The organism is Streptomyces sp. NPDC033174, assembly GCF_055577795.1.
This window is the reverse complement of record NZ_JBVIPQ010000001.1, coordinates 509871-606862: the sequence shown is the minus strand read 5'-3', so window position 1 is coordinate 606862 and position 96992 is coordinate 509871. Positions and strand designations below refer to the sequence as shown.

General features: G+C 72.0%; 86 protein-coding genes, 1 other RNA gene and 1 pseudogene (1 of these 88 only partly in view). 41 read left to right on the top strand and 47 right to left on the bottom strand.

Features of this window, described 5'->3' with window-relative positions; all coding sequences use genetic code 11:
- Positions 1–160: 160 nt before the first annotated feature.
- The gene (locus ACZ5VC_RS02835; protein ID WP_468705425.1) at positions 161–772 is read right to left on the bottom strand and encodes a TetR family transcriptional regulator; all 612 of its coding nucleotides are present in this window, start codon (positions 770–772) and stop codon (positions 161–163) included.
- A gap of 195 nt (positions 773–967) precedes the next feature.
- Here ACZ5VC_RS02835 and ACZ5VC_RS02830 point away from each other — a divergent pair, with 195 nt between their 5' ends.
- From ACZ5VC_RS02830 to ACZ5VC_RS02820, 3 genes are read left to right on the top strand one after another with little or no spacing between them, the layout of a single operon-like run.
- Entirely contained in the window at positions 968–2362 is a 1395-nt protein-coding gene (locus ACZ5VC_RS02830) for a glycosyltransferase family 4 protein (protein WP_469118321.1), read from the top strand.
- Positions 2362–3108, top strand: a complete 747-nt coding sequence (locus ACZ5VC_RS02825) for a class I SAM-dependent methyltransferase (protein ID WP_468705420.1) — start codon at positions 2362–2364, stop codon at positions 3106–3108. Before ACZ5VC_RS02830 ends, ACZ5VC_RS02825 begins: the two co-directional genes overlap by 1 nt.
- Complete coding sequence (locus ACZ5VC_RS02820) at positions 3105–4187, top strand: prenyltransferase/squalene oxidase repeat-containing protein (RefSeq protein WP_469118320.1); 1083 nt, start codon at positions 3105–3107, stop codon at positions 4185–4187. The genes ACZ5VC_RS02825 and ACZ5VC_RS02820 overlap by 4 nt, the downstream gene beginning before the upstream one ends.
- Positions 4188–4205: 18 nt before the next feature.
- Here ACZ5VC_RS02820 and ACZ5VC_RS02815 read toward each other — a convergent pair whose 3' ends face one another.
- Positions 4206–4502, bottom strand: a complete 297-nt coding sequence (locus ACZ5VC_RS02815) for a hypothetical protein (protein WP_468705416.1) — start codon at positions 4500–4502, stop codon at positions 4206–4208.
- 112 nt (positions 4503–4614) lie between these two features.
- On the opposite strand from ACZ5VC_RS02815, the gene ACZ5VC_RS02810 reads away from it, so the two are divergent.
- The gene (locus ACZ5VC_RS02810) at positions 4615–5154 is read left to right on the top strand and encodes a hypothetical protein (RefSeq protein WP_469118319.1); all 540 of its coding nucleotides are present in this window, start codon (positions 4615–4617) and stop codon (positions 5152–5154) included.
- 2 nt (positions 5155–5156) lie between these two features.
- On the opposite strand, the gene ACZ5VC_RS02805 is transcribed toward ACZ5VC_RS02810, so the two are convergent.
- The 5 genes from ACZ5VC_RS02805 to ACZ5VC_RS02785 all read right to left on the bottom strand — a co-directional run bounded on the left by ACZ5VC_RS02805 (position 5157) and on the right by ACZ5VC_RS02785 (position 9301).
- A complete protein-coding gene (locus ACZ5VC_RS02805; RefSeq protein ID WP_469118318.1) occupies positions 5157–6167 on the bottom strand; it encodes an LLM class F420-dependent oxidoreductase in 1011 nt (336 codons plus the stop codon).
- Positions 6168–6276: 109 nt separating this feature from the next.
- Positions 6277–7113, bottom strand: coding sequence for a hypothetical protein (locus tag ACZ5VC_RS02800; protein ID WP_469118317.1), 837 nt, complete (start codon positions 7111–7113; stop codon positions 6277–6279).
- A gap of 92 nt (positions 7114–7205) precedes the next feature.
- Positions 7206–8174, bottom strand: a complete 969-nt coding sequence (locus tag ACZ5VC_RS02795) for an N-acetylmuramoyl-L-alanine amidase (RefSeq protein WP_469118316.1) — start codon at positions 8172–8174, stop codon at positions 7206–7208.
- Between the two features lie 23 nt (positions 8175–8197).
- Positions 8198–8857, bottom strand: a complete 660-nt coding sequence (locus tag ACZ5VC_RS02790) for a class I SAM-dependent methyltransferase (protein WP_469118315.1) — start codon at positions 8855–8857, stop codon at positions 8198–8200.
- Between the two features lie 96 nt (positions 8858–8953).
- Positions 8954–9301, bottom strand: coding sequence for a hypothetical protein (locus ACZ5VC_RS02785; protein ID WP_469118314.1), 348 nt, complete (start codon positions 9299–9301; stop codon positions 8954–8956).
- Between the two features lie 250 nt (positions 9302–9551).
- On the opposite strand from ACZ5VC_RS02785, the gene ACZ5VC_RS02780 reads away from it, so the two are divergent.
- The 3 genes from ACZ5VC_RS02780 to ACZ5VC_RS02770 all read left to right on the top strand — a co-directional run bounded on the left by ACZ5VC_RS02780 (position 9552) and on the right by ACZ5VC_RS02770 (position 14490).
- Positions 9552–11729: an acyl-CoA dehydrogenase gene (locus ACZ5VC_RS02780; protein WP_469118313.1), complete on the top strand. Its 2178-nt coding sequence runs from the start codon at positions 9552–9554 to the stop codon at positions 11727–11729.
- Positions 11730–11783: 54 nt separating this feature from the next.
- Positions 11784–12977, top strand: a complete 1194-nt coding sequence (locus ACZ5VC_RS02775) for a lipid-transfer protein (protein WP_469118312.1) — start codon at positions 11784–11786, stop codon at positions 12975–12977.
- A gap of 64 nt (positions 12978–13041) precedes the next feature.
- The gene (locus ACZ5VC_RS02770; RefSeq protein ID WP_469118914.1) at positions 13042–14490 is read left to right on the top strand and encodes an MFS transporter; all 1449 of its coding nucleotides are present in this window, start codon (positions 13042–13044) and stop codon (positions 14488–14490) included.
- A 54-nt stretch (positions 14491–14544) separates the two neighbouring features.
- Here the strand turns inward: ACZ5VC_RS02770 and ACZ5VC_RS02765 are convergent, their stop codons facing one another.
- Genes ACZ5VC_RS02765 through ACZ5VC_RS02750 form a run of 4 tightly spaced genes read right to left on the bottom strand, consistent with a single transcriptional unit; the run spans position 14545 to position 17994 of the window.
- Positions 14545–15150, bottom strand: a complete 606-nt coding sequence (locus ACZ5VC_RS02765; protein ID WP_468705394.1) for a response regulator — start codon at positions 15148–15150, stop codon at positions 14545–14547.
- On the bottom strand, positions 15147–16286 hold the full coding sequence (locus tag ACZ5VC_RS02760) for a sensor histidine kinase (RefSeq protein WP_469118311.1): 1140 nt from the start codon (positions 16284–16286) through the stop codon (positions 15147–15149). The genes ACZ5VC_RS02765 and ACZ5VC_RS02760 overlap by 4 nt, the downstream gene beginning before the upstream one ends.
- 29 nt (positions 16287–16315) lie before the next feature.
- A complete protein-coding gene (locus ACZ5VC_RS02755; protein WP_469118310.1) occupies positions 16316–17035 on the bottom strand; it encodes an ABC transporter permease in 720 nt (239 codons plus the stop codon).
- Positions 17032–17994, bottom strand: coding sequence for an ABC transporter ATP-binding protein (locus ACZ5VC_RS02750; RefSeq protein WP_469118309.1), 963 nt, complete (start codon positions 17992–17994; stop codon positions 17032–17034). Before ACZ5VC_RS02750 ends, ACZ5VC_RS02755 begins: the two co-directional genes overlap by 4 nt.
- Positions 17995–18278: 284 nt before the next feature.
- Here ACZ5VC_RS02750 and ACZ5VC_RS02745 point away from each other — a divergent pair, with 284 nt between their 5' ends.
- The 3 genes from ACZ5VC_RS02745 to ACZ5VC_RS02735 all read left to right on the top strand — a co-directional run bounded on the left by ACZ5VC_RS02745 (position 18279) and on the right by ACZ5VC_RS02735 (position 21265).
- On the top strand, positions 18279–19151 hold the full coding sequence (locus tag ACZ5VC_RS02745; RefSeq protein WP_469118308.1) for a MaoC/PaaZ C-terminal domain-containing protein: 873 nt from the start codon (positions 18279–18281) through the stop codon (positions 19149–19151).
- 13 nt (positions 19152–19164) lie between these two features.
- On the top strand, positions 19165–20241 hold the full coding sequence (locus tag ACZ5VC_RS02740) for a Zn-dependent alcohol dehydrogenase (RefSeq protein WP_469118307.1): 1077 nt from the start codon (positions 19165–19167) through the stop codon (positions 20239–20241).
- A gap of 82 nt (positions 20242–20323) precedes the next feature.
- Positions 20324–21265, top strand: a complete 942-nt coding sequence (locus tag ACZ5VC_RS02735) for a 3-oxoacyl-ACP reductase (protein WP_469118306.1) — start codon at positions 20324–20326, stop codon at positions 21263–21265.
- Between the two features lie 240 nt (positions 21266–21505).
- On the opposite strand, the gene ACZ5VC_RS02730 is transcribed toward ACZ5VC_RS02735, so the two are convergent.
- The gene (locus ACZ5VC_RS02730; RefSeq protein ID WP_469118305.1) at positions 21506–22621 is read right to left on the bottom strand and encodes a hypothetical protein; all 1116 of its coding nucleotides are present in this window, start codon (positions 22619–22621) and stop codon (positions 21506–21508) included.
- A 667-nt stretch (positions 22622–23288) separates the two neighbouring features.
- Between ACZ5VC_RS02730 and ACZ5VC_RS02725 the strand changes: the two genes are divergently transcribed.
- From ACZ5VC_RS02725 to ACZ5VC_RS02710, 4 genes are all read left to right on the top strand, one after another.
- The gene (locus ACZ5VC_RS02725) at positions 23289–24119 is read left to right on the top strand and encodes a Nif3-like dinuclear metal center hexameric protein (protein WP_469118304.1); all 831 of its coding nucleotides are present in this window, start codon (positions 23289–23291) and stop codon (positions 24117–24119) included.
- Complete coding sequence (locus tag ACZ5VC_RS02720) at positions 24116–24859, top strand: zinc ribbon domain-containing protein (protein ID WP_469118913.1); 744 nt, start codon at positions 24116–24118, stop codon at positions 24857–24859. The genes ACZ5VC_RS02725 and ACZ5VC_RS02720 overlap by 4 nt, the downstream gene beginning before the upstream one ends.
- Complete coding sequence (locus ACZ5VC_RS02715; RefSeq protein ID WP_469118303.1) at positions 24859–26199, top strand: bifunctional RNase H/acid phosphatase; 1341 nt, start codon at positions 24859–24861, stop codon at positions 26197–26199. Before ACZ5VC_RS02720 ends, ACZ5VC_RS02715 begins: the two co-directional genes overlap by 1 nt.
- A gap of 77 nt (positions 26200–26276) precedes the next feature.
- Entirely contained in the window at positions 26277–27134 is an 858-nt protein-coding gene (locus tag ACZ5VC_RS02710; protein WP_469118302.1) for a GNAT family N-acetyltransferase, read from the top strand.
- Here ACZ5VC_RS02710 and ACZ5VC_RS02705 read toward each other — a convergent pair.
- Positions 27127–27750, bottom strand: a complete 624-nt coding sequence (locus ACZ5VC_RS02705) for a bifunctional 4-hydroxy-2-oxoglutarate aldolase/2-dehydro-3-deoxy-phosphogluconate aldolase (RefSeq protein WP_469118301.1) — start codon at positions 27748–27750, stop codon at positions 27127–27129. The two genes, ACZ5VC_RS02710 and ACZ5VC_RS02705, sit on opposite strands and share 8 nt — an antisense overlap.
- 109 nt (positions 27751–27859) lie before the next feature.
- Positions 27860–28642 (bottom strand): peroxide stress protein YaaA, encoded by a 783-nt coding sequence (gene yaaA / locus ACZ5VC_RS02700; RefSeq protein ID WP_469118300.1) that lies wholly within the window; start codon positions 28640–28642, stop codon positions 27860–27862.
- Positions 28643–28733: 91 nt separating this feature from the next.
- On the opposite strand from yaaA, the gene ACZ5VC_RS02695 reads away from it, so the two are divergent.
- The gene (locus ACZ5VC_RS02695) at positions 28734–30176 is read left to right on the top strand and encodes an RNB domain-containing ribonuclease (protein WP_469118299.1); all 1443 of its coding nucleotides are present in this window, start codon (positions 28734–28736) and stop codon (positions 30174–30176) included.
- Here the strand turns inward: ACZ5VC_RS02695 and ACZ5VC_RS02690 are convergent.
- Together ACZ5VC_RS02690 and ACZ5VC_RS02685 are read right to left on the bottom strand one after the other, a co-directional pair.
- Positions 30127–30960 carry a hypothetical protein gene (locus tag ACZ5VC_RS02690; protein ID WP_469118298.1) on the bottom strand — a complete coding sequence of 278 codons (834 nt, stop codon included), beginning with the start codon at positions 30958–30960 and terminating at the stop codon, positions 30127–30129. The genes ACZ5VC_RS02695 and ACZ5VC_RS02690 overlap by 50 nt on opposite strands.
- Entirely contained in the window at positions 30957–31727 is a 771-nt protein-coding gene (locus ACZ5VC_RS02685; RefSeq protein WP_469118297.1) for a MerR family transcriptional regulator, read from the bottom strand. Before ACZ5VC_RS02685 ends, ACZ5VC_RS02690 begins: the two co-directional genes overlap by 4 nt.
- Positions 31728–31813: 86 nt before the next feature.
- On the opposite strand from ACZ5VC_RS02685, the gene rnpB reads away from it, so the two are divergent.
- An RNA gene (rnpB, locus tag ACZ5VC_RS02680) (RNase P RNA component class A) lies at positions 31814–32222 on the top strand.
- 44 nt (positions 32223–32266) lie between these two features.
- Here the strand turns inward: rnpB and ACZ5VC_RS02675 are convergent.
- From ACZ5VC_RS02675 to ACZ5VC_RS02665, 3 genes are all read right to left on the bottom strand, one after another.
- A complete protein-coding gene (locus ACZ5VC_RS02675) occupies positions 32267–32617 on the bottom strand; it encodes a MazG-like family protein (RefSeq protein ID WP_469118296.1) in 351 nt (116 codons plus the stop codon).
- 66 nt (positions 32618–32683) lie between these two features.
- The gene (locus tag ACZ5VC_RS02670) at positions 32684–33568 is read right to left on the bottom strand and encodes a PhzF family phenazine biosynthesis protein (RefSeq protein WP_469118295.1); all 885 of its coding nucleotides are present in this window, start codon (positions 33566–33568) and stop codon (positions 32684–32686) included.
- A 110-nt stretch (positions 33569–33678) separates the two neighbouring features.
- Positions 33679–34431, bottom strand: a complete 753-nt coding sequence (locus tag ACZ5VC_RS02665; protein WP_469118912.1) for an SDR family oxidoreductase — start codon at positions 34429–34431, stop codon at positions 33679–33681.
- Positions 34432–34574: 143 nt separating this feature from the next.
- On the opposite strand from ACZ5VC_RS02665, the gene ACZ5VC_RS02660 reads away from it, so the two are divergent.
- Both ACZ5VC_RS02660 and ACZ5VC_RS02655 read left to right on the top strand, forming a co-directional pair.
- Positions 34575–36206, top strand: coding sequence for an alkaline phosphatase D family protein (locus ACZ5VC_RS02660; RefSeq protein WP_469118294.1), 1632 nt, complete (start codon positions 34575–34577; stop codon positions 36204–36206).
- Between the two features lie 98 nt (positions 36207–36304).
- Positions 36305–37669, top strand: a complete 1365-nt coding sequence (locus tag ACZ5VC_RS02655; protein WP_469118293.1) for a Bcr/CflA family multidrug efflux MFS transporter — start codon at positions 36305–36307, stop codon at positions 37667–37669.
- A gap of 45 nt (positions 37670–37714) precedes the next feature.
- Here the strand turns inward: ACZ5VC_RS02655 and ACZ5VC_RS02650 are convergent, their stop codons facing one another.
- Positions 37715–38995 (bottom strand): hypothetical protein, encoded by a 1281-nt coding sequence (locus ACZ5VC_RS02650; RefSeq protein WP_469118911.1) that lies wholly within the window; start codon positions 38993–38995, stop codon positions 37715–37717.
- Positions 38996–39172: 177 nt separating this feature from the next.
- Between ACZ5VC_RS02650 and ACZ5VC_RS02645 the strand changes: the two genes are divergently transcribed.
- Complete coding sequence (locus ACZ5VC_RS02645; RefSeq protein WP_469118292.1) at positions 39173–40204, top strand: small ribosomal subunit Rsm22 family protein; 1032 nt, start codon at positions 39173–39175, stop codon at positions 40202–40204.
- Between the two features lie 11 nt (positions 40205–40215).
- On the opposite strand, the gene ddaH is transcribed toward ACZ5VC_RS02645, so the two are convergent.
- Positions 40216–41046, bottom strand: a complete 831-nt coding sequence (gene ddaH, locus ACZ5VC_RS02640) for a dimethylargininase (RefSeq protein ID WP_469118291.1) — start codon at positions 41044–41046, stop codon at positions 40216–40218.
- 158 nt (positions 41047–41204) lie between these two features.
- Here ddaH and ACZ5VC_RS02635 point away from each other — a divergent pair, with 158 nt between their 5' ends.
- Complete coding sequence (locus ACZ5VC_RS02635) at positions 41205–41825, top strand: TetR/AcrR family transcriptional regulator (RefSeq protein WP_469118290.1); 621 nt, start codon at positions 41205–41207, stop codon at positions 41823–41825.
- A 10-nt stretch (positions 41826–41835) separates the two neighbouring features.
- Here ACZ5VC_RS02635 and ACZ5VC_RS02630 read toward each other — a convergent pair whose 3' ends face one another.
- Entirely contained in the window at positions 41836–42723 is an 888-nt protein-coding gene (locus ACZ5VC_RS02630) for a glycerophosphodiester phosphodiesterase (protein WP_469118289.1), read from the bottom strand.
- Between the two features lie 170 nt (positions 42724–42893).
- Here ACZ5VC_RS02630 and ACZ5VC_RS02625 point away from each other — a divergent pair, with 170 nt between their 5' ends.
- Positions 42894–43646 carry a bifunctional DNA primase/polymerase gene (locus ACZ5VC_RS02625; RefSeq protein ID WP_469118288.1) on the top strand — a complete coding sequence of 251 codons (753 nt, stop codon included), beginning with the start codon at positions 42894–42896 and terminating at the stop codon, positions 43644–43646.
- 90 nt (positions 43647–43736) lie between these two features.
- On the opposite strand, the gene ACZ5VC_RS02620 is transcribed toward ACZ5VC_RS02625, so the two are convergent.
- Genes ACZ5VC_RS02620 through efeO form a run of 4 tightly spaced genes read right to left on the bottom strand, consistent with a single transcriptional unit; the run spans position 43737 to position 48032 of the window.
- Positions 43737–44672: an SCO2278 family lipoprotein gene (locus tag ACZ5VC_RS02620; RefSeq protein ID WP_469118910.1), complete on the bottom strand. Its 936-nt coding sequence runs from the start codon at positions 44670–44672 to the stop codon at positions 43737–43739.
- Positions 44605–45585, bottom strand: a complete 981-nt coding sequence (gene efeU / locus ACZ5VC_RS02615) for an iron uptake transporter permease EfeU (protein ID WP_469118287.1) — start codon at positions 45583–45585, stop codon at positions 44605–44607. The genes ACZ5VC_RS02620 and efeU overlap by 68 nt, the downstream gene beginning before the upstream one ends.
- A 24-nt stretch (positions 45586–45609) precedes the next feature.
- Positions 45610–46878: an iron uptake transporter deferrochelatase/peroxidase subunit gene (efeB, locus tag ACZ5VC_RS02610; protein ID WP_469118286.1), complete on the bottom strand. Its 1269-nt coding sequence runs from the start codon at positions 46876–46878 to the stop codon at positions 45610–45612.
- Between the two features lie 11 nt (positions 46879–46889).
- Positions 46890–48032 carry an iron uptake system protein EfeO gene (gene efeO, locus ACZ5VC_RS02605; RefSeq protein WP_469118285.1) on the bottom strand — a complete coding sequence of 381 codons (1143 nt, stop codon included), beginning with the start codon at positions 48030–48032 and terminating at the stop codon, positions 46890–46892.
- Positions 48033–48309: 277 nt separating this feature from the next.
- On the opposite strand from efeO, the gene ACZ5VC_RS02600 reads away from it, so the two are divergent.
- Entirely contained in the window at positions 48310–48978 is a 669-nt protein-coding gene (locus tag ACZ5VC_RS02600) for a PhzF family phenazine biosynthesis protein (protein ID WP_469118284.1), read from the top strand.
- Between the two features lie 39 nt (positions 48979–49017).
- Here the strand turns inward: ACZ5VC_RS02600 and ACZ5VC_RS02595 are convergent, their stop codons facing one another.
- Positions 49018–49668, bottom strand: a complete 651-nt coding sequence (locus ACZ5VC_RS02595) for a biliverdin-producing heme oxygenase (protein WP_469118283.1) — start codon at positions 49666–49668, stop codon at positions 49018–49020.
- A gap of 115 nt (positions 49669–49783) precedes the next feature.
- Complete coding sequence (gene map, locus ACZ5VC_RS02590; RefSeq protein ID WP_469118282.1) at positions 49784–50641, bottom strand: type I methionyl aminopeptidase; 858 nt, start codon at positions 50639–50641, stop codon at positions 49784–49786.
- 58 nt (positions 50642–50699) lie between these two features.
- On the opposite strand from map, the gene ACZ5VC_RS02585 reads away from it, so the two are divergent.
- Positions 50700–50930 carry a hypothetical protein gene (locus ACZ5VC_RS02585; RefSeq protein WP_469118281.1) on the top strand — a complete coding sequence of 77 codons (231 nt, stop codon included), beginning with the start codon at positions 50700–50702 and terminating at the stop codon, positions 50928–50930.
- A gap of 80 nt (positions 50931–51010) precedes the next feature.
- Here the strand turns inward: ACZ5VC_RS02585 and ACZ5VC_RS02580 are convergent, their stop codons facing one another.
- A complete protein-coding gene (locus ACZ5VC_RS02580) occupies positions 51011–51619 on the bottom strand; it encodes a hypothetical protein (protein WP_469118280.1) in 609 nt (202 codons plus the stop codon).
- Between the two features lie 97 nt (positions 51620–51716).
- Here ACZ5VC_RS02580 and npdG point away from each other — a divergent pair, with 97 nt between their 5' ends.
- Positions 51717–52421: an NADPH-dependent F420 reductase gene (npdG, locus tag ACZ5VC_RS02575; protein ID WP_469118279.1), complete on the top strand. Its 705-nt coding sequence runs from the start codon at positions 51717–51719 to the stop codon at positions 52419–52421.
- A 24-nt stretch (positions 52422–52445) separates the two neighbouring features.
- Positions 52446–52682: a hypothetical protein gene (locus ACZ5VC_RS02570; RefSeq protein ID WP_469118278.1), complete on the top strand. Its 237-nt coding sequence runs from the start codon at positions 52446–52448 to the stop codon at positions 52680–52682.
- 24 nt (positions 52683–52706) lie between these two features.
- Here ACZ5VC_RS02570 and ACZ5VC_RS02565 read toward each other — a convergent pair whose 3' ends face one another.
- Positions 52707–53510 carry a site-2 protease family protein gene (locus ACZ5VC_RS02565; RefSeq protein ID WP_469118277.1) on the bottom strand — a complete coding sequence of 268 codons (804 nt, stop codon included), beginning with the start codon at positions 53508–53510 and terminating at the stop codon, positions 52707–52709.
- Positions 53511–53704: 194 nt separating this feature from the next.
- Here ACZ5VC_RS02565 and ACZ5VC_RS02560 point away from each other — a divergent pair, with 194 nt between their 5' ends.
- Complete coding sequence (locus ACZ5VC_RS02560) at positions 53705–56983, top strand: BTAD domain-containing putative transcriptional regulator (protein ID WP_469118276.1); 3279 nt, start codon at positions 53705–53707, stop codon at positions 56981–56983.
- A gap of 56 nt (positions 56984–57039) precedes the next feature.
- Here ACZ5VC_RS02560 and ACZ5VC_RS02555 read toward each other — a convergent pair whose 3' ends face one another.
- The 3 genes from ACZ5VC_RS02555 to panB form a co-directional block, all read right to left on the bottom strand.
- Positions 57040–57885, bottom strand: coding sequence for an ABC transporter permease (locus ACZ5VC_RS02555; protein WP_469118275.1), 846 nt, complete (start codon positions 57883–57885; stop codon positions 57040–57042).
- The gene (locus ACZ5VC_RS02550) at positions 57882–58883 is read right to left on the bottom strand and encodes an ATP-binding cassette domain-containing protein (RefSeq protein WP_469118274.1); all 1002 of its coding nucleotides are present in this window, start codon (positions 58881–58883) and stop codon (positions 57882–57884) included. The genes ACZ5VC_RS02555 and ACZ5VC_RS02550 overlap by 4 nt, the downstream gene beginning before the upstream one ends.
- A 155-nt stretch (positions 58884–59038) precedes the next feature.
- Positions 59039–59902 (bottom strand): 3-methyl-2-oxobutanoate hydroxymethyltransferase, encoded by an 864-nt coding sequence (gene panB / locus ACZ5VC_RS02545; RefSeq protein WP_468705298.1) that lies wholly within the window; start codon positions 59900–59902, stop codon positions 59039–59041.
- 210 nt (positions 59903–60112) lie between these two features.
- Between panB and ACZ5VC_RS02540 the strand changes: the two genes are divergently transcribed.
- Both ACZ5VC_RS02540 and ACZ5VC_RS02535 read left to right on the top strand, forming a co-directional pair.
- Positions 60113–61705 (top strand): MFS transporter, encoded by a 1593-nt coding sequence (locus ACZ5VC_RS02540; protein ID WP_469118273.1) that lies wholly within the window; start codon positions 60113–60115, stop codon positions 61703–61705.
- A gap of 210 nt (positions 61706–61915) precedes the next feature.
- Positions 61916–62938 (top strand): endonuclease/exonuclease/phosphatase family protein, encoded by a 1023-nt coding sequence (locus tag ACZ5VC_RS02535; RefSeq protein ID WP_469118272.1) that lies wholly within the window; start codon positions 61916–61918, stop codon positions 62936–62938.
- A gap of 79 nt (positions 62939–63017) precedes the next feature.
- Here ACZ5VC_RS02535 and ACZ5VC_RS02530 read toward each other — a convergent pair whose 3' ends face one another.
- Entirely contained in the window at positions 63018–64775 is a 1758-nt protein-coding gene (locus ACZ5VC_RS02530; RefSeq protein WP_469118271.1) for an NAD+ synthase, read from the bottom strand.
- A 239-nt stretch (positions 64776–65014) separates the two neighbouring features.
- On the opposite strand from ACZ5VC_RS02530, the gene ACZ5VC_RS02525 reads away from it, so the two are divergent.
- The gene (locus ACZ5VC_RS02525; protein ID WP_469118270.1) at positions 65015–65911 is read left to right on the top strand and encodes an alpha/beta fold hydrolase; all 897 of its coding nucleotides are present in this window, start codon (positions 65015–65017) and stop codon (positions 65909–65911) included.
- Here ACZ5VC_RS02525 and ACZ5VC_RS02520 read toward each other — a convergent pair.
- The 4 genes from ACZ5VC_RS02520 to ACZ5VC_RS02505 all read right to left on the bottom strand — a co-directional run bounded on the left by ACZ5VC_RS02520 (position 65874) and on the right by ACZ5VC_RS02505 (position 68281).
- Positions 65874–66293, bottom strand: coding sequence for a CBS domain-containing protein (locus ACZ5VC_RS02520; protein WP_469118269.1), 420 nt, complete (start codon positions 66291–66293; stop codon positions 65874–65876). The genes ACZ5VC_RS02525 and ACZ5VC_RS02520 overlap by 38 nt on opposite strands.
- A gap of 207 nt (positions 66294–66500) precedes the next feature.
- Positions 66501–67163, bottom strand: a complete 663-nt coding sequence (locus ACZ5VC_RS02515) for a DUF305 domain-containing protein (RefSeq protein ID WP_469118268.1) — start codon at positions 67161–67163, stop codon at positions 66501–66503.
- Positions 67160–67810 carry a DUF3105 domain-containing protein gene (locus ACZ5VC_RS02510; protein ID WP_469118909.1) on the bottom strand — a complete coding sequence of 217 codons (651 nt, stop codon included), beginning with the start codon at positions 67808–67810 and terminating at the stop codon, positions 67160–67162. Before ACZ5VC_RS02510 ends, ACZ5VC_RS02515 begins: the two co-directional genes overlap by 4 nt.
- Before the next feature lie 66 nt (positions 67811–67876).
- Entirely contained in the window at positions 67877–68281 is a 405-nt protein-coding gene (locus ACZ5VC_RS02505) for a hypothetical protein (protein ID WP_469118267.1), read from the bottom strand.
- Between the two features lie 223 nt (positions 68282–68504).
- Between ACZ5VC_RS02505 and ACZ5VC_RS02500 the strand changes: the two genes are divergently transcribed.
- Both ACZ5VC_RS02500 and ACZ5VC_RS02495 read left to right on the top strand, forming a co-directional pair.
- Positions 68505–69866, top strand: a complete 1362-nt coding sequence (locus tag ACZ5VC_RS02500; RefSeq protein WP_468705279.1) for a glutamine synthetase family protein — start codon at positions 68505–68507, stop codon at positions 69864–69866.
- Between the two features lie 243 nt (positions 69867–70109).
- The gene (locus ACZ5VC_RS02495) at positions 70110–70616 is read left to right on the top strand and encodes a GNAT family N-acetyltransferase (RefSeq protein WP_469118266.1); all 507 of its coding nucleotides are present in this window, start codon (positions 70110–70112) and stop codon (positions 70614–70616) included.
- Positions 70617–70623: 7 nt separating this feature from the next.
- On the opposite strand, the gene ACZ5VC_RS02490 is transcribed toward ACZ5VC_RS02495, so the two are convergent.
- The 3 genes from ACZ5VC_RS02490 to ACZ5VC_RS02480 all read right to left on the bottom strand — a co-directional run bounded on the left by ACZ5VC_RS02490 (position 70624) and on the right by ACZ5VC_RS02480 (position 73829).
- Positions 70624–71055: a VOC family protein gene (locus tag ACZ5VC_RS02490; RefSeq protein WP_469118265.1), complete on the bottom strand. Its 432-nt coding sequence runs from the start codon at positions 71053–71055 to the stop codon at positions 70624–70626.
- A 34-nt stretch (positions 71056–71089) separates the two neighbouring features.
- Positions 71090–71590, bottom strand: coding sequence for a pyridoxamine 5'-phosphate oxidase family protein (locus tag ACZ5VC_RS02485; RefSeq protein WP_469118264.1), 501 nt, complete (start codon positions 71588–71590; stop codon positions 71090–71092).
- 76 nt (positions 71591–71666) lie between these two features.
- Positions 71667–73829: a PIG-L family deacetylase gene (locus ACZ5VC_RS02480; protein WP_469118263.1), complete on the bottom strand. Its 2163-nt coding sequence runs from the start codon at positions 73827–73829 to the stop codon at positions 71667–71669.
- A gap of 326 nt (positions 73830–74155) precedes the next feature.
- On the opposite strand from ACZ5VC_RS02480, the gene ACZ5VC_RS02475 reads away from it, so the two are divergent.
- Positions 74156–77143 carry a bifunctional [glutamine synthetase] adenylyltransferase/[glutamine synthetase]-adenylyl-L-tyrosine phosphorylase gene (locus ACZ5VC_RS02475; protein ID WP_469118262.1) on the top strand — a complete coding sequence of 996 codons (2988 nt, stop codon included), beginning with the start codon at positions 74156–74158 and terminating at the stop codon, positions 77141–77143.
- A 126-nt stretch (positions 77144–77269) separates the two neighbouring features.
- Positions 77270–77479 (top strand): annotated as a pseudogene (locus tag ACZ5VC_RS02470) (amino acid transporter); the annotation flags it as partial.
- A 52-nt stretch (positions 77480–77531) separates the two neighbouring features.
- On the opposite strand, the gene ACZ5VC_RS02465 reads toward ACZ5VC_RS02470, so the two are convergent.
- Genes ACZ5VC_RS02465 through ACZ5VC_RS02455 form a run of 3 tightly spaced genes read right to left on the bottom strand, consistent with a single transcriptional unit; the run spans position 77532 to position 81257 of the window.
- Positions 77532–78467 carry a phosphatase PAP2 family protein gene (locus ACZ5VC_RS02465; protein ID WP_469118261.1) on the bottom strand — a complete coding sequence of 312 codons (936 nt, stop codon included), beginning with the start codon at positions 78465–78467 and terminating at the stop codon, positions 77532–77534.
- A 35-nt stretch (positions 78468–78502) separates the two neighbouring features.
- Positions 78503–79573, bottom strand: coding sequence for a LacI family DNA-binding transcriptional regulator (locus tag ACZ5VC_RS02460; protein WP_469118260.1), 1071 nt, complete (start codon positions 79571–79573; stop codon positions 78503–78505).
- A 25-nt stretch (positions 79574–79598) separates the two neighbouring features.
- The gene (locus ACZ5VC_RS02455; protein WP_469118259.1) at positions 79599–81257 is read right to left on the bottom strand and encodes a glycoside hydrolase family 13 protein; all 1659 of its coding nucleotides are present in this window, start codon (positions 81255–81257) and stop codon (positions 79599–79601) included.
- Positions 81258–81602: 345 nt separating this feature from the next.
- Here ACZ5VC_RS02455 and ACZ5VC_RS02450 point away from each other — a divergent pair, with 345 nt between their 5' ends.
- The 7 genes from ACZ5VC_RS02450 (at position 81603) to pulA (ending at position 94872) form a co-directional block, all read left to right on the top strand.
- Positions 81603–82880, top strand: a complete 1278-nt coding sequence (locus ACZ5VC_RS02450; RefSeq protein ID WP_469118258.1) for an extracellular solute-binding protein — start codon at positions 81603–81605, stop codon at positions 82878–82880.
- Between the two features lie 24 nt (positions 82881–82904).
- Entirely contained in the window at positions 82905–83915 is a 1011-nt protein-coding gene (locus tag ACZ5VC_RS02445; protein ID WP_469118257.1) for a carbohydrate ABC transporter permease, read from the top strand.
- Between the two features lie 5 nt (positions 83916–83920).
- The gene (locus ACZ5VC_RS02440; RefSeq protein ID WP_469118256.1) at positions 83921–84784 is read left to right on the top strand and encodes a sugar ABC transporter permease; all 864 of its coding nucleotides are present in this window, start codon (positions 83921–83923) and stop codon (positions 84782–84784) included.
- Between the two features lie 100 nt (positions 84785–84884).
- Complete coding sequence (locus ACZ5VC_RS02435) at positions 84885–86501, top strand: glycoside hydrolase family 13 protein (protein WP_469118255.1); 1617 nt, start codon at positions 84885–84887, stop codon at positions 86499–86501.
- On the top strand, positions 86489–87565 hold the full coding sequence (locus tag ACZ5VC_RS02430; protein WP_469118254.1) for a LacI family DNA-binding transcriptional regulator: 1077 nt from the start codon (positions 86489–86491) through the stop codon (positions 87563–87565). The genes ACZ5VC_RS02435 and ACZ5VC_RS02430 overlap by 13 nt, the downstream gene beginning before the upstream one ends.
- 153 nt (positions 87566–87718) lie before the next feature.
- Positions 87719–89428: a carbohydrate-binding module family 20 domain-containing protein gene (locus tag ACZ5VC_RS02425; RefSeq protein ID WP_469118253.1), complete on the top strand. Its 1710-nt coding sequence runs from the start codon at positions 87719–87721 to the stop codon at positions 89426–89428.
- A 95-nt stretch (positions 89429–89523) separates the two neighbouring features.
- The gene (gene pulA / locus ACZ5VC_RS02420; RefSeq protein ID WP_469118252.1) at positions 89524–94872 is read left to right on the top strand and encodes a pullulanase-type alpha-1,6-glucosidase; all 5349 of its coding nucleotides are present in this window, start codon (positions 89524–89526) and stop codon (positions 94870–94872) included.
- Between the two features lie 84 nt (positions 94873–94956).
- On the opposite strand, the gene ACZ5VC_RS02415 is transcribed toward pulA, so the two are convergent.
- Together ACZ5VC_RS02415 and ACZ5VC_RS02410 are read right to left on the bottom strand one after the other, a co-directional pair.
- Positions 94957–95466, bottom strand: a complete 510-nt coding sequence (locus ACZ5VC_RS02415) for a GNAT family N-acetyltransferase (RefSeq protein WP_469118251.1) — start codon at positions 95464–95466, stop codon at positions 94957–94959.
- Between the two features lie 29 nt (positions 95467–95495).
- Positions 95496–96212 (bottom strand): TetR/AcrR family transcriptional regulator, encoded by a 717-nt coding sequence (locus ACZ5VC_RS02410; RefSeq protein WP_469118250.1) that lies wholly within the window; start codon positions 96210–96212, stop codon positions 95496–95498.
- Between the two features lie 38 nt (positions 96213–96250).
- Between ACZ5VC_RS02410 and ACZ5VC_RS02405 the strand changes: the two genes are divergently transcribed.
- On the top strand, positions 96251–96544 hold the full coding sequence (locus ACZ5VC_RS02405; protein WP_468705236.1) for a hypothetical protein: 294 nt from the start codon (positions 96251–96253) through the stop codon (positions 96542–96544).
- A gap of 1 nt (position 96545) precedes the next feature.
- Here ACZ5VC_RS02405 and ACZ5VC_RS02400 read toward each other — a convergent pair whose 3' ends face one another.
- Positions 96546–96992: the 3' end of a PDR/VanB family oxidoreductase gene (locus ACZ5VC_RS02400; protein WP_469118249.1), read on the bottom strand. The gene runs 612 nt beyond the window's last position; 447 of the gene's 1059 nt are visible here — the last part of the coding sequence; the start codon falls outside the window, past its right edge; its stop codon occupies positions 96546–96548.

The following is a 96992-nucleotide window of genomic DNA, read 5'->3' as shown; positions in this document are numbered from 1 at the left end:
GTGGGGAGGGGGGGGGGGGGGGGGGGTGTGGGGGGGGGGGGGGGGTGGAGGGGGGGGGGGGGGGGGTGGGGGGGGGGGGGGGGGGGGGTTTTCCCCCCCCCCCCCCCCCCCCCCCCCCCCCCCCCCCTCCCCCGCGGCACCGTCCCGCGTCACTCCCGGCTCACTTTTCCGACGCCGGATCCGTCAGGTCGATCAGCCGGCACACCGTCTCGATGTCGATCTTCACCTGGGCGATCGACGCCCGGCCCGAGAGCCAGGTGATCAGGGCCGAGTGCCAGGTGTGCTCGATGACCCGGACCGCCGAGAGCTGCTGCGGCGTGGGGTGGTCGAGACCCATCGCGTCCAGGATGATCGCCGTGGTCTGACGGGAGACGGTGTCCACCTCGGGGCTGACGCTGCGATCGGCGAACGTCAGGGCCCGTACCATCGCGTCGGCCAGATGCGGCTCCCGCTGGAGGGCGCGGAACGCCCGCATCAGGGTCTCCGCGACCCGCTCGGCCGGGTCCTCGGCGGCCGGGGGGCGCTTGCGGAGGGTGGTGTGGAGGTGCTGGAGCTGGTCCTGCATGGTGGCGACCAGAAGGTGGATCTTGGACGGGAAGTAGCGGTAGAGCGTCCCCAGGGCGACCCCCGCCGCCTCGGCGACCTCGCGCATCTGCACCGCGTCGAAACCGCCCCGGCTCGCGAGCTGCGCGCTGGCGTGCAGAATGCGGCGGCGACGCGCCTCCTGGCGCTCTGTCAGGGGAGGCGACGCAGGTCTGTCTTCCGCTGTCATGGGTCCCGTTCCGTGGCGTTGGCTCGCGACAGTATGGCCGGGCGTCCGCCGTGGCGCGAATCACCTGATCCGGCTCTTACAGCGGCGCTACCTGCCGGTAGATTCGAAGCTCGTCGAACGACCAAGTCTGAAACTTGTTCTAGATTAGCGCGAGCGGTTACGCTCCCGCGAAACGCAGTGAGAAGGGGGCCGCGAGTGACCGCTGAGGCCATAGAGACGGGCCCCCGTGCCGGTGCCACAGGAGACGGTGACCGTCCCCTGCGCATCGCCCTCCTCACGTACAAGGGAAACCCCTTCTGCGGCGGCCAGGGCGTCTACGTTCGGCACCTCTCGCGTGAGCTCGCCCGCCTCGGTCACCACGTCGAGGTCATCGGGTCCCAGCCCTATCCCGTACTGGACGAGGGCGTCCCGCTCACCGAGCTGGCCAGCCTCGACCTCTACCGGCAGCCCGACCCCTTCCGTACGCCCAAGCGGGACGAGTACCGGAACTGGATCGACGCGCTGGAGGTGGCCACCATGTGGACCGGCGGTTTTCCCGAGCCGCTGACCTTCTCCCTGCGCGCCCGCCGCCATCTCGCCGCCCGCAGGGGCCAGTTCGACGTGGTGCACGACAACCAGACGCTCGGCTACGGCCTGCTGGGCGGCCCGGGCGCGATCGGCGCCCCGCTCGTCACGACCATCCATCACCCCATCACCGTCGACCGGCAGCTGGACCTGGACGCCGCCACCGACTGGAAGCGCCGCGCCTCCGTCAGACGCTGGTACGCCTTCACCCGGATGCAGCGGCGGGTCGCCCGCCGACTGCCGTCGGTCCTCACCGTCTCCGGCTCCTCCCGCCAGGAGATCGTGGACCACCTCGGCGTGCGCGACGAGCGCATCCGTGTCGTGCACATCGGCGCCGACACCGACCTGTGGTCGCCCGACCCGTCGGTCGCCGAGGTCCCCGGCAGGATCGTCACCACCTCCAGCGCCGACGTTCCGCTCAAGGGCCTCATCCATCTCGTCGAGGCGCTCGCCAAGCTGCGCACCGAGAACCCGGCCGCCCACCTCGTCGTCGTCGGCAGGCGCGCCGAGGACGGACCGGTGGCCCAGGCCATCGAGCGCTACGGCCTCGAGGACGCCATCGAGTTCGTCAAGGGCATCTCCGACGCGGAGCTCGTGGACCTCGTGCGGTCCGCGCAGGTCGCCTGCGTGCCGTCGCTCTACGAGGGGTTCTCGCTGCCCGCCGCCGAGGCGATGGCCACCGGCACCCCGCTGGTCGCCACCACCGGTGGCGCCATCCCCGAGGTCTCCGGGAGCGACGGCGAGACCTGCCTCGCGGTACCGCCCGGCGACGCCGGCGCCCTGGCCGCCGCACTGGGACGGGCCCTGGGTGACGACGCGCTGCGGGCGCGCCTCGGCGCCGCCGGCCGCGCGCGGGTTCTCGCCAACTTCACCTGGGCCCGCGCCGCCCAGGGAACCGCCGAGCTCTACCGCGAGGCGATCGCCGCGCAGTCGCCCGGCGGCGCGGCCGGGGGCCGCTCCGCGGCAAGGATTCCGGGCCGCTCCGCGGCCCCGGGTACGGGTACCCCTATTGGGAGCAATCGCTGATGCTGACCGTCGACTTCACCCGCTTCCCGCTCGCCCCCGGCGACCGTGTGCTCGATCTGGGCTGTGGCGCCGGCCGCCATGCCTTCGAGTGCTACCGGCGGGGCGCCCAGGTCGTGGCCCTCGACCAGAACGGCGAGGAGATCCGCGAGGTCGCCAAGTGGTTCGCGGCGATGAAGGAGGCCGGGGAGGCACCGGCGGGTGCGACCGCCACCGCCATGGAGGGCGACGCGCTCAACCTCCCCTTCCCCGACGAGTCCTTCGACGTCGTGATCATCTCCGAGGTCATGGAGCACATCCCCGACGACAAGGGCGTGCTCGCGGAGATGGTCCGCGTCCTGAAGCCCGGCGGCCGGATCGCCATCACCGTTCCCCGCTACGGCCCCGAGAAGGTCTGCTGGGCCCTCTCCGACGCGTACCACGAGGTCGAGGGCGGGCACATCCGCATCTACAAGGCGGACGAGCTGCTCGGCAAGATCCGCCAGGCCGGACTCAAGCCGTACGGCACCCACCACGCCCACGCGCTGCACTCCCCGTACTGGTGGCTCAAGTGCGCCTTCGGGGTGGACAACGACAAGGCGCTCCCGGTTCGGGCGTACCACAAGCTGCTGGTCTGGGACATCATGAAGAAGCCCCTGGTCACCCGGCTCGCCGAGCAGGCGCTCAACCCGATCGTCGGCAAGAGCTTCGTGGCGTACGCGACCAAGCCGCACCTGCCCGCCGCCGACGCCGCGACGGCCGCCAAGTGACCTCACCGGAGCGCACGGAACACCTCGTCCTGCCCGGGGTCCTCACCGCCGAAGAGGCCGCGCAGACCGTCGCCGGAATCCTCGCCGCCCAGCGCGAGGACGGCGCGATCCCGTGGTTCCGCGGACACCACCTCGACCCGTGGGACCACATCGAGGCGGCCATGGCGCTGGACGTGGCGGGCGAACACGTCGCCGCCGAGCGCGCCTACGACTGGCTGGTGCGGCACCAGAACGGCGACGGCTCCTGGTTCGCCGCGTACCACGACGGGGACCACACCCAGGTCACCGACCGGGGCCGCGAGACCAACTTCTGCGCCTACATCGCGGTCGGCGTCTGGCACCACTACCTGTCCACCGGCGACGACACCTTCCTCGACCGGATGTGGCCGACCGTCTACGCGGCGATCGAGTTCGTCCTCGAACTCCAGCAGCCCGGCGGGCAGATCGGCTGGAAGCGCGAGGACGACGGTTCGGCCGTCGAGGACGCGCTGCTGACCGGAAGTTCCTCCATCCACCAGGCGCTGCGCTGCGCCCTCGCGATCGCCGAGGCGCGCGAAGAGGCCCAGCCCGACTGGGAGTTGGCGACGGGCGCGCTGGCTCACGCGATATGCCACCACCCGGAGCGGTTCCTCGACAAGAGCCACTACTCGATGGACTGGTACTACCCGGTCCTCGGCGGCGCCGTCACCGGCGCCGAGGCCACGGCCCGGATCGAGGACCGCTGGAGCGAGTTCGTGGTTCCGGGCCTCGGGGTCCGCTGCGTCCTGCCGAACCCCTGGGTCACCGGCGGCGAGAGCTGCGAACTGGCCCTCGCCCTCTGGGTGATGGGCGAGTCGGACCGGGCGCTCGACATCCTGCAGTCCATCCAGCACCTGCGCGCCGACGACGGCATGTACTGGACGGGGTACGTCTTCGAGGGCAGCCCGGCCGTGTGGCCGGAGGAGCTGACCACCTGGACGGCCGGTTCGCTGCTGCTCGCGGTGGGGGCGCTCGGCGGTGACGAGGCCACGTCGGCGGTGTTCGGCGGGGAGCGGCTGCCGAGGGGACTCGAGCCGGACTGCTGCCCGGCGCGTCAGTAGCGGCGCCGGGCAGCCCTCTCAGTAGCGGCGCAGACGACCGGCCGCGGCGTGACCGACGACGAGGTACACGGCCGCGGCGAGACCGTAACCGGCCACGACGCGCGCCCAGGCCTCGTCGAAGGTGAACAGGTCGTACGACCAGCCCGCGAGCCAGCGCGCCGTGTTCTGCACGACGTTCACCAGGTCGTTGGCGCGGTTCGCGTCCAGGAGGTACATCAGGATCCACAGGCCGATGATGGCGGCCATGACGTCGGCGAGGACCGAGACGATCGACGCCGCTTGCTTCGTTCCACTGCTGCGATGGCGAGAGAACATATCGAACGGCTTGCCGCTGTCGCCCGGACGAAACCCGTACGGCGCCGCCCGGGTGGCACGCGCGGCGGCCCGGGGTGAGGCTGGCGCCATCCGCTCTCCGGGAGGTCCCGCCGTGCTCCGTGCCGCTCCGCCGCGCCGCGTCCTCGTCGCGCTGCTGCTGGCCTGTGCTCTGCTCGCGTCCACGGCCGGCTGCGGCGGTGACGACGGCGCGAGCGGGTCGGCGACCCCCTCCGGCTCGACGGAGGCGCAGAGGTTCGCCAAGACCCGCTTCGTCGCCAACGCGGGTCTGGCCGCCGGGGCGACCTATCAGTGGATCGTGAAGCCCTACCGCGCGGGCGCCTTCAAGAAGGGCGCGGACGGCCGGAAGGTGGCCCTGGTCAAGGCCGGTCTCGCGGGCGCCTTCGCATACAACAGGCTCAAGGCGGCCGTGAACAACGCCAAGGGCGACCCCCTGCTCGCGAAGGCCGTCGCCCCGCTGACGGCGGGCATCGAATCGCTGAAGGGGCTGGGCAACAAGCTCCGCAGGGGCGAGGCGAGCGACGCGGACGTCGGCTTGTTCGAGAGCGTGATCGGGAACGTCAAGGACGCGGGCAGGAGCGCCGGCGCCGAGGTGACGGACAAGGTGCCCACTACCGTTCAACTCCGCGGCTGATCCTAGGTGTTGAGGTCGGCCAGCACCCTCAGGGTGGCCGGGTCCGGCGCCGTCACCAGCAGATCGGTGACCGGGCCCTCGCGCCAGGCCTCCAGCCGCCGCGCGATCCGCTCGCGCGGACCGACGAGCGAGATCTCGTCGGCGAACGCGTCGGGGACGGCGAGGACGGCCTCCTCGCGGCGCCCCTCGGCGAAGAGCCGCTGGATGCGCCGGGCCTCCGCCTCGTACCCCATCCTGCCCATCAGGTCGGCGTGGAAGTTGCGGGTCGCGTGACCCATGCCGCCGATGTAGAACCCCAGCATCGCCTTGACCGGGAGCAGCCCGGCGGTGATGTCGTCGCACACCTGGGCGCGGACCATCGGCGCGACCAGGAAACCGTCCGGCAGGCCCGTGAGGGACGCCTCGTACGCGTCGGTCCGGGTCGGCGACCAGTACAGCGGCAGCCAGCCGTCGGCGATGCGGGTGGTCTGCGCGATGTTCTTCGGTCCCTCCGCTCCCAGCAGGATCGGCAGACCGGCGCGCAGGGGGTGGGTGATCGGCTTGAGCGCCTTGCCGAGGCCGGTGCCGTCCTCCCCGGCGTACGGATGCGAGTGGAAGCGCCCGTCGAGCTCGACCGGGCCCTCGCGCCGAAGCACTTGGCGGATCACCTCCACGTACTCCCGGGTCGCCGTGAGCGGACTGCGCGGGAACGGGCGGCCGTACCAGCCCTCCACCACCTGCGGACCGGACAGCCCGAGGCCCAGCATCATCCTCCCGCCGGAGAGATGGTCCAGGGTCAGCGCGTGCATGGCGGTGGCGGTCGGGGACCGGGCGGCCATCTGGGCGATGGCCGTGCCCAGTTTGATACGGGAGGTGTGCGCCGCGATCCATGTCAACGTGGTGAACGCGTCGGAGCCCCAGGCCTCGGCGGTCCACACGGAGTCGTAGCCGAGCCGCTCGGCCTCGCGGGCGAGGTCGAGATGGGCGGGGTTCGGGCCGCGGCCCCAGTAGCCGAGTGCGAGTCCGAGGCGCATGGCCGGATCCCTTTCTGACGGGGCGTCAGCTAGCGGCGTCCGACTGTACGACAACGGCCCCCCGTCCGGAAGGGGTTCCGGGCGGGGGGCCGTTCGTGCGACCGGGAGGTCAGCCGCGCTGAATGCCCGTGGTGTCCTGGAGGACGCCACGCCGGCCGTCCTGCGTCTGGGCCACCAGGCCCGGTCCGCGCTGCTCGACCGCGAGGTACCAGGTGCCGGGTGCCAGCTCGGCGATCGGGGCGGGCGAACCGTCCTCCCCGTACAGCGGGCGGGCCACCGGAACCGCGAACCAGAAGGGCGCGAAGTCACCGGCCGGAGCGCCGGCGGGCGTACCGCCCTGCGCGGGCTGCGGCTGGGACTGCTGCTTGGCCGGCTCGGGCTGCGGCTGCGGCTGCGGGTGGCCCGGCTGGGCACCGTACGGCTGCGGCTGACCCGGCTGGGCGCCGAAGGGCTGCTGCTGGGCGCCCGGGTAGCCGTAGCCACCGGGGACGCCGGGCTGCGCGCCGTACGGCTGCGGGGCCTGCGGGCTGGGGGCGCCCACCAGCGGGGCCTTGAGCGCGGGGACCAGCGGCCCGGCGACAGCGGCGCCGGCGAGCACCAGCGCGGCGATCAGGCCGAGGATGAGTCCGGCGCCGGCGCCGTTCGACTCGAAGACCCACATGAGGATCGTCCACGCCGAGGCGATGGTGAACACCACGCCGGTCTGGCCGAGGTCGAGCCCGGCCACCTTGCGGCTCTGCGGGAGGCCGTGGGAGAGCACGATCAGGGCCGCGCCCGCGATGCCGAGGAAGAAGCCGCCCCAGCCGAGGGGGGACACCTCCCACGAGTTGACGTTGGCGCAGAAGCTGCCTGAGCAGTCGCTGATGCTGAGGAAGGAGGCGATGAAGAGCAACACCGCTGCTCCGATCACCACGCCATCGCCTCGAGTGAGGGAGCGGATGTTCACGTGAAAAGTCCTTCGTCGGGTCGTCTCGTCGGGGCGGCGCGAAGCACGGGGGCGGCCCCCATCGTAAAGAAAGAATCTATCGCCTGCGCGGTCTACCCCAGCAGGTAGGTACTGATGCCGTCCGCGATTCCCTGCGCCGCTTTCTGACGCCACGCCGCATTCGTCATCAATGCGGCGTCCTCGGGGTCACGCATGTTGCCGCATTCGATGAACACCTTGGGCACCGTCGACAGGTTGAGCCCGCCGAGATCCTCGCGGGTGTCCAAGCCCGTACGCCCGCCCACGTAGTTGGCGGGCGCGCTCCGGGTCGCGAGGGTGAAGCGGCCGGCGATGCGCTCGCCGAGCGCCCGGGACGGTCCGACGATCTCCGAGGTGTCGGCCGCGCCGCCCTTGACCAGGGCGGGAAGGATGACATGGAAACCGTGGTTTCCCGCCGCCGAGCCGTCGGCGTGGATGGACACGGCGGCGTCGGCATGGGCGGCGTTCCCGATCCGGGCACGCTCGTCGATGCAGGGGCCGAAGGGGCGGTCGCGGTCCTGGGTGAGGACCACCGTCGCTCCTTTCCCGCGGAGCAGGGCAACCAGGCGGTGCGACACGTCGAGTGTGAATTCCGCCTCGGTGTAACCGGCGTTGGTCGACGTGCCGGTGGTGTCACATTCCTTGCGGTTCGTTCCGATGTTTACTGACCTGTTGATTTCGCGGGAATGAGCGAAATTTCCGGGGTTGTGACCGGGATCGACCGCTACGACCTTCCCCGCGAGAGGCTTCGCCGAGGCTGTGGTGCCCGGCGTGGCCGAGGGGGCTTCGGTGGAGGGTGTGGCCGGTGAGGATCCGGTGGGCGGTGAGGCCGGTGTGGCCGGTGTGGCCGGTGTGGCCGGTGTGGCCGGTGTCGCTCGGGTCGCGGACCCGCTCGGCTCCGGCAATGGCCCGGCCACCGCCTGCCAGACCAGCCGGCCGGCCAGCGTGACCGTGATCACCGCGACGATCGCGATCGCCGCGATCGCCGGCTTCGAACGGGCCAGGCGGCGGGGGGTGGGGGGCTGCTCCTCGTCGTACGGCACGTCGTGACCCTAGCCGTACGGCGTCAGATTCCCGAGCCGGTACGGCGCAGCACCCGCAGGGAGTCCGTCACCGACACCTCGGTGAACGCGCCGGACTCCAGCGCGCGGAGATAGACGCGGTACGGGGCCTGGCCGCCGTCCGCCGGGTCGGGGAACACGTCGTGGATGACCAGCAGGCCCCCCTCGGCGACCTTCGGGGCCCAACCCTCGTAGTCACCGGTCGCGTGCTCGTCGGTGTGGCCGCCGTCGATGAAGACCAGGCCGACCTCGCCGCCCCATACCTTCGCGACCTGCGGGGACCGGCCGACGACCGCGACGACGTGGTCCTCGAGGCCCGCGTGGTGGAGCGTCCGGCGGAAGGTCGGCAGCGTGTCCATCCGCCCCACCTCCGGGTCGACCACGGTCGGGTCGTGGTACTCCCACCCCGGCTGCTGCTCCTCGCTGCCCCGGTGGTGGTCGACGGTGACCGCGACCGTCCCCGCCTCGCGGGCGGCGTCGGCGAGCAGGATCGTGGACCGCCCGCAGTACGTGCCCACCTCCAGCAGTGGCAGCCCGAGCGCGGACGCGGCCTCGGCGGCCGCCGAGTAGAGGGCGAGTCCCTCGCCCACGGGCATGAACCCCTTGGCGGCCTCGAAGGCGGCGAGCGTCTCCGGCTTGGGCGCGGCGGCAGCGGCGGCGGCCATGAGGTCCTCCTACTGGTCAGTACGTACGAGCCGCCATTATGGCGGCACATCGCACCGTGCACAGTCCCGGTTCACGGTGACAGGTCACGGGTCAGGTCACAGGTCGCTGTGCCGGGCCGCCCAGTGGCGCCCGTCGCGGGCCAGTTCGCAGATGTGGGCGGCGAGGACGGCGCCGGGGGCGATCCGTGAGGGGTTCCAGAAGGCGGACTCCTCGTGGAGGTCGCGCGGGCCGAGGGGCGGGTCCCATCGGTCCAGCTCGGTCTCCGCCCGCTGGGCGATGTGCAGGACCGTACGGGCCGGTGCGCCCCTGCCCAGCGGTGAACCGGCGCAGGGGCGGCCCTCGCCGCCCAGGGCCGTGGCCCCGTTGCCGGCCGTCGTGACCTGGGTGCTCGCGGCGAGGATGCCCGCGACGCAGAGCAGTGTCGTCGCGCGTGTGCTTCTCATGCCCGCACTATGGGCGCGCCGGGCCGCGGGGGCGGCTCGCGACGCTCCCCGGGACCCGGGGATCACCCGTCGGGCCCCGGGCCGGGGCGGCCTTCGCGGACAACCCGTACGGCGCGTACGGGAGATCACGTCCTCGGCGGGAGGCGGTATGCCCCTTCCGGGCGGCCCGAAGGTCCGCGTCGGCCTCGACGGAGCCGGATCCACGCACCTGACCTTCCGTCAGGTTAGAACGTGTTCTAGTCTGCCGCTCATGGGCATCGGAATCACGCAGGAGCAACGGGAGTTGGCCCGGTCCGCGCGCGGCTGGCTCGGACGGGCCATGCCTCCCGAAGAAGTACGCAAACACCTCGACGTCCCCGGCGCCGGAGCCGCACGCCCCGGCTACTGGTCCGCCGCCGCCGAGCAGGGCCTGCTCGGCATTCATCTGCCCGAGGCGTACGGCGGCGGGGGCGGCGGGCTCACCGAACTCGCCGTCGTCGTGGAGGAGGCCGCCCGCGCCCTGCTGCCGGGGCCGTACCTGCCCAGCACGCTCGCCGCCGAGTTGCTGCACCGCGCCGGACGCTGGGAACAGGCCGCGGCCCTCGCCCACGGTGACCGGATCGGGGCGGTGGCCCTCGGGCCCGGAACCCTCACCGCCGTCGCCGCCGAGAGCGGCGGGCTGCTGATCGAGGGGACGGCGCCGCCCGTACTCGGTGGCGCGCAGGCCGATCTGGTGATCCTGGCGGCCGCGGCGCCCGGGGCCGCCCACGGAACCGTCTGGCTCGTCGTCGACACCCCAAGCCTCTCCGTACGGGCCCAGGAGAGCGCCGACCCCACCCGGCCGACCGCCGAGGTCACGGCCTCTGGTGTGGTCGTGACGGAGGACCGGATCCTGGAAGGTCTGGACTGCGACCACGTCAGGGACCTCGCCTCCCTGCTGTACGCGGCGGACGCCTGCGGCACCGCGGCGCGGGCGCTGGAGACCGCGGCCGAACACGCCAAGGTGCGCGAACAGTTCGGGCGGCCCATCGGCACCTTCCAGGGTGTGAAGCACCTCTGCGCCGACATGCTCGTACGGCTCGAACAGGCGCGGGCGCTGACCTGGGACGCCGCCCGCGCCGCCGACGCCGAACCCGCCGTGCGCTCCCTCACCGCCGCGCTCGCCGCCGCCACCGCGCTCGACGCCGCGTACAGCTGCGCCAAGGACTGCGTCCAGATCCTCGGCGGCATCGGCTTCACCTGGGAACACGACGCACACCTGTACCTCCGCCGGGCCCTCGTCGCCCGCCAGCTCCTCGGCGGCACCGACGGCCACCGGCTGCGGGCCGCCCGGCTGGCGGCCGCCGGAACCCGGCGAGAACTGCGGCTCGAACTGCCGGCGGACGCCGAGCGGTACCGGATCCGGGCACGCGAGGAGATCGCCGTCGCCCGGGGCCTCGACCCCGCCGCGGCCCGGCGCGCCCTCGCCCCCACCGGGTACGCCGCACCACACCTGCCGCCCCCCTACGGCCTCGGTGCCGGCCCGGTCCACCAGCTCGCCGTCCAACAGGAGCTGGCCGCGGCCGAAATCTCGGTCGCCGACCTCGGGATCGCCACCTGGGTCGTGCCGTCCCTGCTCGCCCACGGCACTCCGGAACAACAGGAGCGGTACCTGATGCCCACGCTCCGCGGCGAGGTGCAGTGGTGCCAGTTGTTCAGCGAACCGGAAGCCGGCTCCGACCTGGCCTCGCTGCGGACCAGGGCCGACCGCACGGAGGACGGCTGGCGGATCAACGGCCAGAAGGTGTGGACCAGCGCCGCCCAGTGGGCCCACTTCGGCATCCTGCTGGCCCGCACCGACCCGGACGCGCCCAAGCACAAGGGTCTGACCTATTTCCTCGTCGACATGAGGAACACTCCCGGCATCGAGATCCGCCCGCTCAAGGAGATCACCGGCGACTCCCTCTTCAACGAGGTGTACTTCACCGACGCGCCGCTGCCCCTGGACGCCGTCGTCGGCGAGGTCGACGACGGCTGGAAGGTGGCCCGGAACACCCTGGGCAACGAACGTGTGCACATGGCCGACCAAGTGGCCTTCGACACCGGCCTCGAAGCGCTCCTCGCCCGGGCCGGCGGCCTCGACGAGACCTACGGCGCACGGATCGGGGCCCTGGTGGCGGAGGCCCACGCGCTCGGCTGCGTCGGACTGCGGACGACCCTCCAGCAGGTCTCCGGCCTCGAACCGGGCGCGGGCGCCAGTGTCCGCAAGCTCATCCAGACCACCCACCAGCAGAAGGTCGCCGAGCTCACCCTCGAACTGCTCGGGCCGGCGGGCGCCGTGCGCGAGGGACCGGGGGAGCGGGCCGTCCACGGCCTGCTGATGTCCCGCTGCCTCACCATCGCCGGTGGCACCACCCAGGTGCAGCTCAACGTCGTCGCCGAGCGCATCCTCGGCCTGCCCCGCGACTGAGGGCCAACCCCGTGAAGGCCCGTCCCGCGACTGAAGGACTGAAGGAGACGTGCAGTGAAGAGCTACATCGTCGGCGTCGGCATGACGAAGTTCGAGAAGCCGGAGACCCGGGACTGGCAGTACTGGGACATGGCGAAGGAGGCCGGCACCCACGCCCTCGCGGACGCGGGCCTCTCCTACGAGCAGGTCGAACAGGTCCCCGTCGGCTACTGCTTCCAGGCCTCCACGGCCGGTCAGCGCGCCGCGTACGAACTGGGTCTGACCGGTGTGCCCGTCTACAACGTCAACAACAACTGCGCCACCGGCTCCTCCGCTCTCATGCTGGCCCGCCAGTTCGTGGAGGGCGGGATCTCCGACTGCGTACTGGCCCTCGGCTTCGAGAAGATGGCCCGTGGCGCGCTCGGCGGGGGCTCCGACGGCGGGGACTTCAAAACGTCACCGGTCGCCCGGCACTACGGGATCATGGCGGCCGGACACGGCTTCGAGATGTCGCCCCCCACCGCGCAGATCTTCGGCAACGCGGCCCGCGAACACATGGAGCGCTACGGCACGACACAGGCGCAGCTCGCCGCCGTCGGGGCCAAGAACCACCGGCACTCGGCACACAACCCGAACGCCCAGTTCCAGGACGTCTACACGGTCGAGGAGATTCTCGCCGCCAAGACCATCCACCGGCCGCTGACCAAACTCCAGTGCTCACCCACCTCCGACGGGTCGGCCGCCGCCGTCGTCGTCTCCGAGCGGTTCGTCGAGCGCCACGGCCTCGGGGACAAGGCGGTGGAGATCGTGGCCCAGGCCATGACCACCGACACCGGAGAGTCCTTCGCGTCGGGGACCTGCATCGACGCCGTCGGGCAGCCGATGTCGCGGGAGGCGGCCCGCCAGGTCTACGAGAAGGCGGGCCTGGGGATCGAGGACGTCGACGTCATCGAACTCCACGACTGCTTCTCCATCAACGAACTGCTCACCTACGAAGCCCTCGGGATGTGCGAGACCGGTGACTCGGGCAAGCTCGTCGAATCCGGGGCCACCACCTACGGCGGCCGCTGGGTCGTCAACCCCTCGGGCGGCCTGATCTCCAAGGGCCACCCCCTGGGCGCGACCGGACTGGCCCAGGCCGCCGAACTCGTCCTGCAGCTCCGCGGCGAGGCCGCCGCCCGCCAGGTCGAGGGGGCCGCGGTGGGCCTCGCCCACAACATCGGCCTGGGAGGTGCGGCGGTCGTCACGCTCCTGCGCCGCCCGACCTAGGTCGAGCGGCCGGGAGGTCCGTACATCGATGTCCGGATGTACGGGCCGCCGGGTGACTGAGACCATGACGCCCATGGCCCAAGCCCCCGCAGAGACCTCAGCCGCCTCCATAGCCACCGGGTCCAGGGGGAGTTCGCTCCCCACCCGGGCGTGGCCGGTCGTCGCCGCCGCGTGCGCCGGACAGTTCCTGGTCGTCCTCGACGTGTCCGTCGTCAATGTCGCCCTCCCCTCGATGCGGGCCGATCTGGGGCTCTCCGCCCTCGGACTGCAGTGGGTCCTCAACGCCTACTCGATCGCCTTCGCCGGATTCATGCTGCTCGGCGGGCGCGCCGCGGATCTCTTCGGGCGGAAGAGGATGTTCCTGCTCGGGCTCGCGCTCTTCACCGCGGCGTCGGTGGCGGGCGGGCTCGCGCAGGAAGGGTGGCAACTGGTCGTCGCCCGTGCCGTGCAGGGGCTCGGAGCGGCCGTACTCGCACCGGCGACGCTGACCATCGTGACGGCCGCCGTGCCGCCCGGGCCGGCGCGGACACGGGCGATCGGGACCTGGTCGGCGGTCGGCGCGGGCGGCGGCGCGGCCGGGGGGCTCGTCGGCGGCGTCCTCACCGATCTGCTGTCGTGGCGCTGGGTCCTGCTGATCAACGTCCCGGTGGGTGTCCTCGTCCTGGCCTGCGCCGCCCTGTGGCTGAACGAGAGCCGTACGGACGTCGGACGGCGGCTCGACCTGCCCGGCGCGGTCCTGGTCACCGGCGGCCTCGCCGCGCTCGCGTACGGCATCGTGCAGACAGAGGAAGCCGGCTGGGGCGCCCGCCGGACCCTGCTTCCGCTGCTCGGCGGGCTCGCCCTGCTCGCCGTCTTCGTCGTGGTCGAGGCACGGACGGCGGCCCCGCTGATGCCGCTGAAGGTGTTCCGCGCCCGAGCCGTCTCGGCCGCCAACGTCGCCATGCTGGTGAGCGGTTCCGCTTCGTTCGGCATGTGGTTCTTCATGACGGTGTACGCGCAGAACGTCCTCGGCTACACCCCGCTCGAGGCCGGACTGGCGCTCGTGCCGAGCTCGCTGAGCGTCATCTTCGGTGCCAAGGTCGCCCCTCGTCTGATGCCGACGACCGGTGCCCGCAACCTCGCCGTCCTCGGCGCCCTGATCGCCGCCACCGGCTTCGGCTGGCAGTCCACGATGACCGCCCACGGCGCCTTCGCCACCTCGATCCTCGGCCCCGGCATCCTGATGATGACCGGTATCGGCCTGGCCGTGACTCCCCTCGCCTCGCTCGCCACGTCGGGGGCGGCGCCGGGCGACGCGGGCCTGGTCTCCGGGCTGGTCAACACCTCCCGGACCATGGGCGGCGCGCTCGGTCTGGCCGTCCTCTCGACGGTCGCCGCGTCGAGGACGGCCGGCGGCGCGAGCCCCGAGGCTCTGACCGAGGGCTACGCGCTCGCCTTCCGCACGGGCACGGGCGTCCTGTTGGCGGGCGCGGTCCTGATGCTCCTCTGGCTGCCGCGCCGCTCGGAGCCGTAGAGCCGACGGGGGCGGGGCTTTTGCTGAGCGTGCCGGGGCGTGCGGTACAGAGACCTAGAGCCAGCCCTGCCGGCGGGCCGCCCGGACCGCCTCCATGCGGTTGCGGGTGCCCGTCTTGCCGATCGCGGACGACAGATAGTTCCGCACGGTCGACTCCGACAGATGCAGCGTCGTGGCGATGTCCGCGATCGTCGCCCCGTCCACCGAGGCGCTCAGCGCGTCCCGCTCCCGTGCGGTCAGCGGGTTGGGGCCCGCGCTCAACGCGGCCGCCGCCAGGGCCGGATCGATCACCGTCTCCCCGGTGAGCACCCGCCGGATCGCCTCCGCCAGCTCCTCCACCGGCCCGTCCTTGACCAGGAACCCGGCCGCCCCCGCCTCCATCGCCCGCCGCAGATATCCCGGCCGCCCGAAGGTCGTCAAGATCAGTACCCGGCACTCCGGCACCTCGTCCCGCAGCTCCGCCGCCGCGTCGAGACCGCTGCGGCCCGGCAACTCGATGTCCAGCAACGCCACCTGCGGGCGCGCGACCAGCGCCGTGTCCACGATCTCGTCGCCCCGGCCGATCTGCGCGACCACCTCGATGTCGGGCTCCATCCCCAGCAGCAGCGCGAGGGCACCGCGCATCATGCCCTGGTCCTCGGCGAGCATGACTCTGATCATGGGCTGTGCTCCTCATCGGTGACCATCGTGTCGACCGGCAGCTCCGCCACGACCCGGAAGCCACGGCGAGGGGACGGTCCCGACTCCAGGGTGCCGCCTGCCGCCGCGACCCGCTCGCGCAGTCCCTTGAGCCCGCTGCCGGGCTGCCCCGCCCCCTTGCCCCGTCCGTCGTCGGAGATCACGAGACGTACGCGCTCCGGCGTGCCGTGCACGGTCATCTCGCAGCGGGAGGCACCACTGTGCCGCACGGTGTTGGTGACCGACTCGCGCACCACCCAGCTCAGCAACGCCTCGGCCTGCGGTTCCAGCGGCGGCCCGGACTGGCGGACGACCGGATCGATGCCCGCCGCGGTCAGCAGGTCGCGCGCCCGGTCGAGTTCGGTGGCGAGGCTGCCCTGGCGATAGCCGGTGACCGCCTCGCGGATCTCGGTGAGCGCCTGACGGCCGACGGCCTCTATGTCGGAGACCTGGGCGAGCGCCGCGTCGAGGTCGCGCGGGGCGAGCCTGCGGGCGGCCTCCGACTTCACCACGATCACCGAAAGGGTGTGACCGAGCAGATCGTGCAGATCCCGGGAGAAGCGCAGCCGCTCCTTCTCGACGGCCGTACGGGCCAACTCCTGCCGCGTCTCCCGCAGTTCCCTCACCGTCTCCGACAGGGCCAGGATCGCCGCCGTGACCATGCCCGAGATGAACGTGCCGTACGAGACGTTGACGGCCCCCCATCCGTCGCGCACCCCTGCGATGACACCGGCGGTCAGCGACAGCGGAAGCACCACCTTGGGGAGGGTGGGCCCCCGCAGCACCGAGCCGACGGCCAGTCCGAGCAGCGGGAAGTAGAGCAGCCACTCGCCGCCGTAGGCGATGGCCAGAGTGCAGGTGACGGCGGTCATGGCGATCAGGAGCCAGCCGGTGACCGGTGCTTCCCGCTTCCTCTTGTCGAAGGCGCGGAACACCACGGCGATGTACAGCGAGTTGAAGGCCAGCAGGCCCAGGCCGCCGATCCAGGGATTCGGGGTCTGGCCGTGGATGAGGTTGGAGAAGGCCCCCATGCCCATCAGCAGCCATGGGAGCATGGCGAAGCCGCCGGGCGGTCCCATGTCCTCCGGTGCGCCCCTCCAGCGCCACCTCCCCCTCATCAGGCCCCTCCCGCCCATGTCCGCCGAGGTCACACCGTCCTCGCGGACCGACGGTACGAGACCACCGCGTATGCACCGAACAGCAGGGCCCACGCGAGCAGCACACTCACCGCGGCCGGCGCGGGGGCCGCGCCCTCGGTGATGGCCCGGGCCAGCTCGGCGAAGCGGTTGGTCGGGGTGCACTCGGAGAGCGCCCTCAGCCAGCCGGGGAACAGCTGGACGGGGAACCACAGCCCGCCGACGATCGCGAGGCCGAGGTTGCAGGCGACGTTCACGACACCGGTGGTCTGGGCGGTGAGGCGGTAGCCGTTGCCTATGCCGAGGAAGGTGAAGGGGAGCGCGCCGAGCCACAGAGCGGCCGCGACGGCGGCCCACTGCCAGGCGTTCATCCGGACGCCGTTGACGAGGGCGCCCGCCGTGAGGACCGCGGCTATGGAGGGCAGGACGATCACCGAGCCGGTGAGGGCGCGCCCCATGACCACCTGGCGCGGACTCATCGGGATGATCCGCAACTGCCGCAGCCAGCCGATCCCCTTGTCCTCGGCGACCCCCGTGCCGGTCGACAGGGCCGCGCCCAGGGCGCCGTACGCCGCCATGCCGACCATGGAGGCCGTCTTCCACTGGTCCTCATTGGTGCCGAGGTTGGTGAAGAGGAGGTACATCAGGACCGGCATGCCGATGCCGAAGATCACGAATCCGGTGTCGCGCAGGGTGCGGCGGATTTCCAGGGTGACGTAGGCGAAAGTCATCGCACGGTCTCCAGTTCCGAGGAGGCGGAGGAAGCAGAGGAAGTGGGGGAATCGGAGGCCGCGGAGGCGGAGGTCAGGGCGAGGAAGGCGTCGTCGAGCGACCCGCGCGCGACTTCCAGGCCGCGTATGGCGCCCATGTCCGCGAGGGCGAGGACGGTGGCGTCCGAGTCGTCCGTACGAAGACGGGCGCGGTCCCCGTGGACCTCGACCGAGGTCACGCCAGGCAGCGAGCCGAGCCTCTCGGTGCCCCGGCCCGCCAGGTCGAACGAGACGAGGTTGCCGCCGGCCGCGCGCTTCAGCTCGTCCCCGGTGCCGTCGGCGACGATCCGGCCGCGGTCGAGGACGACGATCCGGTCGGCATGGGCGTCCGCCTCCTCCAGATAGTGCGTGGAGAACAGGACCGTGTTGCCACGCTCGGCGTAGGACCGCATGGAAGCCCAGAAGGCGTGGCGGGCCTCGACGTCGAGAGCGGACGTCGGCTCGTCCAGCACGATCAGCTCGGGCCGGCCGGCCAGCGCGACCGCGAAGCGGACCCGCTGCGCCTGGCCGCCGGAGAGCTTGTCGATCCGGCGTCCGGCGAACTCGGTGAGCCCGGCCAGCTCCAGCGCCTCGTCGACGGGCAGGGGGTCGGGATAGGTGGTGGCGACGAAGCGCACGAGCTCACGGACGGTGACGCGGGGGACGGGACGGCCCTCCTGGAGCATCGCCCCGACCCGGCCCGCGCCGACCGCCCGCGCGGGGGTCTCGCCGAAGAGACGCACCCGGCCCTCATCGGGCTCGTTCAGCCCCAGCAGCAGGCTGATCGTGGTGGACTTTCCCGCGCCGTTGCGGCCCAGCAGCGCGACCGTCTCGCCCCGCCCGATGGAGAGGTCGATGCCCGCCACCGCCTGAACGGCGCCGAAGGCCTTCGAGGCCCCGGTGAAGTGGACCGCCGCCGCGGTCCGAGCTGTCTTCGTCATGACCCGAACGCTACGGATCACGGGGGTGACCCCGGCAGATGCGTATGTACGGACCCGGCCGTGACAAATGTACTGGGCCACCCGGCGGGTAGCGGATCTGACGTATCGTCAGCACACTTCACAAGTAGTGGGTGCTCGGCTATACATGAGGATCACCGGCCTAGAACGCGTTCTAGAACGCCCGGGGAAGGGCGCCTACGGGGCCGGCCCCGAACGGCCTCGGTGCGGCCGACGGTGCGGACGGCCGCACCGAGGTCTTCCCTCCGCCAAGGAGCTTGTGACAGATGCCCATTGATGCCGCGAAGGCAGTCGCCGCCGAACCCCGATCCGCCGAGATCACCTGGGGCCACAAGGACGTCCAGCTCTACCACCTCGGTCTCGGGGCGGGCTCGTCACCGGACAAGGAGAGCCCCGCCACCGACCCCGACGAGCTGCGCTACACCCTGGAGTCGCGGCTGCACGTCCTGCCCAGCTTCGCCACCGTCGCGGGCGCCGGAATGGGCGTCGTCGGCGGGCTTTCGGCACCCGGGATCGAGGTCGACCTGGCCGCCGTCCTGCACGGCGGCCAGACGGTGGAGGTGCACCGCCCCCTCCCCGTCGAGGGCCGGGCCGTCACCACCTCGCGCGTCGCCGCCGTGTACGACAAGGGCAAGGCCGCGATCCTCGTGCTGCGCTCCGAGGCGTCCGACGACGACGGCCCGCTGTGGACGAGCGACGCCCAGATCTTCGTACGCGGCGAAGGCGGCTGGGGCGGCGACCGCGGGCCCTCGGCCCGCACTGCGCCCCCTGCCCGCGAGCCCGACAGGATCGTCGAGCGGCCCGTCCGTGAGGACCAGGCGCTGCTCTACCGGCTGTCGGGGGACTGGAACCCCCTGCACGCGGACCCCGAGTTCGCCAAGCTCGCCGGATTCGACCGGCCGATCCTGCACGGCCTGTGCACGTACGGCATGACGCTCAAGGCGGTCGTCGACACGCTCCTGGGCGGGGACGTCACCCGGGTCCGCTCGTACAGCACCCGCTTCGCCGGGGTCGTCTTCCCGGGCGAGACGCTCCGCATCCGGATGTGGTCGGAGGAAGGCCGCGTCCAGGCGTCGGTGACGGCCGTCGAGAGGGACGACGCGCCGGTGCTGGCCGACACCATCGTTGAGATCTCCTGAAGGGAGCCGCACCATGCGCGCAGCCGTACAGCACGAGATCGGCCAGGAAAAGCTCGAGGTCCTCGACGACGTCGAGGCGGTGGGCTTCGGCCCCGGCAAGGTGAGGATCCGGGTCCGGGCCACCGGCCTGTGCCACTCGGACATCTCCGCGATGAACGGAGTGCTGCCGCAGCCCGCCCCCTTCATCCCCGGCCACGAGGGCGCCGGGGAGATCCTGGACGTCGGCGACGGCGTGAGCGGCCTGTCGCAGGGTGACCGGGTCCTGCTGTGCTGGCTGCCCGCCTGCGGCAGCTGCCCGGCGTGCAAGCGGGGCCAGACCCAGCTGTGTCTGGCCGGCTTCATGAACGCGGGCGTCCCGAACTTCCGGCGCTCCGGCGGCGACCTCTTCGGCTTCGCCGGCACCGGCACCTTCGCCGAGGAGGTCGTCGTCGACGCCGGCTGCGCCGTTCCGATCCCGGACGACGTGCCCTTCGACATCGCCGCGCTCATCGGCTGCGGTGTGACCACCGGCCTCGGCGCGGCGATCAACACGGCCAAGGTGGAGGCCGGTTCGTCGGTCGCCGTCATCGGCTGCGGCGGCGTCGGCATCTCGGCGATCCAGGGCGCCAGGCTTCAGGGCGCGGCGCAGATCGTCGCCGTGGACCCGGTCGCCTCGCGCCGGGAGGCCGCCCTGCGGTTCGGCGCGACCGAGGCCGTCGACCCCGGTGAGCTGGCCGACGCCAAGCAGCGGGTCACCGCCGGAGAGGGCTTCGACTACGTCTTCGAGGTCGTCGGCAAGTCCGCCACGGCCCGCACGGCGTACGAGATGACGCGGCGCGGCGGCACCCTCTGCGTCGTCGGGGCGGGCGCGCTGGACGACCACTTCCAGGTCAACATGTTCGAGCTGTTCTTCGACGAGAAGAAGATCCTGCCGTCGATGTACGGCGGCGGGGACGTGCTCCGGTCCTACGAGCGCGCCATCGCGCTGTGGCGGGCGGGCCGGATCGACCTCGAATCGCTCATCACCCATCGCGTACCGCTGGCGGAGATCAACGAGGCGCTGGACCAGATGCGTACCGGTGCGGCGCTGCGCACCTGCATCGAGATCTGAGGCCACGTTCCCGCGAGCCGTGAGCCGTGAGCCGTGAGCCGCGCGCCACGAGCCGGACCGAGACTGTGAAGGGATTTCCCGGATGTCACTCCCTCTTGAGGGCCTGAGCGCGATCGTCACGGGTGCGGGGCGCGGCCTCGGCCGGGCCGAGGCGCTGGAGCTGGCCCGGCTCGGCGCGGCCGTCGTCGTCAACGACTACGGCCGGCCGGGGCGCGACGGCACGGGCGAGGCCTCCGCCGGGCCCGCCGAGGAGGTCGCGGCCGAGATCCGCGACGCGGGCGGCCGGGCGGTGGCGCACCTGGGCGACGTCGCGGACTTCGAAGCGGCCCGCGCTCTAGTCGACCTGGCCGTCGGCACCTACGGAAAGCTGGACATCCTGGTCAACAACGCGGGCATCCTGCGGGACCGGATGGTCTTCTCGATGAGCGAGGACGAGTGGGACTCGGTGATCCGGGTCCACCTCAAGGGCCACTTCAACACCACCCATTTCGCTTCGGTGCACTGGCGCGAGCGGTCCAAGGCGGCGGGTGGCCCGGTCTACGGCCGGATCGTCAACACGTCCTCCGAGGCCTTCCTCGCCGGCTCGGCCGGCCAGCCGAACTACGCCGCGGCCAAGGGCGGGATCGTCGGCCTGACCACCTCCACGGCGCTCGCCCTGGCCAAGTACGGCGTCACGGCGAACGCCATCTGCCCGCGCGCCCGCACCCGGATGACGGAGGACGTCTTCGCGGGCTTCCAGGAGCCGGGCGCCGGCGAGCTCGACCCGCTGGCCCCGGAACACGTGTCCCCGCTCGTCGGCTATCTGGCCTCTCCGGCGGCGGCCCGGGTCAACGGCCAGCTCCTCGTGGTCCACGGGGGGATGGTGGCGGTCGTGGACCGCCCCCGGGTGGCGGCGAAGTTCGACACGTCGAAGGAGTGCTTCTCCTACGAGGAGCTGGACGGGGCGCTGTCCCCCTACTACGAGTCCAGGCCGGAGGGGGAGACGTTCGCGGCGGCGGAGGTGCTCGGCCTGAAGAAGGACTAGCCCCGGGCGTGCCAAGGGGGCCGGGCGACTGCCGCCCGGCCCCCTTCACGATCCGCCCCGCAGGGTCTACTCCCCGCCTTCGCGGCGGTGCCGGCCGTGGGGCTGGGCCGACTGGTCGTCCTGCGACGACGCGCCCCCTCGGTGCTTACCGGATCCCCCGGTCCGGCTCGTGTCGTTGCTGCTTTCAGACATCTGGCAAGTCACCCCGTAGCGATTGTGATGTTGGTGCGACCGGAGAGTCTAACGAGACGACTTCCGGCCGGTCAGAGGCGCCTGCTGCAACGGAACGGGCTTGGGTGCCGCCGGCGTTTCGACCACCACCGGCTTCTGCGGTTCCGGTTCCGGCAGGGGCATTTCCAGCCGTACCACTCCGCACGGCACGGCCCCGGTCGTGCAGGGCAGGCGCAGCACCCCGTCCGGGGTCCACAACCCCGCTCCCGCGATCCAGCCCTCCGGCGCGGCCAAGTGGTGCAGCCGTCGGCCCGAGGGCCGCCACATTCCCACCCAGGAACCCGACACGCCGTCGATCCGCAGCGCCACCGCGCAGTTCTCCGGCATCAGCACCTGACCCGGCTGGACGGCGAACGGTGCCACCGCCGCGTCCGGCAGGCGCAGACAGTCGGGGAACCGCACCGGCCGCTGACTGCCGAGCACACCCCAGCCCAGCCGCTCGTGCCCCGGTGACGGAGCGTCGGATCGGATCAGGAGCAGCCCGCTGTCCGGATCGGCCAGCAGCAGCCGGTCGTTGCTCTCGTCGGTGATCTGCAGCAGCGGTGTGACCTCACCGGCCCGCTCCAGATCGACAGCGACCGCCTTCACCGGCCCGTCGTCCAGCCGCCGGTCCAGCGCCAGCATCCGACCCGTACGGTCCAGCCACACACCGCCCGAGCAGTGCCCCCTGACCTCCGCCACCCGCTCGGGTCCGAACGCGCCGCCCGCCACGAGCCAGATCGTGGTGGAGTGCTCGCCGGTGACGAGGGCGTACGCGCTCGTTCCGTCCGGGGACGGCGCCAGCAGCGTCAGGGCTGCCGACTCGACCGCGCCGAGCGGCAGTTCGCCAGTGCCGGGACCGGTGGGGTACAGCAGCGAGAAGCGGTACCGCCCCGCCACCCGCCGGCCGATCAGCACCCGCCCGTCGGCGAGCGGCAGCACCTGCGTGTCGGGCTCCTCCGGCTGCCCGAGCGGGAGGGGCACCGCGTACGGCTCGAGGCCGTCCAGCGTCCACCGCTCCGGAAACAGGGCGTCCCCGGCCCCCGCGAGCCGCGCGGCGTACGCGCCGTCCGCGGTGATCGTGAACCCCGTGGGCCACGCCGCGGCGTCGTCCTCCGCGGCGGCTTCGATGGCACAGGCTGTCATCGACTCGTCACCTCCGGCCACCGAAGCTAGTTTTCGCACTTCCGGCGGGACAACGCGAGACCTGCCACTTCACACATATGGGTGTCCATGTCCCGATTCGGCTGAGCCCAAGGGGGAGGTTGTGCTGGAGTGGCCCGAGGTGCATAAGGTAAGGCATTCCTAAGTCGCCCTCGTCAGGACGGCTCATGTCCCTGCGCCGCCGCGGTACCGCCACCGCCGTCGCCCTCGCCGCCGCACTCGCCTTCGCGGCCTGCGGAAGCCAGGACAGTGGTTCGCCGGGGACCGGCGGACGGGAGAAGGCCGACGGCGGCGGCAAGAAGTCCGTGGCCACCGGCGGCAACGACTTCGGCGACGCGGCGAAGAAGATGGCGGCGGTGGGGACGGACGCCAGCCCGGTCAGCTGCGCGCGGCCGACCAAGACCGTCAAGGGCGGCTGGGCCAAGGACGTTCCGGACGGGACCTGGCACCTCGACGCCGTCACCGCAGCGGGCGAGGTCCTCGGCGACCTGCGGGCCGACCTCGTCAAGAAGCAGCCGGGCGCGGCAGGATCCGAGGGCGAGCCCCGCGCCGCCGTGAGCGCGACGCCGGGGCTCCCACCTGCCGCTCCCGCAACCGGCCGATCGCGCTCCGGTTCAGGCCCGCAGGCGCGCCAGGTAGCCTTTCCTCCGTGCCCCGTCTGTCTGAAGTCATCGCCGAGCTCGACGCCCTCTGGCCCCCCGAGCGGGCCGAGCAGTGGGACGCCGTCGGCACGGTCTGCGGCGACCCCGACGCGGAGGTCACCCGCGTCCTGTTCGCCGTCGACCCGGTCCAGGACATCGCCGACGAGGCGATCCGCCTCGGTGCCCAGCTGATCGTCACCCACCACCCGCTCTATCTGCGGGGGACGACGACGGTCGCGGCCTCCCACTTCAAGGGCCGGGTCGTACACACCCTGATCAAGCACGACATCGCACTCCACGTCGCCCACACCAACGCGGACACCGCCGACCCCGGAGTCTCCGACGCGCTCGCCGGCGCCCTCGACCTGCGGATCGTCGGCCCCCTCGTGCCCGAGAACGGCCTCGGCCGCATCTGCGAGCTCGACCCACCGGAGACCCTGCGGGAGTTCGCGGAACGCGCCGCGAAGCGACTGCCCGCCACCGCGCAGGGCATCCGCCTCGCGGGTGACCCGGACGCGGTCGTGCGCCGCGTCGCCGTCAGCGGCGGCTCCGGCGACAGCCTCTTCGACGCCGTACGGGCAGCGGGCGTGGACGCGTTCCTGACCGCCGACCTGCGCCACCACCCGGTGTCCGAGGCCACCCAGCACACCTCCCCCTCGGGCACGCTCGGCCTGGTCGACGCCGCGCACTGGGCCACCGAATGGCCCTGGTGCGAGCAGGCCGCCGCCCAGCTCGACGAGATCTCCGACCGCCACGGCTGGGGCCTGCGGGTCCACGTCTCGAAGACGGTCACCGACCCCTGGTCCTCCCACCACACTTCCTCTGGAGCCCCCAACTGAACGCCGCGCCCGCCGACCAGATCCGACTTCTCGACGTCCAGGCCCTGGACGTACGACTGTCGCAGCTCGCCCACAAGCGCAACTCGCTCCCCGAGCACGCCGAGATCGAGTCGCTGAACAAGGACCTCACCCAGCTGCGTGACCTGCTCGTCGCCGCGCAGACCGAGGAGAGCGACTGCGCCCGCGAGCAGACCAAGGCGGAGCAGGACGTCGACCAGGTGCGCCAGCGCGCCGTCCGCGACCAGCAGCGCCTCGACTCCGGCGCCGTCTCGTCCCCCAAGGACCTGGAGAACCTCCAGCGCGAGCTCGTCTCGCTGGCCAAGCGGCAGGGCGACCTGGAGGACGTGGTCCTGGAGGTCATGGAGCGCCGCGAGTCCGCGCAGGAGCGGGTCGCCGAGCTGACCGGACGCGTCGAGTCCGTCCAGACCAAGACCGACGACGCGGTCAACCGCCGGGACGCCGCCGAGGCCGAGCTGGACCGCGAGGCCGAGACCGTCCGCAAGGAGCGCGAGATCGTCGCCGGGTCCATTCCGGCCGACCTGCTCAAGCTGTACGAGAAGCTGCGCGAGCAGCAGGGCGGCGTCGGCGCGGCCCGGCTCTACCAGCGCCGCTGCGAGGGCTGCCGGCTGGAGCTCAACATCACCGAGGTCAACGAGGTCAAGGCCGCGTCTCCGGACACCGTCCTGCGCTGTGAGAACTGCCGTCGCATCCTGGTCCGTACGTCGGAGTCCGGCATCTGATGCGTGAGCTGATCGTGGAGGCCGACGGCGGCTCCCGGGGCAACCCGGGGCCCGCCGGCTACGGCGCGGTCGTGCTCGACCCGGTGACCGGCGAGCCCCTCGCCGAGGCCGCCGCGTACATCGGCGTCGCCACCAACAACGTCGCCGAGTACAAGGGCCTCATCGCGGGCCTCAAGGCGGCGAAGGAGCTGGCGGCCGACGCCAGCGTGCGGGTCAGGATGGACTCCAAGCTCGTCGTCGAGCAGATGTCGGGCCGCTGGAAGATCAAGCACCCGGACATGAAGCCGCTCGCGGCGGAGGCAGCGCGGATTCTGCCGCCCTCGCAGGTCACCTACGAGTGGATCCCGCGCGAGAAGAACAAGCACGCGGACCGGCTCGCCAACGAGGCGATGGACGCGGGCAAGCGCGGCAAGCAGTGGGAGCCCTCGAAGTCCATGGCCGCCCTGGACACATCCGCGGCGCGCAACGCGGCGGCGCCCCCGCCGTCGGGACCCCCCGGCGACGCGGCGGCCGGTGCGGCGAGGGCCCGGGCGGCCCTGGCCGGGGTTCCGGCGGGCGCGAGTACGGCCACGGGGACTCCGGTGTCCGGCACGGCCGGTGCCACCGCCCCGGCCCCGAGTGCCGTACCCACCACGGGGATCGGCCAGCAGGCCACCCGCGCGACCACCCCCGCGCACGCCGCCGTTCCCGGGACGACCGGGTGGGGGCCCGACCTCGGGGCACCCGCGACCTTCGTCCTGCTGCGCCACGGCGAGACCGCCCTCACGCCCGAGAAGCGGTTCTCCGGCAGCGGGGGCTCCGACCCCGAGCTGTCCGCCGCAGGTCAGCGCCAGGCGGACGCGGTCGCGGCCGCACTCGCCGCGCGCGGCACCATCCAGGAGATCATCAGCTCGCCCCTGCGGCGCTGCCGCCAGACCGCCGAGACCGTCGCCGCCCGCCTCGGGCTCGACGTCCGCATCGAGGACGGCCTGCGCGAGACGGACTTCGGCGCGTGGGAGGGCCTGACCTTCGCCGAGGTGCGGGAGCGGTACGCGGACGACCTCGACGCCTGGCTCGCCTCCCCGAAGGCGGCGCCCACCGGCGGGGGCGAGAGCTTCGCGACCGTCGCCCGGAGGGTCGCGGCGACCCGCGACAAACTGACGGCGAGCCACGCGGGCCGTACCGTCCTGCTGGTCACCCATGTCACCCCGGTCAAGACCCTGATCCGGCTGGCGCTCGGCGCCCCGCCGGAGTCGCTGTTCCGGATGGAACTCTCGGCCGCCTCGCTTTCCGCGGTCGCGTACTACGCGGACGGCAACGCCTCCGTACGGCTGCTCAACGACACCTCGCACCTGCGCTGAGCACCGGGCCCACGGACGCGCGCGGTCACGGGAAAACCCCGTGACCGCGCGCTGTTCGGCATAGCACCATCGCCTCCATGACCTGGCACCTCACCGAGGACGTCGAAGCCTTCCGAGCCGCCGCCGACCCCCATCTCGCCGCCGAGGCCGCACGCAACACCGTGCTGCTCACCGTCAGTGAGTCCGCCCGCGAGTCCGCCCGCGAGTCCGCCCGCGAGTCCGCGCGCGAGTCCGCGCGTGAGCCCGCTGCCCGGGCCCGCTACGGCTGGTGGACCGAGCCGGAAGGCGAGGTCACCGGCGCCTTCGTGGTCACCCCGCCGCATGTGCCGGCGCTGGGCACGATGACCCCGGCGGCCGCCCGCGCACTCGCCCGCGTACTGCCGGACTCCACCGGCGTACGAGGCGAGACGGAGACGGTCCGCGCCTTCGCCGGTGAGCTCCCTGGCCGCTGGGCCGCCACGCGTCACATGCGGCTGTTCGAACTCGGCGAGCTCACCCCGCCCGCTCCCGGGCCCGAGGGCCGGCCGCGGCTCGCGGGCGCCGAGGACGTGCCGCTGGCCGTCGCCTGGATGCGTTCGTTCGCCCTCGACATCGGCGAGACGGCCGACGTGGACTACCGGCCGACCATCGAGGCCCGGATCTCCGGCGGCCGGCTCCACCTCTGGGAGACCCAAGACGGCCGGCCCGTGTCGATGGCGAGCGTCTCGGCGCCGGTCGCGGGCCAGGCCCGGGTGTCGCCCGTGTACACGCCGTTCGCACTGCGCGGCCGGGGATACGCCGGCGCGGTGACCGCCGCAGTGACCCGGGCGGCCCTCGACGCCGGCGCCGCGCGGGTGCTGCTCTTCACCGACCTGGCCAACCCGACGAGCAACGCCCTCTATCAGCGCCTCGGTTACCGCCCCGTCGTGGACCACCTGGCGCTGCGGCTCACCTGAGGGCGGCCGCCTCGCGCGCCAGGGACTCCACCCGGTCCCAGTCGCGGGCCGCGAGCGCGTCGGCCGGAAGCATCCACGTACCGCCCACGCAGCCGACGTTCGGCAGGCCGAGGTACGACGGCGCCGACGCGAGCGAGACCCCGCCGGTCGGGCAGAAGCGGGCCTGGGGGAGCGGTCCTGCCAGGGACTTCAGATAGGCCGCGCCGCCCGCCGCCTCCGCCGGGAAGAACTTCATCTCGCGCACCCCGCGCTCCAGCAGCGCCACGACCTCCGAGGCCGTCGACACCCCCGGCAGGAAGGACGCGCCGGACGCCCTCATCGCGTCCAGCAGCGTGTCCGTCCAGCCCGGGCTCACCAGGAAGCGCGCCCCGGAGCCGACCGCGTCGGCGACGCCCCGGGGCGAGATGACCGTGCCCGCGCCGACCACGGCGTCCGGCACCCCGTCGGCGATGGCCCGGATGGCGTCCAGCGCCGCGGGGGTGCGCAGGGTCACCTCGATCACGGGCAGGCCGCCGGCGACCAGGGCGCGGGCGAGCGGCACGGCGTCGGAGGCGTCCTCGATCACGACGACGGGGACGACGGGGGCGAGGTCAAGGAGGGACGGCGCGGAGGTCATGCGCCCATCCTGCCCGCGCACAACACTCCGCGCAACGAGCGTTGCGCATACTGCAACGTCTGGAGATGCCGTCTCGTCGCCGCCCTCGACGCGGCGCTGGGGGACGGGGTCAGTGGATCCGGTCCACCAGTACGTCCAGCTGCCAGGCCTTCCCGGCCTTCGCCGGAACCTCCGCCTCCACCGTGTACCCGAGGGCGCGCAGCGCCTCCACCAGCTCCGCCGGACCGGCCGGCGCCGCACCGGCCTCCAGCAGGCTCCGCACGATCCGCCCCTTGGTCGCCTTGTTGAAGTGGCTGACCACCTTCCGGGTCGGAGCGTGCAGCACCCGCACCGTCGCCGTACGCTCCGCGACCTCCCCCTTCGGCTTCCACGCCGCCGCGTACGCCGACGACCGCAGGTCAAGTACGAGACCCTCCCCGGCCGCCTCGGGCAGCACCGAGGCCATCGCCGTCCGCCAGTGGGCACCCAGCGCGCCGAGCCCGGGCAGCTTCACCCCCATCGAGCAGCGGTACGACGGGATCCGGTCGTCCACCCGCACCGCGCCCCACAGCCCGGAGAACACCAGCAGCGACGCGTGCGCGCGCTCCCGCGCCGCCTCGTCCAGGGTCGCCAGGCTCAGCGCGTCGTACAGCACACCCGTGTAGATCTCCCCGGCGGGCCGCGCCCCCGCCGTGCGCAGCTCGGCGTTCTTCGCGACCTCACCGCGCAGCCCCTCGCTCAGCCCGAGCACCTCACGCGCCTTCTCCTCGTCCGCGGCGCACAGCTCGACCAGCTCCTCCAGGACCGCGGCCCGCGCACCGGCGAGCCCCGGCAGCGACAGCGCCCCGGGCGCGAGCGGAGCACCGCGCCCCGAGGCGGCCTTTCCTTCGGAGGGCGGCAACAGCACCAGCACGGTGGTTCTCCTTCATCGGTACGAGAGGGGGTGCGGCCCCCGCGCCAGCCTACAAAGTGCCGAGGCCCTCCCCACCTTCTACGCTCGGTCCATGCCCCGCCGCCAAATCCATGTGACCGGCGCAGCCGAGGCTCCGCTGCGGGCCGCCCTGCGTGCACTGCGAACCGAGCTGGCCATTCCCGACACCTTCCCCCCGGACGTGCTCGCCGAGGCGGAGGAGGCCGTCGGCTCCCCGAGACTGCCGGGGCGCGACGCCACCGACCTCCCCTTGTTCACCATCGACCCGCCGGGCTCCGTCGACCTCGACCAGGCCATGTGCCTGGCGCGACGGGGCGAGGGCGGCTACCGCGTCCACTACGCCATCGCCGATGTCGCCGCCTTCGTCACCCCCGGCGGCGCCGTGGACACCGAAGCCCACCGCCGCGCCCTGACCCTGTACTTCCCCGACGCGAAGGTCCCGCTCCACCCCACCCAGCTGTCCGAGGGCGCCGCCAGCCTGCTGCCCGACCAGGTCGTGCCCGCCCTGCTGTGGCGCATCGACCTCGACGCCGAGGGCCGCCGCGTCGCCACCGACGTGCACCGGGCCCTCGTCCGCAGCCGCGCCCGGCTCGACTACGCGGGCGCGCAGGCACAGATCGACGCCGGCACCGCCGAGGAACCCCTCGCCCTGCTCAAGACCATCGGGCAGCTCAGGGAGGCGCTCGAAGTGGAGCGCGGCGGGATCTCCCTCAGCGTCCCCGAACAGGAGATCGTCGCGCACGACCACACGTACACCCTCGAATTCCGGGCCCCGCGCCCCGCCGACGGCTGGAACGCCCAGATCTCCCTGCTCACCGGCATGGCCGCCGCCGACCTGATGACCGCCGCGGGCACCGGCATCCTGCGCACCCTGCCCACCGCCCCCGACGGCGCAGTGGCCCGGCTGCGCCGCTCGGCGAAGGCCCTCGACATCGACTGGCCGCACCACGTCTCGTACGCCGACGTGGTGCGCTCGCTCGACCCGGCCAACACCCGGCACGCCGCCTTCCTCCAGGAGTGCACCACCCTGCTGCGCGGCGCCGGATACACCGTCTTCACCGACGGGAAGGTTCCCTCGCCCGCGATCCACGCCGCCGTGGCCGACGAGTACGCCCACTGCACCGCCCCCCTGCGCCGCCTCGTCGACCGCTACGCGGGCGAACTGTGCGTCGCGGCCGTCGCCGGCGAGGAGCCGCCCGAATGGGTCCGCTCGGCGCTCGACGCGCTGCCACGCGAGATGGCCGAGGGCTCCCGCCGCGCCAACACCGTCGAGCGCGAGTGCGTCGACATCGTCGAGGCGGCCCTGCTCAAGGACCGGATCGGCGAGGTCTTCGACGCCTACGTCATCGATGTGAAGGAGAGCGACCCGGCCGTCGGGACCGTGCACCTCGAGGACCCCGCCGTCGTCGCCCGGATCGCGGGCGGCGCGGCGCCGCTGCCCCTGGGCGAGCGGCTGCGCGTACGGCTCACGCAGGCGGAGCCGGGCTCGGAGAAGGCGCTGTTCGCGCCTGCCTGAGGGCTTCGGCCAGAGCCCGGACGAGCGCCCGTGCGTCATCGGCGTGGCAGCGGACCGTGTGGACCTCGTGGCGGCGTCCGAGCAGGCCGACAGCGGTGACGGGACCGGACAGCTCCAGGGTGAGCGAGGTCTGCGCGGCGACCTTCAGATCGAGCACTCCCTCCCGCTTCTCGTGCGAGAACAGCAGCTCGTGCCGTACGGAGGCGATCCGGTCGAGCGGTATCCGCAGATCGACATGGGCGGCCTGCCGCAGCCTCAGCGCGTCCGCCGTCAGCACATGGGGCCGGGTCACCGACGCGGCATGCAGACCGACGACGAAGAGCACGGTGTAGACGTCGAGCACGAGCACGATCGCGTGCACCAGCGGCCAGTCGTCGAGCAGATACGACATGCCCACCGTCTCGACCACACAGACGAACGCGAAGCCGAAGAGCAGCGCGGCCTGGTCGCGGGCGTGCCCGAAGGCGCGGTCGCCCGGGCCGGCCCCGATGCGCCGCCGTCCCGCCCACAGGACGACGCTGTACATCAGCCGCAGCTCATGCCCGACGAGCCGCAGCACCGGCTCGGGCACCAGCTCCGCGACCGCCTTGCGGGCCCCCGTCCGCCTGCGCAGCCGGACGAAGACGCACACCTCGGCGGCGAAGAGCAGGGCCAGGGCCACCTCGGCCCCCGCCCACACCGCCAACGGCAGACGCACGCCCGCCACCAGGCAGACCGCGAGGGCCACTTCGGCCGGGAGTACGGCGTAGGCGACGGCCCGCAGGACCCGTATCACCCGGCTCACCGGTCACGCTCCACGACCAGGCGCAGCGCCTCGCGTACGGCCCGGGCCTGGGCCGGGGCGAAGTCCGCGAAGAACGCGTCGGCGAACGGCCCCTCATGGGGTGCCGGATCGCCGCCGCCGAGCTCCGCCACCAGCTCGTCGGGCAGACAGGCCGCCAGCGCCCGGGCGGCCTCGGCCACCCGTGGATCGTCGACGGCCGCATGTTCCAGGGCGTCGAGCCGCGCGTACACGTCATGCGCCCGCTCCACGGCCGCCGGGTCCTCGGTCATACGCCGCATCGCCCCCATCAGCCGCTCCCGCTCCCCGGCCGGGGCCGCCGTGTCCAGCAGGGACAGCAGCTCGCGGTCCCTGGCGGCCATCGGCGACGCCGGCAGCGGGGGCAGGTCCGCGAACACCGCCGCGAGCTGGGGCGACACGGGCCCCTCGGCGGGCAGCCGGCCCTGGCGGGCCTGGTCGAGCAGGACGGCGAGCCGCTCCCGCCGCTCCCGGATCAGGGCCTCCTGCTCCCCGAGATCGGCGTCGAGCTCCTCCAGTACGTCGACCAGTTCGCGCCCGGCGTCGTCGGCGAGGACGTCCCGTACCTCGTCCAGCCCGAGCCCCAGCTCGGTCAATCGTCGGATCCGGGCCAGCAGCACGGCGTCGCGAACCGTGTAGTCGCGGTAGCCGTTGGCCCTGCGGACGGGCTCCGGCAGCAGCCCGAGGTGGTGGTAGTGCCGGACGGCCCGGGTGGTCACCCCGACCAGGGCGGCGATCTCTCCGATGCGCATGAGCCCAGTACAAACCCTGACGTCGCGACAAGGTCAAGCGGGCCGGCCCGCCGTGCTGGGGCGGGTACCATGGTCGACACGGCAGACGAGCCGGGCGGACGGCCGCGTGGGGATCCTCGGATCTCCCCGAGGAACGTCCGGGCTCCACAGGGCAGGGTGGTGGGTAACGCCCACCCGGGGTGACCCGCGGGACAGTGCCACAGAAAACAGACCGCCGGAGACCGTACTCGTACGGGACTCGGTAAGGGTGAAACGGTGGTGTAAGAGACCACCAGCGCCTGAGGTGACTCAGGCGGCTAGGTAAACCCCACCTGGAGCAAGGTCAAGAGGGGCCGCCGCGAGGCGGCCCTGCGCGGACGTTCGAGGGCTGCCCGCCCGAGTCCGCGGGTAGACCGCACGAGGCCGGCGGCAACGCCGGTCCTAGATGGATGGCCGTCGCCCCGACGACCGCGAGGTCCCGGGGGACAGAACCCGGCGTACAGCCCGACTCGTCTGCCCCCAGGTCTTCGACCTGGGGGCACTGCCATGACCCGGAAACCTCAGGTCCCGGCCCCGGCCCCGGTCCCGGTCCCGGGCTCGGTCGGCGTCGAGCGCTCGGCGATCCGGGCCAGGTGGTCCTCGAAGACCCGTGCCGCGTCCGGCGTGAGATGGCGCAGCGCCACCATCGCCGTGATGATCACGTCGCAGAGTTCCGACTCCACGTCCTGCCAGGTGTGGCTGGTGCCCTTGCGCGGGTTCTGGCCGGTCGCGCCGATGATCGCCTCCGCGACCTCGCCCACCTCCTCCGAGAGCTTCAGGACTCTCAGCAGCGTCGTCTGCCCGGGGGAGGACGGGTTGTTCGCCTCGAGCCAGGTGTGGAGCCGGGTGACGGTCTCCCAGGTGGTGTCCATGGCAGGGGAGCCTGCCACCGGCCGGCGGCCGACGCGCCAGGGACGGCTCAGGTTCCCGGCCGGGCGTCATGCCGGGATGCGGACGCCCGTCCCTCCGACCCTGACCCGCCGGTCCCCGGCGCGCAGTTCCACCGTCAGGACGCCGGGGCGGCCCATGTCCTCGCCCTGGTGGAGGGTGAGGACGGATGCTTCGGGCACGAGGCCGAGTTCACGCAGGTACGCGCCGAACGCGGCCGCCGCCGCGCCGGTCGCCGGGTCCTCCACGACGCCGCCCACCGGGAACGGGTCGCGGACGTGGAAGACGTCCCGCGAGGCACGCCAGACCAGCTGAACCGTCGTCAGGTCGAGCCGGTGCATCAGGGCTTCGAGGCGGGCGAAGTCGTAGTCGAGGTCCGCCAGCCGCTCGCGGGTCGACGCGGCGAGCACCAGATGGCGCGCTCCGCCGAAGGCGATCCGGGGCGGCAGGGCCGGATCGAGGTCGCCGGCCGGCCAGTCGAGCGCGGCGAGTGCCTCGGTGAGGTCGTCGGCCGCGACGTCCTCGATGTGCGGCTCCACGCTGGTCAGCGTCGCCCGCAGCGACCCGTCCTCCTCGGTCACGGTCACCGGCACGGTCCCGACCGGCGTCGCGAAGACCAACTCACCCGGGCCGACGCGTTCGCCGAGGGCGACGGCGGTGGCGACGGTGGCGTGTCCGCAGAAGGGGACCTCCGCCTTGGGGCTGAAGTAGCGGACGGTGAACGCCCGCCTCTCCGCGGCGCCCTCGGCGAGCCCCCGGGGAGGGGCGGTCAGGAACGCCGTCTCGCTGTAGCCGACCTCGGCCGCGATCGCGAGCATGTCGTCCTCGCCGAGCCCCGCGGCGTCGAGCACGATGCCGGCGGGGTTGCCGCCGCCGGGATCGGAGGAGAAGGCGGTGTAACGCAGGACTTCGGGAGCGGGGAAGGGTGTCGTCATGCTGCGTGAACAGTGCGGGGGACGCGCCTGTTCCCGTACGGCGGGGCGGCCCGCTCCGCCGTACGGGCCACGCCGTACCCACGCCCGGAGTACCGCCGGGCGCGTCCGGGTCAGCCGCGGCCGATGTACGGCATGTTCGTCGCCATGACCGTCGCGAACTGGACGTTCGCCTCCAGAGGCAGGGCCGCCATGTGGACGACCGTCCGGGCGACGTCCGCCGCGTCCATCACCGGCTCCACGGCCAGCTCACCGTTCGCCTGCGGGACGCCGCGCTGCATGGCCTGCGTCATCTGCGTCGCCGCGTTGCCGATGTCGATCTGGCCGCAGGCGATCCGGTACGGACGCCCGTCCAGCGACAGCGACTTGGTCAGGCCCGTCAGCGCGTGCTTCGTCGAGGTGTACGGAGCCGAGTGCGGGCGCGGGACATGCGCCGAGATGGAGCCGTTGTTGATGATCCGGCCGCCCTGCGGGGCCTGTGCCTTCATCGCGCGGAACGCCGCCTGCGCGCACAGGAACGAGCCGGTCAGATTGACGTCCACCACCGCGCGCCACGCCTCGTACGTGAGGTCCTCGAACGGCACACCGCCCGGCCCGAAGGTGCCGGCGTTGTTGAACAGCAGATCCACGCGGCCCCACCGCTCCACGGTCGTGGCGAAGAGCGCGGCCACCTGGTCGGGGGACGTGACGTCCGTCGGTACGCACACGACCTCCCCGGCCGCCGCGGTCGCCGTCTCCTCCAGTGCCTCGGCCCGGCGGCCCGCCAGCGCCAGTGACCAGCCCGCCTCGGAGAGGGCCAGTGCCACGCTGCGGCCGATACCCGAGCCCGCTCCCGTCACCACCGCGATCTTCTGCTCAGCGTCCATGGCATTCATGGGGCCGCAGCGTACGTGAGACGCGTGCACAGGGAACTCATCCGTCCGACACGCGGATGTTCTGTACGCGACAACGAGTCGTCGTCCCCCACCACTCCAATGCGAGGGGACAACCACCGTCCGGGGAGGGCCCCATGACATCCGCAGATCAGCACGCCCCCGCGTTCCGCGCCGCCGCACGGCAGGTGGACCGCCGCAGGTTCCTCAGCCTCGGCGGCGCCGCAGCGGCACTCGCCTTCGCCGCCGAGCTGCCGGCCACCGGCACCGCGAGCGCCGCCGAGCTCAACGCGCGCAAGATCACCGAGAACCCGTTCACCCTGGGCGTGGCGTCCGGCGACCCGCTGCCCGACTCGGTCCTGATCTGGACCCGGCTCGCCCCGCGCCCGTACGAGGCGGCCAGTGGCCTGCCCGCGCAGCGCGTCACCGTCGACTGGGAGGTCGCCCTCGACGAGGGCTTCACCAGCCTCGTGAAGAGCGGCGCCACCACCGCGCACCCCGAGTTCCACCACAGCGTCCATGTCGACGTCCCCGGCCTGGCCGCGGACCGCGTCCACTACTACCGGTTCCGCGTCGGTGACTGGATCAGCCCGGTCGGCCGCACCCGCACCGCCCCCGCCGCCGGCGCCCAGAACGCGCAGCTGCGCTTCGCCGCCGTCTCCTGCCAGGCCTACCACGACGGGTACTTCACGCCGTACCGCCACCTCGCCGGCGAGGACATCGACGCCGTCTTCCATCTCGGCGACTACCTCTACGAGTACGCGGTCGACGCCGTCGGCGGCGCCCGCGCCTACACCGACCGGACCCTGCCCGCCGTCTTCAACCGCGAGACGATGACCCTGGCGGACTACCGGCTGCGCTACTCCCTCTACAAGTCCGACCCCGATCTCAAGGCCGCGCACGCCGCCCACGCCTTCGTCGTCACCTGGGACGACCACGAGACCGAGAACAACTACGCGGGCGGGATCCCCGAGAACGGCGTACCGACGGAGCAGTTCCTGTTGCGCCGGGCCGCCGCCTACCGCGCGTACTGGGAGAACCAGCCGCTGCGGCTGCCCCAGCGGCCCGTCGGGCCCGACATGCGGCTCTACCGGCGGCTCCACTTCGGGCAGCTCGCGCAGTTCGACATCCTGGACACCCGCCAGTACCGCTCCAACCAGGCGTACGGGGACGGCTGGCAGACCCCCGGCCCCGCGTCCGAGGACCCGGCGCGCACCATGACCGGAGCGACGCAGGAGCGGTGGCTGCTGGACGGGTGGAAGACCTCCGCCGCCCTGTGGAACGTCGTACCGCAGCAGGTGACCTTCTCCCAGCGGCGCAATGTGCCGACCGCCGACTTCAAGTACTCCATGGACGCCTGGGACGGCTACCCCGCCTCCCGCGCCCGGATCCTCGCCGGCGCCGAGGCCGCCGGTGTCGACAACCTCGTCGTCCTCACCGGGGACGTGCACGTCGGATACGCCTTCGACGTGAAGAAGGACTTCAACGACCCGGCGTCCCGCACGGTCGGCACCGAGCTGGTCGCGACGTCCGTCAGCAGCGGCAGGGACGGCGCCGAACGCCCCTCGAACTGGACCAACCTCACCCGGGCCAACCCGCATCTGAAGTTCTATGACGGGCGGCGCGGCTATCTGAAGGTCACGCTCTCCCGGTCGCAGGCGCGGGCCGACTTCCGGACGGTGTCCGCGGTGACCACGCCGGGCGCGCCGGTCACCACGGCCGCGTCGTTCGTGACGGAGGCGGGCAACCCGGGCCTCGCGCCGGCCTAGCGGCACGGTCGAACCGGGCGGACGCCGCCCGAGAAAGGTCTCGACCACGCGGCGCGAGCTGAGAACATGGGAAGGAATTCAACGAAACGGAGCAGTCGATGCCGGAGAGCGGCCAGGGCACGCAAGGACACATATCCGGCGCCGACCCGGCATCCGCACCCACTCCTGGGTCCGTGCCCACTCCCCGGTCCGCGCCCGCTTCCGGGGCGGCACCCGCGCCCGCCTCGGGGCCGGCGCCCGCACCGGAACCGGCGGCCGCCCGGCGCGCCGGTCTCGTCGTCACCCTCGTCCTCAGCGGGCTCACCGCGCTGCCGCCCCTCTCCATGGACATGTACCTGCCGGCTCTGCCGGAGGTCACCCAGGTGCTGGGCGCTCCCGCGGCGACCGTCCAGCTCACCCTCACCGCCTGCCTGATGGGCATGGCCCTCGGCCAGCTCGTCGTCGGTCCCATGAGCGACAAATGGGGCCGACGACGCCCGCTGCTCATCGGCATGATCGTCTACGTCGCGGCGACCGCCGTCTGCGCACTGGCACCCAGCGCGGAACTGCTCATCGCCTTCCGGCTGCTCCAGGGCCTGGCCGGCGCCGCCGGCATCGTGATCGCCCGGGCGATGGTCCGCGATCTGTACGACGGCGTCGAGATGGCCCGCTTCTTCTCGACCCTCATGCTGATCTCGGGCGTCGCGCCGGTCGTCGCGCCGCTCATCGGCGGCCAGATCCTGCGGATCACCGACTGGCGCGGCGTCTTCTACGTCCTGACCCTGATCGGTCTCCTGCTCACCGCCGTCGTCGCCAAGTGGCTGGGGGAGACGCTCCCGCCGGAGAGACGGCACAGCGGCGGTGTCCGCGAGGCGCTGCGCACCATGCGAGGACTGCTCGCCGACCGGGTCTTCGCCGGGTACATGCTGGCGGGCGGACTCGCCTTCGCCGTGCTCTTCGCGTACATCTCGGCCTCGCCGTTCGTCGTGCAGGAGATCTACGGAGCGTCGCCGCAGACCTTCAGCCTGCTCTTCGGCCTCAACTCGATCGGTCTGGTCGTGACAGGACAGATCAACGGCAAGCTGCTGGTGGGCCGGATCAGCCTCGACAAGACCCTCGGCCTCGGCCTCGCCGTGATCACCCTGGCGGCAGGGGCGCTGCTGCTGATGACCACCGGCGTCTTCGGCGAGCCCGGCCTGGTGGGGGTCTCCGCCGGACTGTTCGTGCTGATGTCCGCGATGGGCCTGACCCTGCCGAACACCAACGCCCAGGCGCTGATGCGCACCCCGCACGCGGCGGGCTCGGCGTCCGCGCTGCTCGGCACGTCCTCGTTCCTGATCGGCGCGGTGGCCTCGCCGCTCGTCGGGATCGCGGGCGAGGCGACGGCGGTGCCGATGGCCGTGGTCCAGCTGGTCTGCGCGGCGGGCGCGGTGGCGTGCTTCCTGGGGCTCTGCCGGCCGTGGCAGCGCCCGACGGCCGGCTGAGTCCGCCCCGAGGCACACGTCGCCCGGATGCCTCGGCCGGGCACCTCACTCCTCGCGGGCGTAGCCGATCAGATGCGTCCGGTCCTTCGAGTCGGTCCAGCGGAAGATCCCGACACCCGCGATCTCGGCGCTCGGCAGCCGGACGTTCGGGTCGAGCGGCTCCAGGTCGCCGGTGGACAGGTCCACCTCGACGGGCGAACCGTTGCCCGCGAGCGCGTCCGAGGCGCTGCGGGCGCCCGCCGCTCCGTACACCACGCCGTCCTCGGTGACCGTCGCGAGGCTGGGCCGGTGGGTTCCGTCGGCCTCCTCGAAGCAGTAACCCTTCTTGTCCTCCAGATCGAAGGCGAGGTTCCCGGCGATCAGATAGCGGTCGTCGGGGGAGACCACGGCCTGGGGGTAGTCACCGGGCTCTATCGCCGGCTTGTGGCACTCGACTTGCACGATCGGGGCGCCGGTCGCCGTGTCGTGCACCGCCCAGATGTCGTGCGTCGCCGCCTGCTTGGCGCCCTTCTTCTCCTGCCAGCGGGCGAGGATCCGGCCCGGCGTCACCGAGGTCGGCACCCCCGAGGCGGCGTCCGCGCCGCTGGGCGGCCGGGTGCGGCTGAACCAGCCGCCGCGCACCCAGAACTCCCTGAACCCGCCGACCAGCAGGCCCTTCGCCGTCAGCCCGTGCACCTCGGTGAGGCGGCGGCAGTTGGGGCAGTTGGCGGGGTAGCCCAGGGCGGCCGGCTGGACGCTGGTCACCTCACCCGTCTCCGGGTCGATGACCGCGCTCCTGGCCCGGCCGTCGGTGATCAGCACGGCGGGGCCGGTGCCGGTCACGGTGGGCGCGTCGGTCCAGGGCACCTCGACCCGCTGCCGGGCGCCGTCCTCCGCCGCGTACAGGTCGAGCGAGACGAACGTGCTGGAGGGCGTGTCCGAGTTGGCCTTCCCGTACGACCAGGTCACGAAGTACTCGCGGTCCCCCTTGGTGACCGAGAGCAGCCGGGGAAAGGCACCCGGGTCGGACAGTGGCCGCCACGGCTTGCCCGACCAGCCGGGTTTGCCGGTCGCGGCGTCGATGGTGCGCAGCCGGTACTGGGTGCTGTCGACGCGCTCCAGATAGCCGAGGAGCTCACCGGCCGGGGCCAGGGCGTACTCGGGGGAGGCGTTCGGGACCTCCCAGCCCCGGCCGGTGTCGTACACCTCCGGGACGTTGAGCTGGGTGGCCGGCCCGCTCTTCTTCACCGGCTTCTTGGCCTTGGCGTCCTTGCCGTCGGCTCCGCCCCCGCACATGGCCAGAAGGAAGATCATCGCGAGAACGCCCACCCCGGCGATCAGGGACATGCGTACGACGCGCTCTCTCCGGGTGGTCCCCAGCGCGCCCCCGAAGACCAGGCCCCAGAAGCCGCTCCATGCGAAGCCGGTCCGCCCGATGCGCAACTCTGGTCCCCCCGATGAGCACTGCCATCCCGACAACGGCCGTCAGCCTAGCAACTCGGCACCCGTGCCTAGGATGGGCCGGTGAACGCCTCCCTTTCCGCCGCCGACGCCCTGCGTGCCGCTCTGGCCGGACTGCTCGACGGGCTGCCGCCGAAGCAGGCCGCGCAGGCCGTCGAGCGACTGATCGCCAACTACCGGGGGACCACCCCGACCGACGCCCCGGTACTGCGCGACCGCTCCGATGTCGCCGCGTACGCCGCGTACCGGATGCCGGCGACCTTCGAGGCGGTACGGGCGGCCCTCGGCGCACTGCGGGACGCGGCCCCGGACTGGGTCCCGGCGACGCACACGGACATCGGCGGCGGCACGGGCGCGGCGACCTGGGCGGTCGCCGAGGCATGGCCCGGTGAGCACGGCGACGGCGACGGCGACGGTGACGGGGGCGGCCGTCCCAGGACGACCGTCCTCGACTGGGCGGAGCCGGCGCTGGCGCTCGGACAGGAGCTGGCCCGGTCCTCCGGGATCCCCGGCCTCGCGGACGCCGTTTGGCAGCGCTCTCGTATCAGTGCGTCGCTCCGGATCGAGAGCACCGATCTCGTGACGGTGTCGTACGTCCTCAAGGAGCTCACCGAGGACGACCGGGCCGCCGTGGTCGTGGAGGCGGCCCGCGCTGCGCGGGCGGTGGTGATCGTCGAACCGGGAACCCCCGACGGTTACCAGCGGATCATCGACGCCCGCGACCGCCTGATCGCGGCCGGAATGACCGTCGCCGCCCCCTGCCCGCACGACGCCGCGTGCCCTATCGAACCGGGCACCGACTGGTGCCACTTCGCCGCGCGCGTCAGCCGCTCCTCCCTGCACCGCCAGGTCAAGGGCGGCTCCCTGCCGTACGAGGACGAGAAGTTCAGTTACGTCGCGGCCACCCGCTTCCCGGTCACCCCCGCCCTCGCCCGCATCACCCGCAAGCCCCAGATCCGCAAGGGCCAGGTGCTGATCGAGCTGTGCACCCGGGACGAGGGCCTGCGTCGCGACACGGTCACCAAGCGGCACGGCGCGCTGTACAAGGAGGCCCGTGACGCGGACTGGGGAGACCCCTGGCCTCCCCAGCCCTGACGCTCAGGAGCTCAGCCGCGCAGCTCCTGCGTACAGCACTTCACACTGCCGCCGCCCTTGAGCAGCTCCCCGAGATCCATGCCCATCGGTTCGAACCCCCGCTCGCGCAGCGGGTCGAACAGCCCCAGGGCCGCCTGGGGCAGCAGCACATGGCGGCCGTCGCTCACCGCGTTGAGTCCCAGAGCGGCCGCGTCGTCCTCGTCGGCCAGGAGCGCTCCGGGGAAGAGCCGGGCGAGGACCGCCCGGCTGCCCGGGGAGAAGGCGCCGGGGTAGTACATGATCTCGTCGGCCGCCTCGTCCAGGACGCAGAGCGCGGTGTCCAGGTGGTAGTAGCGCGGGTCGACCAGTTCGAGCCCGATCACCGGGCGGCCGAAGAACTCCTGGGCCTCGTCGTGCGAGAGCGGACTGGAGCGGAAGCCCCGGCCGGCCAGGATGTACGAGGCGGTGACCGCGAAGTCGCCCTCTCCCTCGTTGACGTGGAGGGGTTCGTGGATGTCGCTCTCCGCGTAGCCGTGGGCCCTGAACCAGTCCAGATGGACCGCCGCCTCGGCCGTGCGTTCCGGATGCGCGAACCGGGCCCCCAGGACGCGGCCGTCGATGACGGTGGCGCCGTTGGCGGCGAAGACCATGTCCGGCAGATCCGGGTGCGGGTCGAGCAGGTCGACGGTGTGGCCGAGGGAGCGGTAGCGGTCCCGCAGGTCCTCCCACTGGGTGAGGGCGAGCGGCAGGTCCACCGGCTTGGTGGGGTCCATCCATGGGTTGATGGAGTACGTCACCCTGAAGTGCGCGGGTGGGCACATCAGGTAGTGGCGGGGCGATGCCTCGCGTGGCGATGAGCGCAATGAGGGCTCCTCACGAACGGGCCGATTGGCGCGGCGCACGGTGTGTGCGTGCAGCCCATGGTCCGCCGTGGGGGGCTCGCGCGCACTGAACCGAACGAGTGGTTCACCGACCGTATCGAGACGATACGTATCGCCTCGGCCGCTGGTAGATTGACCCCATGGCTGAGACCAAGGCACCCGACTCCAACCGCCGCAGCGAGCGCTCCCGCCGCGCCATCTACGACGCCGCCCTCTCCCTGGTCGGCGAGGCCGGCTACGCCAGGACCACCATCGAGGGCATCGCCGCCCGCGCCGGCGTCGGCAAGCAGACGATCTACCGCTGGTGGCCCTCCAAGGCCGCCGTCCTGCTGGAGGCCTTCCTCGACCTCGGCCGGCAGGCCAACGAAGCCGTGGGCGGCGACGCCGAGAGCGAGATCCCCGACACCGGTGACCTCGCCGCCGACCTCAAGTACGTGCTGCGCGCCACCGTCGACGAGATGAACGACCCCAAGTACGACGCCCCCTCCCGGGCGCTCGCCGCCGAGGGCATCATCAACCCGGAGCTGGGCGCCCAGTTCGTGGAGCAGCTCCTGGAGCCGCAGCTCCAGTTCTACGTCCGGCGGCTGCGTGCCGCCCAGGAAGCCGGTGACGTCCGCCCCGAGGTCGATCCCCGGATCGCCCTGGAGCTCTTCACCGGCCCGATCGCGCACCGCTGGATGATGCGCACCCTCCCGCTCACCCACGCGTACGCGGACGCGTTGGTCGACTACGCCCTGAACGGTCTGGCTCCACGCGCCTGAGTCCCGCCGGTCAGCCGGCGCGCCCCACGCCGTCGCCGTCGCCGTCGCCGTCGATGTCGGTGCCGGTGCCGGTGTCCGGGTCGGTCAGCAGGAGGCGCGGCGCGTCCGTGATGATCCCGCCGCAGCCGAGGCGCAGGGCCCGCTTCCGGTCCGCGTCCGTGTTCACGGTGTGCGCCCACACCCGGGCGATCCCGGACCGCACCGCCCGCCGCAGATCCCTGTCGCGCGCCCGGTGGTCCACGTCCAGTACGTCCACGTACCCCTGCCACCGGCGCGGCTCGTCCGTCCTCATCTGCCGCGCCGAGCGCCACAACTGGGCGCGCAGACCGAGCCGGTGGGCCTTGCGGGCCACCTTGGGGTGGTTGGAGTTCACCAGGACCGAGGCGGTCAGCTTCCGCGCGTGCAGCACCCGCGCCAGCCGCTCCAGGCTCTTGGGGTCCTTGGCCTCCAGCATCAGCACGGACCGTCCGCCGAACCGGTCCAGCACCTCCGCCAGCGTCGGCGGGCGCTCCGCGGGCCGGGTGCCCCGCAGCCGGACGGACCGCCACTCCCGGGAGTCCAGGGCACGCACCGGTCCCCTCGACAGGGTCGTGCGGTCGAGCGTCGCGTCGTGCATCGCGACGAGCGTCCCGTCCCGGAGCATCCGTACGTCCACGTCCAGCACCTGCGTCCTGCGGCTCCGATAGGCCGCCGTCAGCGCGGACATGCTGTTCTCCGCGGACTCCAGGGCGCCGCCCCGGTGCGCGGTGTAGACGATGCGGGGCAGTGTGTCGATCGTCACCCTGCCCGCTCCCTGCCCCCACTCCAGCGGGGGCAGCGTGACGGCCTGACCGGCCAGGGCCAGGGCGACCAGAGAAGCCAGCGACGTCAGCGGGGCCGACGGAGTCGGGTAGGCCATGGGCGTCACGCTAGATCGGTATATCGGGACAAAGAGGTCAATGACACCCGGCGGATGCGCATCCGGCCCTCAGTCGCCGTACCCCGGTTGGGGACTCCGGTCACCCGGAGCGCAGGATGGTGGGACCATGGCAGAGTCCGCTGGGACGAGCGTGAGGTGTGAGGGGATAGATGGGCGACGGTATGGGCCGCAACCGCGGCACGGGGAGCAAACTTGCGCAGTGGCTGCGTCGCAGCCCGAAGCCGACCGTCGACGCCGACGGCACACACCGCGAGAGCCTGCTCCTGGCCGTCGCGGCCGCGGGACTCCCCCTGGCCCCCGCCGCCTACCCGCTCGGCTACCGGTGCTCCTGTGAGCGCATCGGTTGTCCCACCCCGGCACGACACCCCGTCTCCTTCGCCTGGCAGACCCAGTCCACCACCGATCGTGCCCAGTTGGAGCGGTGGGTACGCAACGAGCCGCAGGCCAACTTCATCACCGCCACCGGCATGGTCCACGACGTTCTCGACGTGCCCCTGGAGGCCGGTCGCGCGGCCCTGGAGCGGCTGCTCGCCGAGGGCGTCGAGGTCGGCCCGGTCGCCAGTTCGGCGGGTGAGGCCGACGGCACCGCGCGGATGCTCTTCTTCACCGCCACCCGGGGAACCCCCGAGGACGAGGACGAGTGGTGGCCCTGTGAGCTGGACTGCCACCCCGAAACCATGGACGAGCACCCGGGCATGCGCTGGCACTGCCGCGGCAGCTATGTGCTCGTACCCCCGGCGCGGCTGCCCGGTGACCTCACCGTCGACTGGGTACGCGGTCCCGAGCACCCGCTGCCCGACCCGCTGACGCTCCTCGAAACCCTCACGGACGCCTGCGCGCGCTACGCGGACGGGCGGGGCGAACCGGCCGACCACGCGGTCGCCTGGCCGTTGAGCCGTTGAGTCGCCCAGACTCGCGCTGTTGAGCCTGCGAGACATGAGCCGTTGAGGCGCCGAGCGCCTCAACGGCCTTTTCAGGCCCCGGGAACGCGGTTACGAACCCGTCGCCGCCGTCACGCCCTGAAGCCGTCCCAGGATCGTCACACCGTCCTGACCCGCGCCCGCCGGCTTCACCCGCGCCGACTGGCTGGACACCCACTCCTTGGTGACCGTGCTCTTCACCTCGCCGGTCAGCAGCGGCTTCACGTCCGGGTCGACCTTCGGCCGATAGCCCTGCGCCGCCGTCTGCCGCTCGAAGAAACGGATCGCGAAGAAGACCATCGCCCCGCCGTCCTCGGTCATCAGCCCGAGCGGCGCGAAGTCGCCGGTGTCCATGGCCTGGTCGACGTACTGCGTGGCAAGTCCCGCGCGCCGCGCGATCTTCTCGCGCTCCATCCGCCACAGAGAGGTGTGCGGACCGGCCGTGAAGTGCTCGGGCCGTCCGCTCCCCAGATATGAGGCGTACTCCTCGCTCAGATTCCTCGGCGCCACCGCGAGCTTCGCCGAGTCCGGGTCCGCCGGCTCCGCGAAGCCGTCGGAGCCGGTCTTGAACGCGGGGATCTCGGCGGGGGTGAGGATCGACAGATAGGCGACCTCCCACAGCTGGTCGGCGCCGTTCTTCACGAACACCAGCAGCCAGCGGTTGTCGCCGGGGCCGCTGTCGGTGTCGCGGTTGGAGTCGGTGTTCGCCAGGAACCAGCGGGGCCACCCGGCCTTCTTCGGGATGACGAACGCCGCGTCCGTCAGCTCCAGCGGCCGGTGCGCCGCGTTGCCCTGCGGGCTCGTGACCGAACGCGACTTCAGACCGGCCTGGTTGACGGCCCCGAGCGGGCCGGTGACCCGGCCCGCGTCCAGGGCCGGGTCGTACGCCTTGTCGGCCTTGTTGTACGCCTCGGTGAAGTCCTTGACGGCCTGCGCGGCCTCAGTCTTCGTCGCCGCCGGTACGACTTCCAGCTCGCCGTGCACCGTCACGCACCCGCTCGTCGTCAGCGCCAGCAGCGTCAGCGCCGTCGTCGTCGCGAGTCCCGCCGTCGGCCTGCTCGCCGACCGACCCAGCCTTCTCATCGGTTGCCTTCTGCTTCTCGACCCCCACGGACCGTCCGAACCCTACCGGGGCGAGGAAGAGGGCGAGCGTCGGGATCAGATACAGCGCCCACACCGTGACCTGGAGGACCGTCGGGTCGGGCTGGAAGTTGAAGACGCCCTTCAGCAGCGTGCCGTACCAGCTGTCCGGCGGAATCGTCGCGCTGACGTCGAACGCCTTGTCCGCCAGACCGCCGAGGAAGCGGGCCTCCTGGAGGTCGTGGACACCGTAGGCGAGCACACCGGCCGCCACGACGACCAGCATTCCGCCGGTCCAGGTGAAGAACTTCGCCAGGTTGATCTTCAGCGCGCCCCGGTAGAACAGCCAGCCCAGCGCCACCGCGGTGGCGATGCCGAGCAGCACGCCGACCAGCGGCCCGGACGTGCCGTCCTGCGAGGCACGCACCGACGCCCAGACGAACAGCGCCGTCTCCAGGCCCTCACGGCCCACGGCCAGGAAGGCCGTGGCGACCAGCGCCCCCGTCCCCATTTGCAGAGCGGCGTCCAGCTTCCCGTGCAGCTCCGCCCTCAAGTGCCGCGCGGTGCGCCGCATCCAGAAGACCATCCAGGTCACCAGGCAGACCGCGATGATCGAAAGGGATCCGCCCAGCGCCTCCTGCGCCTCGAACGTCAGCTCCTGCGAGCCGAATTCGAGCGCGAAACCGAAGCCGAGGGCCAGCGCGACCGCGACCCCGATGCCGGTCCAGATCGGACCGATCGCGTCGCGGCGGTCCGTCTTCACCAGATAGGCGATCAGGATGCAGACGACCAGGCTGGCCTCGAGGCCCTCGCGCAGGCCGATCAGATAGTTGCCGAACACGTCGGTCCTCTCCTGTTGCGAGCTCTACGAGAACAGCGTCCGGCCCCACCAGTCGCCCGCGTCGCGGACGCCCGGCGGGACGGCGAAGTGCGCCGAACCCACGTGCTGGATGTACTCGTTGAGGACGTCGGCGCGTGCCAGCGAGGTCTGCACCGGGATGAATCCCTTGCGGACGTCACGCTGGTACGCCAGGAAGAACAGGCCCGCGTCGAGACGGCCGAGGCCGTCCGTGCCGTCCGTGAAGGAGTAGCCGCGGCGCAGGATCGTCGCCCCGCCGTTGGAGTCCGGGTGGGCGAGCCGGACGTGCGCCTCCGGCTTCATCGCCTTCAGGAACGGCTCGTCGTGCTCCTTGGACTTGCCGACCGGGGCGCCCTCGCCCTTGTCACGGCCGAAGATGTCCTCCTGCTCCTGGAGCGGAGTGCGGTCCCAGGTCTCGATGTTCATCCGGATCCGGCGCGCGACCAGGTAGGAGCCGCCCGTCATCCACGACGAGCCGTCCTTCTCGGAGACCCAGACGTGCTTGTCGAGCGCGGCGGTGTCGGTACCCGCGATGTTCCGGGTGCCGTCCTTGAAGCCCATCATGTTGCGCGGCGTCTGCGCGTCCGGCGTGGTGGAGGACGTCTTGCCGAAGCCGAGCTGAGACCAGCGCACCGCCACCTTGCCGAAGCCGATCCGGGCGAGCTGGCGGATCGCGTGCACCGCGACCTGCGGGTCGTCGGCGCAGGCCTGGACGCACAGGTCGCCGCCGCTGCGGGCCGGGTCGAGGTTGTCGCCGGGGAACTTGGGCAGGTCGACCAGCGCGTCGGGGCGCTTGCCGGCCAGACCGAAGCGACCGTCGAACAGCGAGGGGCCGAACCCGATGGTCAGCGTGAGCCGGGACGCCTTGAGGCCGAGCGCCTCGCCCGTGTCGTCCGGCGGCGCCTCGGCGAGCCCGCCGTACGCGCCGTCGCCGACCTCATGGCCGGCCGTCATCCGCTCGGCCGCCCGCGTCCACTCCTTGAGCAGCGCGATCAGCTCGGCGCGGTCCTTCGTCTTCACGTCGAAGGCCGCGAAGTGCAGCCGGTCCTGGACCGGAGTGGCGATACCCGCCTGATGGACGCCGTGGAACGGCACCGCCGCGCCCTCGGAGGCCGCGGGCACGGCGGTGCCGCCGGCGCGGGTCAGGGCGACGGCGCCGCCGGCCGCGGCGGCACCGAGCGCGAGCCCGGCCCCGCCGATGGCGAGCAGCGAGCGCCGGGACGGCGCTGCGGAGCCCGTCGTGCTCTCGTCCGTGGTGGTCGTGTCGTCCGACATGGTTCCCGTCCCTACTTCACAACAGCGGCGGCGAGCTTGGAGAGCGGCTCGGCCAGCGCGTTGACGCCGTCCGACAGCTCCTTGCGCTGCTCCTTGCCGACCTGGTCGTACGAGGTGAACACGTAGGAGTTCTTGTCCGTGCGGTACTTGTCGAGCAGCGTGTTGAGCGCGGCGAACTGCTTGTCCAGGTCGGCGACGAGCTTGGGGTCGTTCTTGGAGGCGACCGGCTTCAGCAGCTCGTAGGACTTCTGCGCGCCCTCGACGTTCGCCTTGAAGTCGACGAGGTCGGTGTGGGAGTAGCGCTCCTCCTCACCGGTGACCTTGCCGGTGGCGACCTCGTCGAGGAGTTCCTTAGCGCCGTTGGCCATGGAGGTCGGGGTGATCTCGGCCTTGCCGACCTTCTTGACCCAGTCGGCGAGGTCCTTGTCGAGGGTGTCGGCCAGGACCTTCGTCTCGGGGCCGAGCTTCTTCTCCTGCCACAGCGCCTTCTCCAGGCGGTGCCAGCCGGTCCACTTCTGACCGGGCTCCAGGCCGTCCTCCCGGACGTCGACCTTCGGGTCGATGTCGCCGAAGGACTCCGCGACCGGCTCGGTGCGCTCCCAGCCGATGCGGGAATCGGCGTACGCCTTCTTCGCGGCCTCGATGTCGCCGGCGCGCACGGCGTCGGTGAAGGCCTTGACCTTGGGCAGCGTCTCGTCGGCCTGCTGCTGCACGTACTGGCGGTAGGCGGCGACGGCGGCGTCCATCTCGGGGGAGCGCTTGGCGGCCTTGCCGCTGCCCGTCGCGGTGACCTTCTGGCGGATGCCGTCGCCCTTCATGCCGGGCTTGCAGGCGATCTCGTAGTCTCCGGCCTTCACCTCGGCGGTGATCTTCGCCTTGGTGCCGGGGCCGATGTTCTCGCGCTCGGTGACGATGCGGTCGTCCGGGAAGAGGACGTAGACCTCGGTGACCTTGGAGCCCTTGTTCTCGACGGCCAGCTCGACGTGGCCGGCCGGGAACTCCTTCTTGGAGACCTCGCAGGCGTCGTCCTTGGCGACGATGGAGATCGCGCCGTCACCGCCCTTGGTGTCGCTCTTCTCGGCGCAGCCCGTGACGGCGGTCAGAGCGGCCGCGGTGGCGGCGGCGGTGACGACGGAGAGGCGGACGGCTCGCATAAGGGCTCCACGGGACGAGGTACGGGGGGTGAGGCGGACCTAACTTAACCGAGGCTTACCTGACCGCTACCCACCCGTCCAGTGATTCAGCTCTCACCGTCGGCGCGGAGGGGGTACGGGGATACGGCCCGATCACAGCTGGTTCATGAATAACCCAAGGAATGGTCAAGAGCCAGCCAACTAGGGGTATTTGAGTGTTATGGGTGATTTGCCGGATGTAGGGCCGCCCATGCCGTAGCCCCGGCGCGAGACGGCCCGCTGATGCTTGAATGCCGGAATGAACACGACGGCGACCGAGGTCGAAGTCCTGCGCGTCTTCTGCGCGGGTGACGGCGGGTACGGCAATGCCCTGGGTGTCGTGCGCGACGGGCGCACCCATCCCGACGAGGCGTCCCGGCAGGCGCTCGCCAAGGAACTCGGCTTCAGCGAGACGGTGTTCGTCGACGACCCCGAGCGGGGTGTCGTCGACATCTACACCCCCGGTGTGCGGCTGCCGTTCGCCGGTCACCCGGTCGTCGGAGCCGCCTGGCTGCTCGACCTGGAGGTCGTCAACCCGCCGGTGGGCGAGGTGTGGGCGCGCGACGACGGCGAGTTCACCTGGATCGCCGCCCGCGGCGACTGGGTGCCGCCGCGCACCCTGCGGCGGTACGCCTCCGCGGCCGAGGTCGAGGCGCTCGACGTGCCGCCCCCCGGCGAGTGGATCTACGCCTGGGCCTGGGAGGACGAGGCCGCCGGGCGGGTCCGCGCCAGGGCGTTCCCCGGCAGGGGCGACGGCATCGACGAGGACGAGGCGACCGGCGCCGCGGCGCTGCTGCTCACCGAGGCCCTCGGACGCGCCCTGAACATCACGCAGGGCCGGGGATCGCAACTGCTGACCGCCCCCGGCCCCGACGGCGTCATCGAACTCGGCGGCCGCGTCCGCTTCGACCCGGCCGTTCGCCCCTGAGGTCCGCGCCCGGAGGGGATCCGGGCGGGCGCCGGGCGCTCAGGCGCTGAGCGGGAACTCGCCGCCCAGCTCCCGGAACACCGCCCCGTTGAAGTCGAAGGCGCGCTTGCACTCGTCGACGATCCGCTGCTTCTCCAGGTCGTCCGCGTCCACCCGGTCCAGCAGCTCGCGGTAACCCCGCTTGAACGCCGCCGGATTGGAGATCTGCTCGAACACGTAGAAGCGGACGCCGTCGCCCTTGCGTGCGAAGCCCCAGGTGCGCTCCGCCTTGTCGCGGATGATCTGGCCGCCGGAGAGGTCCCCGAGATAGCGCGTGTAGTGGTGGGCCACATATCCGGCCGGCCAGGTGCGCGCGCACTCCTCGACGCGGGCGGCGTACGCGGCGGTGGCGGGCAGCGGAGCGAGCCCCTCGCGCCACCGCGCCCCGCGCAGGTGGGCGAGGTCCCGCTCCAGCTCGGCGCCGCGGAACAGCTCGGGCTGGATGAACGGGCCCGCGACCGCATCGCCCTTCAACGCCTCGGCGGCGTCCTCCAGGGCCCGGTACACGAACCACAGCTGCTCGGTGTAGCGGGTGTAGGCGTCCACACCCAGCCGTCCGCCCAGCAGATCGCTCATGAAGGTCGAGGTCTCCGCCTCGGTGTGCTGCTCGTGCGACGCCACACGGATGAGCGTGGAGAAGGGCGTGTCCAATGCGGGCCTCCGGGGGACCGATGGGGACGGGAACCAGTACGATCCTTCTACTTAGGTATACCTAAGTCAACTGGTTCCCGACGACCTGTCGGTAAAACGCTACCCCGCCCGGGGGTCAGGGCAACGTGAGAATGTCGGCCCCGGTGTCCGTGACGACCAGCGTGTGCTCGAACTGCGCCGTCCGCTTGCGGTCCTTGGTCACCACGGTCCAGCCGTCGTCCCACATGTCGTACTCGTGCGTGCCCAGCGTGAGCATGGGCTCGATGGTGAACGTCATGCCCGGCTGGATCACCGTCGTGGCGTGCGGGGAGTCGTAGTGCGGCACGATCAGGCCGGAGTGGAAGGACGAATTGATGCCGTGCCCGGTGAAGTCCCGGACCACTCCGTAGCCGAAACGCTTGGCGTACGACTCGATGACCCGCCCGATGATGTTGATCTGCCGACCCGGCTTGACCGCCTTGATGGCGCGGTTGAGGGACTCCCGGGTCCGCTCCACGAGCAGCCTGGACTCCTCGTCGACGTCACCGCAGAGGTAGGTGGCGTTGTTGTCGCCGTGGACACCGTGGATGTACGCCGTGACGTCGAGATTCACGATGTCGCCGTCGCGCAGGACGGTGGAGTCGGGGATCCCGTGGCAGATGACCTCGTTGACCGAGGAGCACAGCGACTTCGGGAAGCCGCGGTAGCCGAGCGTCGACGGATAGGCGCCGTGGTCGCACATGTACTCGTGGGCGACCCGGTCCAGCTCGTCCGTGGTCACACCCGGCGCGATGTGCTTGGCGGCCTCCTCCATCGCCCGGGCGGCGATCCCCCCGGCGATGCGCATCCGCTCGATGGTGTCGGAATCCTGCACCTCCGGCCCGGTGTACGGAGTGGGGGCCGGCTTCCCGACGTACTCGGGACGGCGGATGGCTCCGGGAACGGAGCGGAGGGGGGAGAGCTCCCCCGGTGCGAGCAGCGACTGGCCAGACATACCAGCGAGTCTAACCAGCGCCGGTGGGGCAGCATGGCTGCAGAGGAAGGAGCCGGACATGGCCCTGTTCAAGAAGCGCACGGTCGGCAAACCGGGCGAGTGGTTCTACTGCCTGGAGCACAAGAAGGTGGAGGAGGGCCCGGAGTGCCCGGCGAAGGACCGTTTCGGTCCCTACGCGTCGCGGGCCGAGGCGTCGCACGCGATGGAGACGGCACGGGAGCGGAATCTGCAGTGGGAGAACGACCCGAAGTGGCATGACGCGCCCCGGCCGGGTGACGAGGAGACATAGCCCGGGCCGTTCGCGCCGGCCGCCCGCCCGGCCCCGGGGGCCCGCCCGCCTGGCCGCCCGGCCGGGCGGGCCCCCGGGGCTCACCAGCGGGTCGGGGGCGGGGCCGTCAGATGGTCCGCCAGGCGGGAGAGCCGGTCGCGAAGGCGGCGCCTGCCCCGCGGCGCGGCAGGCAGGCTGTTCTCGCCGGCCGCCGCCCCGACCAGGTGCTGCACCGTGTCGAAGTCCACCTCCGCCGTCTCCTCGGCGACGGTCAGCGCCTCGTGCGCCAGGCCGTGGACCTCCGCGTCGCCGCCGTCCAGTGCCAGCACGGTCGCACCGGCCCGGCGTGCGTCGTGCACCCGCTCCAGCAGCCCGGCGTCCGGCCGCCCCGGTGCCACCACCAGCAGCGTGGCCCCGCGCCGGGCGCCCTCCAGACGACCCAGCCCGACCGCCAGATGCGCGGGGTCGCCGGGCCGCACCCGGTGACGGACGAGCGTGGGGGAGAGCTCCGGCCGCCCCGACCAGGCCGCCTCGTCCACCAGATGCGCCGCCAGGTGCCAGGGCTCGTACTCCTCGGTCCCCACCAGCAGCAGCCCGCCGCCCTGCGGGACCACCGAGGACCGCAGCGTCCCGGCGAAGCGGCGGGTGAGGGCCGGCCACTCGGTCCCGGCGAGGACTTCCCGCAGCAGTGCGACACGTACGGCATCCATGGGCCCGCATCATGCCGCGAAGGGTGGTCCCGGGGAGGCCGCTTGGCCTTGTCTCACCCGTAAGGGAGAGGCGCGGGCGGTCCCGTACTGTCGGACCATGACTTCCACTGACAGTGTTCAGAAGACCCCTGCCAAGGACCCGTGGGACCTTCCCGACGTCTCCGGTCTGACCGTCGGTGTCCTCGGCGGCACCGGTGACCAGGGCCGGGGCCTCGCCTACCGGCTCGCCCGCGCCGGGCAGAAGGTGATCATCGGATCCCGGGCCGCCGAGCGAGCCGGGACCGCCGCCGCCGAGCTGGGGCTCGGCGTCGAGGGCGCCGACAACGCCGAGTGCGCGCGCCGCAGCGACATTGTGATCATCGCCGTGCCGTGGGACGGCCATGCCAAGACCCTGGAGTCCCTGCGCGAGGAGCTCGCCGGCAAGCTCGTCGTCGACTGCGTGAACCCCCTGGGCTTCGACAAGAAGGGCGCCTACGCCCTCAAGCCGGAGGAGGGCAGCGCCGCCGAGCAGGCCGCCGCCCTGCTGCCGGACTCCCGGGTGACCGCCGCCTTCCACCACCTCTCGGCGGTGCTGCTCCAGGACGCGTCGATCGAGGAGATCGACACCGATGTGATGGTGCTCGGCGAGGCGCGCGCGGACACCGACCTCGTCCAGGCGCTGGCCGCCCGGATCCCCGGAATGCGGGGTGTCTTCGCGGGCCGGCTCAGGAACGCCCACCAGGTCGAGTCGCTGGTCGCCAACCTGATCTCGGTGAACCGCCGCTACAAGGCCCACGCGGGCCTGCGCGTCACCGACGTCTAGGCGGGGCCCCGAGCGGTGCGGGGCATGGGGGACACTGGACGGGCAATCTCAGCCGTATCCGGACAGGAGCCGACCCCCATGCCCCGCCTCGCTCTGTACGCCCTCGCCGTCTGCGCCCTCGCCGTGGCCGCCGCCGTCGTCTCCTTCGCCCGGGGCAGCTGGTTCGGCGTCGTCTGGGTGCTCCTCGCCGGGCTCTCGTCCAACATGGCCTGGTACTACATCCGCCGCGGCAGGACGGGGCGCGCCGCCGCCAACGGCTGACCGCGCCCGCCGGACGGCCGCCGGCTACAGGCCGGCGGCGAGCGTGCAGACGTCCGGGGCGTCCTGCCAGAAGCGGTAGAGCTCCCAGCCGCAGTGCCGCTCGAACCCCGCGACGCCCAGACCTCGCAGCATCGCGTCGACCGCGTCGAAGAAGGCCTCGTTGACCACGGGCACGAAGAGCAGCGCGATGACGACGAAGAAGCCGTAGGGCGCGTACGGCTCGATCTGCCGCCGGAAGCGGTACGAGAGCCAGGGCTCCACCACGCCGTAGCCGTCCAGCCCCGGAATCGGCAGGAAGTTCAGCAGCGCGGCCGTGAGCTGGAGCAGCGCCAGGAAGCCGAGCGCGAAGCGGAACGCCATGGGCACGCCGCCGAGCGCGTCCAGCCAGAAGGGCGCGGTGCACACGACCGCGAAGAGGACGTTCGTCAGCGGTCCGGCCGCCGAGATCAGGCTGTGCTTCCAGCGCCCCCGGATCCGGCCCCGCTCGATGAAGACGGCGCCGCCGGGCAGACCGATACCGCCCATGATCACAAAGAGCACCGGCAGCACGATGCTGAGCAGGGCGTGGGTGTACGCGAGCGGGTTCAGGGTGAGATAGCCCTTCGCCCCCACGGTGATGTCGCCGCTGTGCAGGGCCGTGCGGGCGTGCGCGTACTCGTGGAGACAGAGCGAGACCAGCCAGGCGGCGGTCACGAAGAGGAAGACCGCGAGTCCGGGCGAGGCCGCGAAGTCCGTCCACACCGCCCATCCGGCGACCGCCATGACGGCGACGATCCCCAGGAAGACGGGGCTGATCCGGCGATCGCCGCGAGCGGTGGCCGTGGTCATGAGCGCTCCAGGGGAAGGGGGGACGCGGAGGGTCGACGGTACAGGCGACGCAGTCGGAACGTCCGGGCGAGGTCCCGGGGTTCCTGACCCGCTCCCGGACCCGGCGGAGCCCGTCGGCCCGGGGGCCGGGGCGGGGGAGGGCGCGGACCCGGGGGCCGGGGCGGGGAGGGCGCGGACCCGGGGAGAATGAGGCCGTGCACTACCGCGTACTCGGCACCACGCAGGCATTCCACGACGACGGCACCCCCCTGATGATCGGCGGGGCCCGGCTGCGCGCCCTGCTGACCGCGCTCGCCCTGCGGGCGGGGCGGGCCGTGTCCGTCGCGCACCTCGTCGACGAGGTGTGGGACGGCGACCCGCCCGCCGACGGCGGCGCCGCGCTCCAGGCGCTGGTCGCCCGGCTGCGGCGGGCGCTGGGCAGGGACGCGGTGCTGTCCGTGGACGGCGGGTACCGGCTCGCGGCCGACCGGGACGACGTGGACCTGCACCGTTTCGAGCGGCTGGTCACCGAAGGCGTACGGGCGGCGGAGGGCGGCGCACCGGACAGGGCCGTCCCGCTCCTGGGCGAGGCGCTCGCCCTGTGGCGCGGGCCCGCGCTCGCCGACCTCCCCGACCGCTCCGCCGAGGCGTCCCGCTGGGAGTCCCGCCGCCTCGACGCCCGCCGGGCCCGCCTCGCGGCGCTGCTGGACACCGGCCGCCCCGGCGAGGCGCTGCCCGAGCTCACCGAACTGTGCGGCGGTCTCCCCCTGGACGAACCCCTCCGGGCCCTCCACATCCGCGCCCTGCGCGACGCGGGCCGCCCGGCCGAGGCGCTGGCGTCGTACGAGGCCGTCCGCCGGGAACTCGCCGACCGGCTGGGCACCGACCCCGGCCCCGAACTGCTCGCCCTGCACGCCGCGTTGCTGAACCCCGCCGCGCCGCGGACCCCGCCCGCCGGGCCGGGGGCCCGCCAGGGCAACCTCCGCGCCCGGCTCACCAGCTTCGTCGGACGCGACGAGGACATCGCCGCGCTCCACGCGGACCTCGGGCGCGCCCGGCTCGTCACTCTGCTCGGCCCCGGCGGCGCCGGGAAGACGCGCCTGTCGCAGGAGGCGGCCGAACGCGCCGCCGCCGGCTGGAGGGACGGCGTCTGGCTCGTCGAACTCGCGCCCCTCACCGACCCCTCGGCCGTCCCCGAGGCGGTACTGGGAGCGCTCGGGGCGCGGGAGACCGTACTGCGGGGCGCCGGGGCCGAGGGGCTGCGGGTCGCCGAGGGGAAGACCGACGACCCGCTCGTACGCCTGCTCCAGCACTGCGCCGGGCGCCGGATGCTGCTCCTCCTCGACAACTGCGAGCATGTCGTCGAGGCCGCGGCCGGCCTCGCCGACCGGCTTCTCGCCGGATGCCCGGAGTTGACGATCCTCGCCACCAGCCGCGAACCCCTCGGTGTCCCCGGCGAGTTCCTGCGCCCCGTCGATCCGCTGCCCGACCCGATGGCGCTCCGGCTGCTCGCGGACCGGGGGGCGGCGGCCCGCCCCGGTTTCAGCGTGACCGATGACCCCGACGCCTGCGCGGAGATCTGCCACCGTCTCGACGGCCTTCCGCTCGCCATCGAGCTGGCCGCCGCGCGGCTGCGGATGATGACTCCCCGTCAGATCGCCGACCGGCTCGACGACCGCTTCCGGCTGCTCACCTCCGGTGCCCGTACCGTCCTTCCGCGCCAACAGACACTCCGTGCCGTCGTCGACTGGTCCTGGGACCTGCTCTGCGACGAGGAGCGGACCGTGCTGCGCCGGCTGTCCGTGTTCGCCGGCGGCTGCGACCTGGCGGCCGCGGAGGCCGTGTGCGCCGTTCCCGGCACCCTGGACCTCCTCGGCGCCCTCGTCGACAAGTCCCTGGTCGTCGCCACCCCGCCCGACGACCCGGACGGGTCCGGCGGATCCGGGGGCGAGATGCGCTACCGGCTGTTGGAGACCGTCGCCGAGTACGGCGCCGAACGCCTCGACGAGGCCGGTGACCGCGCCGACGCCGAGCGCCGCCATCTCGTCCACTACCGCGAACTCGCCCGGGCCACCGACCCGGAGCTGCGCCGGGCCGGCCAGGCGCGGGCCATGGCCCGGTTCCGGACCGAGTACGAGAACATGCGCACCGCCCTGCGCGGCGCCGTCGCCTGGAAGGACGAACACGAGGCCCTCTGCCTGGTCCACTCGCTGGGCTGGTACTGGCAGATGCGCGACCTGCGCGCCGAGGCCCGGCACTGGTCCGGGGCGGTCGCCGCGCTCGGCCCCGACCCCTTCGCCCCACCCGTCGCCGCCGCGCCGCCGCTGGCCGAGCGCTGTACCGCCGCCCCGCCGCCGATGAGCGACGAGCAGCTGTGGGAGGCGCGCCGGGGGGTCCGCCTGGTCCAGCTGGTCAACATGGACCACCAGGTCACGCGGTGGACCACCCCGGAGGGACTGGAGGAGCTCCGCCGGATCTCCGCCGCGTACCGGCCCGGGCTGCCGCAGACCTGCCGGATGCCGGGCATGCTGTGGTTCTACGCGGTGCTGCTCACCGGCGACCAGGACAGGCTGCGCGGGCTGTTCGACGCGACGGTCGACGCCTGCAGGCAGCTGGGCGACACCTGGGAGCTCGCCTACGCCCTCCAGATGCGGGCCAATGTGCTGGCCAACCGGAGCGACTGGGCCGGCCGGGCCGGCCGTGACGCCGACGAGAGCCTGGAGATCTTCGTCCGCCTCGGCGACTCCTGGGGCGCCGCCGAGGCACTGTCCTCGCGCGGCGAGGCCCATGAGCGCAGGGGCGAGTTCGAGGCCGCGGCCGAGGACTTCCGGGCCGCCGTCGAGCACGCCGAGCGGATCGGCGCACAGGCCCAGACGGCCCTGCTGCGGGCCCGGTACGCCGGGATGCTCAACGAGACCGGACGGGGCGCCGAGGGCGAACGGATCCTGCGGGAGGTCCTGGCGGGCGGCCGCAGCTCAGGGTACGAGGCCATTCCGGCCGCGCGGCTGTATCTGACGCTCCTGCTGGGCCGGACGGGCCGGACCGGGGAGGCCCGTGAGCATCTGCGGGCCATGCGGGAGGAGTTCGGGTCCGAGGCCCTGTCACTGTTCGAGGGCTTCACGCTGGGCACCCTCGCCTGGCTGGACACCCTCGAGGGGCGCTACGACGAGGCCCTCGACGTGGCGGTGCGCGCCTTCGCGCACTCCCAGGAGGCCGTGTCGATGATGGTCGCGCCGCAGATGCCCGCCATCCATCTGGTCGTCGTGGCCTGGGCGCTCGCCGGGCGGGGAGGCCCCGGGGCGCGTACGGCGGCCGTGCTGCTCGGCGCCCACGAGGGCCTGTTGCCGCCCGGGCACGTACCGGCGCCGATGGAGCGGGAGAACCTGGCGCGGGCCACCGCCCTGGCGCGGGCCGCCCTCGGGGACGCCGGGTTCGACGCGGCGTACGCCGAGGGCGGCGGCCTCACTCTGGAGGAGGCCACCGCCCTGCTCTGACGCCGCCCGCCGGACGCGACCCGACGGCGTCAGGGTCTGTGCACCGGGTCCGTGCGTCAGGTCTTCTTGCGGAACTTGGCGACCGCGAGCGGCGCCGTGACGACGGTGATCATCACTGACCATGCGAGCGTCATCCACACCGAGTGGCCGACCGGTGTGCCATTGATCATCGCCCGGGCCGCGTCGGCGAGGTTGGACAGCGGGTTGTAGTCCGTGAAGGTCTCCAGCCACCCCGGCATCGAGGTGGGCGGGGCGAAGATCGAGGAGCCGAACTGCAGCGGCATCAGGACGATCATGGCCACTCCCTGGACGGCCTGGGCCGTCTTCATGGTGAGCCCGAGCAGAATGAAGATCCACATCAGCGAGGCGCCGAACACCATCGAGAGACCGACGGCGGCGAGGAGATCCAGGACGGACGTCTTGATCTCCAGGCCGAGCAGAAAGCCCATGGCCAGCAGGATCGAAGTGGCGATCAGCATCCGGCCGACCTCGACGACGATCTTCGCGATGAGGACGGACGACCGGGCGATCGGCATCGTCCGGAACCGGTCCATCACCCCCTTCTTGAAGTCGTCGTTGATGCCGGTTCCCACGGCCATGGCGATGTTCATGCCCATCGTCGCCATCAGGCCGGGGACCACGTAGTTCACGTATTCCTGGTTGTTGCCCTTGCCGGCGATCGCGCCGCCGAAGACGTAGACGAACAGCAGGATGAAGATGACCGGCATCAGGACGGCGTCGAACATCGACTCCGGGTCCTGCTTGATCTGCAGGGCGTTGCGGCGCACCAGGGCGCCGATGTGGCGGAGATTGGCCCGCAGCCCTATCCGGCCCTCGGCGGCGGCCGGCGAGCCGGGGGAGCGCTTGACGGGGGCGGGAGCGTTGACAAGTGCGCTGCTCATGCGGCGACCTCCTCGGGGATCGTGTCGGACACGGACGTCTTCTCGCCGGTGAGGGCGAGGAACACCTCGTCCAGACTGGGCAGATGGGTGCCGATGTGCGCGATGCCGAAGCCGCGCGCGCCCAGCAGGCCGATGACGGCGGTGAGTTGGCCGTCGCTGAGAATCGGGACGTACAGCACGCCCTCGTCGGGTACCACGGTGGCGCCCGCGATGCCGTCCAGGCCGGACTCCCGGAGCGCGCGCGCCATCGCGGGCAGCTGCGCCGGGTCGACCGGGCGGATCTGCAGGGTGCGGCCGCCGACCTTTGCCTTCAGCTCGTCGACCTTGCCCTTGGCGATGACCCGGCCCCGGTCGATGACCGTGAGCTCGCTCGCGAGCTGCTCGGCCTCCTCCATGTACTGGGTGGTGAGCAGGACGGTCGCTCCTTCGGAGACCATGCGCTGGACCTCGTCCCAGACCTCGTTGCGGGTCCGGGGGTCGAGGCCGGTCGTCGGCTCGTCCAGGTAGAGGACGGCGGGCTGCCCGATCATCGAGGCGGCGAGGTCGAGGCGCCGCCGCATACCGCCGGAGTAGGTCATGGCCGGGCGCTTGGCCGCCTCGGTGAGCGAGAAGCGCTCCAGCATCTCGTCGGAGCGGCGGCGGGCGTCCTTGCGGGACAGATCGAGCAGCCGCCCGATCATGTAGAGGTTCTCCCAGCCGGAGAGCTTCTCGTCGACCGAGGCGTACTGGCCGGTGAGGCCGATGGTGCGGCGCAGCTGCCGGGGCTGCTTCACCACGTCGTAGCCGGCGACGACGGCGGTGCCGGCGTCGGGGGCGACCAGGGTGGACAGGCAGCGGACAAGGGTCGTCTTGCCGGCGCCGTTGGGGCCGAGGACACCGAGGACGGTGCCTTCGCGTACATCGAGGTCGACCCCGTCGAGGGCCTTCGTCTCGCCGTAGTGCTTCACGAGGCCTCGTACCTCGACGGCGTTGGTGTCGGATCGCGTCATGTCCACCATGGGACCAGGTGCCGCTGACAGATCACCGACAGATCACCGACAGCTCCCTGACAGCAGCGCCGACAACGTCCGCCGGACGACCGACAGCCCGCCGATGGGGGATGTCGGCGGGCTGTCGTCTGTGCCGCAGTGGCTATGGGAGTGCCGGGAGCGGACTAGTGGAAGGTGTGCTCCTCGGCCGGGAACGCGGAGCCGGCCACGTCGTCGGCGAACGCGCGGGCCGCGTCACCGAGTGTCGCCCGCAGGTTCGCGTACTGCTTGGTGAAACGCGGCACCTTGCCGCCGGTGAGACCGGCCATGTCGGTCCAGACGAGGACCTGGGCGTCGGTGTGGGGACCGGCGCCGATGCCGATGGTCGGGATGTGCAGGGAACGGGTGACCTCGGCGGCCAGCTCGGCCGGGACGAGCTCCAGGACGACCGCGAACGCGCCCGCGTCCTGCGCCGCCTTCGCGTCGCTGAGCAGCCGGTGGGCGGCCTCGTCGCTGCGGCCCTGCACCCGGTAGCCCATGGTGTTGACGGACTGCGGTGTCAGACCGAGATGTGACATCACGGGGATGCCGGCCTGGACCAGCAGCTCGGTCTGGGGCAGCGAGCGCTCGCCGCCCTCCAGCTTGATCGCTCCGACACCCGCGTCCTTGACCAGCCGGGTGGCGTTGCGCAGGGCCTGGACCGGGCCCTCCTGGTACGAACCGAAGGGCAGGTCGCCCACGATCAGGGCGCGGCTCGTGCCCCGGACGACGGCGGCGGACAGCAGCGTCATCTCGTCCATCGTGACGGGCACGGTGGTGTCGTAGCCGAGATGACAGTTGCCCATGGAGTCGCCGACGAGCAGGACCGGGATCCCGGCCTCGTCGAAGACGGACGCGGTCATCGCGTCGTAAGCGGTCAGCATGGGCCACTTCTCGCCGCGCTCCTTGGCGCGGGCGATGTCGTGGACGGTGATGCGGCGAGTGCCCTTGCCGCCGTACAGCGCCTTGCTGCTGTCGGCGGACTGCTTCTGGGCAGCCTGAAGCGTCATGGGAAACGGCTCCTTCGTCATCTCGAGGCGCCCTTACGGCGTCCCCGGACCGCATCCATGGTGGCACCTCGTGCCGCGTCGGCGGAAGTGGGTCTGTTCATACGGCGGTAACTCACACGGCGGCGTCCACCCGCCGGTAACGCAGGGTTTCCTTCCCGACACAGGCGAGACGGGACGGCCCCGTATCGAAAAATCCCTACGCTGCGCGGCATGTCACACACAACCGTCCCGGAGGCGGTGCACCGCCGGCGCTGGGCCATCCTCGGCGTCCTGATGCTCAGCCTGCTCATCGTCGTGCTGGACAGCTCGATCCTGAACGTGGCGGTCAAGACGATCGCCGCCCCCGCCCCGACCGGCGTCGGCGCCACCCAGAGCGAGCTGGAGTGGGCGATCAACGCGTACACCCTCGTCTTCGCCGGACTGCTCTTCACCTCGGGGCTGCTCGGCGACCGCCTCGGCCGCAAGAAGGTGCTGCTCTTCGGCCTCGTCGTCTTCGGTGCCGGCTCCGCGCTGGCCGCCCTGTCCGGTTCGCCCACGGAGCTCATCGCCTACCGCGCGGTGATGGGCTTCGGCGCCGCCTTCGTGATGCCCGCCACGCTCGCCGTCATCATGAACGTCTTCGAGCGCGCGGAGCAGCCCAAGGCGATGGGCATCTGGGCGGCGGGTGTCGGCATCGGCATCGCGATCGGCCCCGTCACCGGCGGCGTCCTGCTGGAGCACTTCTGGTGGGGCTCGGTCTTCCTGATCAACGTGCCGGTCGTGCTCGTCGCGCTGGTGGCGATGGTGCTGATCGTTCCCGACTCCCGGGATCCCGAGCCGGGCCGTCTGGATCCGGTCGGCGTGGTGCTGTCCGTCATCGGGCTCGTCCTGCTGGTGTACGGCGTCATCCGGGGCGGCGAGCTCGCCGACTTCACCGGGCGCGGCGTGGTGGTCCCGCTCCTCGGGGGCCTGGCCGTCCTCGCCTGCTTCGTTCTGTACGAGCGGCGCTGCGACCACCCCGCGCTGGACTTCTCGTACTTCAGGAAGCCGGCCTTCTCCGCGGCGATCGCCGCCATCGCGCTCGTCTTCTTCGCGATGATGGGCGTGACGTTCTTCTCCGCCTTCTACATGCAGAGCGTCCGCGGCTTCAGCGCGCTCCAGGCGGGCCTGATGATCCTGCCGCTGGCCGTCGCCCAGATGGCGTTCGCGCCCCGGGCCCGGCTGGTCGTGAAGCGGTTCGGGGCCCGTACGGTCTGCACGGCAGGCATGCTCATGGTCGCCACCGGCCTCGGTTCCTTCGCCTTCTTCGACGCCTCGACGCCGGTGTGGACCATGGAGATCGTCTTCTTCGTGCAGGGCGCCGGAATGGCCCACATCCTGCCCCCGGTGACCGTCTCCGTGATGCAGTCGCTGCCCCGGGAGAAGGCCGGCTCGGGCTCGGCCATCAGCAACACCTTCCGCCAGATCGGGGGGGCGCTGGGCGTCGCCGTCCTGGGTTCGGTGCTCTCCACCGTGTACCGGGGCCGGATCGAGGGGACCCTCGAGAGGGCCGCCGCGCTGCCGGCCGGGGAGCGGACGGCGGCGGGCGAGTCCATCGAGGCGACCCTCGCCGCCGCGGAGCGGCTCGGCCCGGAGGGCGAGGCGCTGGTCGCGCCCGCCTACGGCGCCTTCCTCGACGCCATGCACGTCACCGCGCTCGGCTCGGCGGCCGTCGCCGTGATCGGCGCGGGTGTCGTGGCGCTCTTCCTGCCCGCACGCCGGCCGCTGCCGCACGGCCCGGCGGACGAAGGGGCCGGCGAGGCACGGGAATCCGTACGGTCATAGGGCGGAGAGCGAGAGGACGAGCGGAGTTGTCGGTGTTCGAGAATGCTCGAAGCCGCCCGATTGTGCGTGTTCTGTCACAGCCGCTGCCCACCCGCCCTCCGCAGGAACCCGCCGCGCCGCTTCCTCGTCCTCGTGGCAGTACGGCCGTCCCCTGATCGCCTAGTGTCGAGCCCGGGACGGTGAGCACGGCAAGGCAGTGAGGACAGCGGTATGGCGCGGGTGGAGATGACGGAGACCGGACACGGCGGCGCGCAGGACCAGCGTTCCGGATCCCGCTTCCGGACGGTCCTGGACCGGTGGCGCCGCGACCCCGGCATCTGGCGCCGGGGCTTGGTGCCGGCGGCCCTCGCCGTACTGCTCACCCTCACGATGGTCTTCCACGCCCAGATCCCCAACAGGATCGGCAACCTGGGCAGCCTCACCGAGACGTTCCTGCCCTGGCTCGGCCTCTTCGTGCCGGTGCTGCTCGTCGTCGCGCTCCTGCGGCGGTCGGCGACCGCCCTGATCGCCCTGCTCCTCCCCGTGGTCGTCTGGCTCAACCTCTTCGGCGGGCTGGTCACCGACAAGTCGGCCACCGGCGGCGACCTCACCGTCGCCACCCACAACGTCAACGCCGACAATCCCGACCCGCAGGGCACCGCCCGTCAGGTCGCCGGTTCCGGCGCGGACGTGGTGGCCCTCGAGGAGCTCAAGGCCGACATGGTCCCGGTCTACGAGAAGGCGCTGGCCGACACCTACCGGTACCACTCGGTGGAGGGCACGGTCGGCCTGTGGAGCAAGTACCCGCTGAGCGACGACCGCCCCGTCGACATCCGCATGGGCTGGACCCGCGCGATGCGCGCCACGGTGACGACCCCTCGCGGCGAGGTCGCCGTCTACGTGGCCCATCTGCCGTCCGTGCGGGTCAAGCTGCACGCCGGTTTCACCGCCAACCAGCGCGACAACAGCGCCGACGAGCTCGGCGAGGCCATCGCCCACGAGCCGCTGAACCGGGTCGTCCTGCTCGGCGACCTCAACGGCACGATGAACGACCGCTCCCTGAAGGCGGTCACCTCCCAGATGCGCTCCACCCAGGGCGCGGCGGGCGACGGCTTCGGCTTCAGCTGGCCCGCGTCGTTCCCCATGGCCCGCATCGACCAGATCATGGTGAAGGGCGTCGAACCCGTCTCCTCCTGGACGCTCACCCGGACCGGCAGCGACCATCTGCCGATCGCGGCCCGGATGAGGCTCTGACGCCGGCCCGGCAGGAGAGGGGGCTTCCCGCGCATCGCGGGAAGCCCCCTCCTTTTCTCCGTACAACCGGAGCCGGGCGTCAGCCCGTCGTCTCCCGCCAGCGGTTGGTGATCGGCAGGCGGCGGTCCTTGCCGAAGCCCTTCGCCGAGATCTTCGTGCCCGGCGGGTACTGGCGCCGCTTGTACTCGGCCAGGTCCACCAGCCGCAGTGTCTTCGTCACCAGCTCCTCGTCGAAACCGGCCGCGACGATCGCGTCCTTGCCCTGGTCCCGGTCGACGTACATCGACAGCAGCCGGTCCAGGACGTCGTAGTCCGGCAGCGAGTCGGTGTCGACCTGACCGGGGCGCAGCTCGGCGCTCGGAGGCTTGGAGATGGAGTTCTCGGGGATCGGCGGGGTCTGGCCGCGCTCCTCGGCCGCGCGGTTGCGCCACCGCGCGAGGCGGAAGATCGACGTCTTGTAGACGTCCTTGATCGGGCCGTACGCGCCGACCGAGTCGCCGTAGAGCGTCGAATAGCCCACCGCGAGCTCGGACTTGTTGCCCGGCGCGAGGACGATGTGACCCTCCTGGTTGGAGATGGCCATCAGCATCGTGCCGCGCAACCGCGACTGGAGGTTCTCCTCGGCGAGTCCGGTCAGGCCCAGCGCCCCCATATAGGCGTCGAACATCGGCTCGATCGCGACGGTACGGAAGTGCAGGCCCGTCCGGTTCGCCAGTTCGGCCGCGTCGCCCTTGGAGTGGTCCGAGGAGTACTTCGACGGCATCGAGACGCCGTAGACGTTCCGCGGGCCGAGCGCGTCGCAGGCGATCGCCGCCACCAGCGCCGAGTCGATACCCCCGGACAGACCGATGAGCGCGGAACGCAGGCCGTTCTTGGCCACGTACGCCCGCAGGCCCACCACCAGCGCCGAGTACACCTCCTCGTCGTCGTCGAGCCGGTCCGCGTAGCCCCCGGTGAGCTCCGGCTCGTACGCGGGCAGCGGCTCCTCGGACAGGATCACCCGGTCGATGCGCAGCCCGTCGTCGACGACACCCGTCACCGGCTCGGCGGCCGCCGCCGGCAGATCGAGGTCGAGGACCACACTGCCCTCGGAGAACTGCGGGGCCCGCGCCACGACCTCGCCGTCCCGGTCGACGACGATCGAGTCGCCGTCGAAGACCAGCTCGTCCTGGCCGCCGATCATCGCCAGGTACGCGAGGGTGCAGCCGGCCTCCTGGGCGCGCTTGCGCACCAGCTCCAGACGGGTGTCGTCCTTGTTCTGCTCGTACGGCGAGGCGTTGATGGAGACCAGCAGCCCGGCCCCGGCGGACCGGGTGGCCGGGACCCGGCCGCCGTCCTGCCAGAGGTCCTCGCAGATGGCGAGCGCGACATCGACGCCGTGGACCCGGATCACCGGCATGGTGTCGCCCGGCACGAAGTACCGGAACTCGTCGAAGACGCCGTAGTTGGGAAGGTGGTGCTTGGCGAAGCTCAGGACCACCTCGCCGCGGTGCAGCACGGCCGCCGCGTTCTGCGGGGAGCCGGCCGGCTGGCCGTATTTCGGCCGGGCCTTCTCGGAGCGGTCCAGATAGCCGACGATGACCGGGAGTTCGCCGAAGCCCTCGTCGTCGAGGCGCTCGGCGAGCGCGCGCAGCGCGGCCCGGGACGCCTCGACGAAGGACGACCGCAGGGCGAGGTCCTCGACGGGGTAACCGGTCAGCACCATCTCCGGGAACGCGACGAGATGCGCCCCCTGCTCGGCGGAGTGCCGGGTCCAGTGCACGATCGCCTCGGCGTTGCCGGCGAGATCGCCGACGGTCGAGTCGATCTGATTCAGAGCGAGGCGTAGTTGAGGCACCCGGCCAGTGTAATCGTCAGAGCGACGCGATGTCCCGGCGGCGAGGGTGTGGGGCCTGCACCGGGGCGGGGGGATCGGACGTCCCCGGCCGGGGTGGGGGCGACGCGATGCCCGGCGGTGACGGTGTGGGTCCCCTCATGTCACGGGGCGCCCGGCGGCGCCGGGGGCCGGGCGGCGCACGCGGTCGCCGGCGTGGCAGGCTGGCCGGGACACCCCGCACTCCGGCCTCGGGAGAAACGTTGAGCGTGTTCGTACGGGTCGGGGGCGTCGCCCACCACGTCGTCGTCGAGGGCAGCGGCCCGGTCTGCGTGCTGAGCGCCGGGCTCGCCATGAGCTGGTTCGACTGGGACCCCGTCGTGCCGCTGCTCGCACCGCACCGCACCGTCGTCCGCTTCGACCGGCCGGGCCACGGCCTGTCCGCCCCCGCCGCCGTACCGCCGACCGCCGCCGGAGAGGCCGACCGGATCGCCGCGCTCCTCGACGCGCTCACCCTGCCCGGCAGGGCCACCGTCGTCGGGCACTCCATCGCCGGCTTCCACGCCGAGGCGTTCGGCCGCCTCCACCCGGACCGGGCGGCCGGGATCGTCCTGGTCGACACCTCCATCGAGGAGCACGCGCGCGTCCCGGCCGCGCCCGCCGTACGCACGGCCCTCGCCCGCGGACTCGGTTCGGCCCTCACCGCCGTCGGCGCGCCCGCCGCGCTGGGCCCGCTCACCCGGCGCGCCACGGTCCGGCTCTCCCGCGCGGGAGGCGGTGACCCGGCCCCAGCGGATGTCGTACGCCGCTGCTACGCGACCTCACGGGTGATGCGCGGCGCCCTCCTCGAGAACACCCACTACCGCGCGGTCGCCGCCGAACTCCTCGCCCTGCGCGAGCGCCACCCGCTCCCCGAAGGCCTTCCCGTCACGGTCCTCGCGGCGCCCGACGGATCACCCCGCTGGGCCCGCCGCCAGCACGCACTGGCCCGACGGCTCGGCGCCCGCTTCGAGGCGGTCGAACCGTCGGGCCATCTGATGATGCTGGACCGCCCGGACGCGGTCGCGGAGGCGATCCTCGCTCAGGGGCCGGGGACCGAACGACCCCACCGCTCACCAGCGCTCACGGAGTCGCGTAGACCTTCTCGACGAACTCCTTGATCTGCTCGTCCGACAGGTGCTGGGCGAGATCCGCCTCGCTGATCATCCCGATCAGCCGCTTGTTCTCGATCACCGGCAGGCGCTTGATCTGATGGCTCTCCATCTCCTCCAGCACCTCGCGGATGTCCGAACTCGCCTCGATCCAGCGCGGAGTCCCCTTGGCCATCTGACCGCAGGTGATCCTGGCCGGGTCATGGCCCTCGGCAATACAGCCGACGACGATGTCACGGTCGGTGATGATGCCGCAGAGCCGTTCGTCCTCGTCGGCGATGGGCAGGGCGCCCACGTTGAGATCCCGCATCAACTGCGCGGCACGGTCCAGCGTCTCGTGCCGGGGGATCCACTGGGCGCCCGGGTGCATGATGTCTTTCGCAGTGGTCATGGGGTGCGTACCTCCGTAGGGCGTCGTACGTCCCCGAGCGCATCCATCATCGTCCGTCGTGCGGGTCCACGCGACCGGTGGACGCCCCACGGACGCCCCGCGGACGGCTCGCGGACGGCTCGCGGACGGCTCGCGGACGGCGAAGGCCGCCGGGGGCGCTGGGCACCCCACGGCGGCCGTCACTCTCCGTCAGCCGTCGCCGGACCTCTACCCCCGCGGCTTGGCGCCGCGCCGCTCGAGCAGATCCGCCATCAGCAGGATCTCCGACTCCTGTGCGTCGACCATGCCCTGGGCCAGCTTGCGCTCCACACCGACGGAGCACTTGTCCGCGCAGCCGCGCGCCATGTGCACCCCGCCCTTGTGATGGGCGGTCATCAGCCGCAGGTACAGGATCTCGGCCTGCTCGCCACTGGCCTTGCGCAGCCGGTCCAGCTCGGTCCTGGTCGCCATGCCGGGCATCAGCGCGCCGTCCGGGGAGACGTCCTGCGCGCCCGCGCCGCCATGACCGCCGTGACCGCCGCCGCCCATGCCCATCCAGGCCATCGGCTCGCTGTCCGGCGAGACCTTCGGCAGGCCCCACATGTCCAGCCAGCCCAGCATCATGCCGCGCTGGTTGGCCTGGGTGTTGGCGATGTCGTACGCGAGGCGGCGCACCTCCTCGTCGTCCGTACGGTCCCGCACGATGAAGGACATCTCGACCGCCTGCTGGTGATGCACCGACATGTCGCGGGCGAAGCCCGCGTCCGCCGAGTCCCCCGCCGGTACGGTGGCCTCGGTCTCGTCGCGCTGCGCCGAGGTGACCGTCGCGGCCCCGGCGAACAGCAGCGCCAGCACGACCGCCGTGACCGCCGCCCAGTGGGTGCGGGTCACTGGGCGCCCATTCCCTGCGTGCACGCGGCGCCGGGCTCAGGGGTCTGCGGGCCCTGGACGTACTTCGTGAAGAAGGCGTTGACGCGCGGGTCGTCGGCGCTGTCCACCGTGACCTGCTTGCCCCAGGCGCTCAGCATGATCGCACCGGTCTGGTCCTTGACCGGGCTCATCAGCGTGTACGGCGTCTTGTCGACCTTGGCGGCGAGCTTCTTCACGTCGGCCTGCGCGGCCTTGTCGTTGTACGTCACCCAGACCGCGCCGTGCTCCAGCGAGTGCACGGCGTTCACCTCGGGGATCTTGTCCTTGTAGACGTCGCCGTCGCAGTTCATCCACGTCGGGTGGTGGTCGCCGCCGACCGGGGGCTTCATCGGGTAGGTGACGGCCTGGGTGACGTGGTTGCGGCCGAGCTTCTTGGCGTCCCAGGACTTCTCGTTCTTGATGGGCGCCTTCGCGACGGTCTCCTCCTTCTGCTTCTTCTCCGACTGGTTGTTGATCACGTAGGCGCCGAAGCCGACGAGGCCCGCCACCAGCACGCCGCTGAGGCTGTAGATGATGATGTTGTTGCGGCGCTCGCGGGACTTCTCGGCGCGGCGCATCTCCTCTATTCGGGCGCGGCGGTCGGGGGTGACGTTGCGGTTGGCGGCCATGGTGGTGTCCTTCATGTTCGAAAAGGGCTGGACGGGCATGTACGGGCGGCTGCGGGCGTGGCCCGGCTATGTCCGCAGGACCTGAAGGACGTGAAGATCCGGCGCCCGGGGCCGGGCGCCGACGAGGACCGGACCCCCTCCGCCGTGCGCGGGGGCGAGGCGCGGCAGCCGCCCGTCCGCATGGAGCGGCGGATCGAGGGGAGGAGCGGTGAGAACGGCGGGGCTGAGCGACGGGAAGAGCCCGCAGTCGTCCCGGTCGTACGGACAGACGTAGGAGCCCGAACCGGCCTGCGCCGGGCCGGTCGCGGCGGCCGGGAAGGCACCGGGCATCCCGTGGTGCGGCGCCTTGTCGGCGGTGGCCTCGGTGACGCTCAGGCACAGGAAGAGCGCGGCGAGCAGCGTCGCCATGGCGCTCACCAGCGCCACGGGACGCGCCGTGCGCGAGTTGCGTATCAGCCGCAGGCCCCCCATGGGGGCCGATCGTAATGGGCGTACCCCCGGCGTACGCCAGACGGGTGAGGATCGTGGCCGGGAATTGGCGGGGGGGCGGCCATTACATGCGCCACACCTGAGCAGGCAGTATGGGTCCGCAACCTGGACGAAACCGTGTGGTGGGATGCTCATGGGCCCCCCGGTGTGCGCGTGGCGGTGGGAGCAGGCGGCCTGACCAGCAAGGATGGGTAGGAACGTAGACATGGACAAGCAGCAGGAATTTGTGCTCCGCACGCTCGAGGAGCGCGACATCCGGTTCGTGCGCCTGTGGTTCACCGACGTGCTCGGCTTCCTGAAGTCGGTGGCGGTGGCGCCGGCCGAGCTGGAGCAGGCCTTCGACGAGGGCATCGGCTTCGACGGCTCGGCGATCGAGGGCTTCGCCCGCGTCTACGAGTCCGACATGATCGCCAAGCCGGACCCGAGCACCTTCCAGATCCTGCCGTGGCGCGCCGAGGCCCCCGGTACGGCCCGGATGTTCTGCGACATCCTGATGCCCGACGGCTCCCCGTCCTTCGCCGACCCGCGCTTCGTCCTGAAGCGGATCCTGGCCAAGACCTCGGACCTGGGCTTCACCTTCTACACCCACCCCGAGATCGAGTTCTTCCTGCTGAAGGACAAGCCCCTCGACGGGACCAAGCCCACCCCTGCCGACAACTCCGGCTACTTCGACCACACCCCGCAGAACGTGGGCATGGACTTCCGCCGGCAGGCCATCACCATGCTGGAGTCGATGGGCATCTCCGTCGAGTTCTCCCACCACGAGGGCGCGCCCGGCCAGCAGGAGATCGACCTGCGTTACGCCGACGCGCTCTCCACCGCGGACAACATCATGACCTTCCGCCTGGTCATGAAGCAGGTGGCGCTGGAGCAGGGGGTGCAGGCCACCTTCATGCCGAAGCCGTTCAGCGAGTTCCCCGGCTCGGGCATGCACACCCACCTCTCCCTCTTCGAGGGGGACCGCAACGCCTTCTACGAGTCCGGCGCCGAGTACCAGCTCTCCAAGGTCGGCCGCTCCTTCATCGCGGGCCTGCTGAAGCACGCCGCGGAGATCTCGGCCGTCACCAACCAGTGGGTGAACTCCTACAAGCGCATCTGGGGCGGCTCGGCCCGCACCGCAGGCTCGGGCGGCGAGGCCCCCTCGTACATCTGCTGGGGACACAACAACCGCTCGGCGCTCATCCGCGTCCCGATGTACAAGCCGGGCAAGACCGGCTCGTCCCGCGTCGAGGTCCGCTCGATCGACTCCGGAGCGAACCCTTACCTGACGTACGCGGTCCTGCTCGCCGCAGGCCTCAAGGGCATCGAGGAGGGCTACGAACTCCCGGCGGGCGCCGACGACGACGTCTGGGCCCTCTCGGACGCCGAACGCCGCGCGATGGGCATCGCCCCGCTGCCGCAGAACCTGGGCGAGGCGATCGACCTGATGGAGCGCAGCGAACTGGTCGCCGAGACGCTGGGCGAGCACGTCTTCGACTTCTTCCTGCGCAACAAGAAGCAGGAGTGGGAGGAGTACCGCTCCGAGGTGACTGCCTTCGAGCTGCGCAAGAACCTGCCGGTGCTGTAGGCGCAGGTCAGCGGCTTCGGCCGACCGAGACGACGATCCGGGCCGGCGGCAGTCAGCCGCCGGCCCGGAGTCGTCTCTCGCCGGCCGTGGGCCGTGCCGGGCCGCGCCGGTGCGCGCCCCGGGCCGAACCGCCCTGCCGCGAACGGCCGTTGGCCGCGGTGCAGCCGCACCGGGGCGGCGGCCGTCGCCGTTGGCGGGAAATTGCCCTGTGGGGCGGTCGGCGTGCGTGATACCTCAGCTGTCATGGACGATCTTGTGACGGCACGTCTCACGCTGCACCCGCTCACCCCCGCCGAGGCGGTCCGTGTCGTGCGGCAGGAGCCCGGGGACGGGGATCTGTGGGCGGTCGGGTATCCCGCGGAGGGGGATGTGGCCGGGGCGCGGGGGTTCCTGCGGGTCTGTGAGGAGCTGGGGGATCCGCGGCCGTTCGGGGCGTACGAGATACGGCGGCGCCGCGACGGACGGGCCATGGGCGGGATCGGTTTCCACGGCGCCCCGGACGCGCGGCGGCACGTCACCATCGGATACGGGATGATCCCGCAGGTCCGTGGGCAGGGGTATGCCTCCGAGGCCCTGCGGGCGCTGCTCGCCTTCGCGCGGGAGCGTGGGATCGCCTGTGTGAGGGGCGACGCCGATCTGGACAACGTCGCCTCGCAGCGCGTGATGACCGCCGCCGGCATGCGCTTCGTCGCGGAGGACGAGCGGGTGAAGTACTACCGGGCCGAGTGGGCCGAGAGCCCGCTGCTCTGACGCCGGCTCAGCGGGCGGAGAGCTCCGTGGGGGCCTCCTGGACCACCCAGCCGTTGCCGTCCGGGTCCTCGAAGGTCATGAAGGAGTTCCAGGTGTCGCCCTTGCCGTCCTCCCAGCCGGTCGCCCCGACGTGCCGGACCGGGCTGACGTCGACGCCCCGGTCCACCAGCTGCGCGCGGGCCGCCTCGATGTCCGTGACGCACAGCTGAAGGCCCTGGAGGGTGCCCGGAGCCATCTTCCTGGTGCCGGGCGCTGTCGGCATGTTCTCGAGCATCGCGATCGAACAGCGCGAGCCCGGGGGAGTGAGCTGGATGATGCGCATACCGGGAGCGACCTCGTCGTCGAGGTCGACCTTGAAACCGATCCTGTCGGCGTAGAACTCCTTCGACCGGTCCAGATCGGTGACGGGGACCGGGATGACTTCGAGCGTCCAGTTCATGGGTCTCTCCTCGTGCAGTCGGGGCGATCGCCGCTCAGAAGGTCCAGCGGGTCTGGCCGAACGACTCGCCCTTGGCGAAGCCGAAGGCCGTGCGGGGCGCGACCGCGAACACCAGGGCCGTGCCGCCGCCGCCCTGGAACGCGCCGTCGCGTACGTCGAAGGTCCAGTCCGGACCGTACTTGGCGATGTAGTCCCCGGCCAGCTCCGCCAGCCGCTTCTCGTCCGTCACCCGCACGGCCTCGCCCTCGACCACCACGTCGAAGCCCTCGCCGAGGGTGTTGGCGCCCGTGGTGAGGACGACCTCCCGATTGTGCGCGAGGTTCCTCGCCTTGCGCTCGTCGGGCCCGGTGCAGAAGTGCAGCGCGCCCCCGGACCAGACGGCGATCAGCGGGGTGACGTGCGGGCGGCCGTCCGGGCGGACGGTCGTCAGCCAGAACACCTCCGCCTCGGCGAGCCGCCCGGCCGCGTCCGACCAGCGTGCGGGCGCCGCCCCGGGGTCGCTGTAACGGGAATCCAACGCGGTCTGCGGGTCCATGGCGCGGTCCTCTCGGCGTCGGGGCACGGAGCCGTTTCCGTACCGCCGCTATGAGGACCGTGCCACGGCCCGGAACTCATCGGCGCGACGAGATCCAGTGCAGCCGGCCGTCCAGCCCGATCGCCGCGACGCCCTCGGGCACCCCGCCGGGCGCGCCCGAGAAGAGGAACGTCCCCTGCTCCCACCGCGACCCGGCGGCCCCGCCCGGCCGCGTCGTCGCCAGCACACCGGTGCGCGAGCGCACCGCCACCAGCCCCTTGCCGCCGCTCACCGGGCCCCAGCCGGCCAGCGGGTTCGCCAGGTCGGTGACCGGCGAGGGGAGAGCGCTGCCGGAGAACCGGACACTGCGGACGTCGCCCGACACGGGCCTGCGGAACCACAGCCGCACACCCGGACCCGCCGACCGGCCAGGACCTGCCGAGCGACCCGGCCCGGCCGTTTCACCCGGACGTGCCGCTTCGGCCGGGTCGCCCGCCCCGGCCCGGCCGCCCGTCTCGTCCGGGCCGGCGCTCAGCGCCAGTGTCGTCGGCGGCAGCCCCGTCGCGACCGGACCCGTCAGCGGGCCGCCCGGCCTCTGCCGCACCCACGCCAGGACCGTCTTCGGCGTACTGGCGAAGACATAGGCACGCCCGGACCCGTCGGTGGAGGCCACCGGGTCGCCGTGCACGTTCTGCCCGCCGGCCGTGCGCCACGGCGACCAGCGGCCGTCCGCCCGCTGGGCCCTGGTGGTGAGCCGGTAGTGGGCGTCCCGCAGATGGACGGTCATCAGACCCGCCGGGTCCACGGTCACCGCCGGGGCGCTGATGTCGGACGTACCGCTGCTGTCGTCGCGCTCCGGCGTGCCCAGCGAGACCCACGGCCCGAACGCCCCGTCCACGGCGCGCTGCACGGCCGTCACCACGTCACGGCGGTACTCCCGGGCCGTGGAGCCGAGGGTCGTACGGGTGCCGAACACGGCGATCCGGCCGTCCGGCAGCCGCACCGACGTGATCCCCGGGTCCAGGCCCCCGCCCGCGCCCAGCTCCGGACCGTGCCACGCGCTCTCCTGGAGACCGCCGGGGTCGCCCGCCGCCTTCCGCCACACCGCCAGGCGCCCGTCGAGCACCGAGAACGCCCACAGGGTGCCGTCGCCGCCGCGCCGCACCCAGGAGGTGGAGGTGCCGCGCGAGTAGCGCACGGACTGCGCCCAGCCGTGCCCGGCGGGTCGCGCCGCGACCTTGCGGTCGCCGCAGCCGGCCGCGTCCTCGCAGTAGTCGGTGTGGTCCATCCAGGCATAGGTCCTGAGTGACCGCAGCTTCTCCTCGGTCGACCGCGCGTCGAGGGTGTGGGGCAGGCCGCCGGTGAAGTAGCCGAGGTAGTTCTGGACGCCGAAGGCCGGGCGGCCCGTGCCCCCGGCGTACCGGGCGAGCGCGGCCTGCGCGAACCGCGCGCCGTACATGTGGTCCTGGTGGTCGGCGTACCGTCCCGTCGTCGCGCTGCGCCCCGGCGTCGGGTCCTGCATCCGCACGAAGGTCGGCCGGAAGCGCTTCAGCAGGCCGGCGACCGTGTCGACCACCTGCTGCCTGGTGTACGAGAAGTCCTCGCGGACCGGCGTCCCGGCGGCGCGCTGGGAGGGGAGCGCCTCGATCCGGCCGTCCCACAGGCCGTGGAGGCTCACCGGCCGGTCGCCGCTGATACTGCCCGCCTCGTGCAACTGCACCCACACCAGGCTGATGTGCGGCTTCGCCCGCAGGGTGTCCAGTTCGGCCGTGCCGCCGCCCTCGGTCGGGACGGCCGTCCGGTCCCAGGGGCTCGTGCGGTTGCCGGTGGCCATCTCGGCGTAGGCGGCGCGGATGCCGTTCTGCCGGGCCTCCGAGTAGGCCGCCTTGTCGGCGCGGGGTTGGTGGGTGTCGTCCGTGCGGGCGTTGACGCCGTCGGACTCGCCCGCCGTCAGATAGACCGACGTGAGCGTGGAGCCGGACCGTATGGAGTGGCTCGTGTCCGGGTTCATGAAGAACAGGTCGTCGTCCGGGTGGGCCACGATCTGCATCACCGCCGCGCCCGCCGTGCGGACCGGCTTCACCGCGGCTTCCACCGGAACGCCCCGGCTCGGTACGTCCGAGGCGTCCGAGGAGGACGAGGTGAACCAGAGGGTCCCGGCCGTGGCGCCCAGCAGTCCGGTGAGGGCCGCCGTGGCGACGAGGGCGAAGCGGCGGGGGCGTGTCCGGGCGCGCGGGGAGCGACGGGAGGTCGGGGGCATGGGCGTGGTGCTTTCGTGTACGGCCGGGCTGGGACCGGTTCGGGGCAGCGCTGATCCGGGCAGCGCGGACCGGGGCAGCGCTGATCCGGGCAGGGGTGGATCGGGGTGGAGCGAGGGGGAAGACGGCGTTTCCATGAATACGGTTCATCGAGGACGAACCACGAAGAACATGGCGTATGTCACCCCTCGACCCACCTCGTCGCACGCCCTCGCCCGTGAGGCGCCGGGCCGCGCGCCGCCCCCGGGCCGCCCTGCGACTAGGCTCGGTCCTGGACCTTGATCGGAGACCCCGGGCAGCGGGACCCGGCGCGGAGGGAGACGACGGGATGACGGTGCCGGGGCGCAGGAGCAGTACCTTCACCCGCCTGCTGCGGCACGGCTTCACCGACCCGTCCGCTGCCGAACGCCTCCTGGACGCCCCCGAGCTGGCCACCGTGCGCGACGACTCCGTCCTCCTCGACGCGCTCGGCGCCACCGCCGATCCCGACCTCGCCCTGCGCGGCCTGGTCCGGCTGGCCGAGGCGCAGCCCGCCGACGAGCGGCAGAGCCTGCTCTCCACGCTCCTCGCCGCCAAACCGCTGCGCGACCGGCTCCTCGGCGTCCTCGGCGCGTCGGAGGCGCTCGGCGACCATCTGGCCCGCCACCCCCGCGACTGGCGGGCGCTGGTCACCTACGAGGCGTCCGATCTGCACCCCGGCGTCGCCGAGTTCGAGCAGGGCCTCGCCGAGGCGACCGACGCCGTCTCCCTGCGCGTCGCCTACCGCCGCTGCCTGCTGGCCATAGCGGCTCGGGACGTCTGCGGCACCACCGATGTCGCCCAGGCCGCCGCCGAGCTCGCCGACCTGGCCACGGCCACCCTGCGCGCGGCCCTCGCCATCGCCCGCGCCGCCGCCCCCGGTGACGCGGCGCAGTGCCGGCTCGCCGTCATCGCGATGGGCAAGTGCGGCGGTCACGAGCTCAACTACGTCTCCGACGTCGACGTGATCTTCGTCGGCGAGCCGGCCGACGGGGCGGACGAGGGCAGGGCGCTGCAGGCCGCGACCCGGCTCGCCTCGCATCTGATGCGGATCTGCTCCGAGACCACCGTCGAGGGGACCATCTGGCCCGTCGACGCCAATCTTCGCCCCGAGGGCAGGAACGGCCCCCTGGTGCGGACCCTGTCCAGCCACCTCGCGTACTACCAGCGGTGGGCCAAGACCTGGGAGTTCCAGGCGCTCCTGAAGGCCCGGGCGGTGGCCGGGGACGAGGAGCTCGGCGCCGCCTACATCGACGCCGTCTCCCCGCTCGTCTGGCAGGCCGCCGAGCGGGAGAACTTCGTCCCCGACGTCCAGAAGATGCGCCGCAGGGTCGTCGACAACATCCCCGCCGCGCAGATCGAGCGGGAGCTGAAGCTCGGCCCGGGCGGACTGCGGGACGTCGAATTCGCCGTTCAGCTGCTGCAGTTGGTGCACGGCCGCAGCGACGCGACGCTGCACAGCGGTACCACCCTGGACGCGCTCGGGGCGCTGGCCGCCGGTGGCTATGTGGGCCGCGCCGACGCGGCCCAGCTCGACGACGCGTACCGCTTCCTGCGCGCCATGGAACACCGCATCCAGCTCCACCGGCTGCGCCGCACCCACCTGGTCCCGGAGGGGGAGGCCGATCTGCGCCGGCTGGGCCGCTCGATGGGGCTGCGCACCGACCCGGTCGCCGAGATCACCAAGGAGTGGAAGCGGCACGCCGGCGTGGTCCGCAGGCTCCACGAGAAGATCTTCTACCGGCCGCTGCTCGACGCCGTCGCGCAGCTCGCCCCCGGCGAGACACGGCTCAGCCCCAAGGCGGCGGGACAGCGCCTGGAGGCCCTCGGGTACGCCGACCCGGCCGCCGCCCTGCGGCATCTCGAGGCCCTGTCCTCCGGGGTCACCCGCAAGGCGGCGATCCAGCGGACCCTGCTGCCGGTGCTCCTCGGCTGGTTCGCGGACTCGGCCGACCCGGACGCCGGACTCCTCGGATTCCGCAAGGTCTCCGATGCGCTCGGCAAGACCCCCTGGTACCTGCGGCTGCTGCGCGACGAGGGCGCCGCGGCCGAGAACCTGGCGCGGGTCCTCTCTGCCGGGCGGCTCGCCCCCGACCTGCTGCTGCGCGCCCCGGAGGCCGTCGCGATCCTCGGCGACCCCGAGGGGCTGAAGCCGCGCGGCCGGGACCATCTGGAGCAGGAGGTGCTGGCCGCCGTCGGACGCGCCGACAACGCCGAGCAGGCGGTGGCGGCGGCGCGCGGGGTGCGACGGCGTGAGCTGTTCCGTACGACGGCGGCGGACATCATCGGCTCGTACGGTACCGAGGACAGCCCCGCCGAGGGCGACCCCGGGGCGCTCGTCGACCGGGTCGGCAACGCCGTCACCGACCTGAACGCCGCGACGATCGCCGGCGCGCTGCGGGCCGCCGTGCGCGGCGAGTGGGGCGACGAGCTGCCCACCCGCTTCGCGGTCATCGGCATGGGCCGCTTCGGTGGCCACGAGCTGGGCTACGGCTCCGACGCCGACGTCCTGTTCGTCCACGAGCCGCGAGAGGGTGTCGACGAGCAGGAGGCCGCGCGGGCCGCCAACGCCGTGGTGGCCGAGATGCGCAGGCTGCTCCAACTGCCCACGGCCGATCCGCCGCTGCTCATCGACGCCGACCTGCGCCCGGAGGGCAAAAGCGGTCCGATGGCCCGTACGCTCAAGTCGTACGAGGCCTACTACCGCCGCTGGTCCCTGGTCTGGGAGAGCCAGGCCCTGCTGCGCGCCGAGCCGATGGCCGGCGACACCGAACTCGCGGGCCGCTTCATCGATCTGATCGATCCGCTGCGCTACCCGGCCGAGGGGCTCGGCGACGACGCCGTGCGCGAGATCCGCCGTCTCAAGGCCCGGATGGAGACCGAGCGCATGCCGCGCGGCGCCGACCCGACCCTTCACGCCAAGCTGGGGCGCGGCGGGCTGTCCGATGTGGAATGGACGGTTCAGCTCCTCCAGATGCAGCACGGCTGGGCGGAGCCCGGCCTGCGCACGACCAGGACCCGGGAGGCGCTGGCGGCCGCCCACGCGGCGGAGTTGATCTCCACGGAGGACGCGCAGATCCTGGACGACGCGTGGGTGCTGGCGACGCGCGTGCGCAACGGCGTGATGCTGGTCCGCGGCCGCCCGGGGGACACCTTCCCCTCCGACGGCCGCGAACTGGCCGCGGTGGGACGGTACTTGGGGTACGGCCCCGGACACGTCGGGGAAATGGTCGACGACTACCGCCGGATCACCCGCAGGGCCCGCGCGGTGGTGGAGGAGATGTTCTACGGGGCGTAGGGAGCGGCCCGGTGAAGCGGCCCGGCCCTGCAGTCCCCGGCAGTGCTCCAGGAACGACTCCAGGGCCGGCTCGAACGCCGCGTCCGTGCGGGTGGAACCCACCGCCGCCAGGGCCTCGGCCACATCGCGGGCATCGCCCGGACCGCGCCCGGCGCGGTGATCGTCCTCGGCTTCGCCGCCGCGGGCGCCGACCCGTACACACAGCTGCTGCTTTGGGTGAACACGCCCGGGATGATCGGTCTGATGGCACTGACGCTGCTCGCCGCGATCGCCGTGGTGCGCTACTTCCGGCGCGTGCCGCAGCGGGAAGGCGCCCGGCGCACGGTCGAGGCGCCGGCCGGCGAGACGGAACAGGCGCCGGTACGGCTGACCCCCGCCGGGGGCCGCGTCACCTTCCGGAGCTGACCTTCCGCTCCTCGGGGCCCGCCTCCGCCCGCGCCACCGCGGGCGGACCCGCCGGCGCTCCGGCCGCCGGTCGGTGCCCCACCAGCCGGGGCAGCCGCTGCGGGAGCGAGCCGTACCAGAGGCGGGAGACGAGCAGCCCGAAGGACAGGCACATCAGTCCGCCCACCGCGTCCAGCCAGAAATGGTTGGCCGTGGCCACGATCACGACCAGCGTCAGGGTGGGGTACAGCAGCCCCAGGATCTTCGCCCAGGGAGCCGACGCCAGCGCGAAGATCGTCAGCCCGCACCAGGTCGACCAGCCGATGTGCATCGACGGCATCGCCGCGTACTGGTTCGACATGTGCTTGAAGTTGCCCGAGGCCATCGAGCCCCAGGTGTGGTGGACCAGCACCGTGTCGATGAACTGCCCGCCGTTCATCAACCGGGGCGGCGCGAGCGGATACAGATAGTAGCCGAGCAGTGCCACACCGGTGGTGGCGAAGAGGATGGTGCGCGTCGCCGCGTAACGGCCGGGATGCCACCGGTAGAGCCACACGAGGACACCGATCGTCACGACGAAGTGCAGCGTGGCGTAGTAGTAGTTCATCCCCACGATGAGCCATGTCACCGAGTTCGCCGCATGGTTGATCGTCTGCTCGACGGCCGTCCCCAGGGCGTGCTCCACCTGCCAGATCCAGTCGGCGTTGCGCAGGGCGGCGGCCTTCTGCTCGGGTACGGCGTTGCGAACGAGTGAGTACGTCCAGTAACTGACCGCGATCAGCAGGATTTCGAACCAGATCCGCGGCCGGCGGGGCGAGCGGATCCGGTGGAGCCACGAGGAGCGGTCGCCGTCCGGCCGGTTGCCGTGCCCTTCGACCTCGTCGATGGGTGACAGCGGGGCCGTACGGCCTTCCAGAGTTCTCACGGTCGATTCACCCATGGGAGAAGGTTGCCAGTGACGGGTACCCCTACCGATCATCCGTCGGTCGGGTCTTCGGCGCGACCGCTCCGTCTTTCGGATGACCGCTGCCCCTGAGGTCCTGAGGCGGTTGAACCGCGGACCACAAGCTCGGGGAGGAACACGAACTCACTGTGCGGAGCGGGTGTGCCGCCGATCTCCTCCAGCAGCGTCCGCACCGCCGCCTGCCCCATCGCCTGCACCGGCTGCCGGATCGTGGTCAGCGGCGGGTCGGTGAAGGCTATGAGCGGGGAGTCGTCGAAACCGACGACCGAGACGTCCCGGGGGACGTCGAAACCCTGCTCGCGGGCCGCGCGGATGGCACCGAGGGCCATCATGTCGCTGGCGCACACCACCGCCGTGCAGCCCCGGGAGATCAGCGCCGAGGCGGCGGCCTGGCCGCCCTCCAGCGTGTACAGGGAGTGCTCGATCAGCGCCGCCGACTCCTCGGTGGTCAGACCGAGCCGCTCGGCCATGCCGAGCTGGAAACCCTCGATCTTGCGCAGAACGGGGACGAAACGCTTGGGGCCGACCGCCAGGCCGATCCGGGTGTGACCGAGTGCCACGAGATGGGTCACGGCCAGCCGCATCGCCGCCCGGTCGTCGGGCGAGACGAAAGGAGCCTGGACCTTCGGCGAGAAGCCGTTCAGGAGGACGAAGGGGACGCCCTGGCCGCGCAGCTGGTCGTAGCGCTGGGTGTCGGCGGTGGTGTCCGCGTGCAGCCCGGAGACGAAGATGATCCCGGAGACGCCCCGGTCCACCAGCATCTCGGTCAGCTCGTCCTCGGTGGATCCGCCGGGGGTCTGGGTGGCGAGCACCGGGGTGTAGCCCTGGCGGGTCAGGGCCTGGCCGATCACCTGGGCGAGCGCCGGGAAGATGGGGTTGTCCAGCTCGGGCGTTATCAGGCCGACCAGTCCGGCGCTGCGCTGGCGCAGCCGTACGGGGCGCTCGTAACCGAGGACGTCGAGCGCGGCAAGGACGGACTCGCGGGTGGCCGTGGCCACACCGGGCTTGCCGTTGAGCACGCGGCTGACTGTGGCTTCACTGACCCCCGCCTGGGCTGCGATGTCGGAGAGCCGCGCGGTCATGGGATGGGACTGTACCGCTCGCACGTCAGATTGCCCACCACGTGCAGGAATCGGCGGGAATAAGGACAGTGCTCCCCTCCGGGCCGTCCTCCGGCCGCTCCTGGGGCTGCCAGGGCACGCTGGAGAGCAGCCTCCTTCCGGGGCGGGGGAGCTGGATGTCACGGCCCAGGGTGTTGAGGGTGCAGACGAGGCCCGGACGGGACAGCGCCAGCACCCCTTCGGGGCCCGGCAGCCACCGCATCGGGCCGCTGTCCGGTCCGGGCAGACCGCGGCGCAGCGCGAGCGCCGAGCGGTACAGCTCCAGGGTGGAGAGCGGGTCGCCGGTCTGCGCCGCGACGGACAGGTCGCGCCAGGACTCGGGCTGCGGGAGCCAGCTCCCGCCGGGCCCGAAGCCGTACGGCGCCTCGCTGCCGGACCAGGGGATCGGGACGCGGCAGCCGTCGCGCATCCCGTCCTGGCCGGAGCCGCGGTGGAACGCCGGGTCCTGACGCACCTCGTCGGGCAGCTCGGTGACCTCGGGCAGGCCGAGCTCCTCGCCCTGGTAGATGTAGGCGGAGCCGGGCAGCGCCAGCATCAGCAGCGCGGCGGCCCGCGCCCGGCGCAGACCGGTGACGCCGTCTCCGTAGCGGGTGGTGTGACGTACCACGTCATGGTTGGAGAGCACCCAGGTCGTGGGCGCGCCCACGGAGGCGGTGGCGGCGAGGGAGGCGTCGATGACGGCCCGCATCGCGCCCGCGTCCCAGGGGCAGTTCAGGAACTGGAAGTTGAAGGCCTGGTGCAGCTCGTCGGGGCGTACGTAGAGGGCGAGCCGCTCGGGGGTCGGAGCCCAGGCCTCGGCCACCGCGATCCGCTCGCCCGGGTAGGAGTCGAGCAGCCGGCGCCAGCTGCGGTGGATCTCGTGGACCCCGTCCTGGTCGAAGAAGGGGAGCACCTGGGTGCCGATCAGACGGGCCTGCTCGGTGTGGCCGATGTCGGGCAGACCGGGGGCCTTGACCATGCCGTGGGCGACATCGACACGGAAGCCGTCCACACCGAGGTCCAGCCAGAACCGCAGCACCGACTCGAACTCGTCGCGCACCTCGGGGCAGTCCCAGTCGAGGTCGGGCTGCTCGGGTGCGAAGAGGTGGAGGTACCACTCGCCGTCCGCGACGCGTGTCCAGGCGGGGCCTCCGAAGACCGACTCCCAGTCGTTGGGGGGCAGTTCACCGGCCTCTCCCTTGCCGGGGCGGAAGAGGAAACGGGACCGCATCGGTGACCCGGGACCGTCGGCGAGCGCCCGGCGGAACCAGGCGTGCCGGTCGGACGTGTGGTTCGGGACGATGTCGACGATGACCCGCAGGCCCAGGGCGTGGGCGGCGCGCACCAGGTCGTCGGCGTCGGAGAGGTCCCCGAAGAGCGGATCGACGGCCCGGTAGTCGGCCACGTCGTAGCCGCCGTCCGCCTGCGGGGAGGCGTAGAAGGGTGTCAGCCAGACGGCGTCGACCCCTAGGTCGCGCAGGTGCGGGAGCCGCTCGCGGATGCCCCGCAGATCGCCGACGCCGTCCCCGTCGCTGTCGGCGAAGGACCGGACGTAGACCTGGTAGATGACGGCGTCGCGCCACCAGTCCTGTTCCTTCTCCCTGCCGGCAGGGCTCGCGAGGCGCTGGTCCGGCATCGGGGCCGAGGAGGTGAGGTCATGAGTCATGTGCGGTGTCCTCGCTTGTCAGAGCGGCTGACCTTGTAACGACATGAGGGGTGGCCTTGAAACGGTCCTGCAAGTGCTTACGAAAAGGCTTGCAGAGCTTCCGGGGGCATGGCAACCCCGCCCCGCCCTGTTCAGGCCCGTTCGGACGCCTCTGTCAAGCTCTCTCATGGCAACCGTAAGGACACGCGGATGTAACGAATCGCTGCCCTTGCAGAAAATTGCCGCAAGGTCTTTCGGCTCATTTGCATCCCTGTTACGTTCCTGGCAACCCGGAGCCGAGACAGGCCCCGGAGGTCCCCCGAGGCGAGGAAGCTTTCGGGGGAGGGACCTGTTGAAGGAGTTCACATGCGGCGTGGCATAGCGGCCACCGCGCTGGTCGCGGCCCTCGGCCTGACGATGGCGGCGTGCGGTGGGGACGGCGACACCCGGAGCGACAGCGCCAAGAAGGGCGGCAAGCTCTCCGGCACCGTCACTTACTGGGACACCTCGAACGAGGCGGAGAAGGGCACCTACCAGGCGCTCGCCGAGGGCTTCGAGAAGCTGCACCCGGGTGTCGACGTCAAGTACGTCAACGTCCCCTTCGGTGACGCGAACTCCAAGTTCAAGAACGCCGCGGGCGGCAACTCCGGAGCGCCCGACGTGATGCGCACCGAGGTCGCCTGGGTCGCCGACTTCGCCAACCTCGGATACCTCGCCCCGCTGGACGGCACCCCGGCGATCGACAAGGCGGAGGACTACCTCCCCCAGGCCGCCGCCTCGACGAAGTTCAAGGGCAAGACCTACGCGGTCCCGCAGGTCATCGACACCATGGCGCTCTTCTACAACAAGAAGATGCTCAAGGACGCCGGTGTCGCCACGCCGCCGGCCACCATCGCCGAGCTGAAGGCCGCCTCCGCCAAGATCAAGGAGAAGACCGGCAAGACCGGTTTCTACATGCGCGGCGACGACGCCTACTGGTTCCTCCCCTTCCTCTACGGCGAGGGCGGCGACATGGTCAACGCCAAGGACAAGCAGATCACCGTCGACGACGCGGCCGGTGTGAAGGCGTTCGCCGCCATCAAGGACCTCGTCGACTCGAAGGCGGCCATCACCGACGCCGCCGACGGCTGGAACAACATGCAGAACGCCTTCAAGAACGGCGACGTCGCGATGATGCTCAATGGCCCCTGGGCCATCGAGGACTCCCGCGCCGGCAAGCAGTTCACCGACAAGTCGAACCTCGGCATCGCCGCGGTCCCGGCCGGCAGCGTCAAGCAGGGATCCCCGCAGGGCGGCTGGAACCTGTCCGTCTACGCGGGCTCCAAGAACCTCGACGCCTCCTACGAGTTCGCCAAGTACATGAGCTCCGCGACGGTGCAGCAGCAGACGACCGAGAAGCTCAGCCTGCTGCCGACCCGTACCTCCGTCTACGCCGTCCCCTCGGTCTCCGGCAACGAGATGGTGAAGTTCTTCAAGCCGGCCGTCGACAAGGCCGTCGAGCGCCCGTGGATCCCCGAGGGCAACTCGCTCTTCGAGCCCCTCAAGGTCGAGATGGCCAAGGTGCTCACCGGCAAGGCGACCCCGGAGCAGGCCGCGAAGAGCAGCGGCGAGGCCTACGGCAAGCTGCTCAAGGACTACAAGTAAGTCACGGGAAGGGCTGACCGACCAATGGCTGTCGAGACCAGCCAGTCGGTGACGCAGGCCGCGGGCGCCCCAGGCGCCCGCGGCCGCGGCCACCGCACTGACAAGAACCCGGGCAGGCTGCGCAGGGCGCTGTCCACCCACTGGTACGCCTGGAGCATGGTCGTTCCGGTGGTGACCGTGATCGGCGTGATCATCGGCTATCCGCTGGTGCGCGGCATCTATCTGTCGCTGACCGACGCCAACGAGGCCAACGTCGAGCGGACCATCGGCGTCAATCACATCCCGGCGACCTACGAGTACATCGGTCTCGACAACTACAAGGCGATCCTCGGCGACAGCGTCTTCTGGGACCGGCTCGGCTGGACCGTCGTGTGGACCGTCAGCTGTGTCGCCGTCTCCTTCACCCTCGGCCTCGTCCTGGCGAACATGCTCAACCGGCAGATCAAGGGCCGCGGCTTCTACCGCATGGCGCTGATCCTGCCCTGGGCAGTGCCCGCCTTCGTCTCCGTCTTCACCTGGCGGCTGCTGTTCAACGAGCGCGGCGGCCTCTTCAACAAGCTCCTCACCGGTGGCGGCTTCGACGGCATCTCCTGGCTGAACGACCCCACCTGGGCCAAGATCTCCGTCATCGCGGTCAACGTCTGGCTCGGTGTCCCCTTCATGCTCGTCGCCCTGCTCGGCGGGCTCCAGTCCATCCCCGGCGAGCTGTACGAGGCCGCCGAGATGGACGGCGCGACCGCCTGGCAGCGCTTCCGCCACATCACCCTGCCCGGGCTGCGCTCGGTGAGCAGCACGGTGATCCTGCTCAGCTCCATCTGGACCTTCAACATGTTCCCGGTGATCTTCCTGCTCACCCGGGGCGGGCCCGGTGACGCCACGGAGATCCTGGTGACCTACGCGTACCGGCTCTCCTTCGTCGTCAGCCCCCGCGACTACGCCGGATCCGCCGCCTGGGGCGTGCTGATCCTGCTGCTCCTGTCGCTCTTCGCCGTGGTCTACCGCCGCGCGCTCCGCAAGCAGGGAGAGGTGTGGTGACCTCCATGACCACGCAGACGCACACCCCGAAGAAGGTCCGGGCGCGCGGCGAACGCTCCCCGCTGGCCTCCGCCGGACTCCATCTGACGCTCCTGGTCGCCTCCGTCATCGCGGTGTTCCCGCCGCTGTGGCTGGTGGTCACCTCCTTCAAGCCGAAGTCCGAGGCCTTCGACACCTCGCTGGTCAAGGACTTCACCCTCGGCAACTACAGCCATGTCATCAACGACACCGCGTTCCTGTCCTGGCTCGGCAACTCGCTGATCGTCGTCGGCCTGACCACGGTGATCGGCGTGTTCATCTCCGCCACCACCGGCTACGCCGTCAGCCGCTTCCGGTTCCCCGGAATGCGCCCGCTGATGTGGATGCTGCTGATCACCCAGATGTTCCCGGTCGCCGTGCTGATCGTGCCGCTGTACAACCTGCTCGCGGGCCTCGGCCTGCTCAACCAGCCGATCGGCCTGGTCATCACCTACCTCACCATCGCCGTGCCGTTCTGCGCCTGGATGATGAAGGGGTACTTCGACGGCATCCCCGTCGAGATCGACGAGGCGGGCCGGGTCGACGGGCTCAACCCCTTCGGCACCTTCTGGCGGCTGATCCTGCCGCTCGCGAAGCCGGGACTCGCGGTCACCGCGTTCTACAGCTTCATCACCGGCTGGGCCGAGGTCGCCTACGCCTCCGCCTTCATGACCGGCGAGGAGAACCTCACGCTCGCCGGCGGCCTGCAGAGCTTCGTCAACCAGTACACCAGCGACTGGGGTTCGCTGACCGCCGCCGCCGTGATCATCGCGGTGCCCGCGGCGATCGTCTTCGGACTCGCCCAGCGCCATCTCGTCTCCGGACTGACGGCCGGCGCGACCAAGTCCTGACCCCCGCCGCGCCCTTCGCCCGTACGCGATCCACGTCTGCGGTGCCGGTCCGGCCGTCCCCGGGCCGGCACCGCTCCCACTTCCGACCACCAGGGAAGACATGACCCAGCACCTCGCTGCCCCCACCGACCCGACCACCGGGACCCAGCCCGGCTGGTGGCGTGACGCGGTGATCTACCAGGTCTATCCGCGCAGCTTCGCCGACGGAAACGGCGACGGCATGGGCGACCTCGAAGGGGTGCGCAGCCGGCTGCCCCACCTCAAGGACCTCGGCGTCGACGCCGTCTGGCTGAGCCCCTTCTACGCCTCTCCGCAGGCGGACGCGGGTTACGACGTCGCCGACTACCGCGCCATCGACCCGATGTTCGGCACCCTGCACGACGCCGACGCCGTCATCCGCGAAGCACACCGGCTCGGTCTGCGCATCATCGTCGACCTCGTCCCCAACCACTGCTCCGACCAGCACGAATGGTTCAAGCGGGCGCTGGCCGAGGGTCCCGGCTCGCCGCTGCGCGAGCGCTTCCACTTCCGCCCCGGCCGCGGCGCCGACGGCTCCGAGCCGCCCAACGACTGGGAGTCCATCTTCGGCGGCCCCGCCTGGACGCGGGTCGCGGACGGCGAGTGGTACCTCCACCTCTTCGCGCCCGAGCAGCCGGACTTCAACTGGGACCACCCGGCCGTACGGGACGAGTTCCGCTCGATCCTGCGCTTCTGGCTCGACATGGGTACCGATGGCTTCAGGATCGACGTCGCCCACGGGCTCGTGAAGGCCCCGGGCCTGCCCGACCTCGGCCACAGCGAACAGCTCAAGCTCCTCGGCAACCAGGTGCTGCCCTTCTTCGACCAGGACGGCGTCCACGAGATCTACCGCTCCTGGCGCCAGGTCCTCGACGAGTATGCGGGCGACCGCATCGGCGTCGCCGAGGCCTGGACCCCCAGCGCCGAACGCACCGCGCTGTACCTGCGCCCCGACGAGCTGCACCAGGCCTTCAACTTCCACTACCTGGGCACCGGCTGGGACGCCTCGGCGCTGCGGGCGGCCATCGACGAGTCACTGGACGCGATGCGGCCGGTCGGCGCTCCCACCACCTGGGTGCTCTCCAACCACGACGTCGTCCGGCACACCACCCGGTTCGCCGACGAGAGCGCCGAGCAGGGCCTTCGCCGGGCGCGGGCCGCCGCGCTGCTGATGCTGGCGCTGCCCGGCTCCGCCTACATCTACCAGGGCGAGGAGCTCGGCCTGCCCGAGGTCACCGACCTGCCCGACGAGGTGCGCCAGGACCCCTCCTTCTTCAAGGAGAACGGCCAGGAGGGACTGCGCGACGGCTGCCGCGTCCCCATCCCGTGGACGGCGGAGGGCAGTTCGTACGGCTTCGGCAGCGGAGGCAGCTGGCTGCCGCAGCCCGACAGTTGGGCCGCGCTCAGCGTCGAGGCGCAGACCGGTGACCCGAACTCGACGCTGGAGCTGTACCGCAGCGCGCTGGCGCTGCGCCGGGAGCTCCCGGCGCTCGGCGCGGGCGAGTCGGTCGACTGGCTGGACGCGCCCGAGGGTGTGCTCGCCTTCCGCCGGGACGACTTCGTGTGCACGGTGAACACCACCGGCGCGGCGATACGGATACCGTCACCCGGGCGGCTGCTCCTCGCCAGCGCCGAGCCCGGCCTCGCGGACGGCTCCGCCGAACTGCCCGCCGACAGCGCCCTGTGGTGGGCGGTGTGACGATTCCCCGGCCGCGGGGCGCCGAGACGGGCGCCCCGCGGCTCGCGGACATCGCGGCCCAAGCGAATGTCAGCGAGGCCACCGTCAGCCGTGTACTGAACGGAAAGGCGGGCGTCGCCGGCCCCACCCGGCACCGCGTCCTCGCCGCGCTGGACGTGCTCGGCTACGAACGTCCCGTACGGCTGCGCCGGCGCAGCGCGGGCCTGATCGGCCTGGTGATCCCGGAGCTGACCAACCCGATCTTCCCGGCTTTCGCACAGGTCATCGAACAGACCCTGGCCGGCCACGGATACACCCCGGTGCTCTGCACCCAGATGCCGGGTGGCGCCACCGAGGACGAACTGGTCGAGCAGCTGGAGGAGCGGGGCGTCACCGGCATCGTGTTCCTCTCCGGGCTGCACGCCGACACCGCGGCCGATCCCACGCGCTATGCCGAACTGACGGCCCGCAAGGTGCCGTTCGTCCTCATCAACGGCTTCAATGAACGCGTCAGCGCGCCCTTCGTGTCGCCCGACGACCGCGCGGCGGCACGCATGGCCGTGCGTCATCTCGTGGAGCTGGGCCATGAACGCATCGGCCTTGCCGTCGGGCCGACGCGCTACGTGCCCTCGAGACGCAAGGCCGAAGGCTTCGTCGCGGCGATGCGCGACCTGCTCCGCGTCGACCGCGATGAGGCCGAACTGCTCGTCCAGCGGACCCTCTTCACCGTCGAGGGCGGCCATGCCGCGGCCGGGTCCCTGCTCGACCAGGGCTGCACCGGCATCGTCTGCGGCAGCGACATGATGGCGCTCGGCGCGGTGCGCGCCGTGCGCGGGCGCGGCCTCGACGTGCCCGGGGACATCTCGGTCGTGGGCTTCGACGACTCGCAGTTGATCGCCTTCACCGACCCGCCGCTCACCACCGTGCGCCAGCCCGTGCAGGCCATGGCGACGGCCGCCGTCGGCGCGCTCCTCGAGGAGATCGACGGAAACCCCGTGCAGCGCACGGAGTTCGTCTTCCAGCCGGAACTCGTGGTCCGCGGATCGACCGCGCAGGTACGCCGAGGACGCCGCCAGAAGGGTTGACCGGCGCCCGGGCGGCTCGTACGGTCACGTCTGAAATAAATTTCTGCTGTCTTGCAGAAAGATTTCTCAACCGTTTCACGTGAACGCGCGGCCCCGTGGCCCGGGCGAGCCGCCCCGCACGAGGCCGTATCCCCCTCACGCAGGAGGCTCCCCATGGCCCGCAGAAGTGCCAGAGCCCGCATACCCGTCGCCGCCGTCCTCGCCCTCGCGGCTGGGGCGGCGGCCGGAGTGCTGATCCCCGCCCCGGCGGCCCAGGCCGATCCCCCCGGGGACAAGGACGTCACCGCCGTCCTCTTCGAGTGGAAGTTCAGCTCCGTCGCCCGGGCGTGCACCGACTCGCTCGGTCCCGCCGGCTACGGCTACGTCCAGGTCTCGCCGCCGCAGGAGCACATCCAGGGCAGTCAGTGGTGGACGTCGTACCAGCCCGTCAGCTACAAGATCGCCGGACGGCTCGGCGACCGCACCGCCTTCCGCGACATGGTGAACACCTGCCACGCGGCCGGCGTCAAGGTCGTCGCCGACACCGTCATCAACCACATGGCGGCCGGGCCCGGTGTGGGCACGGGCGGCTCCTCGTACGAGAAGTACGACTACCCCGGCACCTACTCCGGCGCCGACATGGACGACTGCCGCAGCCAGATCGGCAGCAACTACGGCGACCGCGCCAACGTCCAGAACTGCGAACTCGTCGGCCTCGCCGACCTCGACACCGGCGAGGAGTACGTGCGCGGACGTATCGCCGGCTACCTCGACGACCTGCTGTCGCTGGGCGTCGACGGCTTCCGGATCGACGCGGCCAAGCACATCCCCGCGGGCGACCTCGCGAACATCAAGTCCCGGCTCACCAACCCCGGCGTGTACTGGAAGCAGGAGGCGATCCACGGCGCGGGCGAGGCCGTCTCGCCCGGTGAGTACACCGGCAACGGCGACGTGCAGGAGTTCCGGTACGCCCGCGACCTCAAGCGGGTCTTCCAGAACGAGAACCTCGCCTACCTGAAGAACTACGGCGAGGCGTGGGGATATCTGCCGTCGGGCAAGGCCGCCGTCTTCGTCGACAACCACGACACCGAGCGCGGCGGCGACACCCTCACCTACAAGGACGGCGCGAACTACACCCTCGCGCAGGTCTTCATGCTGGCCTGGCCGTACGGCGCGCCGGACGTCCACTCCGGCTACGAGTGGACCGACAAGGACGCCGGGCCGCCGGCCGGCGGAACGGTCGGCGCCTGCTACGCGGACGGCTGGAAGTGCCAGCACGCGTGGCGGGAGATCGCCTCGATGGTCGCCCTGCGTAATGTGTCGACCGGGCAGTCGGTCACCGACTGGTGGGACGACGGCGGCGACCGGATCGCCTTCGGCAGGGGCACCAAGGCCTACGTCGCCCTGAACCACGAGACGTCCCCGCTGACCCGCACCTTCCAGACCTCGCTGCCGTCCGGCACCTACTGCGACGTCCAGTCGAACACCCCCGTCACGGTCGGTGCCTCCGGCCAGTTCACCGCCACCCTCGCCCCGGACACGGCGCTCGCGCTGCACGCGGGGGCGCGGAGCTGCGGCAGCGCGACGACCGCGTCGGGCGCGTCCTTCGCCGTGAACGCCACGACGACGCCCGGCCAGAACATCTACGTCACCGGTGACCGGCCGGAACTCGGCAACTGGTCCCCTGCGGCCGCCCTGAAGCTGGACCCGGCGAGCTACCCCGTCTGGAAACTCGACGCGTCCCTCCCGGCCGGGACGGCCTTCGCGTACAAGTACCTCCGCAAGGACGCCTCCGGGAACGTGGTCTGGGAAACCGGTGCCAACCGTACGGCCACTGTGCCGGCGACCGGCAAGGTCACCCTCAACGACACCTGGCGCGGCTGACGCCGGGTGTCCCTCCGACCGCCGCTCCGCGCGCCCATCCCCGCTGCGCGCGGAGCGGCGACTCCTCCTTCTCGTCCCTGATCAGGAGCACCCCTGTGACACAGCCCCCGCGCGGCAGGCGCAGAACCACAGCGGCGGCGCTGGCCGCCGCCCTGTGCGCGGCGCTCGCGCCCGCTCTCCCGGCCGCCGCCGCACCCCGCCCGCCCGCTCCGCCCTCCGACCGCGCCCTCGCCTCGCAGCCCGCGCGGCACGACGTGACCCGGGAGCAGTTCTACTTCGTCCTGCCCGACCGGTTCGCGAACGGCGACCGTGCCAACGACCACGGCGGGCTGACCGGTTCCCGGCTCGAGACCGGGTTCGACCCGGCCGACAAGGGGTTCTACCAGGGCGGCGACCTCAAGGGGCTCACCCAGCGCCTCGACTACATCAAGGGGCTCGGCACCACCTCCATCTGGATGGCGCCGATCTTCAAGAACCGGCCCGTCCAGGGCACCGGCAATGGGGGCACCTCCCAGGCCGAAGGCTCTGGGGGAGCGTCCGCCGGCTACCACGGCTACTGGATCACGGACTTCACCCAGGTCGACCCGCACTTCGGCACCAACGCCGACCTGGAGCGGCTGATCGACAAGGCCCACGCCAAGGGCATGAAGGTCTACTTCGACGTCATCACCAACCACACCGCCGACACCGTCGACTACGCCGAGAAGACGTACGGCTACCGGCCCAAGGGGTCCCACCCCTACCTGGACCGGAACGGCCGCCCCTTCGACGACCGCACCACCCCGGGCACGGTCGACAAGGACTCCTTCCCCTACACGCCGACCACCGGGACACACCCTGGCGGCAAGGTCCCGGCCTGGCTCAACGACCCGACGATGTACCACAACCGCGGCGACTCCACCTGGGTGGGCGAGAGCGCCGAGTACGGAGACTTCTCCGGCCTCGACGACCTGTGGACCGAGCGTCCCGAAGTCGTCGACGGCATGAAGAGGATCTACGAGAAGTGGGTCCGCGACTTCGACGTCGACGGCTTCCGGATCGACACCGTGAAACACGTCGACCTGGACTTCTGGACCCAGTGGGCGACCGCCCTGGACGCCTACGCCGCCAAGCGCGGCCGCGAGGACTTCTTCATGTTCGGCGAGGTCTACTCCGCCGACGCCTCCGTCACCGCCCCCTACGTCACCCGCGGCCGTCTCGACGCCACCCTCGACTTCCCCTTCCAGGACGCGGCCCGCGCCTACGCCTCGCAGGGCGCCGGAGCGGACCGGCTCGCCAAGGTATTCGCCGAGGACTACCGGTACACCACCGACAAGGCCAACGCCTATGAGCAGGTCACCTTCCTCGGCAACCACGACATGGGCCGCATCGGGACCTTCCTCCGGCAGGACCACCCCGGCGCAGGCGACGCCGAACTGCTGAAGCGCTCCCGGCTCGCCAACGAGCTGATGTTCCTCAGCCGCGGCAACCCGGTCGTCTACTACGGCGACGAGCAGGGCTTCACGGGCGCCGGCGGTGACAAGGACGCCCGCCAGACCCTCTTCGCCTCGAAGACCCCCGACTACCTCGACGACGACCAGCTCGGTACCGACCGCACCCACGCCGACGACGCGTACGACCCCGCCCACCCCACCTACCGGGCGATCGCCGCGCTGTCGAAGCTCACGCGACAGCACCCGGCGCTGCGCGACGGAGTCCAGCGCGAGCGGTACGCCAAGGACTCCGTGTACGCCTTCTCCCGTACGGACGCCCGGGCGGGCGCCGGAGCCACCGAATACGTCGTCGCCCTCAACAACGCCACCACCGAGAAGACCGTGACGCTGCCGGTGGACTCCGCCGACTTCCGTGCCCTGTACGGGGGTTCGGGAGCCGTCCACTCCACCGACGGGAAGATCACCGTCACCGTCCCGGCCCTGGCGTCGCTCGTTCTGCGCGCCGACGAGCCCGTGGCACGGCCGGCCACCGGCCCTTCACTCACGCTCAAGGCCCCCGCCGCCGGCGCCACCGGCACCGTCGAGATCTCCGCGGACGTGGACGGCGGCCGGCTCAACCGGGTCGTCTTCGCCGCCCAGGCCGGATCCGGCGCCTGGAAGGTCCTCGGCTCCGCGGACCACGCGCCGTACAAGGTGACCCAGCACATCACCGCCCCGGAGGGCACCGCCCTGCGCTACAAGGCCGTCGCCGTCGACACCCTGGGCCGTACCGCGAGCGCGCTCGCGTCCACCACGGCCGGCCGGACCCCTCCGCCCGCCAAGCCGGTTGCCGTCGAGCGCGACCACGCCGTCGTCCACTACCGGCGGGCCGACGGCGACTACGCCGGCTGGAAGCTGAGGGCCGAGGGCCGGGAGGCGGCCTTCACCGGCCGGGACGCCTACGGCGCGTTCGCCTGGGTCAAGCTGCCCGAGGACGCCACGACCGTCCCGTACACCGTCGAGAAGGACGGGACCGCCGACGGCCCGCAGCGCACGATCACCCTCGCCCGCACCGGCGAGGTCTGGATCGAGCAGGGCAAGGACGGCCAGGCCGACACCGCCCCCGACGGCGCGAAGCCGCCCCAGGACCCGGCCAGGGCCGTCCTGCACTACAACCGCTCCGACGGCGACTACGACGGCTGGGGCCTGCACACCTGGACCGGCGCCGCGCAGCCCACCGACTGGTCCAAGCCGCTGATGCCCGTGCGGGAGGACGCGTACGGGGTCACCTTCGAGGTACCGCTGGCCGACGGCGCGACCTCGCTCAACTACATCCTCCACAAGGGTGACCAGAAGGATCTGCCGAGCGATCAGGCCCTCACCTTCGGCACCCACGGCCGCGAGGTCTGGCTGCTCGCCGGACAGCCGGCGTATCTGCTCCCGCAGACCGGGGGCACGCCCTCGCTCGACCTGGCCAAGGCCGAGGCCCAGTTCATCGACCGCACGACCGTCGTCTGGAAGGTGAAGGCGACCGACGCCACGAGCCAGCAGCTCGTGTACGCCCCCGACGGATCCCTCCGGGTCGTGGACGGGGCGCTCAGCGACGAGGGCCAGTGGCTGCGGCTGAACCCGGGCGCCCTGACCGACGCCCAGAAGGCGAAGTACCCGCACCTGAAGGACTACCCGGCCTTCACCGTCGACCCGCGCGACCGCGACCGGGTCACGGACGCCCTGCGCGGACAGCTCATCGCCACCCAGCGGGCGGCCAACGGCGCACTGCTGGCCGCCACGGGGGTCCAGATCCCCGGCGTGCTCGACGATCTCTACGACGCTACGGACGCGAAGCTCGGCCCGGTCTTCACCCGGGGCCGCCCGACCCTGTCCGTGTGGGCCCCCACCGCCCGTAAGGTCTCCCTCGACCTCGACGGGAAGACCGTGCCGATGCGCCGCGACGACACCACCGGCGTCTGGTCTGTCACCGGACCGCCGAGCTGGCGCGGCAAGCCGTACCGCTACGACGTCACGGTGTACGCGCCCAGTACGCAGAAGATGGTCACCAACCAGGTCACCGACCCGTACGCCACCGCGCTGACCACCGACTCGGCCCGCAGCCTCGTCGTGGACCTCGCCGACCCGAAGCTCGCCCCCAGCGGCTGGTCGGCCCTGAGGAAGCCCGCGGCCGTGGAGCTCAGGGACGCCCAGATCCAGGAGCTGCACATCCGCGACTTCTCCGTCGCGGACCGCACCAGTGCCCATCCCGGCGGTTATCTCGCCTTCACCGACCGGGACTCGGCCGGGATGCAGCACCTGAAGGCCCTCGCCGACAGCGGCACGTCGTACGTCCACCTGCTGCCCGCCTTCGACATCGGCACCATCCCCGAGAAGGCGTCCGACCAGGCCACCCCGGCCTGCGATCTGAAGGTGTACGCCCCCGACTCCGACGAGCAGCAGACGTGCGTGGCGCAGGCCGCCGCCAAGGACGCCTACAACTGGGGCTACGACCCACTGCACTACACCGTGCCCGAGGGCTCGTACGCCTCCGACCCCGAGGGCACCCGTCGCACGGTCGAGTTCCGGCGGATGGTCCAGTCCCTCAACGGCACCGGACTGCGCGTCGTCATGGACGTCGTCTACAACCACACCGTCGCGAGCGGCCAGGCGGAGAAGTCGGTCCTGGACCGGATCGTCCCCGGCTACTACCAGCGCCTCCTCGCGGACGGCACCGTCGCCACCTCCACCTGCTGCGCCAACACCGCGCCCGAGAACGCCATGATGGGCAAGCTCGTCGTCGACTCGGTCGTCACCTGGGCGAAGGAGTACAAGGTCGACGGCTTCCGCTTCGACCTGATGGGACACCACCCGAAGGCCAACATCCTCGCCGTCCGCAAGGCCCTCGACGCGCTCACGGTCGAGCACGGCGGGGTCGACGGCAAGAAGATCGTCCTCTACGGCGAGGGCTGGAACTTCGGCGAGATCGCCGACGACGCGCGTTTCGTCCAGGCCACCCAGAAGAACATGGCCGGGACGGGCGTGGCGACCTTCTCCGACCGGGCCCGTGACGCCGTGCGCGGCGGCGGCCCCTTCGACGAGGACCCCGGGGTCCAGGGCTTCGCCTCCGGCCTGTACACCGCTCCCAACTCCTCCAAGGCCAACGGAACCCCCGCGGAGCAGAAGGCCCGGCTGCTGCACTACCAGGACCTGATCAAGGTCGGCCTCACCGGCAACCTCGCGTCCTACACCTTCACCGACACGAACGGCCGTACCGTCAAGGGCTCCGAGGTCGACTACAACGGCGCCCCGGCCGGCTACGCCGCCGCCCCCGGCGACGCGCTCGCCTACGCCGACGCCCACGACAACGAGTCCCTGTACGACGCGCTCGCCTTCAAGCTGCCGACGGGCACCTCGCCCGACGACCGGGCGAGGGCTCAGGTCCTGGCCATGGCGACGGCCACCCTGTCCCAGGGGCCCGCGCTCTCCCAGGCGGGCTCGGACCTGCTGCGCTCCAAGTCGCTCGACCGCAACTCCTTCGACAGCGGCGACTGGTTCAACGCCATCCACTGGGACTGCCGCGACGGCAACGGCTTCGGGCGGGGGCTGCCGCCCGCCGCCGACAACCGGTCCAAGTGGCCGTACGGAAAGCCGCTGCTCACCACCGGATCGCTGAGCGTCGGCTGCCCGCAGATCGAGGGCGCGTCCGCCGCCCACCGGGACCTGCAGAAGATCCGCTCCACCGAGAAGGCGTTCGGCCTCGCCACGGCGGCCGACGTCCAGTCGCGGCTCTCGTTCCCGCTCTCCGGGGCGGACGAGACTCCGGGCGTGATCACCATGCGCCTCGGTGAGCTCGTGGTCGTCTTCAACGCCACCCCGGAGACGAGCACGCAGCGCGTCCCGGCGCTCGCGGGCACCGGCCACACCCTGCACCCGATCCAGGCGCGGGGCGCGGACCCGGTGGTCAAGAGGGCTTCGTACGACACCGGTTCGGGCACGTTCACCGTCCCGGCGCGTACGGTCGCCGTGTTCACCCGCGACTGACCCACCCACGAGGGCGGGGCCCCACGGTCCCGCCCTCGACGGTCACGGTCCGGCGATGGCCAGGTCAGGTCGGGTCGGGCCAGGTCAGAGGGCCTTCTCCAGCAGTGTCACCCCGTACAGCGTGCCGTCCGCGGCGACCTTCCCCGGCTCCTCGCCGACGACCCGGTAGCCCGCGTCCTCGTAGTACGCGCGCAGCCTGTGGCTGTGGGCCACACAGTCCAGCCGCGCGAGCGTCCGCCCCGCCGCCGCCATCCGCTCCTCGGCGTGCGCCAGCAGCGTCCGTCCCGTACCGGCGGGAGCTCTCTCCCGGTCGGTCATCAGCCGGTGCACATAACCGGCGACCGGCGGCTGCGGCCCCCACGCCGGCTCGTCGTCCCACCACAGTTCGTACGCGCCGACGGCCTGCCCGTCCACCTCCGCGAGCCACACCTCCCCCTCGGCGATCCACCGTCGGAAGTGCTCGACGCCCTTGTCACCGGGCTTCCACTGGTCGATACCGAGGCGCCGCATCCAGCGGGCCGCCCCGTCGAAGAGGCCGACCAGCGTGGGGAGATCACCGTCGCCGGCCGTGCGGAAGATGAGAGGCACGGGCATGGCGATCACCGTAACCGACGGCGCCGGCCTCACTGGCGCGGGCGCTGGGCCGGAACCCCCGGGGCCAGTCCGATGAGCCGGCCGACCAGGTCGCCGAAGGGCCCGTCGGCGGGTTCGTGCGCCAGGATGCCGGTCAGGACCGACGCCATCTCCTCGTCGTACGCGGCGCTCACCGCGGCCAGCGCCCCGAAGTCGTGCACCAGCTGCAGCTCCAGCTCCGCGCGCGGAATGCGGCGCCCGTCCAGCCAGATCAGCGCCGTCGACTCGGCCAGCGACACCCAGGACCGCACGACCAGTTCGAGGCGGGCCGGCGGGTCGGTGATCCCGATGTGCGCGAGGATCTGCTCGTACGCGGCCTGCCGCACCTCGTCGATCATCGCGTTCGTCGTCGAGGACCCGACGGCCGGGCCGCCGCGCATCAGCGCCGAGAAACCCGGACCGTGGTCCTCCACGAAGTCGAAGAACCGGCCCATCACCCGCAGCAGCCGTACACCAAGCGGCCCTTGGTGCGGCTCGACGAACCGGCCCGCCAGATCGTCCGCCGCCCGCCGAAGCGCGGCCTCGTACAGGCTCTGCTTGCCCGGGAAGTAGTGGTAGACGAGCGGCCGTGAGATCCCCGCGGCGGCGGCGATCTCGTCGATCGACACCTCGTCGGGGGAGCGGTGGCTGAACAGCTCGAGCGCCACCCCGATCAGCTGCTGCTTGCGCTCCTCGACGCCCATTCTGCGGCGTACCCCGGTCGTCATGCGAACAGACTAACGGGCGTCCGTTACGCTCCCCTCACATGAGCGCTTCCGATCAGGACACACCCGCACCGACCGAGGGGATGAGCCCCAAGCAGGCCCGCCGTCTGAGGATCGCCGCGGCGTCCGTGCTGTTGGTGACGATGGCCGTGGTGCTGGTGGTCCGGCTCGCCAGCCGGACCTCCGTCCTGGTCGTCGGCGTGTACGGACTCGCCATGATCCTGTGCGGAGTCGTGATCGAGCTCTCCCGCAACGGCCGCACCCGGCTGGGCACCTGGCTGCTCGCCGGCGGCCTGCTCGCCGCGCTGGCCGCCGACTGGCTGCTGCTTCCCTGACCTACAGGTCCAGGACGAGCAGGTCGCCGAGGCACCGCGAGACGCAGATCAGCATGGAGTCGTCCCGCTCGGAGTCCGTCAGCAGCTCGTCGCGGTGGTCGATCTCGCCGTCCAGGACCCGCTGTTGGCAGGTCCCGCAGAACCCCTGCTCGCAGGAGTACGAGACGTTCGGCAGCTCCGCACGGACGGCGGCGAGCAGGGACTGGCCGGCCGCCACCTCCACCGTCCGCCCGGAGCGCCGCAGTTCCACCTCGAACGGGCCACCGGGCGCGGCGGCCGTGGGCGCGAACCGCTCCAGATGGAGCTCCCGGCCCTCGGGCAGCGCGGCGGCGACCGCGTCCATCAGTCCGTCCGGTCCGCAGCAGTAGACGGCCGCCCCGGCCGGCGCGTCGCCCAGGAAGGCCAGATCGGGCAGCCCCGACTCGTCCTCGGCGACGACCGTGACGCG

Excerpts from the sequence above, each read along its gene's own strand:
- ACZ5VC_RS02835 (WP_468705425.1), bottom strand. The coding sequence starts at position 772 with ATGACAGCGGAAGACAGACCTGCGTCGCCTCCCCTGACAGAGCGCCAG.
- ACZ5VC_RS02825 (WP_468705420.1), top strand. The coding sequence starts at position 2,362 with ATGCTGACCGTCGACTTCACCCGCTTCCCGCTCGCCCCCGGCGACCGT.
- ACZ5VC_RS02815 (WP_468705416.1), bottom strand. The coding sequence starts at position 4,502 with ATGTTCTCTCGCCATCGCAGCAGTGGAACGAAGCAAGCGGCGTCGATC.
- ACZ5VC_RS02805 (WP_469118318.1), bottom strand. The coding sequence starts at position 6,167 with ATGCGCCTCGGACTCGCACTCGGCTACTGGGGCCGCGGCCCGAACCCC.
- ACZ5VC_RS02790 (WP_469118315.1), bottom strand. The coding sequence starts at position 8,857 with ATGGCCGCCGCCGCTGCCGCCGCGCCCAAGCCGGAGACGCTCGCCGCC.
- ACZ5VC_RS02785 (WP_469118314.1), bottom strand. The coding sequence starts at position 9,301 with ATGAGAAGCACACGCGCGACGACACTGCTCTGCGTCGCGGGCATCCTC.
- ACZ5VC_RS02780 (WP_469118313.1), top strand. The coding sequence starts at position 9,552 with ATGGGCATCGGAATCACGCAGGAGCAACGGGAGTTGGCCCGGTCCGCG.
- ACZ5VC_RS02770 (WP_469118914.1), top strand. The coding sequence starts at position 13,042 with ATGACGCCCATGGCCCAAGCCCCCGCAGAGACCTCAGCCGCCTCCATA.
- ACZ5VC_RS02765 (WP_468705394.1), bottom strand. The coding sequence starts at position 15,150 with ATGATCAGAGTCATGCTCGCCGAGGACCAGGGCATGATGCGCGGTGCC.
- ACZ5VC_RS02760 (WP_469118311.1), bottom strand. The coding sequence starts at position 16,286 with ATGAGGGGGAGGTGGCGCTGGAGGGGCGCACCGGAGGACATGGGACCG.
- ACZ5VC_RS02755 (WP_469118310.1), bottom strand. The coding sequence starts at position 17,035 with ATGACTTTCGCCTACGTCACCCTGGAAATCCGCCGCACCCTGCGCGAC.
- ACZ5VC_RS02750 (WP_469118309.1), bottom strand. The coding sequence starts at position 17,994 with ATGACGAAGACAGCTCGGACCGCGGCGGCGGTCCACTTCACCGGGGCC.
- ACZ5VC_RS02745 (WP_469118308.1), top strand. The coding sequence starts at position 18,279 with ATGCCCATTGATGCCGCGAAGGCAGTCGCCGCCGAACCCCGATCCGCC.
- ACZ5VC_RS02740 (WP_469118307.1), top strand. The coding sequence starts at position 19,165 with ATGCGCGCAGCCGTACAGCACGAGATCGGCCAGGAAAAGCTCGAGGTC.
- ACZ5VC_RS02735 (WP_469118306.1), top strand. The coding sequence starts at position 20,324 with ATGTCACTCCCTCTTGAGGGCCTGAGCGCGATCGTCACGGGTGCGGGG.
- ACZ5VC_RS02730 (WP_469118305.1), bottom strand. The coding sequence starts at position 22,621 with ATGACAGCCTGTGCCATCGAAGCCGCCGCGGAGGACGACGCCGCGGCG.
- ACZ5VC_RS02715 (WP_469118303.1), top strand. The coding sequence starts at position 24,859 with ATGCGTGAGCTGATCGTGGAGGCCGACGGCGGCTCCCGGGGCAACCCG.
- ACZ5VC_RS02710 (WP_469118302.1), top strand. The coding sequence starts at position 26,277 with ATGACCTGGCACCTCACCGAGGACGTCGAAGCCTTCCGAGCCGCCGCC.
- ACZ5VC_RS02705 (WP_469118301.1), bottom strand. The coding sequence starts at position 27,750 with ATGACCTCCGCGCCGTCCCTCCTTGACCTCGCCCCCGTCGTCCCCGTC.
- ACZ5VC_RS02695 (WP_469118299.1), top strand. The coding sequence starts at position 28,734 with ATGCCCCGCCGCCAAATCCATGTGACCGGCGCAGCCGAGGCTCCGCTG.
- ACZ5VC_RS02685 (WP_469118297.1), bottom strand. The coding sequence starts at position 31,727 with ATGCGCATCGGAGAGATCGCCGCCCTGGTCGGGGTGACCACCCGGGCC.
- ACZ5VC_RS02675 (WP_469118296.1), bottom strand. The coding sequence starts at position 32,617 with ATGGACACCACCTGGGAGACCGTCACCCGGCTCCACACCTGGCTCGAG.
- ACZ5VC_RS02670 (WP_469118295.1), bottom strand. The coding sequence starts at position 33,568 with ATGACGACACCCTTCCCCGCTCCCGAAGTCCTGCGTTACACCGCCTTC.
- ACZ5VC_RS02665 (WP_469118912.1), bottom strand. The coding sequence starts at position 34,431 with ATGGACGCTGAGCAGAAGATCGCGGTGGTGACGGGAGCGGGCTCGGGT.
- ACZ5VC_RS02660 (WP_469118294.1), top strand. The coding sequence starts at position 34,575 with ATGACATCCGCAGATCAGCACGCCCCCGCGTTCCGCGCCGCCGCACGG.
- ACZ5VC_RS02655 (WP_469118293.1), top strand. The coding sequence starts at position 36,305 with ATGCCGGAGAGCGGCCAGGGCACGCAAGGACACATATCCGGCGCCGAC.
- ACZ5VC_RS02650 (WP_469118911.1), bottom strand. The coding sequence starts at position 38,995 with ATGTCCCTGATCGCCGGGGTGGGCGTTCTCGCGATGATCTTCCTTCTG.
- ACZ5VC_RS02635 (WP_469118290.1), top strand. The coding sequence starts at position 41,205 with ATGGCTGAGACCAAGGCACCCGACTCCAACCGCCGCAGCGAGCGCTCC.
- ACZ5VC_RS02630 (WP_469118289.1), bottom strand. The coding sequence starts at position 42,723 with ATGGCCTACCCGACTCCGTCGGCCCCGCTGACGTCGCTGGCTTCTCTG.
- ACZ5VC_RS02625 (WP_469118288.1), top strand. The coding sequence starts at position 42,894 with ATGGGCGACGGTATGGGCCGCAACCGCGGCACGGGGAGCAAACTTGCG.
- efeB (WP_469118286.1), bottom strand. The coding sequence starts at position 46,878 with ATGTCGGACGACACGACCACCACGGACGAGAGCACGACGGGCTCCGCA.
- efeO (WP_469118285.1), bottom strand. The coding sequence starts at position 48,032 with ATGCGAGCCGTCCGCCTCTCCGTCGTCACCGCCGCCGCCACCGCGGCC.
- ACZ5VC_RS02600 (WP_469118284.1), top strand. The coding sequence starts at position 48,310 with ATGAACACGACGGCGACCGAGGTCGAAGTCCTGCGCGTCTTCTGCGCG.
- map (WP_469118282.1), bottom strand. The coding sequence starts at position 50,641 with ATGTCTGGCCAGTCGCTGCTCGCACCGGGGGAGCTCTCCCCCCTCCGC.
- ACZ5VC_RS02585 (WP_469118281.1), top strand. The coding sequence starts at position 50,700 with ATGGCCCTGTTCAAGAAGCGCACGGTCGGCAAACCGGGCGAGTGGTTC.
- ACZ5VC_RS02580 (WP_469118280.1), bottom strand. The coding sequence starts at position 51,619 with ATGGATGCCGTACGTGTCGCACTGCTGCGGGAAGTCCTCGCCGGGACC.
- npdG (WP_469118279.1), top strand. The coding sequence starts at position 51,717 with ATGACTTCCACTGACAGTGTTCAGAAGACCCCTGCCAAGGACCCGTGG.
- ACZ5VC_RS02570 (WP_469118278.1), top strand. The coding sequence starts at position 52,446 with ATGGGGGACACTGGACGGGCAATCTCAGCCGTATCCGGACAGGAGCCG.
- ACZ5VC_RS02565 (WP_469118277.1), bottom strand. The coding sequence starts at position 53,510 with ATGACCACGGCCACCGCTCGCGGCGATCGCCGGATCAGCCCCGTCTTC.
- ACZ5VC_RS02555 (WP_469118275.1), bottom strand. The coding sequence starts at position 57,885 with ATGAGCAGCGCACTTGTCAACGCTCCCGCCCCCGTCAAGCGCTCCCCC.
- ACZ5VC_RS02550 (WP_469118274.1), bottom strand. The coding sequence starts at position 58,883 with ATGGTGGACATGACGCGATCCGACACCAACGCCGTCGAGGTACGAGGC.
- panB (WP_468705298.1), bottom strand. The coding sequence starts at position 59,902 with ATGACGCTTCAGGCTGCCCAGAAGCAGTCCGCCGACAGCAGCAAGGCG.
- ACZ5VC_RS02540 (WP_469118273.1), top strand. The coding sequence starts at position 60,113 with ATGTCACACACAACCGTCCCGGAGGCGGTGCACCGCCGGCGCTGGGCC.
- ACZ5VC_RS02535 (WP_469118272.1), top strand. The coding sequence starts at position 61,916 with ATGGCGCGGGTGGAGATGACGGAGACCGGACACGGCGGCGCGCAGGAC.
- ACZ5VC_RS02520 (WP_469118269.1), bottom strand. The coding sequence starts at position 66,293 with ATGACCACTGCGAAAGACATCATGCACCCGGGCGCCCAGTGGATCCCC.
- ACZ5VC_RS02510 (WP_469118909.1), bottom strand. The coding sequence starts at position 67,810 with ATGGCCGCCAACCGCAACGTCACCCCCGACCGCCGCGCCCGAATAGAG.
- ACZ5VC_RS02505 (WP_469118267.1), bottom strand. The coding sequence starts at position 68,281 with ATGGGGGGCCTGCGGCTGATACGCAACTCGCGCACGGCGCGTCCCGTG.
- ACZ5VC_RS02500 (WP_468705279.1), top strand. The coding sequence starts at position 68,505 with ATGGACAAGCAGCAGGAATTTGTGCTCCGCACGCTCGAGGAGCGCGAC.
- ACZ5VC_RS02495 (WP_469118266.1), top strand. The coding sequence starts at position 70,110 with ATGGACGATCTTGTGACGGCACGTCTCACGCTGCACCCGCTCACCCCC.
- ACZ5VC_RS02490 (WP_469118265.1), bottom strand. The coding sequence starts at position 71,055 with ATGAACTGGACGCTCGAAGTCATCCCGGTCCCCGTCACCGATCTGGAC.
- ACZ5VC_RS02485 (WP_469118264.1), bottom strand. The coding sequence starts at position 71,590 with ATGGACCCGCAGACCGCGTTGGATTCCCGTTACAGCGACCCCGGGGCG.
- ACZ5VC_RS02480 (WP_469118263.1), bottom strand. The coding sequence starts at position 73,829 with ATGCCCCCGACCTCCCGTCGCTCCCCGCGCGCCCGGACACGCCCCCGC.
- ACZ5VC_RS02475 (WP_469118262.1), top strand. The coding sequence starts at position 74,156 with ATGACGGTGCCGGGGCGCAGGAGCAGTACCTTCACCCGCCTGCTGCGG.
- ACZ5VC_RS02465 (WP_469118261.1), bottom strand. The coding sequence starts at position 78,467 with ATGGGTGAATCGACCGTGAGAACTCTGGAAGGCCGTACGGCCCCGCTG.
- ACZ5VC_RS02460 (WP_469118260.1), bottom strand. The coding sequence starts at position 79,573 with ATGACCGCGCGGCTCTCCGACATCGCAGCCCAGGCGGGGGTCAGTGAA.
- ACZ5VC_RS02455 (WP_469118259.1), bottom strand. The coding sequence starts at position 81,257 with ATGACTCATGACCTCACCTCCTCGGCCCCGATGCCGGACCAGCGCCTC.
- ACZ5VC_RS02450 (WP_469118258.1), top strand. The coding sequence starts at position 81,603 with ATGCGGCGTGGCATAGCGGCCACCGCGCTGGTCGCGGCCCTCGGCCTG.
- ACZ5VC_RS02445 (WP_469118257.1), top strand. The coding sequence starts at position 82,905 with ATGGCTGTCGAGACCAGCCAGTCGGTGACGCAGGCCGCGGGCGCCCCA.
- ACZ5VC_RS02440 (WP_469118256.1), top strand. The coding sequence starts at position 83,921 with ATGACCACGCAGACGCACACCCCGAAGAAGGTCCGGGCGCGCGGCGAA.
- ACZ5VC_RS02435 (WP_469118255.1), top strand. The coding sequence starts at position 84,885 with ATGACCCAGCACCTCGCTGCCCCCACCGACCCGACCACCGGGACCCAG.
- ACZ5VC_RS02425 (WP_469118253.1), top strand. The coding sequence starts at position 87,719 with ATGGCCCGCAGAAGTGCCAGAGCCCGCATACCCGTCGCCGCCGTCCTC.
- ACZ5VC_RS02415 (WP_469118251.1), bottom strand. The coding sequence starts at position 95,466 with ATGCCCGTGCCTCTCATCTTCCGCACGGCCGGCGACGGTGATCTCCCC.
- ACZ5VC_RS02410 (WP_469118250.1), bottom strand. The coding sequence starts at position 96,212 with ATGACGACCGGGGTACGCCGCAGAATGGGCGTCGAGGAGCGCAAGCAG.
- ACZ5VC_RS02405 (WP_468705236.1), top strand. The coding sequence starts at position 96,251 with ATGAGCGCTTCCGATCAGGACACACCCGCACCGACCGAGGGGATGAGC.